This is a genomic window from Pilosibacter fragilis, from assembly GCF_032490495.1.
GTDB classification, from domain to species: domain Bacteria; phylum Bacillota; class Clostridia; order Lachnospirales; family Lachnospiraceae; genus Pilosibacter; species Pilosibacter fragilis.
This window is the reverse complement of sequence record NZ_JAVYJB010000004.1, coordinates 173,015-286,891: the sequence shown is the minus strand read 5'-3', so window position 1 is coordinate 286,891 and position 113,877 is coordinate 173,015. Positions and strand designations below refer to the sequence as shown.

The following is a 113,877-nucleotide window of genomic DNA, read 5'->3' as shown; positions in this document are numbered from 1 at the left end:
AACGGCTTTTGTATTGCGCGTTGGTGGGCTACATCTGGTACGAAGCCCCCGCCGAGGAAATGAACTTTATTACCCTGTTGGAACTTATCAACGCCAGCGAAGCCCGCGAGGACGACGAGGAATATCAAAGCCCCGTCGATTTGCTGTTTGCCGACTTGGAAGAACGCGACCCCGACCATTTCGCGGTGAAGCAGTACCGAAAATATAAATTGGCGGCGGGCAAAACCGCAAAATCAATCCTCATTTCTTGCGGTGCGAGGCTCGCTCCTTTTGATATAAAGGAATTGCGCGATCTTATGTCCTACGACGAATTAGAACTTGACACGTTAGGCGACAGAAAAACAGCTTTGTTTTTGATTATGAGCGATACGGACAGCACGTTTAATTTTGTTATCGCTATGCTGCAATCGCAGTTATTTAATCTCTTGTGCGACAAGGCCGACGACGAATACGGCGGCAAGCTGCCGGTTCATGTTCGCTGCCTGTTAGACGAGTTTGCAAACATTGGACAAATCCCGCAGTTTGAAAAATTGATTGCCACAATCCGCAGCCGGGAAATCTCGGCTTCTATCATTCTGCAATCGCAGAGCCAGCTAAAAGCCATTTACAAGGACGCGGCAGAAATCATACTTGACAATGCCGACAGCACCTTGTTTTTGGGAGGGCGCGGGAAAAATGCAAAGGATATTTCGGAGAACTTGGGACGTGAAACAATCGACAGTTTCAACACTTCCGAAAATCGCGGCACGCAGGTTTCTCATGGCCTCAATTATCAGAAATTGGGAAAGGAGTTGATGACACAGGACGAAATCGCAGTTATGGACGGAGGAAAATGTATTTTGCAGTTGCGCGGCGTGCGCCCCTTTTTCAGCGATAAGTACGATATAACGCAGCACCCGAACTACAAATACCTTTCCGACTTCGACAAGAAAAACGCTTTTGACGTTGAACGGTATATGTCCACCCGTCCGGCAATCGTAAAGCCCGACGAACCCTTTGACATATACGAAATAGATTTGTCCGACGAGGACGCAGCCGCCGAATAAAAACGGCGGCATTTTTATTTCCAACAACATTTTTTGAGCCGTTTTAGCGGCAGAAAGCGAGGTTTATATGGATTTTTTCAACAGCGCAGTTGACGTATTGCAGACTTTGGTAATCGCGCTTGGCGCAGGACTTGGCATTTGGGGCGGCATTAACCTCATGGAGGGGTACGGCAACGATAACCCCGGCGCGAAGTCGCAGGGCATGAAACAGCTTATGGCTAAGTAGATGTAATCAAGAGAAGAAAGGAAAAGCACAATCCAGACGGAACCGGCGGTTGTGTCAAGAAATGTTTGTGAGTTAGCAAGAATTTTGATATAATGGGAACAGGAACCCCGAAACCGGGAGAAAGGCAGGAGGATAAATGCACATAAGCTATAAACCCCTCTGGCACACGCTGGTTGAGCGCAACATGAGGAAAGAGGACTTGCGGATTGCCGCCGGTCTTACCACAAATATGATTGCCAACATGGGTAAAGGCAAAAACATCAGCATGGAAACGCTGGTTCGTATCTGCGAAGCCCTGAATTGTGGCATTTTGGATGTAATTGAATTAGAGCAGGACAAAGACGCTGAAAAATTAAATTGACAAGGAAGGCGCTGCGAAATGGACAATAGAGAAAGAATTATCAGACTTTGGTTTGATATGTGGCTTGCAAAAAAAGATTTGGGTATATTTAATGTATTTTCTGATAATGCCGTATATATTGAAAGTTGGGGGCCAGAGTACCACGGCTCCAAGAAAATAAAACTTTGGTTTGAGGAATGGAATACCCGTGGAACTGTCTTGCAATGGGACATCAAGCAATTTTTCCATAAAGGCAATCAAACCATTGTTGAATGGTATTTCAAAAATAAGATGGACGCCGGTAACGTAGAAGCGTTTGATGGAATGTCACTGATAGAATGGACGCCAGATGGCAAGATTGCTCTCTTAAAAGAATTTGGTTGTAACGAAAATCGGTATGACCCTTATAAAGATGGCAATATACCACATTTCAGAGATGAAAATGCAAAGTGGTTTTAACTGGAAATTCAGTTGCTGGAGGTAATTATACGGAATGGATAATTGGTTTACCATTGAGCAAATAGACCGTGATACATTCTCTATTAGCGAATACAAGCACTGGGAAGAAACACATTGTTATCTATTATGTGGGGAAAAATATGCTATTCTCATTGATACAGGTTTAGGCGTTTCCAACATCAGAAAAATTGTGGACTCTCTGACAAAGCTGCCTGTTATGACAGTTACAACTCATGTTCATTGGGATCACATTGGCGGGCATAAGTATTTTGATAATATCGCCGTACATGAAGCGGAAAAGGACTGGCTATCGGTCAGGTTTCCGATACCATTGCAAGTTGTGAAGAATAATTTGACAAGGCTTCCTTGTGATTTTCCAAGAGATTTTGATATTAACGCTTATCAGATTTTTCAAGGTATCCCACAAAGAATTTTACACGATGGCGATTTTCTAAATTTAGGCGGGCGGGAAATTCAAGTTGTTCACACGCTGGGACATTCTCCCGGACATTGTTGCTTTTACGAACCAGAACGAAACTATTTGTATTCCGGGGATTTGATATACAAGGGAAGCCTGGACGCATTTTACCCAACTACCGACCCGAAGCTATTCTATCAATCTATAAGGCGAATACGGAAATACAATATAAAAAAAGTTCTGCCCGGACACCATCAGTTGGATATTCCCGTTTCTTTGATAGCCGATATTGAAGCCGGATTTGCACAATTAGAGAGAGCCGGAAAACTCAAACAGGGAAATGGATTGTTTAAGTTTCAGGATTTCCAAATTCATATATAATCAAAGCTGCCGTTGCAGGAACAACCATTCCCACAACGGCAGTTTTCATTTCCACGGCCTGCGCCGGAAGTTCATACCAGACTGTTTTATCAGCGGGGATTTCTTGAACAGCTTCTTCAAAAGGCTTCGTTCCTCTTGTGAGAGCCGCTTATATTTGAGCCGGAACGCCTTGCAGAATATCTCCGTGAATTGCTGAACCCTGTCCCCCGGCAATTGCATGGCCTTTTGTACTTCCCGTATCAGTTCATCGGCGGGCGTGGTATCCGGCGCACTTTCGCTGTCATTTTCGTGCGCCTTGCGTATGTCGTGGAGAATGACGTCCCATGTTTTGTGCGTCACATGGCAGAAGAAATCTTCTTCCTCTATCTGACAGGCTTCCAATACTTTGATTGCCCGGTCTGCCGTAGCTTCGGGATGTTCTTCCAGTATCATAGCCCGTAAAGCAGCCAGTGAGCTATTTGTGTCATGGAAGTGCATGGTTGCTATCCCGTCCACATAGATTTCTGCGTCTGCCAGCAGTTCCTTGAATTTTTCATGGGAGATAATCTCACACAGCAGCCGGTTGTTGAAGCGTTCACTTTTCAGCAGTTCTACGACTTCATCACTCAAATGTAATTCTTCTATCGGCGTGTTTTCATATTTCCGATTGTTGGTAAGGCCGAGCAGATAGTCAACGGACACCTGATAAAAGTCTGCCAGCTTCAACAGGCTGCCGTGATTGATTTCCTTGTATTCATCGTTGTCGTTTTCATAGCTGCCGAGGGCTGATTTTGAAATGCCGGTTTCCTGCGCCAGTTCTTCCAGATTTAAGCCCCGTTCCACCCGTAAATCTTTCAGGCGTTCCTGTACGGAAATGCGGGTTTTCATAGATACATCGCTCCTTCCTGCGGCTGGCTGCCGCCGTCCATCCCATTATACCATACCCGTTCCGCAATCGTGGAAATTTTCGTTTTTGGGACGGTTTTCCTACTTTGTGGATATACGGGAGAAGGCTCAAAAATGTGCCATAATGGGCTTAGTTCATCGATGGATTATTCCAATCGAATGACCGGCCTGTATGGGATATGCTCCCCGGCGATGTAGCGCAATGACTTGCGGCAGGAAATGGAGGAACCATGACCGCAACGAGCGTACCAAAGGGAGCGAAACGCCGTTGTGAGAGCCAGGGGCAGGAACGACATCAGGGAGAACCGGCAAAAATGAACACCGAATTGATACTGAAACACAACAATCCGATAGGGCATAGTCTGCCCTATCCGTAATACTACGGGGGATTTCCGGGCGGCTCTATGGCCGCTTTTCCCTTGAAAATCGCCCCGAAACACGACACTAAAATCTGCTATCCGTCTATTGCGGCTGTTACGGCTGAAATGGGCGGATTTTTGTTTAAGGAGGCACCATGCCGAGAATGCCGAAAAAGAGGAAGCTGGAACTATCCTTCTTCCTCAATGAACGGGGGCGGGTAACGTACAACGACCTTTGCCGGAAATGCCAGCGCACTTGTAAGCAGAGTTTCCGGGCGGTCATTGTGGACTGCCCCCATTATCTTTCCAAACGCTCAAAACGAAAAGTAAAGGAGGACACCGATTGAATGGAAGTTGAATTTATGACCGCAGACACCACCCTGCCGCCCTGTATGCCGCTGCCAAGAGCCATGCTGCGGCTCCCGATCAGCAGCACCGCCAAGGTCATGTACGCCCGGATGTTGGATATTGTTTTCCTGTCCGGCATGGAGGACGCCAACGGGATTTTATTTATCCATTTCCCCATCGTGGAACTGGCGGCGGCACTTGCCCGCAGCACCATGACCGTGAAGCGTTCCCTGAATGAATTGGAGGACGCCGGACTGATACTGCGAGTGCGTCAGGGCTTCGGGGAACCCAATAAGATATATGTACTCATTCCCAAGAAGGAGGACAGCCGCCTATGAATGAAAAGCTGGAAGCACTCAATCAGGAGATAGAGAAAACGGAAAAGAAGCTGCGGAGGGCGCAGCATGAAGAAAAGATATTGGAACACCAGATAAAGACGCTGACACGGAAGGAACGGACGCACCGGCTTTGCACCAGAGCCGCCATGTTGGAAAGCTACCTTCCCCACCCGGAAGCCATCACGGATGAACAGGTCAGTTTGTTCTTGAAGCTGCTGTTCCGGCAGGACAGCACCCGTCAGCTTATGGAAAAAGTGTTCGCCGGAAACGACGATTTTCAGGGAGAGGACGTAGGCCGGAAACGGCCATGATTGCTTCCAGAGCCGCAGCCCGTGGACTGCCCCTCTGAAAGAGGGCGCAACTATACACCACCTGAAGGTAGTGTGTTGCGCCCTGCCGGGGGCTTCCTGCGGAAAGCAGATGATTGCCCGCAGCGTTCCGGCTCCAGTCAATCATCACAGGGGAAGCTACACTTCCCCTGCGCTGGCTGCCGCCAGCTACCCCTTTGTGGACTTGCCGCTCGGAAACACCTTGCGCTGCAAGCTGTTCCCGTCCAGCAAGTTTACAATTCATCTATTCCCAAAGGAGGCTGGTCATAGTATAATAAAATTAACGACAGATAGGTTTTTATGCGGTTGTCAAAGAATTTTGACACACATTATAAGTGATGTAAAAGCCATTTGGTAGACGATATAGGGTGTTTTTCCTACAATAAAAGTGCAAGGGAGGTGCAGTGGCATGGAGCATGATATTGGAAGCAAAATCAAGGCAGCCCGAATCGAGAAAAAACTAACACAAGAACAAGTTGCTGAATTATTAGGAGTGAGTCGCCAGACCATTTCAAATTGGGAAAATGAAAAATCCTACCCGGATATCATTAGTGTCATAAAAATGAGCGAATGCTACGATGTCTCTCTTGACTATTTATTGAAGGGAGAACAGAAAATGAAAACCTATTATGATTATCTCGAAGAAAGTACAAATGTTGTGAAAAGCAACGCCAACAGAAACAGAATTATTACAATTCTCGCTTATCTGTTGATTTGGGCATTTGCAATGATTGTGTTCTGGTTCTTTACAAGCGGAAGCGACGCTATGGGTTACAGTTTGATGTTTCTTTGGATTATTCTTCCTGTAACAACATTTATTGTATCCGTTGTTATTGGTAAAAACAATTTCTGGGGAAAAGGAAAATGGGCATTTACAATTTTCTTTGGCGCAATGTATATGCTTGCTGAATATGGTACATTCAAAATGGCAAACAACATTGCTTTTAACAAACTGAACGCCCCAGACTTTGGAATGATTGTAGCAGGAGCGATAATCTCTGCAATCGGTATGTTGGTAGGTTCGCTTTGTAATAAGAAACGCCCTAATCAAAATAGAGAAGAATGAAGTTCCGTAGCAAGTAGCAAAAATAGAGTCAGCGAAAAATTGGAAGTTGAGGAGGTGCTTGCCTATGAAATGGTATAATGATATGTCTGAACAAGAAAAACGAAGTTTTCAAAAAGTAATTGCTGTATGTGTAGTAGGTGCAATTTTAATTCTCATTGTTCCTATGGTTTTTCATACTATTTTCTAAGTAAGAGATAACTTCCCATTTATCGTGCTATCCATCATCGGGTCAACCTGACTCGAACTTTCAAAACTAAATACCAGCCGCCCACCGGCGGCACCACCGAGCAGGAAATCATGGAACGGTTTCCTGCTTTTTCTTTGCCCGGACGCCGGGAGAAAGGAGGTCACAATCCGTCATGCCACCATGCCCGCACTTTGATGTAAAAATCATCCAGCGCAGCAAGCGCCAGTCAGCCGTTGCGTCTGCCGCCTACCAGAGCGGGGAACGGCTGTTTTCCGAATACGACCAAAAACAGAAATACTATTCCCATAAAAGCGAAATCGTCCACACCGAAATCATGCTGCCGCCCCACGCCCCGCCGGAGTACGCAGACCGGAATACCTTGTGGAACGCCGCCGAAGCGATTGAGAAACAATGGAACTCCCAGCTTGCCCGGAGGTTTGTGCTTGCCATACCGAGGGAACTTCCCCCGGAACAGTACGCCGACCTTATCCGGGACTACTGCCGGGAGTTTTTCGTTTCCAAAGGCATGATTGCCGACTTCGCCATCCATGACAAGGGGGACGGCAATCCCCACGCCCACATCCTTCTTACCATGCGGGCGATGGACGAAACCGGAAAATGGCTCCCTAAAAGCCGGAAGGTCTACGACCTTGACGAGAACGGCGAGCGTATCCGGCTTGCGTCCGGCAGATGGAAAAGCCACAAAGAGGACACCGTGGACTGGAACGACCAGAAGTACGCCGAGATATGGCGGCAGGGCTGGGCTGATACGGCGAACCGTTATCTGGAAGCCATCGGCAGCCCGGAGCGCCTTGACCTTCGCTCCTATGCCCGACAGGGGATTGATAAAATCCCCACCGTCCACATGGGGCCAGCGGTCAGCCAGTTGGAGAAGAAAGGCATACAGACCAACATCGGAAACCTGAACCGGGACATCAAAGCTGCCAATTCCCTCATGCAGTCTATCCGGCAGATGGTACGCAGCTTAAAGGGCTGGCTGTCCGGCCTGAAAGAGAAAAAGGCGGCGCTGCTGGAAGCGCTGGAACAGGCAAAGGAGCCGACCATCCCCGAACTGCTTTCCCGGTATCTGGATAAACGGAGCGAGGAACGTACCGGCTGGACTTCCAAGGGGAAGCTGAAAGGCACTGTTGGCGATTTCAACAAGGTCATGGAATCCCTGGACTTCCTGCGGCAGAAAGAGATCTCCACCGTGGAGAGCCTTGACGCCTATCTGGATGAAGCCAGCGCACAGGCTGTTTCCATCCGTGAGGAAATCAGGCCGATGGAGAAACGTGTAAAAGAGATTGACCGGCTGCTTTTCCATATCGGGAACTTTGAAGCAAACAAGCCGGTTCATGCGAAATATGCCGCTATCCGCTGGAAGAAACCCAAGGAGAAATATGCCGCCGACCATAAGGAGGAACTGGACGCCTACAACGCTGCCCTGCGGTATTTCAAGGTTCACCTTGATGGGGCGAAATACAGCACAAAGAAGCTGGCCGGGGAACAGGCACAGCTTTCAGAGAATATCGCTTCCAAGACGGAAGCGCTGACTGCCGTACAGGAGGATGTAAAGATTTTGCGGGATGTGCGCCACTGGCTCAATCAGGTTTTGCCATCCGAGCAGTACCGCCAGACCGCAGAGCCGGGAAAGAAACCGTCCATCCAGCAGGCGGTCAAAGGCCGGGAGCAGCGTATCCGGGAGGAACAGGCAGAGAAACGCCAGACGCCCCGCCGCCAGCAAAAACAGGATATGGAACTTTAACCAATCAGGCGCTTGCCATTTTCCCCGTGAGAATGACAGGCGCTTTTCTTATTTTCAGGAGGATTTGCCTATTGAACGTATTTGAAGCCGTGAAGCAGTCTGTTACCACCCGGCAGGCCGCCGAGCATTACGGTATCCGGGTAGGAAGAAACGGGATGTGCGTCTGCCCCTTCCATGACGATAAAAACCCCAGCATGAAGGTTGACCGGCGCTTCCATTGTTTCGGCTGTCAGGCAGACGGGGATGTGATTGACTTTGTTTCCCATCTGGAAAATGTCAGCCCCAAGGAAGCCGCCCTCATGTTGGCGCAGGACTTCTCCATTCCCTATGAGGATAAGGAGCCGCCAAGCAGGAGCCGCCGCCCACAGCCCCGGCAGGAAAGCCCGGAGCAGCAATTCAAGCGTATGGAGCGATATTGTTTCCGGGTACTGTCCGACTATCACAATCTGCTGCGCCGCTGGAAGCGGGACTATGCCCCCAAGACACCGGAGGAAGAATGGCACCCGCTTTTCGTGGAAGCCTTGCAGAAACAATCCCATGTGGAATATCTGCTGGATGTGCTGCTGTTCTCCGACATAGGGGAACGGGCTGCCCTGATTGCCAGCTACGGAAAGGAAGTGAGGAACCTTGAGCGGAGAATGGCAGACCTTGCCGCCAGAACTGCGGCAGGCCGTGACGGACACCATCGAAGCCGCACCCCCGCCCCGGAGCGTTGAGGAAGTAAAAGCCCTGCTGGAAAGCACCGAGAAAGGCGGCGTGCGGAACAGTATCCACAACTGCCTGACCGTGTTCCAGTATGACCCCGTCCTTTCCGGGGCGGTTGCGAAAAATCTCCTGACCGAGCGCATTGACCTTCTAAAGCCCATCGGCAGGAAACGCAGAACCGGCAGCAAGGCCATGACCGACACGGACATGAAGTATATCCGGCTGTATCTGGAAAAGACCTACGGCCTGACCAGCGAGAAAAAGATAGCAGACGCCGCCGATCTGGCCGCAGACGCCAACAGCTACCATCCCATCCGGGACTACCTGAACGGACTTGTCTGGGACGGGAAAGAGCGTATCCGCTACTGCCTGCGGCACTTTCTGGGAGCCGACACGGACAACTTCACTTACCATTCCCTGCGGCTGTTCCTGCTGGGAGCCATCCACCGGGCTTTCTGCCCCGGCTGTAAGTTTGAGGTCATGCTCTGTCTGGTTGGCGGTCAGGGAGCCGGGAAATCCACCTTCTTCCGGCTGCTGGCCGTAAAAGACGAGTGGTTTTCCGATGATTTGCGGAAGCTGGACGATGATAACGTGTACCGGAAGTTACAAGGCCACTGGATAATTGAAATGTCGGAGATGATTGCCACTGCCAACGCCAAGAGCATAGAGGAAATCAAGTCATTTTTAAGCCGCCAGAAGGAGGTCTATAAAATCCCCTACGAAACCCACCCGGAGGACAGGCTGCGGCAATGCGTGTTCGGCGGGACTTCCAATGCGCTGGACTTCCTGCCCCTTGACCGTTCCGGGAACCGGCGCTTCCTGCCGGTCATGGTCTATCCCGAACAGGCCGAGGTACACATTTTGGACGATGAAGCCGCTTCCAGAGCCTATATCGAACAGGTATGGGCGGAAGCCATGACAACCTACAAAAGCGGCGATTTTAAGCTGTCTTTTACACCCGAAATGATACAGTACCTCAAAGAACACCAGCGGGATTTCATGCCGGAGGACACCAAGGCCGGGATGATACAGGCATACCTTGACCACTACACCGGCAGCGCCGTATGCTCTAAGCAGCTTTTTAAGGAAGCCCTGAACCATCCCTTTGACGAGCCGAAGCAATGGGAAATCCGGGAAGTCAACGACATCATGAACCACTGTATCACGGGATGGAAGTATTTCTCCAATCCCCGGATATTTGAAGGATACGGCAGGCAAAAGGGCTGGGAACGGGAAGCCCCAGCAACGGGCGCTGACAACGGGCGTGAAAAAACGCCGGACGGATTTGTAGAAGTGACCGAGCAGATGGAACTTCCCTTCTGAAAAATCCGGGAAACCACAGCCGGTTGCCGACCCCGTTGCTATCCCGTTGCCGAGCCGGTTGCCGGGGAAAAGCCTGTAACTGCGGGCTTTTCTCCCCTCTGACAACCAAAGCAACAGAAAAATAAAAGAAAAAGTAAATAAACAGTAACCCGCCAGACAGAGATTGTTTTCGAGGTTTTTTGAAGTCCGTTGCCGGACTTCGTTGCCGACCTTCTCCTGTCTGGCTTATTTCATTTATGGAGGTAACTGCCTATGGCAAAAAGCAAAACTGAAATCCATGTCACAACGGTATTTGACGGCGAACTGGACGCTACGGACGTTTTCGTGAGCCTGATTGCACAGAAATACAGCCAGAGAAATAATAAAGAATATCTTGCGAAAACACAAGATTTAGAGTATAATAAAGACAAGGTTCAGAGTGACCGTGTTCCGTCTGGATTGTGCGGGTAAACGGTTATGATGAACGGATTTGAATATACAGGCATGGACGCAATACTGGCGGGCAGCTTCCGGGCGGCTATCTATTGCAGGCTTTCCAAGGACGATGACCTTGACGGGGAGAGCGCCAGCATTGCAAACCAGCGGGATATGCTGGAAAACTACTGCGAGAAGCAGGGATGGGAGGTTGTTGCAGTCTATCAGGACGATGGCTACACGGGGCTGAACATGGAGCGCCCCGACCTGAAACGGATGTTGAAAGCCATCGAGCGCAGGCAGATAAACCTTGTGGTCACGAAAGACCTATCCAGACTGGGTAGGAATTACTTGCAGACCGGCTTCCTGATTGAAGATTTCTTCCCCCGCCACGGCGTCCGGTATATCGCCATGAATGACGGTATCGACACCATGCGGGACAACAACGACATTGCGCCGTTCAAGAACATCCTCAACGAGATGTACAGCAAGGACATTTCCAAGAAGGTTCATTCCTCTTATCTGCTGAAAGCGCAGAAAGGCCAGTTTACCGGCTGCCTTGCCCCCTTCGGCTACCAGAAAGACCCGGAGGACAAAAACCACCTGCTGATTGACGAGGAAACGGCTCCCATTGTCCGGCGTCTGTTTGCGTGGGCGCTGGAAGGACACGGCCCCAACTACATCCGGCGCAGGCTGGAAGAAGAAAAAATCCCCTGCCCGACCTACTGGAACCGGATACGGGGGCTGCGGAACGTGTCAACCAAGTGGGAAAAGAAAGACCCGGTAAACGGGCGGTATATGTGGGACTTCTCCGTAATTAAGGACATCCTGATAAACCCCGTCTATACCGGTGCTATCGCTTCCCAGAAGAAGGAATACCGCTTCAAAATCGGCACCATCGGGGAGAAGAAGCCGGAGGAATGGATTGTCGTGGAGAACCAGCATGAGCCGCTTGTTGACCGCAAGACCTTTGACATCGTGCAGCGCAAGCTGAAATCCCGGCAGCGCCCCCGCCAGACCGGGGAAATCAGCCTGTTTGCGGGGCTTATCAAATGCGGCAAATGCGGGAAGTCGCTGACTATCCGCTATACCAATGAGAAGCACCCGAAGCAGATTTATTCCTGTAAGACCTATAACGCCTACGGGAAACAGCACTGTTCCCAGCACCGGGTTGAGTACGACACCCTGTACCGGCTTGTGCTGAACAAAATCCGGGAATGTGCCAGAGCCGCCCTGATGGACGGGGAAGCCGTTGCCGGGAAGCTGTCCGACACCTGCGAAGCCGAGCAGAAAGGCCAGCGGGAAGCGTTGGAACGCTCCCTTGCCAAAGACGAGGAACGCATTGACGTTCTGGAAAAGATGGTTCTGCGGCTGTATGAGGACATGGTTGCCGGACGTATCAGCGAAGCGAACTTCAATCTGCTGATGGAAAAGACGCAGAAGGAACAGGCCGAGTTGAAGGCAAGGGTTGAGGAAGGCCGGAAGAAGCTGGCCGATGAAATCCGGCTTGCGTATGACGCCCGCCAGTGGGTAGAAGCCATTCAGGAATACGCCGACATCACGGAACTGGACGCCGCCACCCTCAACCGCCTGATTAAAGAAATCGTTGTCCATGAGAGCATAGACAGCGATAAAACAAGACACATTTCTATCGAAATTCATTTTAATCTTAAACCCATCCCGGAAGTGGAGCAGGTCACAGCCTGACCTGCCCCGCCGGGGCGGTTCTTAAAAACTCCATAGATATTTCTTGACACGCCGCCGCCCGCCATCGAGCCGTTTTCCTACACCTATTTGGGGATAAAACAGTTGATGGCGGGCGGCGGCGTTGCCCTTATCGGCCTTACCCTTGTCCCGCTGCTCTCCGGCCTGTTTGGATAATGCCACAAACTAACACTACCCGCCGCGCTCTCCCGCTTCACGCGGGAGGGCGCGGGAAAGGAGGGATTAGCTTTTGATATGGCAGATGATTGAAGATTGGTTTCGCGGCATTTTGACAGACGGAATACTCTCTAATCTCTCCGGGCTGTTCGACAGCGTAAATACAGAGGTTGGAGAAATCGCAACGCAAGTCGGCACAACCCCCGCCGGGTGGAACGCGGGCATATTCAATATGATACGCAGCCTATCGGAAAACGTCATTGTGCCGATTGCGGGCGTTATCATTACCTTTGTCATGTGCTACGAACTAATCCAGCTTGTAATTGAGAAAAACAATCTGCACGATCTCGACACTTGGATTTTCTTCAAGTGGATTTTCAAAACCTTTGTTGCGGTGCTGCTGGTAACAAATACTTGGAACATCGTCATGGGCGTATTTGACATTACACAGAGCGTCGTCAACGACAGCGCGGGCGTTATCATATCCGACACAAGCATAGATATTGCAACCGTTATCACCGATATAGAAGCAAAGCTGGACGCTATGAGCGTCGGCGGGCTTTTGGGGCTATGGTTTCAATCACTCTTTGTGGGGCTTACCATGAAAGCGTTGTCTATCTGTATCATGCTGGTGGTGTACGGGCGCATGATTGAAATATACCTTGTAACGAGTATCGCCCCTATCCCCGTTGCGACAATGGTAAATCGTGAATGGGGCGGCATGGGACAGAACTACTTAAAATCCTTGCTTGCCCTCGGTTTTCAGGCTTTTCTAATTCTTGTGTGCGTCGGTATTTATGCGGTTTTGATACAGACAATCGCAGCAACCGATGACATATCCGGCGCGATCTGGTCTTGCATGGGCTATACCGTCCTCTTGTGTTTTACGCTTTTCAAAACGGGAAGCCTTGCAAAATCCGTATTCAGCGCGCATTAAGGGGGTGCAGATGAAGAAATACAAAATCATTTACGCCGATCCCCCTTGGAGATACGCGAGAAGCAAGGTACAGGGCGCAGCGGAAAAGCACTATCCCACTATGAGTATTGAGGAACTTTGCGCTTTACCCGTCAAAGAAATTGCGGATAAGGACTGTATTTTATTCCTATGGGCGACGTTCCCGCAGCTTAAAGAAGCGTTGCAGTTAATCAAGGCTTGGGGATTTACCTATAAATCCGTTGCCTTTGTATGGTTAAAGCAAAATCGGAAATCGCCCACTTGGTTTTATGGCTTGGGCTTTTGGACGCGAGGAAATGCGGAAATCTGCTTGCTTGCTACCAAAGGACACCCGAAGCGACAATCAAACAAGGTACATCAATTTATTATTTCCCCTGTTGAGCAGCACAGCAAAAAGCCGGATATAACGCGGGAAAAGATACTTGCCCTTATGGGCGACCTACCGCGTATTGAACTGTTTGCAAGGCAGCATACCCCTGGTTGGGACGTATGGGGAAATGAAATCAAAAGCGACATACGGTTTGCCGGAAAGGAGGTTTGAAATGGCGTATGTAACCGTCCCAAAGGATTTAACCAAAATCAAGAGCAAGGTAATGTTCAACCTTACCAAAAGACAATTACTCTGTTTCGGCGCGGCGGTGGCTATCGGGCTACCGCTATTCTTTTTGACAAAGGACAGCGCGGGAACGACAACGGCGGCTTTGTGCATGGTGCTTGCCATGCTGCCCATGTTCCTACTCGCTATGTACGAGAAGAACGGGCAACCGCTGGAAGTGATTATACGGCAATTTGTGGAAGTGAAGTTTCTTCGCCCCAAAGAGCGACCTTATCAGACCAACAATTTTTATACCGCCCTTGCGCGGCAGGAGCGATTAGATAAGGAGGTACGGGCGATTGTCAAAGGAAAAGGGAAAGACCCAAAACAAAAAGCGTAAACTTACGCGGCAGGAAAAGAAACAGATCGACGCGCTTATCCGGCAGTCAAAGGGCGACGGGAAGCCCCATACGGCGCAGGACAGCATACCGTTTGAACGAATGTATAAGGACGGGATTTGCCGCCTTGCAAACGGGCGGTATTCCAAGTGCATTGAGTTTGAAGATATTAACTATCAGCTTGCGCAGCCGGACGACAAGACCGCCATTTTTGAAGCCCTTTGCGATATGTATAACTCTTTTGACGCTTCTATCAGTGTGCAGCTTTCCTTAATCAGCCGCCATGCGAACAAGGAGGATTTCAAGAGCAGTATCACGATTGCCCCACAGAATGACGACTTTGACAGTATCAGAGCCGAATACACCGAAATGCTGCAAACACAGCTTGAACGCGGCAACAACGGGCTTATCAAGACAAAGTTTCTCACCTTTACCATTGAAGCAAAAGATATTAAATCGGCGCGGGCGCGGCTTGCCCGTATCGAAACGGACACCCTCAACCATTTTAAGGTGATCGGCGCGGCGGCGCGGGTATTGGACGGGAAGCAGCGGCTTGAAGTGCTGCATGGGCTTTTCCACCCGGACGGGGAACGCTTCAACTTTGCGTGGGAATGGCTACCCGTAAGCGGCCTTTCCGTCAAAGACTTTATTGCCCCGTCCTCTTTCCGTTTTGGCGACGGGCGAATGTTTCAAATGGGCGGGAAGTTTGGCGCGGTTTCCTTTTTGCAGATTGCCGCGCCGGAACTTTCAGACCGTATGCTTGCCGACTTCATGGAAGCGGAAAACGGGATTGTCGTCAATCTGCACATTCAGAGTATCGACCACAACGAAGCGATCAAGACGATCAAGCGGAAAATCACCGACCTTGACCGTATGAAAATCGAGGAACAGAAAAAGGCAATCCGCAGCGGCTACGATATGGATATAATTCCGTCCGACCTTGCCACCTACGGCGGCGAAGCGAAAAACCTTTTGCGGGATTTGCAGAGCCGGAACGAGCGAATGTTTTTGCTTACGCTGTTAGTTTTGAATGTGGCAGACACAAAGCAGAAATTGGACAACGACGTATTTCAGGCCGCAAGTATCGCACAGAAATACAACTGTATGCTCACCCGCCTTGACTACCGGCAGGAACAGGGGCTTATGTCCTCTATCCCATTGGGCGAAAACCTAATCCAAATCCAGCGGGGCTTGACGACTTCCAGCACCGCCATTTTCGTCCCCTTTACGGTACAAGAGCTGTTCCAAAGCGGCGAAGCGTTGTATTACGGCTTAAACGCATTATCGAATAACATGATTTTGTGCGACAGGAAAAGGCTGAAGAACCCTAACGGCTTGATACTCGGCACACCCGGCAGCGGCAAGAGTTTTTCGGCAAAGCGCGAGATCACCAACGCTTTTCTCATTACCGCAGACGATATTATCATTTGCGACCCGGAAGCGGAATATTACCCCCTTGTGGAACGGCTGAAAGGGCAGGTTATCAAGGTTTCGCAGAACAGCACGCAGTACATTAACCCGATGGATATAAACCTCAATTACAGCGAGGGCGACACGCCCATAGCCTTAAAGAGCGATTTTATCCTTTCCTTTTGCGAGTTGATTATGGGCGGCAAAAACGGGCTGGAAGCGGTTGAAAAGACTTTGATTGACCGCGCCGTTATCAGCGTGTACCGCAGCTACCTTGCAGACCCGAAGCCGGAGAATATGCCGATTTTGGGCGACCTCTACAATGAAATCAAGAAGCAGCCGGAAAAGGAAGCGCAGCGTATCGCGTCGGCATTGGAACTCTATGTAAATGGCAGTTTGAACGTGTTTAACCACCAAACAAACGTTGACATTCACAACCGCCTTGTCTGCTTTGATATTAAAGAACTCGGCACCCAGCTACGAAAACTCGGTATGCTCATTGTCCAAGATCAAGTTTGGAACAGAGTTACCATAAACCGCAGCGAAGGCAAGGCGACGCGGTACTATATCGACGAGTTTCATTTGCTGCTCAAAGAGGAACAGACCGCAGCGTACAGCGTTGAGATTTGGAAGCGTTTTAGAAAATGGGGCGGTATTCCGACAGGTATCACCCAAAACGTGAAAGATTTGTTATCGTCCCGCGAGGTGGAGAACATTTTTGAAAACAGCGATTTTGTGTATATGCTCAACCAAGCCCAGGGCGACAGGGAAATCCTTGCAAAGCAGCTTAACATTTCGCAGCAGCAAATGACCTATGTAACCCATTCCGACGCGGGCGAGGGGCTTATCTTCTATGGCAACGTGATTTTGCCCTTTATTGACCGTTTCCCGCAAGATACGGAACTCTATCGTGTAATGACGACCAAACCCGGCGAGGTGTCGGCATGAGGATAGAAATGGACAAAATCTATTGCGGCGACAGCTTGCAGGTGCTTCAAACCTTGCCGGAAAATGCAGTTGATTGTTGCGTAACGTCCCCACCCTACTATGCCTTGCGGGACTACGGCGCAGACGGGCAGATCGGACGGGAAGCAACGCCGGAGGAATATGTTTCCCGTATTACGGCGGTATTCCATGAGGTAAAGCGGGTGCTTACGCCGGAGGGTACTTGTTGGCTGAATATCGCGGACACTTATTGCGGCACAGGCAGCAAAGCCGACCACCAAGACCCCAAATACCCCAAAGGCAGGAACGGGCAGCAAGTGGCGTTTAACCACCGCGCCCCCGGCTGCAAGCCCAAAGATTTAATTGGTATTCCGTGGCTTGTAGCCCTCGCCTTGCGGGGCGACGGTTGGTATTTGCGCAGTTCTATCATTTGGCACAAAACAAACCCCATGCCGGAAAGCACGCGGGACAGGCCGACCCGCTGCTATGAATATGTGTTTCTGCTTACCAAGTCAAAGAAGTATTATTACGATTGGCAAGCAGTAGCCGAGCCGATAGCCCCCACAACGGCGGGGCGGCTGAAAAGCGGAGTTAGCAAAGGAAATAAGTATAACGTTACTGTTCCGGGGCAAAACCAACCGCAGAAAATCAACCGCCCCCGCGAAAAGGGCGCATACGCCGACGAGTTGATTTCTCCCGTCCGCAGCCGCCGCAACGTTTGGCAGATTAACAATGTCGGCTATCATGGCGGGCATTTCGCAGCGTTCCCGCCGAAACTTGCGGAAACGTGCATTTTGGCGGGCTGTCCCATCGGCGGGATTGTCCTTGACCCCTTTTTCGGCAGCGGCACGACGGGCATGGTAGCAAAACGGCTTAACCGCCGCTATATCGGCATTGAGTTAAACCCCGACTATTGCGAACTTGCAAAACAGCGGATTGGAGGTGATGAAGATTGAGCAAGGAACTGAAAGCCCCCGACAAGGTAACGCAAAAAATGACCCGCGACGGTGCGGTTGCGGAAAACCTCACGACGGGAGAAACGTCCAGTATCAGCGAAAGGCCGCAGGAAGAAAACTATTCAGCCCCCGCAGGGGTGGCAGCGGAAAAGGTTGTGCAGCATATCGGCGCAGAGATTGAGCGACACGCAGCAAAAGGCGCGGAGAAAAAAGCCCTTGACGCGACGCAGCCTAAAACCCATTCTTCCCGCTTGCAGTTTTCCGAAGCGGAACGGGCAACGCCGGAACTTCAAAAAGCGATCAAGAAATCGGATAAGGCGGCAGACTGTTTAGACGCAGCGCGGGCGGCTATCCCCAAGCAGACCAAAATCAAGAAAGAGCGCGTTTTTGACGAAGCGAAAGGCAAGGCAAAGACGCGCCTTTCCTTTGAAAAGACGGATAAGCCCCCAAACGGCAAGTTGCGGCATAACCCCTTATCCCGTCCGGCACAGGAGTTAAACAGTACCGTACATGGGAAAATCTACGAGGTAGAGAAAGAAAACGTCGGTGTGGAAAGCGGGCACCGGGTAGAACTTGCCGGAGAGAAAGCGGGCGGCATGGCGGCGCGGGCAGTTAAGGGCGGCATACGCCGCCATAAGCTGAAACCCTACCGGGCAGCGGCGGCAGCGGAAAAACAAGCGGTAAAGGCAAACGCAGATTTTCTCTATCAAAAGGCGTTGCACGATAACCCCGCGCTTGCGCACTCCAACCCCATTTCCCGTTTTTGGCAGAAGCAGCGCATTAAAAAGCAGTATGCAAAAACGCTGAAAGCGGGCGGCAAAGCGAAAAAAACCGCTGAAGCCACCGCAAAGGCGGCGAAGAAAACCGCGCAGGAAACCAAACGGGCGACGTTCTTTGTTGTCCGGCATTGGAAAGGCTGCTTGATTGTGGGCGGGATTGCCTTTATCGTGCTGCTGCTTTTCGGCGGGCTGTCCTCTTGCTCCCTCTTTGGCGGCAACAGCGGCAGCGGCTTGATTGCGTCGTCCTATCTCTCCGAGGACGCGGATATAACGGGCGCGGAAAGCGCGTATGCCGCTATGGAAGCCGAGTTACAAGATATGCTGGACAATATCGAAAGCGAATACCCCGGCTATGACGAATACCGGGTAAACGCGGACGAGATCGAGCATGACCCCTATGTGCTAATTTCTATCCTTTCCGCGTGGCATGAGGGCGTGTTTACACTCGATGAAGTGCAAAGCACCCTTGAAATGCTCTTTGAGAAACAGTATATCTTGACGGTCGAGGAAGAAGTACAGGTACGCTACCGCACCGAAACAAGGACGGACAGCGAGGGCAACCCCTATACGGTTGAAGTCCCCTATAACTATTACATTCTTCATGTGGATTTGGAAAACTTCAACCTCTCCCATGTCCCCGTTTACATCATGGGCGAAGAACAGCTATCCATGTACGCTATGTATATGTCGTCGCTGGGAAACAGACCCGACCTTTTCCCGCAATCCGGCTATGTGTCTAAATACTATGAAAACCCGCCCGCCGATTATGAAGTACCCGCCGCGCTGCTGGGTTCCGATGAAAAGTTTGCGCGGCTCATGGAGGAAGCAGATAAATACGTCGGTTTTCCCTATGTGTGGGGCGGCAGCACCCCGGAAACCTCTTTTGATTGCAGCGGCTTTGTGAGTTATGTGTTGACGAACAGCGGCCTATACAATACGGGCAGACTTGGGGCGCAAGGGCTTTACAACATCTCAACCCCTGTTTCTAACCCGCAGCCGGGGGATTTGGTGTTCTTTACGGGTACATACGACACCCCCGGCGTTTCCCATGTGGGGATTTATGTGGGCGAGGACGGGGACGGAAGCCCCGTCATGCTGCATTGTGGCGACCCTATCCAGTATTCAAAGCTGGACACCAGCTATTGGCAATCCCACTTTTACGCCTACGGGCGGTTAAATTACAATTAAAAGGAGTTGAAAAATGAATATTGTATCTTTTGGCGGCGGCACGAATAGTGCCGCCTTACTTATTGGCCTATACAAGCACAAAATCCCGATTGACCTTATCACCTTTGCCGATACGGGCGCGGAACACCCGCATACCTATCAATTTATCGAGATAATCAATCAATGGCTTGCGGAACACGGTATGCCGCAGATTACCGTTGTGCAGTATGTTGACCGCTACGGCAACCGCCTATCTCTTGAAACCGAGTGCTTGCGCTCTCATACGCTCCCGTCGATTGCCTACGGGCATAAGCGTTGTTCGCAGAAACACAAAATCGCACCGCAGGAAAAGTTTTGCAACCACTATGCGCCTTGCCGCGAAGTATGGCAGCGCGGCGAGAAAGTCAACCGCTATATCGGCTATGACGCGGGAGAAGTGAAACGGTATGAACATTCCCGCAAGTACAACGAAGCCGACAAAAAATATCATAACCGCTACCCCCTCATTGAAGAATGGGGCTGGAACAGGGACGATTGTATCCGGGAAATCAAAGCGGCAGGATTGCCGCAGCCGGGTAAATCGTCCTGTTTCTTTTGTCCGAGCATGAAGAAACAAGAGATTTTATATCTCAAAGAACACTATCCCGATCTATTTAACCGGGCGGCGACTTTGGAAGAAAACGCTATGCCCTATCTTAAAACCGTTAAGGGATTGGGGCGCAGCTATTCATGGAAAGAACAGTTTGGAAAGGAGTAAATGACTATGGCGAACACGAAACTTGACCGTATCGAAAGGGATATTGAGAAAACGAGGGCAAAAATCCTTGAACAGCAAAAGAAGCTGAAAGACCTTGAAGCGCAGAAAGTCGAGGAAGAAAACGCGCAGATCGTGCAAATGGTAAAGGCGGTACACCTTGACGGGACGCAGCTTGCCGCGTTCCTCTCCGCTTACGCCAGCGGCGAAATCACCTTGCCGCAGCCGGAAGCCACTTACCCCGCCGAACAGGAGGACAACGACAATGAAGAATAAAAAGATAATCCGAAAGTTTACCGTATTGCTTGCCGCACTGGTTATCATGTGCGGCTTTTCTGTTACCGCTTATGCGGGCGGTGGCGATGAAAGCGACGACACGCCTACCCCCGTAACCGAGGAAACCCCCGCGCCGGAAACCGAGCCGGAAGAAACGACGGGCGGCTATGAGCCGCAGCCCCTTACCCCGGACGGGAATATGTCCCTTGTGGACGATATAACGGGTGAAGCGTCCGGCGACAAGCAGTTTATCACCGTCGTTACCAAAAGTGGCAACTATTTTTACATCATCATTGACCGCGCCGAGGACGGGGAAAATACCGTCCATTTCCTTAACCAAGTGGACGAAGCGGATTTAACCGCCCTTATGGAGGACGGGCAGACCGAAGCCCCCGTTTGTAGCTGCACCGATAAATGCGTTGCCGGAAGCGTCAACACCGCTTGCCCGGTTTGCAGCGTCAACATGAGCGAGTGCGCGGGTGTGGAAGCCGAGCCGGAGCCGGAAGAAACCGAGCAGCCGCCGGAAGAAGAAAAAGGCGGCGGCATGGGTATTCTGCTTGTCGTGCTGCTTGTTGCCGCAGCGGGCGGCGGCGCGTTCTACTACTTTAAGATTTTGAAGCCCAAAAAGGACGCGGCGAAAGGCAGCAGCAGCCTTGACGACCTTGATTTTGACGAGGACGACGAGGAAACGGAAGTAGTCGAAACCGAACAGACCGAGCAGGAGGACGATAATCTATGAAACTTGTAATTGCAGAAAAACCGAGCGTCGGGGCGGCGATTGCCGCCGTTATGGGCGCGAATGAAAAGCGCAGCGGATATTTTGAGGGCGGCGGCTACCTTGTGTCGTGGTGTATCGGGCATTTGATTAGCCTTGCAGACGCGGCGACCTACAATGAACAATTCCGTAAATGGAAGTACGACGATCTTCCCATTGTCCCGCAGGAGTGGCAGTTTATTGTTGCCAGCGGCAAGGAGCAGCAGTTTTCCATTCTCAAAGACCTTATGCACCGCAGCGACGTTACCGAGATTATCAATGCTTGCGACAGCGGGCGCGAGGGGGAACTCATTTTCCGCTTTGTCTATGAACAGGCGAATTGCAAAAAGCCCTTTTCCCGCCTTTGGATTAGCAGCATGGAAGCAAGTGCAATCCGCGAGGGCTTTTCAAATCTCAAAGACGGGCGCGGCTATGACAACCTCTATCAATCCGCGCTTTGCAGAGCAAAGGCCGATTGGCTCATTGGCATTAACGCGACCCGCCTTTTCTCTATCCTCTACCATAAAACATTGAATGTCGGCAGAGTGCAAACGCCCACCCTTGCTATGCTGGTAAACCGCGACTATGCAATCAGCAGCTTTAAGAAAGAGAAATATCATGTCGTCCGGCTGGACGTTGGCGGCGTTGCCGCCCTTTCCGAAAGGCAGGACGACGAAGCGGCGGCGCGGCAGATGAAAGCGGCTTGCGAGAAATCGCAGGCCGTTTGTACTTCCCTTAAAAAAGAGAAAAAGACCGCAGCCCCGCCGAAACTGTTTGACCTCACCGCCTTGCAGCGGGAAGCAAACCGTTTGTATGGGTTTACGGCGAAACAGACCCTTGACTATGCGCAAGCCCTTTATGAAAAACGGCTTTTGACCTATCCCCGCACCGACAGCAAATATATCACTTCCGATATGGAGGGCAGCACAAAGGAACTTATCACCGGCCTTTGCGCTGCTCTCCCCTTTATGCAGGGCGTGAAGCTGCAAGCCGACCTTGCGAGGATTTGCGACAACAGCAAAGTAACCGACCATCACGCCATTTTGCCGACAGCGGAGTTTGTGAAAACGGGCTTTTCTTCCCTTGCCGAAAGTGAGAAAAAGCTAATGACCCTTGTGTGCGCAAAACTGCTTTGCGCCGTTGCCGCGCCCTATGAGTATGAAGCGGTTACGGCGGTTTTCACTTGCGGCGGCTATACCTTTACCGCAAAGGGCAGGACGACGCTTTGCGAGGGTTGGCGCGAGATTGAAAGACTATCCCGCGCCGCGTCCGGGGAACAGGACGAGGACGCAGAGCCGGAAGCGGTTTTACCCCCGCTTGCCGAGGGGCAGACCTTTGACAATCCGGCAGCGGAGATCTCCGAACGTTACACGCAGCCCCCAAAGGCATTTACCGAAGATACGTTACTTTCGGCTATGGAGAGTGCGGGAAAGGAGGACACGCCGGAGGACGCGGAGCGCAAAGGGTTAGGCACCACCGCGACGCGGGCGGGTATCATTGAAAAACTCATTAGCGCGGGCTTTGCCGAGCGCAAGGGCAAAAAGCTAATCCCCACAAAGGACGGGTATAACCTTGTCGCTATTCTGCCCGACAGCCTTACGTCCCCGCAGCTTACGGCAGAATGGGAAACGCGCCTTACCGGGATTGCAAAGGGCAGCGACAGCCCCGCCGACTTCATGCGCGGGATTGAGGAAATGACAGCGGGGCTTGTCAAGACCTATTCCGCGATTTCCGAGGATAAAGCGAAGCTGTTTACCCCGCAGCGGGAAGCAATCGGCACTTGCCCCCGTTGCGGCGCGGCGGTTTACGAGGGCAAGAAAAACTTTTACTGCTCCGACAGGGCTTGCAGCTTTGTGATGTGGAAGAATGACCGCTTTTTTGAGCAGCGCAAAAAGGCTTTCACAAAGGCGATTGCCGCCGCCCTTTTGAAAGACGGAAAGGTAAAAATCAAAGGTATGTACTCGACCAAGACGGGAAAGACCTTTGACGGAGTTGTGCTGCTTGCCGACACAGGCGGCAAGTATGTAAACTTCCGCGTCGAGCAGAACCGAAAATGATAAGGCTTGATGAAAAGCAATACCGCGCCGTAAAGAAAATGACCCGCGCCGCTTGTGCAAACAACGATTGCGGGAATTGTCTGCTGCTGGACGACGGGGAAACTTGCGTTTGTGTGCAGAGTATCAGCTATTCGCTGCTATGCCGCTATTTCCGCGAAGCGGTATTACCCGCCGACAGGCAGCTTTGCGAACAGATCACCCGCAGCGGGGAAACCGATTTGAAGCGTTGCGCGGTATGCGGCAGCACGTTTGCGGCGGGCAGCAACCGGGCGAAATACTGCCCCGATTGCGCGGCAAAGATACGCCGCAGACAGAAAGCCCAAAGCGAGAGAAACAGGCGTTTACGGATAAAAACAACTACATAGCAAGCACAGCAAACGAGTACCCGTTTGCGAGAAATGCCCGCGCTTCCCATAGAGAGCGCGGGCATTTTGCTTGTTGGGATAGTCCCAAACCCTTATATGACCGAGAAAGGACGTGATGAAAGAATATGCCGTATTCCTCATACGACCATGACAAATTAGAAGCCGCCGAAACCATGCGGATAGAACGCCGGATATATTTTGAAGCAAAGGACAGGGAGATTGCCCCTTATGCTTCCTTGCCGATTGCGCAGCTACTTTCCATGCGCAGCGAAAGCGCGGCGGCAGAACAGGCGATTTTTGACGACCTTAAAGAACGCGCCGCCGCATGGGAAGAACAGGCGGGAAGAACGCTTTTGCTGGATAAAACACTTGAATATGTGAGAACGCCGCACGTCCAGCACACCGCTAACGAGTGGCAGACCACCGAGCATAACCGCCATATTCGCAGCAATCGGGTATATCAGATGAATTACTACATTTACGAGAATACCCGCTACGACAAAGAAGCGCAGAAATCTATCCCGTATTCATGGACGCTTACATGGAGCGTGCGCACCAACAGCCCAAGCAGAACCCAAGCGAAGATTGCCGGACAAGATAGAAAGGTTTTCACCGACAAGGCAGCTATGGAAAAGTATCTGAATGGGCGTATCAAAGCGTATGACCGCTTGTTTACGGAAATCTCCCCGCCTATCCCGCAGGAGTACGCCGACTATTTCAAAGTAAACGGTATGCTCATGCCGGACTACACCATAGAGGGCGAAGAACCCCCGCAGCAGCAACAGGCGGCAGCTATCCCCGAAAATACCGGGCAGGAAAAGGAGCGTGAACACATGAGCGAACAGTTTTCTATTATGATAGGCAACCGCAGCCGCTTTGACGCGGGCGACCCCGGCGGCTATTGGTTGGATATGCCCGCCACAAAGGAGCAGTTGCACGAAGCTATGCGGAACGTCGGCATTACCGCCGACAACCCGCAGGATTTTTCCATTCGCGGCTATTCCGACGACCCGGAGAAACATATTGCCTTGCCTTATGAAATGGTATGCGCCGCCGACGTGGACGAACTCAATTTTCTTGCGGCGCGGCTCGAACAGCTTGACCCCGCCGAGGTTGGCAAGCTGAACGCAGCTTTGCAGCAGAAAAACGGGCTTGCAAATATTGGACAGGTAATTGACTTCACCTACAACGTGGATTTTTACGTCCATATCCCCGAAGTACATAACTACCACGATTTGGGCGACTATTACTTAAATCAATCCGGCATGGTACAAATGCCCGAAGAATGGAAAGGCGGCATTGACCTTTCTACTTTTGGCAGGAACGCTGCCGCGCAGGAAAAAGGCGCGTTTACCGAGTACGGCTATATCGTGGAAAGCGGCGACGAGTGGGAACGGCAGTTTGAGGGGCGCGAAGTGCCGGAAGAATACCGCATTATGAGTTACCCGCAGCCGGAGCGCGGCGAACAGGACAAAGCCTATATGGACGCAGCCGAAACGCAGCAAGCAGACGCACAGGCCGCAGAGCCGCAGCAGCCCCGCCCCGTCGTCCCCATTATCCTTACTTCCGAAAAGCCCGCCGAAAAGGTAAAGGAGATCACCGCGCGTTTGGAACAGGGCGTACAGGCGATTTTTGACAGCGACCGCTACAAAGAGTTTCTAACCGCTATGTCAAAGTTCCATGATTATAGTTTGAATAACACTATCCTAATTGCTATGCAGGGCGGCAATTTGGTAATGGGCTTCCGTCAATGGGAAAAGGAGTTTGACCGCCATGTAAAGAAAGGCGAGAAAGGCATTAAAATCTTTGCCCCCGCGCCCTACAAGGTGAAAAAGCTGGTTGATAAAATCGACCCCGAAACGAGAAAGCCCATGCTTGACCGCGAGGGAAAAGTGGTAAAGGAAGAAAAGGAAATCACCGTCCCCGCCTTTAAGGTTATAACCGTCTTTGATATTTCGCAGACCGAGGGCAAGGAGTTTCCCGACCTTTCCGTTAAACCGCTGCTTGCCGATGTGGAGCAGTACGAGGATTTTTTCGCCGCCCTTGAAAAAGCGTCCCCCGTCCCGATTGCATTTGAGCAGATCACAAACGGCGCAAATGGGTATTTCAGTTTGACCGACAAGCGTATTGCAATCAAAGAGGGCGTGAGTGAATTACAGGCGGTAAAGACCGCCATTCACGAAATCGCCCATGCGAAGCTGCACGACGTAGACTTAAACGCCCCGCCGGAGCAGCAAAACCGCGTTGACCGCCATACCTGCGAGGTAGAAGCGGAAAGCGTCGCTTATACGGTTTGCCAGCATTTCGGCCTTGATACTTCCGATTACTCTTTCGGCTATGTGGCTGGTTGGAGCAGCGGCAAGGAAATGACCGAGTTAAAAGCGTCCCTTGAAACAATACAGACCACCGCAAAGGAACTCATTACCGAGATTGAGGGGCATTTTACCGAGTTGCAGCAGCAGCGGCAAGCCGAGCAGGAGCAGGGCGATACCTTTTCCATTTATCAGTTAAAGCGCGGGGACGAAACAAGGGACTTGCGCTTTGAGCCTTATGACCGTCTGCAAGCGGCTGGACTTACCATTGACCGGGTAAATTATGAACTCGTCTATACTGCACCGCTTACAAAGGATATGACGCTGGGCGACATTTGGGAAAGGTTTAATATCGACCACCCCGCCGACTTTAAGGGGCATAGCCTTTCCGTTTCCGACATTGTTGTGCTTCATCAGAACGACGAGGACACCGCCCACTATGTAGACAGTATCGGTTTTCAGCAAGTGCCGGAGTTTTTGCAGGAGCAGCAGACCCCCGTATTTGACAAGCTGCCGCCCGAACAGCAGCAAGCCTTGTCCGACACCGTACAAGACACTTTGCAAATGCTGGTTGACGCAGACAAGCGGATTTATGGCGACGTTACGGGCAAGACCCTTGAAGCAATCGCGGCGCAAGGATATTCCTACAAGGACGGGCAGCTTGAAAAGCAGCAGCCGGAAGCGACCCCCGACAGCCTTTTGACGGGTGAAACCGTTAGAACGCCGAGGGGCAATTTTCATATTACCGATATGAGCCGTGAACAGATCGAAGCGGCGGGATTTGGTTTTCACCATGCGTCGGAGGACGGGAAGTATCTCATTATGGGGAATGGCACACAGGCTTATGCCATAGCCGCCGAGCAGCCGCAGCGGGATAATCCCTTAAAGCACGTCGAGGACACCATAGAGCAGAACGACAACAATTTTGACGGGCTTATCAACAATACGCCGCAAACGCCCACCGTTGCAGATTTTGAGCAGCGGGCAAAGGCGGGGGAAGCGATTTCCGTTACCGACCTTGCAAAAGCGGTAAAAGCCGAGAAACGGGAACAGCCGCAGAAAAAACCGTCCATTTTGAAGAAGCTGGACGAATACAAGAAACAGGCGGCGCAGCAGCCGAAAGATAAACAGAAAGAGCATAAAAAGGATTTGGAGGTTTGATAGCATGAATACCCGCTTTACCATTGAGGAAGAAAACATTGTTGCGATCTACGCCGAGGACAGCCGGGAAACAACGCTTGAAAATATCCTTGCCGCCATGCCCTACATGGACGAGGATATGCGCCAGCTTGCCGCCGCAGCGGTGAACAAGCTGCAAGCCATGACGGACAGCGAGTTTTCCGAAAGGGAGTTTATCTTGACCGACGAGGAATAGCCCATAGAGAACAGGGGCGCGGTTGCCGATTTCCGGCACCGCGCCCCTGTTCTTTTTTTGTCCTTGCGTGGACAATTAGAAAGCCGTTTTTGCGGGTTTGAATATACTTTATCGTCTATGTCGTTTTCATGCGCTGGAAGCCGCAGAAACACAGGCGTTTTCAGCCCTTAACATTCCACTTGCCACCCCATGTTTTGCGCCTTATCGCTCCTGCTCCCGCGCCCTGCTTTGGGACGGGTAAAGAATACTATCGACGTTCTTTTTGACAACGCCGTATTCCTGCATTTGCTTCTTGGCTTGCCGATAATCTTCATACAATTTGGTTTTCCTGTCGTTTAAGCTTCTATACTCCTTGCGCAGCGCGGCGAGATCGGGCAGCTTCTTTATCTGCATTTCCTTTAATGCCCTTGCCGCAGCTTCAAACAGGATAATTTCGCTTTCATGCCCCCGCAGATACTTTTCCTTGTCCGGCGATTTTCGGTATTCATCGTAAATCGGTTTTAACTGTCGGTATGTGGTGGTGTGCTTGATAAGCAGCGACAAATCAGACATACGCTGTTCCACTTCCTTAACCGCCTTTGCCGCCGCGTCATGAGCGGTCATAATATCGGCTATCTTGCTTTCAAGTTCGCTATAATACTCAATCTTGTTTTCGGTTAGGAAGTTCATGCTTTTAGCAGCCTGTTTCAGATTATGGATTTTTGCCCACCGTTCATAGCCCGCCGACTGTTGGGCTTTGATACTGTTTTCAAGATCGACGACAAGCCGGATTTTCTTATCTTCCCGCAGCGTTTTTGTTTTGGCAACATACACGCCCTTGATACGCTCCTTTATCGCTTCTTCCGTATAGGCCGCGCCGAGCGTCTTTGTGCGGGTAAACCGTTCCTGTCCGGCAGCGCGAAAGGAAATGTATTTGCCCTGTTTGATTTCATACCCCATTTCCTGCAAGCGGCGCAGCAGTTCGTCAAAATCTTTCACTTGGGGAATGAGAGTATCTATCGCCGTTTTCAGCTTTGCTTTGTAGCTTGTCCCTTGCTTTTCGGCGGTGTATTCTGCATAGCTTTTTCCCTTGTCCTGTCCCGGTACGACGACGGATAGCCCATGCTCTTTACATATCCTGTCGCTGGTGCGCCGGATAAAGTGATAGCTTTGCTTGTTGGAATGGTACTTTTTGTAGTCAACGAAGCTAACCGCGTTGAAAATCAAGTGATTATGCAGATGGTCTTTATCGACGTGAGTTGTCAAAACAAACTCATACTTGCCGCCTAATACCGCCCCGGCAAGTTCCATGCCGATTTTGTGCGCTTCTTCCGGTGTGGTTTCTCCCACCGCAAAGGATTGTATCAAGTGCCGCCCTAAATGTGTGCCGCGATCTCCGGCAGCTTCCCGCGTCCATGCAAACTCAATATCGGCGGTTTCCAGCCCGCAGCCGAAAGAGGACGCAAGCAGCTTCCCGTCTGTCTTTTCGGGATTTAAGATATAGTCTATCGCAGCCTTTAAGGTTGATTTAATAGGGTGCGTCTTTGTAACCGCCATATCTCGTCCACCGCCTTTTTAATGTCCTCTATATCCTGCCTGTAAACCGTCCCCGTCGCATTGGCGCGTTTTGCAATTTGGTTGATGTTCCGGCTCACCGCTTGCAGTTCCCGGATATATGCTTTTGTGTCGCTTCGGTCAACGACAAGAATATACCCGTCTATCGCCATTTTACGGAAGTATGCCCCATACTGCTTTATGGGAAGCTGCTTCATCTTCTCGTCGATCAGCCGCTTTTCTTCTTCCGTAACGTAAAACTTCATCTGTATATTTCTCTTTCGGTTTTCCATTTCCGCACCGCCTTTCGGTATAAGGGTTTGGGATTATCCCAACAAGCATTTTCCGCAAACGGGTACTCGTTTGCTGTGCTTGCTATCTACTCCATACCCCCACCGAAAGGCGGTATTTGTTGCGCGTTCCTTTGATTTTGGACGCAAAAAAAGATTGCAGCCGCCATGCGCTGCAATCTCCCGATTTCTCATATTGTGAGGTTAATCCTCTGCTTTTTCGACTTCCGTTATCTCCCTTGCTGTTGCGGTTACAATCCGTATGCCTTTATCGCTCATACCGTCCAGCAGCGCGTCAAGCTGCCGCCGCCCGGTGGATTTCTCCGCATTGCTGTTCGGGAAGAAAAATTGATCTACCGAAATATGATACCGGGTTACAAGGTCATAGAATACCTGTAAACTCGGCTGTTGTCCCTTGTTCTCGATATTCGCAAGGTAGCGCGGGGAAATATATAACTCGTCGCTTACCTTTTTGCGGCTCTCGCCGTATTCATTTCTCGCGGCTTTTATAGCTGCCCCGAAAGCCTTAAAGTCGTACAATGGTACGGGTCTTTTTGCCATTTTCATTCACCCTGTTACATTTTACAGTTCACCTTTCTTTTTGGATATGTCCACACAATTCATATCATTAGGTTAAATACTTCCTGTTGTGTATTGACAGTAGACTGATTTTCTGATAAAATAAAATTTATGTAAAAGGAGGCGGCGTTTATGTTGCATAGCATGCGTATTAGATAAGCATTGAAAAAAAGGATTTTCCCATTTTCAACATGGGCTTTTTTGTCATGCTTATTTTGCGGATGCTATACAAAAAACTAACGACGTATAGATATAGTATAGACATAGTGCAAGCTATGCCTTAGTTTTGTTGTACTGCTCTGTGCATTATAAATGCAGGTCAATGCTCATGTTGAGGATTGACCTGCATTTTTTTGTGTAAAAAGGACGAGTGAAATATAATGCTTAAAAAATATTGGATAAAATGTCCGATTTGTAACGGAAAGACGAGAGTTCAAGTATTTCATAATACTGTATTAAAAGATTTTCCTCTTTTCTGCCCTAAATGCAAATTGACGCATATCATTGATGTAGAAAAATTAGAGATTGTAATCAAAAATACAGAAAAACAAACTTTTATTATTTAGAAGAAAGGATATAAAAATGAAACGTTTACCTAAATATACGCCTGCGGAAGTACGGAATGATCCATACGGATTTACTTACAAAGAAATGTCGGAAGTTATTGGCGAGAATGAAGCAAAAGCCTTATATGAAGAATTATATAAGCAATTACCACGCAAAAAAAATCTATCAATGTTGGTAAAAAATATTTGCAAAAGCAGTGATACTGAAAAGTATGTTTACGAACTGAAAGACAACAAATACATTGAAACGGTTTTTATCAAGCGGCGAGATGGTGGAACTGTTTGCGTGAGCACACAAGTCGGTTGTCCTGTTGGTTGTATTTTTTGTGAGTCCGGGCGAAATGGCTTTGTTCGTAATCTAACATCGTCAGAAATCGTACAACAGATTATATTGTTGCGTCGAAAAGTAAACCGTATCGTTTTTATGGGTATGGGAGAGCCTTTATTCAATTATGACAACTTGATAAAAGCAATCCATATTCTCCGAGATAGATATGGGCTCAACTTTCCAACCGACGGCATTACCATATCAACAGTTGGTCCGGTCGATCAATTAAAAAAATTGCGCGAGGAACATCTTAAAATTCAGTTGACAATATCTTTACACGCAGCAACACAATCTGCAAGAAATCGTATTATTCCTCACATGCGCATATATGCTATTGAAGATGTTGTTAAGCAAGCCTTATCCTATTCTGAAAGGCATAATCGCAAAATTGTCTTTGCGTATTTGCTTTTACCGGGTATAAATGACCGGCCCTCAGATGTAAGACAACTTGCAAAATGGTTTCGGGGCAAAAAAGTTATGATTAACGTGTTACAATACAACCCAACAAGCAATTCAAGAATTAAAGCACCACAGAAACGGGAAATAGTTGCATTCAAACATCAATTAGAGCAAGCAGGACTTGAAGTTACTATGAGAGTTTCTCATGGCAGAGAGATTAACGCGGCTTGTGGACAGTTAGCTAACACATATAATAAATTCAAAAAAAAATGATTAAAAGTGCCAGACGCATAGACGCAGAGCCGATAACGCATTAGGTCAAAAAACCTATGTGTTATCGGCTTTTTTATTTAATATTGCGCAAAAGCCGCTGTTCCCTATTATAGAATGGATTGCGGGTAGTGTATTAAAGTCGCCCTTTTTTAAGGATACGGCGGTATCGGGGAGGTATCGCCGTGTCCATTTTTATTTACTGTAACCCGCCTAATGCTTTGCGGTCAAAAAAAGCTATGCTCCGCAAGCGGGATATTCCGGCTATGAATGTGAACTGTCAATACATTTAGCTACTGCTTACATTTCCTTTGCGCCCGTCCGCGTCTTGCGGACGGGCGCATTTTGCTTTTTTCAACTTTTTTCTGAAAAGCGCACTCAAGAGCCATCTCCCGAACGGGTACGGAGCGAAAGGGGCAGAGAGGACAAGCCCTTAACTCCCGTCCTCTACTCCACGCGGGAAGGAGGTGAACTCTATGGAGCTATCTTCTTCCGACAAGGAAAGAATACAACATCAGTACGACGCATTAGCAAAGAAAACTTTGGTCGGCGAAGCGAAAAGCCACCGCCGCACTCTTGCGAAACGCGCAGCACGCGAAGTTACTTTTTCGGATTTGAGCGAAAGCGAACTCGCGCAGCTTTTCACAACGGACGAATACGAAAGCGATTATTTCCGTTTTCAAGTGTCCGGCTTTGATGTACTCGTCAAAAATGAACTGCTTGCCGAAGCCCTTAACGCTTTGCCCGAAAGGAAACGCGACATTATCCTTTTGTCCTACTTCTTGGATATGAGCGACGCGGAAATTGGCGAACTGCTGAATGTTGTACGCACGACGGTTTTCCGGCACAGGAAATCCGCGCTTGCGAAAATCAAACAGTATTTGGAGGGAAAAGCAGATGATGAATACCGTTAGGAAGTCTGAAAATCTGTTGCCGTTCCCTGTCATTTCCGCAGCGGCAAACGGCGACACAACCGCCATGTGCGCGATCTTGAAGCACTACGAGGGTTACATAGCGAAACTTTGTACCCGCACGCTGAAAGACGACGCGGGCAATACCTATTCCTATGTGGACGAGGAAATGCGTAACAGGCTGCAAGTGCGCCTTATTACCCGCACCCTTGCTTTTCATGTAGGATAATCTTTTAGCCCATGCGGGGAGCGTGTCCCCTTTCCACGCTTCCCGTTATGGGCTATTTGTCGTTCCGCAAAAGCATATCCGCTGTTGATGTGCTTTTGCAGGCCGACAAAGCCTATTGTTCTTTGACAAAGAAAGCGGCCTTTGGTGCGCAGCATAACAGGCAAACGGGTACATTCCGTCTGTACCGAGCCAGTCGGCGGGTACGCCATGACAGCTTTTCCCCATAGGGGAAAAGCCGAGCGAGAACTACCGCGCCGTAAAACAGGTTTAGCAGCTTGTGGGCGACGACATACAAGGCGGCACAATGATACTCCCGCGTTGAACACCCTCAAAGTATTGCGCGGCGCACCCATAAGCATGGGCCGGGGTGAAACTCCCGTGAGGTTGCAGCTAACAACCGCCCGTTTTTGCCTTTTGACGAATATAGTTTATCCATACAGGAAAAGGAGGTTTTTCTAATGGATAAAAAACAGACAATTACAACCGAACGCAAAATAGGGAAAATCACCTATCTTGTTCAAGCGTTGCCGAGTGAAAAGGCAACCGATACAATCCATAAAAAGATTGAGAAACTCATTGTAAAGGATTTGCAGAAAAAGCCCGGAAATCCGGGATTTTTAGCGTCCGAGTAGTGCATTAGGCGGCGGGATATGGTATAATGATAGCAACACATTATACCTGTTTATTCGGCTGTCGGAAAGGAGGACTAATGTTACAGTCGAATAAAATCACCGCCCTTTACTGCCGTTTAAGTCAAGAGGATATGCAAGCCGGAGAAAGCGGAAGCATACAGCACCAAAAAATGATACTTCAACGCTATGCGGACGAACACCATTTTTTGAACACAAAGTTTTTTGTGGACGACGGATTTTCCGGCGTGAGTTTTGAGCGCGAGGGGCTGCAAGCGATGTTGCAGGAAGTGGAAGCCGGACGAGTGGCGACGGTCATTACCAAAGACCTTTCCCGTCTTGGCAGAAACTATCTGAAAACGGGCGAACTCATAGAGATTGTATTTCCCGAAAACGGAGTACGCTATATCGCGATCAACGACGGAGTTGACACAGCGCGGGAGGATAACGAGTTTACCCCCTTGCGGAACTGGTTTAACGAGTTTTACGCCCGCGACACAAGCAAGAAAATCCGCGCAGTTAAACAGGCACAGGCGCAAAAAGGCGAGCGCGTCAACGGGGAATATCCATACGGCTATATCCCAGACCCGAACAACCGCCACCACCTTATACCCGACCCGGAAACCGCGCCGATTGTCAAACAGGTTTTCGCTATGTTTGTTAGCGGCGTGCGTATGTGCGAAATCCAAAAATGGCTTGCGGAAAACAAAGTCTTGACGATTGGAGCGTTGCGCTATCAGCGTACAGGACAGGCGCGGTATCAGCGGGCAATGATCGCCCCCTATACTTGGCCGGACAAAACGCTCTATGACATATTAGCAAGGCAGGAATATTTAGGGCATACCATAACCGCGAAAACTCACAAGGTATCCTACAAGTCGAAAAAGACCCGGAAGAACGAAGAAGAACAACGCTATTTCTTCCCAAACACCCATGAGCCGCTTGTTGACGAGGAAACCTTTGAACTTGCGCAAAAGCGGATTGCTACCCGCCACCGCCCGACAAAAGCAGCGGAGATTGATATTTTTTCCGGCTTGCTGTTTTGCGCTGGTTGCAGACATAAGATGTATTACCAACAGGGCGTAAATATCGAGCCGCGCAAGTTTTCCTATTCTTGCGGCGCATGGCGCAACAGGGCAAGGACAGGCAGCGAGTGTACCTCTCATTATATCCGCAAAAACGTACTTCTTGATTTAGTGCTGGAAGATATGCGGCGGGTTTTGCGGTATGTTAAGGAACACGAACAGGACTTTATCTGTAAAGCTACCGAGTACGGCGACATGGAAGCGAGAAAGGCATTAGCGCAGCAGCAAAAGGAACTTTTCAAAGCACAGGCGCGTATGACCGAACTTGACACGCTTTTCCGCAAGCTGTATGAGGACAACGCATTAGGCAGACTGACAGATGAACGGTTTGTGTTTCTAACTTCCGGCTATGAGGACGAAAAGAAATCCCTTGCCGCAAGGATAGACGAGTTACAACAGCAGATCGCAACCGTTACCGAGCGAAAAAGGGATATATCAAGGTTTATTCAGATTGTCGGGAAATACAGCGACATACAGGAATTGACCTATGAAAACGTCCATGAGTTTATCGACCGTATTTTGATACATGAATTAGACCGGGAAACCAACACCCGGAAAATCGAAATCCATTATAGCTTTGTCGGACAGGTTGATACCGAGCAGGAGCCGACGCAAGTTGTCAACCATGACCGCCGCAACATGGTAGATGTAAAAAGTATCGCTATCTAACCCCAGCAAAGTTCGTTCCTGAATATCCATCATCACTGAAATGCTGAATATTATCAAATCCATGCTGTACTGCATAATCTTCCAGATACTTCTTCTGCAAGGACGATGCAAACCGCGCCATCAAAGTGGTGCACGATAAGTTCTTCGGCAACGAGGACTGACCGATCGGTCTTTCCTTTTTTGAAGCAGCGTGTTATACTATAGAAAATAGTGTAACGCGCTGCTTTTTTCAGCAGGCGGAAGGAGTTAGAAACGATGATTTATCACTGCGAGGATCACACCTGTAATTATTGGGATGAAGGCGAAAAGCTGCCGGAGCGCTGTCCGCAGTGCGGCCGGAAATTGCTGCGCGCCAACGAGGCCGATATGACCGGAGATGATTGGACGGCTTTAGGCAACACCCTTTGGGATGCAGAGGCATCGGATAAAAAGCGCATGGTGGATTGTTTTCGGAAAGCTGCATATCTCGGCAGCGCATGGGGCGTATGCAATCTGGGCATCTGCATGGAGCAGGGAAACGGCGTGGAGGCGGATCCGGTTCAGGCTTTTTGGCTTTATCAGCAGGCGGTGGAAATGGGGAGCCTGAATGCGGTGTGCTGCTTGGGCGTGTGCTATCAATACGGCATCGGCACGGCTCCGGATGCGGAAAAGGCTGCCGAGTTATACTGCAAGGCGGCGGAATACGGTTCGCCCCGCGGACAGATGCTGCTCGCCCGCGCCTTCCACGACGGGATCGGCGTGGAAGCCGACGCTGCCGAGGCCGTGCACTGGGTGCGCGCGGCGGCGTATCAGCGCTACGGTGAAGGTATGTACCGGCTGGGCGTATGCTATGAATACGGCGACGGCGTGGAGCAAAACTGGGAGCATGCTGTGCATTGGTTCCGCGAGGCGGCAGAGAGTGGCGTGAGCGCGGCAATGACGGCTCTGGGATACTGCTATGAAAAGGGCTGCGGCGTGGAGCAGAGTGGGGAGCAGGCCTTTTCCTGGTATCGCAGAGGCGCACAGTGTGGCGATTTGCAATCCATGCATAATCTGGGATGCTGCTATGAAAAGGGCCGCGGCGTGGAGCAGAGTTGGGAGCAGGCCTTTTCCTGGTATCGCAGAAGTGCGGAGTGCGGCAATCCGGTTAGCATGAGCAATCTGGGCTTGTGCTATCAAATGGGATATGGCGTGGAGCAGAATTGGCAGGAAGCCATAAAATGGTATGAGCAGGGCGCACAGTGCGGCGATTTGCAATCCATGCATAATCTGGCATGCTGCTACGAGGGCGGCGAAGGCGTGGAACAGAACGAAGACAGGGCGTTTTACTGGTATCGCCGCAGTGCCGAAGGCGGCAACGGCAGTGCCATGTGCAATCTTGGCCGGTGCTATAAAAGGGGATATGGCGTGGAGCAGAATTGGCAGGAAGCCGTAAAATGGTATGAGCAGGGCGCACAGTGTGGCAATTTGCAATCCATGCATAATCTGGCATGCTGCTACGAGCACGGCGAAGGCGTGGAACAAAATATGACGGAAGCGATCCGTTGGTATACTGCTGCCGCCGAGGGCGGAAATGCTGATGACATGTATGAGCTCGGCTGGCAGTACGACCACGGCGAAGGCGTGGAACAGGATATGAAAAAGGCAATTTGCTGGTACGAACGAGCAGCAGAGCAGAACCACCCGGCTGCCATGAATAGCCTGGGCGAATGTTATGCGATGGGACGGGGCGTGCCGCGGGATTTGGAAACGGCCATGGAATGGTATCGCCGCGCGGCGGAGCTGGGCGAAGCCATGGCGGATTACAACATGGGATGGCATTTGGAGCAGGCAGGGAAGCTGTCTGAGGCGTATGCCCATTACCGCAAAGCTGCCGATGGGAATGACGACAGCGCCTGGTGGGCGTTGGGGCGTTTTTATGAAAACGGCGTCGTCGTTGCGCAGGACGGAAAGGAAGCGCGCCGCTGCTATGAAACTGGCGAGAAATTGGGCAGTGTGAAATGCAAAATGCGCTTGGCGCGCTGCAAGCTTTTGGGTATCGGCGGCCGCAGGGAAAAGAAAGCCGGTTTGGATCTATGCCGTCAGGCGTTGGAATTGGCAAAGGAGAGCAGCGAAAAAGAGGATTACGGCTATGAAGCCGAAATGAATCTTTTGCGGCGTACCATTGCGGAAAACGAATCATAAAGGACGAAAAAAGGGACGCTTCGGCGCAATGTCATGATGCCGGTTATGATTTCATCAAATACAGAACCACGATTTTGTTTTGCGATCCGCAAATCTTTCAGTTTTCCAAGACCCATCAAATGATGAAAGTCCAGTTTGGAGAAGCCAATCACCAACTCTGCGGTTTTTCCCTTTCGGCCAATAATGATCCGATATTGTATCTCCAACAAATTTTCAAATGCTTTTGCACACTTTTGTAATTTATCCATAAAACCTCTCTGTCCACATAAAGAAAGCCGCCCTGCAATGCAAGGCGGCTTTGAGCATTTTCTTTCGGCTTGCAGCCTACTCCGGTTTGAGGTTACTGCACAACCCCTACTGAAAGCTCTGCATAACAAGGCATTCCGGTACGCTATTATGCTTCAACGCTTTGGCAGACACACGCCGTTGCCTACCTTGTACTATTATTATATGCAACTTTAGAAAATATGTCAATCCCCATGAAAAATCAGAAAATATCTCCTCTGCTTATGAGAAAGGAGGCTCCATCTATGGCAACCACACGCATCATGCCCCTGCATATCGGCAAGGGGCGCACTGAGAGTCAGGCAATCAGCGATATTATTGATTATGTGGCAAATCCGCAAAAGACCGACAACGGAAAACTGATTACCGGCTATGGCTGTGACAGCCGGACCGCCGATGCGGAGTTTCTGCTGGCGAAGCGGCATGATACTTGTAATTACCATAATAGAAGGACCTCCTCTCATAAATATTTTTGTTTTCGCTGAACTCTTTGCTTCTATCGTTGCAATAACTTTCTCCGCTAGGTATAATAAAAAAGAACATTCTACAACCTCAAAGGAGGGATTTCTATGATAGAACAGCTCATTGCTGAAGCAACAGAATGTGATTTCAAAGTTGCTCTCGAAACAAAAAAGCCAAAAAGCTGGTTAAAAAAGTGTCAGTGCCTTTTCCAATGGAATCGGCGGCACTCTGTTTTTCGGAGTCTCCGATGACCGGGAGCCTATCGGCTTGTCCGATGTTCAAAAGGATGCTGAAGCGATCAGCCGCTTAATCAAAGAACGAATCACACCATTACCTCAGTTTATCTTAAAACCATTACAGGAAGATGGTAAAAATCTATTAGCTCTGGAGGTTTCTCCCGGCCGCAGCACCCCATATTATTACAAGGCAGACGGCGTGATGGAAGCATATATCCGTGTTGGAAATGAAAGCGTAATTGCCCCGGATTACATTGTGAATGAACTGATCTTAAAGGGAAGCAATCAGTCCTTTAATACCCTAACAACAGATGCGGTAAAAAAGGATTACAGCTTTACACTTCTGGAAGCAACCTATCTGGAACGGACTGGTCTCCGCTTTGAGCCATCCGATTATGTCTCCTTCGGTTTGACTGACAAAAATGGGGTCTTGACCAATGCCGGAAAGCTCATGACTGATCAGCACACAGTCTATAACTCCCGTATGTTCTGTACCCGGTGGAATGGCTTGGAAAAAGGCTCTATCTTTGATGATGCATTGGACGATAAAGAATACGAAGGGAATCTGATTTATCTACTGAAAAGCGGCAGCGAATTTATTCGCAATAATTCCAAAGTCCATTTTGTCAAAGAGGCACAGTATCGGGTAGACAAGCCGGATTATGCTGAACGAGCTGTGACAGAGGCTCTTGTCAATGCGCTTATCCATCGTGATTATATTGTGCTTGGCAGCGAAATCCATATTGATATGTTTGATGATCGGGTGGAAATCACATCTCCGGGCGGTATGTTTGGCGGCGGCTCAATTCAGGAATACGATATTTACAGTATCCGTTCCATGCGACGAAACCCTGTGATTGCTGACCTGTTCCACCGCATGAAGTACATGGAACGCCGTGGAAGTGGCCTACGCAAAATCGTCAGTGAAACCGAAAAGCTGCCTGGATACACAGAGGCATATAAGCCCGAATTTTCCTCAACAGCGACAGATTTCAGAGTCATTTTGAAAAATGTGAATTACCATCTTAGTCAGAAAGACTTAGTCAGTGACCAAGATTGTGACCAAGTTAGTGATCAAGATAAATCACAGGACATCCTACACGCAGTCTTGGATTTTTGTATAACAGAAAAAAGCAAACAAGAAATTTGCTCGTTTATTGGTTATCGAAATCTCACTTATTTTACAAGAAAATATTTGAATCCTCTACTGGCAAGTGGCCAGCTTAAAATGACTATTCCAGATAAGCCAAACAGTCGAAAACAAAAATATATTACAGTTCGTTCCGAATAAACAGAGAAGCAGGGCATTGGGTCTCATCTCCCATTGTCCTGCTACTTTTCATTCTAAATTATATTCACATACCGGAAAGTTGAATGTCGGCGGGCATCAAGTCTACTCCCTCCAGGTGGTGCAGGATACCCTCGCCGGAATGAATCGGCTCATCCATCAGGATATGCCCCATAGCGTCCGACAGCGTAAAGGGCAACTTGTCCGGCTGGGGATTGCCTAAGCTGATCGTCAGGCTGCCTTGCGGGTCTCCGTCGATCAGCAGGACTTTCTTTCCGGCCTGCGCCAGCCCGATTCCCAAGTTGGCACAGGTCGTTGTCTTGCCAACGCTTCTCCGCTCCCGCTCCGGTCGGCGCTGAACATGTGCCACTGGCACATAGCGCCCTTTCTGGTTGGCAATGGCGATGATTTGCGTGTTCATTGACTTCACCTCATTTCTGATTATTGCTGTTGCTTCTGGAAATAGAAAAAGCCGCCACTTCAAAATTAACAGTGAAGTGACGGCTCTTTCTATCGCCGGAATACGAGTTCCTGAAATGAAAAAAGCACCCAGCATTTATACTGTGTGCTACATCAAATTCATATTCAATTATTCAAATTAGCTCAAACTATGCCAAACTGCCACAGCCAAAAACGAGGGGAAGGAGGGCTGAAAAGCCCCCCCAAAAAATCGGCTCTCGGTTAACCACTTTAGGAACCACTTCCCCCTCTTTTTGCCCTCTTTTTAGCCAGTTAACCACTTGCGGACCACTAAAAATTGGATGAAATCGGCTCTCGTTTTGCCAAATTTGGTCAAACCATATCAGCCCGTTTAGATATAGCAAAAGCCCGGAAAACCTTGATTTTCCGGGCTTTTGTAAACCTTTTGATATAGTCTGAGCAGTCGATTATCGCTTGCTGAACTGCGGAGCGCGACGAGCTGCTTTGAGACCGTACTCACCTATCCTTGGTCCAAAAAGTCCAGTATTTATGCGGGTTTTCTGGTTTTCCTCTCTCAGTAAACCCATAGGTAAACCCACGAAATCGCGAGATTTTTGGTGCCGTTTAACGCAGCCCGAATGCAGCATTCACAACGCTGCTTAATTTCTCAAGTTTATTATACTTGACTTTCGCATAGATGTCCATAGTCGTTTTGCTGTTCTCATGGCCTGCCAGATACTGCACCGTCTTTGGATCAACACCTTTGTAAATCAGATTGGTGATGTAGGTGTGCCGCAGCATGTGCGGAGTCACCTTGAAGTCCATCGTATACACCAGCTTGGGATTGTTCGGCTGATGCTCACCAAGCCTTGGCTTTATTCTATGCTTGATGGACTGCCCATTTACATAGGTGTAATAACAGCGTTCTGCGGTGGAACGGACTGTTATGTACTTCCAGACCCTCACAAACTGTGCTTCCGTCAAAACAGTTCCCTTTGAATTGGAGATCACATATTCCGATTCTGATTTTTCCCTTGCTTCCTTGAGACAGGCTACCAGGCATTTGGGAATCGGAACATCTCGCTTCGCTGCCGGAGTCTTCAAAAGTGTGTTGACCACCGGCTCACCGCCTTCCACATGCCATGCACGCCTTACAGAAATGTACGGCGTTTTTTCATCCAGGAATACGCAGTCCCATTTCAATCCAAGAATCTCTTCTCTACGCAATCCCGCGTACAAGCCGATCATTACGAAAACATACGGTGGTAGCTCACGAATGCTATCCAGCAAAATGGCAGTCTGTTCATCCGTCAAAGCTTCGCGCCGTTTCGCAGGCTTTCCTCCTCTTGCGCAAATCGTTTTGGATGGATTCTCTTTGATCACCTTGCTCTCTTCTGCCGAATTAAAAATGTTCTTAATCAGCATATTGAGCTGACCATACATTCCGGAAGAACCTTTTGATAGCGGAACCATCAGCAGCCGCAGGTCATCTGTGGTCACCTCATCCATATACATCTGTCCAATCGGCCCCACGATGTACCGATTCACCATCCGCACGTATCCCTCCAACGTATTGGTTCTTACCGTTCCAGACCGCATCAACAGCCATTTTTCGCAGTACTCTTCTACGGTCGGATTCTCTCTGTGGAAAACCACTTCCGCGATTTTCTTCTGGGCATCTTCCACCCGGTCATATAATTCTTCGCGTGTCAGCCCATAAATCGCCACTCTCTTTCCGTCTGCATCTGTAATCCGGGTGCGGTAATACTGTACCCCTTTCATCATCACTGTTCCGTATTCCGGAAGTTCAGCAGGGCGCTTTTTTCCTTTAGCCATGTGTTCTCCTCCTCGTCTATCTTCATACATTGGGTGTTGCTACTCTTATTATCATGGCGTACACTACTTCCTTCAAGGATGTCGAATGTATGTAAAAAGGGCAGGGATTTTTGACCATCCCTGCCCTAAGTTTTTTCTGATTTACTCTTAATCCCACGATGCAAAAGCATCTTCCAGCACTCCCGCGAGCTGCTCTGGGCGATTATATTTCACCTTGGCGTAAATATCCATGGTGATCTTGCTACTTTCATGACCGGCAAGATACTGAACGGTCTTCGGATCAACCGAAGCATGAATCAGATTCGTAATATAGGTGTACTGCGGCGATACGTCTTGTTCTCAATCTGCTGGATCGCTTCCTGTTCCTTCTGGTACAGTTCCTCTCTCGTTCTTGCATATAAGGAAACCCGCCGCCCCTGCTGATCTGTTACACGGGTGCGATAATACTGCGTTCCCTTCATACCCACCGTACCATAATCGGGAAGCATCATTCTTCTTGCCGCCATATCATTACCTCCAATCCTGTTGTTGCTTTCATTATTGCGGATTCATCGTCCATACTCAACGATGTCGATTTTTACCGCCGAAAGCTTCGAGGTTTGCGATATGTCGCAGCACGTTCCATCGGTTTTGCACGGTGCGTACATTTTGCAATGTACTCCTGAATCCCCACTTCCGTGAAATAAACGCAGCCGTTTTCCACATACTGAACATAGGAGATCAAACCGTCTGTTCTTGCAGCATCCAGTGTTTTTACGCTGATTCCCAGTATACTGGCTGCTTCCTTCCTTGTAATCAGTTTATCCATCGCCTTCTTCGCCTTCCTTTCGGCATTTGCCCTGTCTTTTTTTCTCTGCCTGTTCCGGAATGTAATAACCAAGCTGAATCCTTACAGCTTCTTCAATCCCACGCATCTGCCCCTTACTTACCCGCCCAAGATAGCGAATCACGCATATCTTGTCGCAGGTGTCGAGCTGTTCTGCCAATACCATAGACGGTTTTGCCAGTCCCTTTGCTTTACGGAGAAAGAAATGCGTTGGCTGCTTTCGCTTCTTCTCAATTTTCGATGTCAGCGGAGCAATCGTGATTGTCGGCGCATAATAATTACCGGCATCATTCTGAAGAACCACAACAGGACGAACACCGCCCTGCTTTGATCCAACCGGAACACCGAGATTGGCGAGATATAAATCACCTCGCCGATAAACCCAGTTTTCTTTCATTTTCTGTTGTCTCCAATCTCCATACACTGATATGGATAAAGCCTGCCAGGTATCATGCTGATACAGCACCCAGCAGTGCTTTCTGAAAATATGGTTTCTCTGTACTTTTTCTTATCACCCCAGAGATGTAGGATTTCTCACAGGCGGCAGTGTGCTTCACTGCTCCATTGGAATTTAACCATCCCGCCTTCCTTATGGCCGGACCGCGAATTACGGAAGTATCATTGTCCCTGTCTGGCTTTAGCACCGCCGCCGGTTGCAATCCGGCATTTGCTTCTGCGAAACCGCTATCGCCCCGATGGGCTTCATGGCGTGCAGTCGAAGGCTCGACCAAACAGGAATGTACCTGAAGAATGAGTATTCAGTTTTCAAGGGACATCCGGACTTTCGTCCTTACAAAGTAAGTTTAACAAGAATCCTCCGGTTTCGCGTTGGCCTCGTAGGCGCACTTTGGTTGTCCTTGCAGGACTACATACGGTTTGTTTTGATTTTTTCAGTGTCCTATGCAGTCGGATTGGGGCAAAAAAAATACCTCGTTGGTTTCCCAACGAGGCATCGAAGACGATTCTATCTCATACGACTTCACATCATGCATCCGAAGATTTGTTTTACAAAATTCGCTTGGTTTTTTCCAGAACGCTTAAACTGATCATATGCTCCTTCCGCATGAATAATCAGCATTTCAATTTCTGGAGCAGTAATGACATTTACCACGTCAATTTTCTGCTCATATGCTTTACTCAATCGAAATTCCTCTCTGCGAGAATCCAAAATCCGTATCACAGAAATCTGCTTATCGAATCCTTTCCGTAAGTACTATGCATAAAAGCACAGCCGCAGAGTACATCTGTGGCTGTGTTTTGTGTTCAGTTGCTCACTGTTGCGTGGACTGGATATGGAGAGACAACATATCTCCCGATCTTACATGGGTGATCTTATCTGCCATCACTCTGGCAGTTTTCCTTGCAGATATGTCGGCATCCCCACTGCGGTCGTATCCGGCCTGACCTTAAACATGGCTTTTTCAATCTACCTTCCTTATCGGTTTTCCGCGATATATTTCTCCGCCATGTGGACTGCCACCGCGCCGTCCGCCACGGCGGTGGCCACCTGACGGAGGGGCTTCGTCCGCACGTCGCCCACGGCGTAAACGCCGGGAATACTGGTTTCCGTGGTCTCTCCGGCCACGATATAGCCGCCGCCGTCCAGCGCCAGTTGACCCACCGCCAGCGCCGTGGCGGGCTGTCGGCCCACGCTGACAAATACGCCGTCGCAGTCCACCACGCTTTCCTCACCGGTGACGGTGTCCCGCAGGCGTACGCCGGTCAGCCTGTCCCCGGAAAGCAGCGCGGAAACGGTGCTGTTCCAGCGGAATTCCACATTTTCGGCCTGTTCCAGTGGCTCGTGATAGATCTTGGTGGCCCGCAGGGTGTCTCTGCGGTGGACGAGGATCACCTTTTTCGCCACGCGGCTGAGAAGGAGGGCATCTGCCGCGGCGGAATTGCCGCCGCCCACCACGACCACCGTTTTGTCCTTGTAAAACATCCCATCGCAGGCGGCACAGTAGGCCACGCCCCGGCCCAACAGCTCCGTCTCTCCGGCAACTCCCAGCGTTCTGGGGTCTGCGCCGGTGGCCAGCACCACGGTTTTCCCCCGGAAGATCCCCTCGCTGGTCTCCACGAGCTTGGGAACCGCCGTCAGATCCATGCGGAGAACTTCCGCGTATTCGCTGCGTGCCCCAAAACGCTCCGCCTGCTTTTGCATCTTCTCCGCCAGAGAGAAGCCGTCGATCCCGTTCTCAAAGCCGGGGTAGTTGTCGATCTGCTCGGTCAGGGCCATCTGCCCGCCAGCAGACAGCTTTTCCAGCACGACGGTGTCCAGCCCCGACCGGGCCGCGTACAGGGCGGCGGTGTAGCCGCCCGGGCCGCCGCCCACCACGAGCATATCATAAACATGATTGTTGTTCATATCTGAACCCTCCGTTATTTCGCCAAGGCTTCCTGAATGAAGCGGTCGATCTCTGCCTTTGAGCCGGGCGCGGTGATGGAATCCACGGCCTTTCCGTTCCGGTACAGCACCAGAGTTGGGATGACCTCAATCCCCTCGGCCCCCGCCAGCCGCGGCTCCTCGTCAATATTGATCTTGCTGACAACGAGGCTGTCCGCGTATTCCTCTCCAATCTTCTCATACGCAGGGCCGATCCTCCGGCAATAGCCGCACCAGGGCGCCCAGAAATCCACCAAAACGGGCTTTTCGCCCCGGGTCGCCTGCTCAAACTGCTCCTGATTCATATTCATAGCTGCCATATCTGTCAGCTCCTTTCTTTTGTTTGGGTATTCTCAAGACTCCGTTCTCGCCCCACACCACATCGTGACCTCAACCTGAGATGACGGTACTCTGCCCTTGGGACATAAAGCAGATGAGTAAGACCATCATCTGTACGAGAATATCTGCGGTTTGTTGCAGCTTATTCCGCGCAGAGCTCCGCCACAAGAGCGTCCATCTGCGCTTCGCTGGTTTGGTTCAGTGCGCCGCGCAGCGATACCTCCGTTTCACACAGTCGGAGTTCCTTCATCTTTTCCAACTCGGCGCGCATCAGCCGCGCGGCAGCAGGGGCCCATGAGCCGTTTTCCATGAGGCCGATCCGGCGGTTTCGGAATCCCTTTGTCTGTAAATGATCCAAAAAGGCCTTCATGGGCGGGAACAGTCCTCCGTCATAAGTGGAGCAGGCCAACACCAGTTTCCCGCAGTAGAACGCACTGGCAACAGCGTAGGAAAGATCTGTCACAGTGAGATCACATATGCTGACCTGCACGCCTTTTTTCTCTAATTTACCCTTGAGGGTCTTCGCCGCATGGGCAGTATTTCCATGGATGGATGCGTGGGCAATCAGTATGCTCTCCGATTCTTCTGGTTCCCATTGTGACCAGAGATCATAGAGCCGCAGACACTCCTCCAGCCCTTCTGTAAGCACGGGACCATGGAGCGGGCAGATCGTTTGGATCTCCAGCGCGGAGGTCTTTTTCAGCAGAGCCTGCACCTGTGCGCCATATTTCCCGATAATATTGTAATAATACCGTCGGGCCTGCGGCACCCAGGGGGCACGGGCAGTCCGTTCCAGTGAGCCAAAGCGTCCGAAGGCATCCGCCGAGAACAGGATTTTTTCCGTTTCCTCATACGCCGTCATCACCTCCGGCCAGTGTACCATCGGTGCCAGCAGGAAGCGCAGCCGGTGTGAGCCCAGAGAGATCGTGCTGCCCTCGCCAACCTCCAGCATACGGTCTTCCGACAATGCACCCGTGCCAAAGAACTGCTTGATCAGGGTAAATGTTTTCGCGTTTCCCACGATCTTCATCTCCGGGTACTCTTGCGCTATCCGCATGAGGCTGCCGGAATGATCCGGCTCCATGTGTGTGACCACAAGATAATCGGGGTTGCGCCCCCCCAACACCTGCGCTACATTGGAAAGCCATTCCTCCGCCGCCCGTGCGTCCACGCTGTCCATCACGGCGATTTTCTCGTCCAGAATGACATAGGAGTTGTAGCTCACTCCCATAGGCTGGACGGGGTACTGGTTTTCAAAGAGTGCCAATGTGTTATCATCCACCCCTACATAGCGGATGGCATCTGTTACCGTTCGGATATCCATATAAAAAATACCTCCTATTCTGATGTCTTTGGTTTTCTTATAAATCGTCTATCAGTGCGGTGCTCTTGGCGTAGGCGGTACTGCGTGCCTCAAAGAAATCGGTCTTGACCATATTGGCGTCAGCGTACTGGCTGACCCATTCCATGCTCTCCGGTTCGCTCTCAAAGCCCGGATACAATGCCGGATAGCCAAGGCTCGTCCAGCGAAGATTGCCGAGATAGCGGATGTAATCGCTGATCATCTGCCGGTTCAACCCCGGGATGTCGTCGCCGATCACATAATGCCCCCATGCGATCTCCTGCTCCACGCCCTCACGCATCATCTCGCGCAGCGCTTGTACGCTCTCGGCGGTGAACAACTCCGGCTGCTCCTTTTGCAGCTCCGTGATGATATTGCGGAACAGCCACAAGTGCGTGTTCTCGTCGCGGTTGATATAGCGGATCTCCTGCGCCGAGCCGGGCATCTTCCCGTTTCGGGAGAGATTGTAGAAGAACATAAAGCCGCTGTAAAAATAGATGCCCTCCAAAATATAGTTCGCCATCATCACGCGCAGCAGCGTGGGAGCGTCCTTCCGCTCCTGAAACTCGTTGTAGCAGTCCCCAATGAAGGTGTTGCGGCGCAGCAGATGCTCGTCCGTTTTCCATTGGTAGAGGATGTCATTGCGCTCCACGGGGGAACAGATGGTGTCGAGCATATAGCTGTAGCTCTGTGAGTGGACACACTCCTGAAACGCCTGAATGGACAGGCAGAGATTGACCTCGTTGGCTGTAATGTAGGCGCCGATATTAGGCAGGTTCGCTGTCTGAATGGAATCCAAAAAGACAAGAAAACTCAGAATTTTATCGTAGGCGCAGCGCTCGGCTGACAGCAGGCGGGGATAGTCCTTCACATCCTGCGAGAGATTGATCTCCTCAGGGATCCAAAAGTTGTTCATGGCCTGCCGGTACCAGTCGCTGACCCAAGCGTACTTCATATTGTTGAAGTCGTTGAGGTTGGTGGTATTGCCGCCGATCATGCGCCGCAGGCGCACATCAGGGTCGCCCTCCGGGTTAAAGAGGGGCTTTTTCTTCAGTTCCATCATGCTATCCTCCTTATGACGAGCAGCTTTCACAGGCCTCGACCTCAAGGGCCTTGCTGCGGACATAATAAATGGTCTTGACGCCGGCCCTCCACGCCTCCAAATACAGTCTGAGCACCTGACGCATGGAATAGTCATTGGTGATATAGAGATTCATGCTCTGCGCCTGGTCAATATGTCTCTGGCGAAGGCCCGCGGCGCGCACCGACCAGCTTTGGTCGATCAGATGCGCCGCCTTATAGTACCACCATGTATCCATAGAAAGCTCCGGAGCAACGCGGGGCAGCATGCTGCCCTTTTTTTCCTCTAAAAAGAATTTCTTCATAATTGGATCGATGCCCGCCGACGTGCCGGAGAGGATGGATGTGCTGGAAGTGGGTGCGACAGCCAGCAGATAGGCGTTGCGCATTCCCTGCACCGCCACCGTTTCCGCAAGCGCCCGCCACTTTTCTGAGGTATAACCTCGCTTTTCAAAATACGCGCCTGTCTGCCAGTCGCTGCCCTCAAAGAGCGCGTAGCGGCCCTTTTCCCGTGCCAGTGCTGTGTCCGCCTTGATGGCGGCGTAGTTGATATGCTCGAACACCGCGTCGGTGAAGGCAAGGTGCTCATCGCTCTCCCAACGGATGCCGCGCTTTGCCAGCATGTGGTGGTAGCCGCTGACGCCCAGGCCGATGCTGCGGTACTTCTGATTGGTAAGCCGCGCGTATTCCAACGGGTAGAAGTTGAGGTCGATCACATTATCCAGTGCGCGGATGGCCGTTTCCACCGTGCGTTCCATATAGGCCTCGTCCTCCACCGGCAGATTACCGAGAGACAGACTCGCCAGGTTGCAGACCACAAACTCACCTGGGCGTGTGCCCGTCACCACCACTGTGTCGCCGTTCTCCGTGTGCACCTCAGTGCTGATATGCTCGATGGGCGCCATGTTCTGCGCGATCTCTGTGCAGAGATTGGAGCAATAGATCATTCCCGTGTGGCCGTTTGGGTTCATACGATTTACGCTGTCGCGGTTGAAGGCGAAGGGCGTGCCGGTCTCCACTGCCGAGCGAAGCACCAGCCGCACGATGTCCTTGACGGTGACGCTGCGCTTTTCGATGCGCGGGTCATTGACGCAGTCCAGATACCGCTTCTCCCATTCCGTACCCCAGTAATCCTCCAGTGCGTAGCCCTTGACCGTGAGGATCTCATGCGGACACATGAGATGCCACGGCGCGTCTATGTTCTCCTCCGCCAGTCGCCAGAAGAGATCCGGATAGCACACGGCGGGAAACACATCATGCGCCTTCATGCGGTCGTCGCCGTTGTTGGTGCGCAGTTGAAGGAATTCAGGCAGATCCCGGTGCCATGCGTCTAAGTAAACCGCCGCAGCGCCCTGCCGCATCCCCAACTGATCCACCGCCACGGCGGTGTCGTTGACCAACCGGATCCAGCGGATAACACCGCCCGCCGCCCCTTGAAAGCCGCGGATGGTGCTGCCTGCAGCGCGCACCTTACCGAAGTACATCCCCATTCCACCGCCAAATTTAGAGACCTTTGCGAAGTTGTCCAGCGAGCGGTAGATGCCGTCCAGACTGTCCGGCACAGTGTCCACAAAGCAGCTTGAAAGCTGATGGTAGGGCTTTCGTGCGTTGGACATGGTAGGTGTCGCCATCGTGACCTCCATACGGCTGAGCATATCGTAAAAGCGTTTTACCCACCCCATGCGGTCAGAGCCTTCGTTCATAGCAAGATGCAGCGCGATACCCAAAAACATCTCCTGCGGTGTTTCCAGCGGCACGCGGCTGCGTGACTGGATCACATAGCGTTTGAGCAGCAGGTCAAGGCCGGAGTAGGTGAACAGCTCGTCCCGTTCCGGGCAGAGAAAGTCCTCCGCCATAGCGATCTCCTCGTGGGTATAATGGGCAAGAATATAGTCACCGTAGAGTCCCTTATCCGTCAGATAGCAAAGCCTGCCATAGAGGTCGCCGACGCCGCGCCCCTCCCATTCCTGTGCGTTGCGACAGCGAAAGGAGTGGTTCAGAAGCCGCGCCGCGATGAACTCCCACTTGGGTGCCTCTGCCGTAGTCAGCTCTACCGCTGCCTTGGTCAGTGCCTCAGCCCTCTCATCCTCCGTCATGCCCGGGCGACAGAAGCTCTCAAACTTCATTTGAAGCGCCGCGAGGGAGTAGATTTCCTCGGTAAAATCCATCTGGATACGGCGCAGCACCTCGTCAAGCGAGTTATCCCCCACCGTCTGCGCGATGGTATGCCGGACGCGGCGCAGCGCAGACCGCTTTTCGCGATAGAGGATGTACGCCTTGGCCACCTCATAGTGTCCGCGCTCCATGAGCGTCCGCTCCACCTCGTCCTGCACACGTTCCACGGTGAGCGGTACTGTGACGGAGAGATTGTCGAGAACGGCAGTGAGGATCTCCTCCAGCTCTCCGCCCCCAATCTCCCTTCCCTGTCCATCAAACGCTTTTTTCATAGCGTTGAAAATTTTCTCCTGTTGAAAAGGAACAGACTTCCCGTTTCGTTTTCTGATCTCCATTTCGATCCTCTCATCTTCTCCGGTCACTTCTCATGTCCTTTTGGGCAAAGAGCGGGCAAGCGCAGTATCACGCTTGCCCGCTCTGTTTTTGAAAGCCGGTTTTTCTGCAGCCGACACGGCGGGGCTGTTTGTTGTCTGTTGTCTTGGTTTTGGCTTTCCTGCCAGTTACTTCATAGATTCCAGAATGGCGTCCGCCAGCGCTTCCAGCTCGGTGCGCTTGTCCGCGCCCATGGACGATGCGAGGCTGAGCCGCTCGTTGAGCACCGTCATGTTTTTAAGCTCGTCGTTGACGAATTTCTGCATGAGGTCGCCGGACTTCACCGCCCACGAGCCGTTTTCAATGATGGCAAAGGTGCGGTTTTGCAGATTCAGCGCCTTCATGTCCATGAGGAAGTCATGCATGGCGGGGTAGATGCCGAGGTTGTAGGTCACGGAGGCCAGAACGATGTGACTGTACTTGAAGGCCTCGGAGATCAGCTGGGAGACATGGGTGGAGGACACATCGTACATCGCCACCTTGCTCATGCCCTTGTCGCAGAGCGACGCCGCCAGAGCCTGCGCCGCGTTCTCCGTGTTGCCGTACATGGAGGCGTAGACGATGAGCACGCCCTGGGTTTCAGGGGCATAGCGGCTCCAGGTGTCGTACTTTTCGATGAACCAGCCCAGATCCTTGCGCCACACGGGGCCGTGGAGCGGGCAGATATACTTGATCTGATCCAAAACGCCGCCGGCCTTTTTCAGCAGGAGCTGGATGTGGGGACCGTACTTGCCCACGATGTTAGTGAGGTAGCGGCGGGCGTCGTCCAGCCAGTCCCGCTCGAAGTCCACCTCATCGGCAAACAGCTTGCCGTCCAGCGCGCCGAAGGTGCCGAAAGCGTCGGCGGAAAAGAGGACGCCGTCGGTAACGTCGAGGGTCACCATGGCCTCCGGCCAGTGGACCATAGGCGCACCCACAAAGGTGACGGTGTGCTTACCGAAGGAGAAGGTATCGCCCTCCTTCACCTCGATGCACTCATGCCCGTCCACATGGAAGCCGAACTGACGCATGAGCATGAATGCCTTCTCGTTGGAGATCAGCTTCACCTTGGGATGGCGCAGCAGGATCTCCTCGATGCAGGCGGCGTGATCCGGCTCCAGATGGTTGACCAGCAGGTAGTCCAGCTCGCGGCCGTTCAGCACATATTCTAAATTTTCCAAAAGCTGGCGGCAGGCAGACCAGTCCACCGTGTCAAAAAGCACCGTCTTTTCGTCCAACAGGCAGTAAGCGTTGTAGCTTACGCCCCGGGGAATGGGAAAGCAGTTTTCAAACAAGGCCAGGCGATGGTCGTTGGCGCCTACCCAATAGAGATCATTTGTTACTTTACGCACGCAATACATCTTATCTTACCTCCTTCACGGCTCAAGCCTTTATAAATTGATCCTTCGCCTCCGCGCACTCGGGGCACACCCACTCGGCGGGAAGCTGCTCAAAGAGCGTACCGGGCGCGATTTCGCTGTCCTCGTCGCCCAGCTCCGGCACATACTCGTAACCGCAGCCGCCGCAGACATAGCGGTCGCCGATGGGGGTGGGCTTCGGCGGCGTGGGCCGCTTCATCTTCACCATGGGCGGCGCGGGCTGCTTCTCTCCGCTGTCCAGCGCGGCGGCCAGCAGAGGCAGGATCTCCGCCACATCGCCCACGATGCCGTAGTCGCAGTTCTTAAAAATGGGGGCGTTGCCGTTTTTATTGATGGCCACGATGGTGGAGGCGTCCTTGATACCCTTGAGGTGCTGGGTCGCGCCGGAGATGCCGCAGGCAATGTAGAGGTTACCGGTGAACTTCTGACCGGACATACCCACATAGCGGTTCAGGGGCAGATACTTGAGGGTCTCCGCCACGGGGCGGGAGGAACCGATGGCCGCGCCGGCGGCCTTGGCCAGCGTCTCTACCAGCTTCATGTTCTTTTTCTCTCCGATGCCCTTGCCCGCGGAGACCACGCGCTCCGCCTGCGGAATCGGCGTATCCATGGGGATGCCCACGGAGAAGTCGTGGCCGTCCTTTTTCAGCGCCGCCACAAGGTCGGCCACCTGCTGGGCGGCATCCCCCTCCCGGAAGATGGTCATTTTGCGGATACCGGTGATGGGCGCGGGCTTCTTGGCTGCCGAGCGTCTCTCGCCGCCGGAGCTCTTGCCCAGCCTGCCCACCAGATGGGAGGCGATGACCACCCGCTGGATCTCGTTGGTGCCCTCGTAGATGGTGGTAATCTTGGCGTCACGGTAGGCCCGCTCTACCTCCATGCCCTTGAGGAAGCCGCTGCCGCCGTGGATCTGCAAGGCGTCGTTGGTGACCTCCAGCGCGATGTCCGAGGCGTACATCTTCGCCATGGCAGACTCCATGCCGTAGGGCGCGTGCTGCTCCTTCAGCTCCGCCGCGGAGTAGATAAGGAACCGGGCGCAGCGCAGCTTGGTGGCCATATCCGCCAGCTTGAAGGCGATGCTCTGCTGGGCCGCGATAGGCTTACCGAACTGGATGCGCTCCTTGGAATAGCTCAAGGCCTGTTCAAACGCGCCCTGAGCGATGCCCAGCGCCTGGGCGGCGATGCCAATGCGTCCGCCGTCCAGCGTGGACATGGCGATCTTAAAGCCGTCCCCCTCCTTGCCCAGCAGATTTTCCTTGGGGACCTTTACATCGTTGAAGATCAGCTCCGCTGTGGAGGAGGAGCGAATACCCATCTTGTCATAGTGATCGCCGAACTCAAAGCCCTTCCAGCCCTTCTCCACGATGAAGGCGGAGATGCCCCGGGTGCCGATGTCCGGAGTGGTGACGGCGAAAACCACATAGGTGTCCGCCTTGGGAGCGTTGGTGATGAAGATCTTGCCGCCGTTAAGGAGGTAGTAATCCCCCTTGTCCAGCGCGGTGGTCTCCGTGCCGCCGGCATCGGAGCCGGCGTTGGGCTCCGTCAGGCCGAAGGCGCCGATTTTCTCGCCCTTGGCCAGCGGGATCAGATATTTCTTCTTCTGCTCCTCGGTGCCGTAGGCGAAAATGGGCCACGAGCCGAGGGAGACATGGGCGGAAAGGATCACGCCCGCGCCGCCGTCCACACGGGCCAGCTCCTCCACCGCGATGGCGTAACTCAGGGCGTCAAGACCGGCGCCGCCGTACTCCTTGGGGTAAGGAATGCCCATCCAGCCCAGCTTACCCAGCTTCTTGACAGCCTCCTCGGGAAACTCATTGTTCTGGTCCATCAGAAATGCGAGGGGCTTGATCTCCTCCTCCGCAAAGCTCCGGATCTTCGCGCGCAGCTCTTCGTGCGCCGCCGTGGTTTGAAATAGCATACAGGTTACCTCCTCTTAAAATTTTACAGCTCGCTTATTTCTTAGGGAGCGGATCTTCCGGTCAGCAGCCTGCGCAGGCTCACGGCGCGGAACGCCTCGTCCTGCTTTTGCTGCAAGACCGCCATTTGACAGTGGATGGCGCACCTCCCGTGCTCGTCCTGCCAGCGGCATACATATCCCGGCTCCATGCAGGTGCATAGGACGCCCCGCTCCCCCATGACCTCCATGAGATCGTAGAGGGAGGTCGCATCCAGATCGCCGGACAGTTCGCAGCCCCCAAGGGCGCCGCGCCTTACCCGCACCAAATTACCGGCAGAGAGCTTGCGCAGGATTTGATAGGCAAACTGATTGGGGATCAGCTCCGTTTCCGACATCTCGGCCACCGAATGCTTCTCCCCGTCCAGCAGCACCCGCAAAATGCGCAGTGCGTAGTCCGTCTCTTTGGTGATGATCATGCTCCACATCCTCTTTTCGCTTGCTTGTTAATGCCATCATATCAATCTTGATAAATTTTGTCAAGATAATTTCCAAAAAAATATATCGTTTTAACACAGACCGCTCCAGCCCGGGTCAGCTTCGCTTTCCATTCAGCGAAAAGCCATGTTCCTTACAATATAGGAGCCGAAAAAGCTGTGCCGTGGCAGTCCGCCGAAAGCAGAAAAGACTATGCCTGAAAACCAGAAAGCGGAGAAATTGGTTGGGGCTCGCAGGGGTCGCCCACCCAAGGCGGATAAGGCGGTCCCTGGCAAGTCCAAGGCAAGCACCAAAGTGCGTGCTTTTCATTTTATATTCGACACATTATGTTATGATATGCAATAAATGTTCCATCTTACCGTCCCATCCTCTGCTGGAATCGGCGCACTCTTTCAGTTCAGTTTCGACTTCAGCATTTATCGGCAGGTTTTTCTTATAGCGGATGGTATGCTCAAGGCTTGCCCAGAAGTCCATAGCGATTGTACGGAGTTGTATCTCCACCGGCACATGGATCACTTTTTCCGCAAAGAATACCGGCAGCCGGATCGTCAGGTGCAGACTGCGATAGCCATTTGGCTTAGGGTGTGAAATATAATCTTTCTCTGTGATGATTTCAATGTCAGACTGTTTTTTTTAGCACTTTGCCAAAAAGAACACATCCTCCTCGAAAGAGCAGATCACCCGCACACCGGCAATATCCATGATATTTGTCTGCATGGTCGGAAAATCCAGAGGAAGTCCGCGTTTCTGCATCTTATTCATAATGCTGGACGGCGACTTCAAGCGGCTTTTTATACTTTCTATCGGATTGCGATCATGCTGCAATGAAAACTCTTCGTTTAGAATTTCCAACCTGCTTTCCAGTGCTTTCAGCGCACATCGGTATTGCAGCATGACTTCCTGATACCTGCGATTTTCGCTTAAAAGGCGCTGGCACTGCAAATCATCTAAGCCTTTATCTGCCGCAACCGTCAAGCCAAATAAATTCTCACTCATAGCTTCTCCATTCCGCAGGGATAGGCGCTCCGCGCTGTCTGCCGCTCTTGTGTTACGACCTGATAAAAACTGTATCCGCCGGAGAGATGGGAACAGGTGAAACCGTACTGCGTCAAAAGTCGGCAGGCCAGATAACTGCGAAGCCCTGTCTGGCAATTCACATAAACAGGCTTACCCCGGTCTAACTCGTCCAAATGCTCCCGCAGATCGTCCAGTGGAATATTGCGGAATCCATTCAAGTGCCCACGCCGATATTCGCCTTCTGTACGGACATCCAGCAGTGTCGCATTGCCATCGCAAGGCAAGTCCTCAACCTCATTCCAATGGAACTGCCGTACCTTCCCGCTCTCCAAATCCTCGATCATAAAACCGGCCATATTGACCGGGTCTTTGGCAGAGGAATAGGGCGGCGCATAGGAAAGGTCAAGCTCCGTCAGTTCCAAGGCTGTCATTTTTGCGCGAATGGCCGTTGCCAGTACATCAATGCGCTTGTCCACGCCCTCGCCGCCAACGATCTGCGCACCCAGCAGCCGCAGGCTTTCTTTTTCATACATCACCTTCATTGCCATAGACTGTGCGCCGGGATAATAGGTAACGTGGGATGCCGGGAATAATACGACTTTGTCGTAAGCGATCCCTGCTGCCTGCGCTGCCTTCTCATTGATCCCCGTGGAGGCCGCTGTCAAGCCAAACAGTTTCAGAACAGACGAGCCCTGAGAGCCGTGAAAGCGGCTGTTTCCGCCGCAGATATTGTCAGCGGCAATGCGTCCCTGCTTGTTGGCAGGCCCCGCCAGCGAGATCAATGCTTTTTGGCCGGTCACGAAATGGGTGACCTCTACGGCATCGCCCACAGCGTAGATATCCGGCGCGGAGGTTTCCATCCGCTCGTTGACAGCGATGCTGCCCCGGATGCCCAGCTCAAGTCCGGCCTCTTTTACCAGATGGGTGTCCGGCGTGACGCCGATGGCCAGCAGCACCATGTCGGAGCGCAGCGGCTCACTTTCCTCCAGCAGCGTCAGCACGGAATCTCCGTCCTGTCGGAATCCGGTGACGGTTTCATCCAACCGCAGAGCCACACCGTGTCTGCGCATTTCCGCATGGACAAAGCTGGCCATATCCGCATCCAACGGCGCTAATAGCTGCTTCAGACGCTGGACGATGGTAACCGAAACGCCCATCTCCACAAGGTTTTCCGCCATTTCCAGACCGATAAAGCCGCCGCCAGCCAAAACAGCGGTTTTCGGCTTCTGATCCTCTACAAAGCGTCGAATGCGGAGGGTGTCTTCCACAGTGCGCAGGGTAAAGACCCGCTCGCTGTCCACGCCGGAAAGCGCAGGAACCGTCGGCTTTGCGCCGGGGGCAAGAAGCAGTTTGTCATAGTTTTCCGTGTAGACCTTCCCGCTGTCCAGTGCGTGGACGGTGACGGTTTTCTCTGCGGGATTGATCGCAGTTACTTCCTGCCGTACCCGTACATCAATGCGAAAGCGGTCCCAGAAGCTCTCCGGAGTTTGCAGCGTCAGTTCTTCCTGCTCCTTGATCACACCGCCCACATAATACGGCAGGCCGCAGTTGGCATAGGATATATAGCCGCTACGCTCGATCATCACGATCTGCGCGTGTTCATCCAAACGGCGGATGCGGGCAACGGCAGACGCGCCGCCAGCCACACCGCCTACGATCACAACTTTCATCTTGCGCCCTCCACCATGGCGGTGATCTCCGCCTTGGACCGGTAGCCCACGGATTTGGCAACGGCCTTTCCATCCTTGAATACGACAAGCATCGGGATACTGGATACCTGAAAACGCATCGCCAGTTCCATTTGCTCGTCCACATTGATCCTGCCCACCTTGAGGGTGCCGGCGTTTTTCTCCGTGCGCTCCACGCGGCAGGGGCAGTACCCGCTGGTGCGCTTGAGACCCTCACGGATGGTGTCCACGACCTCCTGATCGGAATTGAGCTTGATTTTCATATCGGTTCCCTCTTTCCTTTGTTCTTTGTGATGGCCCTATCATAGCAAACTCCGCCCTGCCTTTCTGTAACAAGGTCACATTACAAAAATTTTCGCGGCAACAGAAAAAGCTGTGAAGCGGCAGTTCACGTACCGCTTCACAGCTTTCGCCTATCTCGTTATTCAGGCAAAGCAGGCGTTCACCTGTTCGACGATCGCCCGATCCAACCAGCCCTTTTCAGCCATATCCAGAAGAATAGAGCAGGCTTTTTCGTGAGACATTCCAGCTTTGTAAGGACGATTTTCGGTCAGGGCCTGATAAATATCCACGCAAGCCATGATACGCTCCTGCGTATTTAACTCAGACTCGTTTTTTCCGAAGGGATACCCCGTTCCATCCAGATGCTCGTGATGAAACGCGGCCCAATCGCGCAGCTCCGCAAAGTCCTGGACTTCCGATAGAACGTAATATGTATAGGCAGCGTGATGCTTCATTTCCGCATATTCGCTGTCGGTCAGGCGTCCCGGCTTTTCCAGTATTTCATTGCCTATCGCTACCTTTCCGATGTCATGGAGTGCGCCGGCAAGATACATTTTCTGGGCGGTGTCCTCGTCAAATCCCATAAACCGGGCCAGACATTCCGCATCGTCGGCCACACCCAGAGAATGTGTACTGGTAAAGGGCGATTTGTAGTCTACAATTTTCGCGAAGAATTTTGCCAGAGCTTTTACCTGCGCAAAATCAAGCTGCTGCTTGGTACGCGGCACTTTGCTCCACAGGCGCTCCTCCAGCCCCCTGCCGCCAAGAGAGCAAAAATGCTGTTCTGAAAAAGCGCGAAGAAACGCGTCCGCGCATTCCTCATCCACGATCCTGCCGCGTACCCGAGTAAGGAACGCGTTCGCACGCTCCCACACATCCGGCGTAAAGACATCGGCGCGGCAGAAAGCATCCAGCAGATCGCACAGACGGATAATACGGGCGCCCAGCGGGATCTCCTGCCATGTTTTTCCGAAGGAGCCGCTGCCATCCGCGTTTTCGTGGTGGTAAAGGATGATATTTTCTACATTTGTATGAAACGGAAGCGCGGATATGTTCTCCTCGCCCATAACGCAGTGAGCGCCGAGATGCGGCAGCTCCGGCAAACATTCCGCGGCAGAGCTGTCACCACGAAATTCTTCGTGCAGATACTGCGTCAGAGCATTGTCGTGCAATAGGGCACAGACGGCAAGATCCTGCAGTGCTTCGCCAGAAACGCCAAACTGTTCGGCCGTACACACACTCATATACGCCACACGCTTGGCGTGGAACGTTGTCACATGAACCAGTTCCGCCTCCACGCAATCCAGAGCATAGGAGCAGGCACCAAGCAAGCCTAATACATCAAGTTCCATGTGCGGAGCGGTCACGCTTTCCAAAGGCTGTGGAGGTTGCAGTAGGCGTAGACCGCTTCGACCTCGTCGCCCTCGCAGAGAGCAAAGCAGACCTCGGGTTTCTCGCCAGGATGCAGTTCCTTGCGCTGGTTGCCCTGCTTGGTGTGGAGGGACACCCACTCAATGTAGTGCTCCGGCAGCATGGGATGCTCCACGGAGCCGACCTTGACATGGACGATGCCGTTTTCCACTGTCCAGACAGGGACGTGCTTCTCCACGGCGGCGTCGGTGGTGCCGGGAACGATCTCGCTCATCGGCTCACCGCAACAGATGACGGGAACGCCCGTGTCCTTGACCTTGGCAATGATGTTACCGCAATGCTTGCAAATATAAAACTTCTGCTCCATGATGATTCTCCTTTTCTTTCTTTAATAATTTTCCGCGTGGATCTCAAAATAGCTCTGGGGATGATTGCAGGCAGGGCAGACCTCCGGGGCCTTCTCGCCCACAACGATGTGACCGCAGTTGCGGCACTCCCACACCTTGACCTCGCTTTTGGCGAAGACCTGCGCCGTCTCTACATTGCGCAGCAGGGCACGGTAGCGCTCCTCATGGTGCTTTTCAATGGCGGCGACCAGACGGAAGCGCTGGGCAAGTTCGTGGAAGCCCTCCTCGTCAGCAGTCTTGGCAAAGCCGTCGTACATATCTGTCCACTCGTAGTTCTCACCCTCAGCGGCGGCGAGAAGATTTTCGGCAGTGTCGCCGATGCCGTTCAGTTCTTTGAACCACAGCTTAGCATGTTCCTTCTCGTTGTCAGCGGTTTTGAGGAACAACGCCGCGATCTGCTCATAGCCTTCCTTCTTGGCCTTGGATGCAAAATAGGTGTACTTGTTGCGTGCCTCGGACTCACCGGCAAAGGCGGCCATCAGATTTTTTTCGGTTTGAGTACCTGCGTATTTCGTTTCTTTCATGGTCGATGCTCCTTCCAGCTTCTTCTGCTCATATTATAACACGGATTCGTGTTATAAACAATATTTTCATTTTAAGTGATTCAATCCGTCTATATCCCGCAGCGTGATTGCGCCTCGTCTTAGCTCCACAAGCCCGTCCTCCGAGAAGCTCTTGAGCATCCGCGCCACCGCCTCCCGCGCCGAGCTGATGTGCTGGGCAATCTGCTCATGGGTCATGCGTATGGTATCGGAGCCGGTACGCTCCGCTTCGGCCAGGAGAAAATCTGCCAGCCGCCGATCCAAACCCTTGAACATGATCTGCTGCATCGCCCACATCACATCAGAAAATCGTTTCGTTGCCAGTTCATAGAGGAAGCAACGGACATGAAGATTTTGCTCCTTGAGCACAGCGATGACATTTGCAGGGATAATCAGAACCTCCGTATCCATTCCCGCGGTCATTTGCGTATCAAAGGTGATCTGACTGATCACACAAGAGGCAGAAAGCACGCATAGTTCGCCCGGATACAGGCGGAACAGCGTTACCTCCCGCCCCTCCTCGGAGAGAAGATAGGTGCGGATCTCGCCGGAAAGGACAAACAGCATTCCGAGACATTCATTGTCGCTGCTGTGAACGAACGCGCCCTTTTCATAATGACGGACAAAGGCGCTTCGGCGTAGCGTTTCCATTTCGTGTTCGGTCAAGGATGACCAGAACGGAAGTTGTGTCAGTGTGCGTTCCATATCAATGGCAGCTATGCTTGCCGCAGCCGTGGTCACCGCAGGTGTGCCCATCCTCGCCGTGCTCGTGGTCATGGTGATCACAGTGAACATTGGGGTCGTAGCCCAGATTTCCGCTGAGCAATGCGCTCACCGCCGCGTCAACGTCCCCGCTGACACCGCCGTAGAGCTTGATGCCCGCTTCGGCCAGAGCCGCCTGCGCACCGCCGCCGATGCCTCCGCAAATCAAAGTGTCCACGCCGTTCTGCATCAGGAATCCTGCCAGTGCGCCGTGACCGCTGCCGTTGGTATCAACGACTTCCGCATGGACGATTTTGCCGTCCACAGCTTCATAAAGCTTGAACTGCTCGGTGTGACCGAAATGCTGAAAGATTTGACCGTTTTCATAGGTAACTGCAATTTTCATAATGGAATCTCCTTTGCAAGTTTTGCCTGATTTTTCCATGTTGGCTCTCTGCATCCGGCAGCAACAGCCGCAGTGAGCTGCCTCCTGTCCTCCGCAGATGCGGTAGTTTCCCCCGGTGATGTGCAGCGGTTTCCCGTGGACAAGATACGCTGCGATCTTGCTCCGTGCGCTTTCGTAAATCTCCTGCACGGTAGAGCGGGAAATCTCCATTTGAGCGGCACACTGCTCGTGGGTTTGCTGCTCCAAGTCAACCAGCCGAATGACCTCGTATTCGTCCAGCGTCAGCAGGATCGGCTCGGTATTCTCGCACCCGTTAGGACAGAATGTATCGACCTGTGGTACGCCACAAATTCGACGGCACCGTGGCGGTCTTGGCATGGGAGCTTTCCTCCCTTTGTATTCGGTATATTCCGATTATAGCACTTTGAGCAGAAAAAAGCAATTTTTCAAAAGCTGCTACATTTTCCGTCCTCATATGTGTGCTGGCTGATATTCGGTGTCGAAGACTACGTGTGAGCCATGTTCGTATTGTCAGATTATCTACATTTGACAGAACTTCGCAGGGTATGATGAATTTGCTTGGATTCATTCTGAGTTTAGTTTACATGCAAGCCGTTCACGGGTGGTTGTCCGCCTATGAACGGCTTGTAAATTCTCAATTTTTTTCCTTACTTGACACAAGAAGATCTCAGTCGCCTCGTTAGAGATTACATCGAAGCGGGCAAGTAATATCTCTATTTTGTCATTTCCAAACGCAGAGCACGATTAGATTTTCTTCGCAATCGTAGACAGCTCCGAAATAATGCTCAGAAGATCATTTTTGACTTCCTCTTTACTTGGCTCACTGCCCATCAGAAGATAATCCGTGCTGACATGGAGGATGCAGGACAGTTCGATCAGCAAGTCAATGGAGCAGCTGCGCTCTCCGTTCTCCATGCGGCTGACATGCTGCTTGCTTGCCAGTCCCAGGCGAACCGCCAGTTCCTCCTGCGTAATGCCACGGGAAGTGCGAACATCGTGAAGTCTCTTACCAAACTCTTTTGCGTCAAAATACATACGTTTCTCCTTCCGCACAGCCGGTACAGAACCGGACCAACGGAAGGTCAAAAAAGGAGCCGCATGACGGTGAAGAAAAAAATCCTGTGCCGATAAAACAGAACATGGGTATCCCATAATTCTGTCTCATGCGGCATTCGGAAGACTTCGCCTGTCAGCGGCTCCACAGCACAGCTATGACTTATAAAATTGTATTAATAGATAGCGATAGGTAATCCTTTGATATAATCTCCGGATTTTCCCCCGCTCCACACCGTGCATGCAGCTTTCACCGCACATGGCGTTCCATCGAATTCAACAGCCAGGTTTTTTCATATACGATTTACACACTTCGTAACAGCATATTTATCAAAGAATGATTACAGGCATTTCTGCCATAGTTCGAATTTTGTTAAGCTTTGCAAGTTTAGAATCATCTAATTGCAGTGGGTTCAGATATTCTCTGATAGTGATTTCAGACGATGCATGGATAATCACATGGATGGCTTTTGAGACTAAAATCAGATTTTCGTATGCATCTGTACCACCTTTGCTTAATGGCATTTTATGATGACAGTGAATGTTGTGTACTTCCATAGGAAGTCCTGTAACTGCACATTTTCCATATTGAGCCGCAAATAGTGATATTCTGTTGTCTGCATATTCGATTGACCTGCCCTTGACAGGATTACGCATCAGCCATAACATTGCGTCGGTATTAATAGTTAGATTCTTATGAATCAGCTCTCGTCCCTTGACAGTGTACTTATTGATGTTTTTCCTTTTATTTTGGGCATTTTTCTGCGGAACGGCTCCCACTGGAACAATGGGACGTTCGTGCAGAAATCTCAATTGCCTGCTTTTACCATACTTGTCTTTGATAAAACCATTTTTCAGAGAACCCTTACGGGACACATCGCCTTTCAGCCGATTTCTAAGCTGTTTATTGATACTGAAGGCAAGCTTTCCAAAGTCCGCTGTTGTTTCTGTTGCTATACAGTAGTATTCATGCAGTCCTGCGACTACAGAATTATATTTCTGTAACTGTATAAACTGAGCTGTGTCATCTGGCGAATGAGCCAAAGTTTTTACTTCCTTGGTCAGCTTTTCATGAGCCTTTTTGTATGCCTTGTCACACATATGTGACCTGACGACATATTTCTTCCCCTTTTTCCGCACTTTCAGTTTGAATCCGAGAAAATCAGAATACTGTCTTTTTAGATTGACAACCTTAGATTTGTCTGGGCTTATATCAAGACCCAGGCGGTCTTTTAACCACATTTCTGTGGCTTTATACGCTCTGACGGCTTCTGCGTGTGTAGGGCAGAAGATTTTGAAATCATCGGCATATCGCACCGCATGCACTTCTTTCAGTCTGCTTCTGCGCAAAGCCCTGTAAGCATGGCTTTTGATAACTGTTCCCTGCTTATTGCTTCTTGTTGTAAAATCTGTTTTCGTTGGCATTTCTTCCCATTGGGAAGTAATCCACCAATCCAACTCGTTCAAAACAATGTTTGCAAGCAATGGCGACAGGATACCGCCTTGTGGAGTTCCCTTGATGGGGAAAGTTTTATCTCCATTTGGCAGAATAACAGATGCTTTCAGCATTTCCTTAATGATGCATAACAGCTTCTTATCTCTTATTCCCAATGCCCATATCTGCCTTATCAGTTTAGTATGATTGATGTTATCGAAAAATCCTTTAATATCAAGGTCTACTACGTGATACATATGCTGTACCTGTATCAATCGCATACACTGAGCGATGGCATGTTCAGCGGATCTATTCGGACGGAATCCGTAAGAATTATCGCTGAATTTTGCCTCGCATATCGGCTCCATGACTTGTAAGATACATTGCTGTACCACTCGGTCAACGATAGTCGGAATTCCCAGAGGTCTGGTCTTTCCATTGGGCTTTGGTATCTCCACACGCTTTACTGGGCGTGGGTGATAACAACTGAATTGCTTTCTTATGAGACGGACATATTCTTCCTCGTTTAATTTAGCAAGGTCATTAATTGTCCTTTTGTCCACACCTGCGGTATCACTTCCTGTATTCGTCTTTATCGTTCTGTATGCCAGCTTGATATTCTCTTCGCTCTCGATGATTTCCATGAGATGATTAAATATCTTGTCTTTCTTACTGCCTGCATACAATTCGTCAAAAGTACTTATCATGTCATAATACTCAGAATTGCGAATTTTTCTCTGTTTAGATTTCTGTTCTTGCTGTTTCGAAGTCAACACAGGCATCCTCTCCCTTCGGTTTGGATTTTCTTTGTCATACTCGAAGCTGCGTTTATCGTATATTCATTTTTTTCCGTTGAATTCGACTTGGGGCTATCCCTCCACGATGTTTAGCATCACTTCACAGGTACTGTGCCCCTACTCTCACTGGGATTAAGTACGGTTGTACCGGTTTTGCCCGGCTTTCCCGTCCAACGACCTGCAACGGCTTTTTTCATACGTTCCCAGCTTTCCACGTTCCGATATTCCTATCATTGATTACCTTTAGGTCCTTCCTCTAAGCCTGTGTCCAATCATGCATAATCATATCGCCTGTAACGATATATGGATGTTCATAACAACCATTCTTACTAATCCACGGACACGCCCATACAAGGGCTACTGCCTTTCGACAGTATCAACGTTTAGACTCGTACATTCGGAAGTTTGTCAGTACTTTCGTACATTCTGACCATGGGTAACCGACACCCGGCATATAGGTAGCACCATCCACCGCTGGATAGCTTTCGTATATGAAAGTTAGCCATATTTACGACTACTCTCTGCCGACTTTACCGAGCTTCTGACACTTTGGCGGTTGCACGCTGATGCCAGTCGGAGTATCAGTGTGAGCGCTTCGGGGCGTTACTCCCTCATTTCACTCATCGGAATATCAGTTCTCCAAAGTTTCAGGCTTGAAAGCCCTTCGACTTTGTGCGTAAGCTTTTCACTTACGAACGTGTCGCACGGTTGTCGTTGCCATAGCCTTCCAGCAGGTTGATAGCTCCCCATATGCCGAGCCCCAGTGCGATGATGAGAGTCTGAAGAACGGTTACTGCGCTGTTGAAAAATGCCATAAATGTGTACCTCCTTGTACGCTGCGCCCTTATGGGCTGATGAATAGTAAATGTCCCTCTGCATGTGCACCTGCAAAAGGACAAAAAAATAGCCAGGTCTCCAATTTCAATCAGAAACCTGGCTATTTAAAAAGGGCGGCTCACCGCCGCCCTCATCGTTAATATTCTGTACTCAATAGAAAATCTGCAATGTGCATACTCTTAATGCCTTGGTAATTGCCTCCGGCAAATTCATCGGTTCTCGAAACATACTTCGGATAGTTATCCCGGATTTCCAGTAGCCGTTCATATTCACGTTTTTCTGTCTTCTCGGATTTGATCTCCTGCGTGACCTGCACATACAACCGGTCATTTTGCTTCTGCGCCACAAAATCGACCTCACCGTCCGGTGTCTTCCCAATCGTCACGGTATAGCCTCGTCTGCAAAGTTCCAGATACACCACATTTTCCAGACTGGAAGCGACGCTGTCCGGTGTATAGCCCATCACGCTGTAACGCAAAGCAGTATCGGCAAGATAAAACTTATCCTGCGTTTTCAGAATCTCCTTTCCGCGCAGGTCATAGCGAGAACAACGATGAAGGAGATATGCTTTCTCCAGCTTTTCCAGATAGCTATACACTGTTTCATTGTCGATAGCATGATTTACTGATTTCAGATAATTCGAAATTGATTTTGCAGAGAATGAATTTCCCACATTCGCAAATGTGTACCGAACCACCCGTTCCAGCTGGTCGATCTTACGAATCTGGTTTCTCTTTACGATATCTGAGAAAATCGTGGAATTATAGATATCCCGGACAATCGTATAAACCTCATCCTGTGAATACTCTCGCAGGTGTGTTGCAGGGAAGCCACCCAAGCGGATATAGTCTGCCAGTTCAGCATGGATATCCTTTACCTGTATATACTGCTTCTTGAATTCCAGATATTCCTGAAAAGAAAGCGTATAGATCCGAAAGGAAACATATCGTCCGGTCAGGTAAGTCGCTATTTCCGAAGACATCATTCTGGAATTGGAGCCTGTTACATAAAAGTCAACATCATAATCTGTTCGATGAACATTTTTTCTTTCGATGAGCTGCAATACAATGTAACCAGTCTACATCTGCATTTTCAAAAATATGCATTGCAAGATTTCCTGAAAGTTTGAATTCAAAAGTCGAAATATATACGAACTTCTGTCCCTCTTCAATTGTTCCTGTTGCGATTGCTTTGGCTATTGAGGTTCTTAGAAAACTTTCTGCCTGCTCCTTGGATGTGGTTAAATAAAATCCCTACCCAAAATCTTTTCTCTTTGCACATTTGACAAGATCTGGCTCTTTTACTTCACAATAGCTTCCATGATAGAGAACAAATCCAGCTTTTAACTCAAGCACTAATCTCTATCCCCTTTCCTTGCAAAAATTCAGTAATATCTTCAAGCACAGCTTCATCGCCTTCACAATGAAAAATCCCATAACATTTTTCTATATATCCAAGTACATCAACCTCTTTAAACAAGTGTATAATCTGTTCAACAGGTAAATGCCACTCTTCTGAAGCAAGCCGGATTAATCTTGTTTGCATGAAAGTAATCTCTGTTTTCTCACTCATAATGAATCCTCCTTGATTTCTTGGTCAATAAAACTGGAAGTTATAAACATCTTTGCAAATATATCATATCTATCAACTGTACACCGCCCTCATAAATTGGGTGGTCATAATTGTCCGTAAAGAAATTCGGAATATTGTGAGAGCGGACAAATCCGCATTTTTCATAAAACGGTATGGTTAACGGGCTGTCACCTGTTCCAACCTGCAAAATAGAATATTCATCTGCATATTTACTTGCAAGGAAGTCAATCAATGCTTTCCCATAGCCCTTTCCCTGATTTTCCGGATCGACTGCGATATTCTTGATTTCAAGTATTTCGTTACCTTCATCGGTGACAACACATTCAGCTTTTACATTACCATCTTCAAGTACATACATAGTACCTTTTTCAAGATAGTGATCAACCATGCTCTCCTGTTCATCAGCTAATAACAATAATGATATAAATTGCTTTTTATTTTCGTTCACTTCTCGGATTTTCATATCCATTACTCCGTCAAACTTGAATTTATTTTGGCAAATCATCTTCCGCTTTAAAATTCACATTACTGTCATCGATCGAGATTGTGATCGTGTAGTTATAGATTATACCATCTTCTGTTTCCAGCCTAAATGTTACCGCACCACCTCCGAGATACTGAAAATCAGGTTCGTCAGACATTCTTGCATATGTGCCATACTGTTGAAAGTATCCGTCTGCATCAAAGAACGCAACATTGCTTGTTTGCTCCTTATCGTTCCGGAAGAGTACTGCACCAACACGGTCACTAGCATGATCTGGAATTAAAACACAGTCTATGTATTCCCAATCTGTTTCTTGCACAAGAGAGAACATCGACACAATATCTTGTTCAGACCAGATTTTTCCTCCATTCAGATTACTGATATCTGTATTCTGAACCGGATTGCTGGTAGAATCTGATGTTTCTGGCATGGCGTCTTTGCTGCTGCAGGCGGACATTCCTAATACACAAACCGTCATGAAAATAAAAAGCAATGCTCTCTTCATATGAACACCTCCTCAAATTCCGATTTGCATCGCTGTTCTTACCTCCTATTTTACCAGATATCACCTACCGATTCCATAGCTTCATAGCTCAAAATAGTTCATTCACAAACCATTTAGCTATGTAAAAGGGACGGCCTCTCAGCCGCCCCACAGGTCAACACTGCCTTAATCAGACAGGTTCATCGTCCGATTCTGCTTCGTAGTCCTCGTTGACATCCACTTCTTCGTCCTCGTCACCAGCATCCTCCGGCAGCTGGAGTGCCTCTTCATGTAATTCAGCGTAATAATCTGTGGCGATTCTTCCATCCGCTCAGAGAAAAAGCGGTCACGAGGGACGAAGCTCGCTGATTCCTGTGTAGAGCCGGAAAAAACGCATTATATCACAACACCGACCTCAAAAACAGGCTGACCGCCCCATACGGAGAGGAACGCAGCAGGGCGGCAAGCGAAGCGGCGAAAAACGAATAAAAGGGTTTTAAGGCTTCGTTGATTGTTGCGTTGGCAACCCCACCGCAATGGTAGTGCCCTTCTCCGAACTTTTCTCCACCCAAACGGAGCCGCCGTGGAGGTCGGCGATCTCCCATACCAGTGAGAGCCCCAGTCCTGCGCCACCGTATTCCCGGCTGCGAGACTTGTCCACCCGGAAGAAGGGCTGGAAGATACTGCGCTGATACACCTCCGGGATGCCGCAGCCGGTGTCGGAGACGCGGAGCAGGAGCTTTTCCAACTCCTGAGTGACAGAAACCCGTACCGAGCCGCCCGGCCGGTTGTACTTGACAGCATTCTCCGTCAGGTTGAAGATCAGCCGGTAGATCAGTGCATCGCTGCCGGTCATAATGCCGTCGCCCTCCGCCGTCAGCGTGACGCCGAGCTTATCTGAGAGCGGCGCAAGATCTGTGAAGATCTCCTCGATCATGGGAGCGAGCTGGATCCGCTCGTTCCGCTCCACCTGCCGCAGATTGCTCATCTCCAGCAGTGTCCTGGTCAACTGTATCAGCCGTTCCGTCTGCTCACGCAAAAGCGTGAGGAACTCCGCCGTCTCCGGTCGCACATCAGGATGCTCCGCGGAAAACAGCTCCAACTGCGCCTGCATTAGTGCCAGTGGCGTGCGCAGCTCGTGGGCGGCGTTGCCGGTGAACTGCCGCTGGGCGGAAAAGGCGTTGTTCAGCCGCTCCAGCATCTGGTTGAACGAGCGGCTCAGCTGCCGGAACTCCGAAATAGCGTCTTCATCGATCCTCATATCGGCAAGATTGTTCAGCTGCACCTGCTCCACCTGCGAGGTAAAGCTGCGCAGGGGCTTGAGAGCGCGTCCGCTGACGAAATAGGCGAGGATGCCGCTGAGCAGCGTTACCGCCGTCGTGATGTACCAGTTGGTGGTGCGGAAGCGCCCCTGCACCCCATCGACGACGATGGTCAACTCCTCGTTGGGCGCTATGAGCTGCGGATCAAAGCTCGCCGCTCCGCCATCATTCAGGATCACCGTGCCGCCTTGTAAGCTGTCCGCAATGGTATCCATATAGTACACACCGGAGGAGCACAGCAGCAAATTCATGGCCACGCAGGTGATGCCGATGAGCAGGACGGTCATCAGCGTGATGCGCCACTGCAAAGAAAGACGCTTCATGCTTCCTCGCCTCCCATCAGATAGCCCTCGCCGATGCGGTTGCGGATGGGGTCATAGCCCAGCACGGCGCGGAGCTTTTTGCGCAGGGCGGAGATGTGGACGCGAATGGAATTGCTGAAGCTGTCCACGCTGTTGTCCCAAACGTGATCCATCAGCTCCTCCTGACTCACGGGCCGCCCCTGATGCACCATCAGGTATTCGAGTATCCCCGTTTCCTTCCGGGTGAGCGTCAGCGTCTGCCCGTTGACGGTGGCGGTACGGGAGCGGGTGTCAAAGGTCAGGCCTCCGCAGCTTAGCAGCACATCCTGCTGGGTGAACTGACGCAATGTCAGGCTGCGGATGCGGGCCTCCAGCTCGGCGAGGTGGAAGGGCTTTGCGAGATAGTCGTTCGCCCCGGCATCCAGCCCCTGCACCTTGTCCTCCACTTCGCTGCGGGCAGAGAGGATCAGCACCCGCGTCTCCCGGTCGGTCTGCCGCAGGGTGCGCAGCACCGTCATGCCGTCTTTTTTCGGCAGATTCAGATCAAGAAGCACCAGATCGTATCGTTCCACGCCCAGAAGCGCCAGCGCCTTTTCGCCGTCATAACAGTAGTCCACGCTGTAGGCCAGCCGCCGCAGGCTGCGAACGATGGTCTCGCACAGGGCGCGTTCATCTTCAATTACTAAAAGGTGCATAAGAGCCCTCCTTTTTATTTCTTCATTTTTGTGTTGCTTTCATTATAGCAAAAACAGATAAGGTTTGCGTTAAGTTTTCGTTCTTAACAGAGACTTTAACTCTCTCACGCTATGATAGGGGCAGAAAATCGGAAAGGGTGATGAAAAATGAGCTGTAGGAAAAAGGCAGCGGCGCAGATCGTGCTGCTGATGGCCGGAGCCGCCATGCTGTGCTTCGGTGTCTGGCGGGGCGAGGCGGCGACAGTGCTGAGCAAAGCAATCAAATTATGTCTGGAGTGTGTGGGAATTGGGTAAAAAGTTTTCAGGCGTTTCACAGACCATGTCCCGCTTCCGGGGCTGGATTCAGGCGGGGGCGACGCTGCTGACCAACCTGCACCTGCCGAACTTTCTCAAGGGCGGACTGTATCAGGGGGCGGGGAAGACCGTCTGCGTGCCGGGGCTGAACTGCTACTCCTGTCCTGCGGCGTCCGGGGCCTGCCCCATTGGGGCGTTTCAGGCTGTGGTGGGGTCTTCCAAGTTCAGCTTCTCCTACTATATCACAGGCTTTCTCATTCTGCTGGGCGTGCTGCTGGGGCGCTTTATCTGCGGCTTTCTATGCCCCTTCGGCTGGGTTCAGGAGCTGCTGCACAAAATCCCCACTAAGAAGCTTTCCACAAAGAGGCTGAAGCCGCTGACATACCTGAAATACGCTGTCCTGCTGGTGATGGTTTTCCTGCTGCCGGCGTTCCTTGTGAACGATGTTGGCATGGGAGACCCGTTCTTCTGCAAATACCTCTGCCCCCAAGGCGTGCTGGAGGGAGCCATCCCACTGTCCCTTGCCAATTCCGGCATCCGGGCGGCGCTGGGCAAGCTGTTTACATGGAAATTCAGCATCCTGCTGTCGGTGATTGCGCTGAGCGTACTGTTCTACCGACCGTTCTGCAAGTGGCTCTGCCCGCTGGGCGCGTTCTACGCGCTGTTCAATCGGGTGTCCCTCTTCCAGATGAAGGTGGATAAGAATAAGTGCGTTTCCTGCGGGAAATGCGCCAGAGCCTGCAAGATGGATGTGGATGTGACGAAAACGCCCAACCATACCGAGTGCATCCGCTGCGGAATGTGCATCCACGCCTGTCCGACGAGCGCCGTGTGCTTCCGCTACGGCTTCGGCAACGGGAAAGAAACAACAAAGAAAACAACGATGGAGGAATCAAAATGAACAGGAAGAGAATTTTTGCACTGGCTTTTGCCGTGCTGATGGTGCTGGCCCTGGCGGCCTGCGGCATGAAGAACAATGACAAGATGGGCGACATGAGCGGCAACGGCTCCGCCATGACTGGCGAGCCGAAAAACGCCGATGAGGCGCTCGCCCTGCACAAGGAGCTGCTGGAGCAGGAGAACGCGATCCTGTCGGAAAATGCCGAGCTGTGGGAAAAGGTCTTTGTGGAGGCTGACAAGGGCATGGCCATGATCGAGGACGGGAAAAACTACGGCGACTTCCTGCTGGATACCGTCGAGGCTGCTAAAGAGCAGTTCACCGACAAGGAGTATGAGTGGCTGAAGGAGTCAGCCACGGAGATCAGCAATATTGAAAACAGGCTGACCGAGTTGGAAGATAAGTATCCCGAGATCATGCAGAAATCCATGGATGGCGCTATGAGCGTGCCCGCGGGCAGCGACATGACCACGCCGCCTGATGACGGCAGCATGCAGAAATTCCCTGTCTTTGAGGGCAAGGACCTGGATGGCAACACGGTGAAGAGCGACGAGCTGTTCTCCGCCAACGCCGTCACCGTGGTGAATTTCTGGTTCACCACCTGCAATCCCTGCGTAGGCGAGCTTTCCGAGCTGGATGCGCTGAACAAGGAACTGGCAGAGAAGGGCGGCTCCCTCATCGGCGTTAACACCTTCACGCTGGACGGCGACGAAACGGCAATTTCCGAGGCGAAGGATGTGCTTGCCAAGAAGGGCGCCACCTATCAGAATGTGTATTTTGACTCCGACGGTGAGGCGGGAAAGTTTACCTCCAACATCTTTGCCTATCCTACCACCTATGTGGTCGACCGCAGCGGCAATATCGTGGGTGAACCCATCGTGGGCGCCATCACGGAAAAGAAGCAGGCGGAGACGCTGCAAAAGCTCATCGACCAGGCTCTTGCCGCCGATATGGGCTGACAAACGAATTTATCTTCTCAGGAAGGAGGATACACCATGTATCGGAGAGTATTGCCGCTTCTGCTCACCGCGGTACTGCTGCTGAGCGGCTGCGCCGCCGGGCAGAAAAATATGCCGCAGAAAACGGACGAGAAGGAAATGACCGGACAGCCCTCTGATATGTCTGGTGAAGGAAGCATGTATATGGATACCACGGAAAATGTCATATATCTGGCGGGCGGCTGCTTCTGGGGAATGGAACAGCTGATGCAGTCCATCCCCGGCGTCATTGATGCCGAGAGCGGCTATGCCAACGGCACCTGCGAGGCGGATGCCGATTACAAGACCGTCTGCAAAGGGAACACCGGTTTCCGGGAGACCGTGCGGGTGGAGTATGACCCCGGACAGGTGAGTCTCGACGCCCTGCTGCTGGCCTACTTCTATGTGATCGACCCCACGGTGGAGAACCGGCAGGGCAACGACCGGGGCAGTCAGTATCAGACCGGTGTCTATTACACCAACGAAAGCGCGGAGGAAACGGTGGAGCGCATCGCGGAAATCGAGCGGGGACGCAGTGAAAAGTTCTTCGTGGAGATAGGTCCACTCAAGAACTATTACCCCGCCGAGGAGTACCACCAGAACTACCTCGAAAAGAACCCGAACGGCTACTGCCACATCCCGCGCGCGGAGATGGAGCTGTTTTCCCGGCTGCGCATCGATCCGGGCGACTATCAGAAGCCCGCGGCGGAATCCATCCGGGACAAGCTGACGGCGGAGCAGTACCGTGTTACGCAGGAGAGCGGCACAGAGCGCGCTTTCACAGGCGAGTTCTGGGATAAGTTTGAAAAGGGCATCTATGTGGATGTCGTCACCGGCGAGCCGCTCTTTTCCTCCACGGATAAGTACGAGAGCGGCTGCGGCTGGCCGGCTTTCGCAAAGCCCATTGAAGAGCCTGCCGTGGTGGAACTGGAGGACCTGAGCCACGGCATGCGCCGTACAGAGGTCAGAAGCCGTTCCGGAAATTCTCACCTTGGTCATGTGTTCACCGGCGATCCGGAGTCCCCCAATGGCGTGCGCTACTGCATCAACAGTGCGGCCCTGCGCTTTGTGCCTTACGCAAAGATGAAAGCAGAGGGTTACGGATATCTTCTGTATCTGTTCGAGGAATGAGTTCGCATAATACAATGATATAATAAGCAGCGTCCCAATCATTATGAACCGGGACGCTGTCGTTTATGCTCATGTCGGTTTAGTAAAGCGGACAGAAGCCTCCAAATGGGCTGAAAAAAAGGTTCTGACATTGAAGCACAGCTCCATGTCAGAACCCTTTTATTTCACAAATTATTTTTTGTGGTTGCGTCGCCCGGTGTTTTCCGAGCCACGCACTTCCTCATGGTAAAAGTAATCCACAATGACCGGGTGCCCAGGCTCTGCCCGACCGTAGGGCAGCTCGTTGTCCACGAAGGGACAGCTGTTTTCTTTCGCCAGCCGTTCCGCTTGATCCTCCAAACCACGGAAGTAGCTTCTGTCTCTCTTGTTGTAGATAGCGTCGTACAGCGGAACCAAGTCAGGATATTTTTTACAAATATAGTCCATGATGTCTTTTTTGAATCCGCCTCGCAGGTTTAGATTTTCTAACCATATCAGGTCGCATTGGTTTCTGACCTGATGGAAGATAGCCTCAAAATCCGTGATACCGGGAAAAACCGGTGCGATAAAGCACACGGTGCGGATACCTGCGTCATAAACCTGCTTCATGGCATCCAGCCGCCGCTTGATGCTGACGGCATGGTCCATATCGTTTTTGAAATCCTCGTCCAGCGTATTGATCGACCAGGAAATCGTGACCTTTCCCAGTTCTTTCAGAAGGTCGATATCACGGATTACCAAGTCTGACTTGGTACAGATGAGAATTTCCGCCTCGCTGCCCCGAAGCTGCTCAAGAAGCTTTCGGGTGTTCTGAAACTGAGCCTCCTGGGGCAGATAGCCATCGGTCACAGAACCGATGACTATGCGCTGCCCTTTGTACTTTTGCGGATTTTTGATTGCCGGCCAATGCTTCACATCCAGGAATGTACCCCACGGTTCGGTGTGCCCGGTAAATCGCTTCATAAACGAGGCGTAGCAGTATTTGCAGCCATGGGTACAGCCCACATAAGGATTGACGGAATAGCCGCCCACCGGCAGGTTGGATTTTGTCATAATATTTTTGGTTTCTACATCCTGAATCAGAATGCTGCTATCTTTCACTTCCGCCATGTCTTCTGTTCCTCCAATACCCGGTAAAAAGCCGGGGGAAATTCTTGTACCATATGTGTTTCTCCCATGATAGGAAGTAGATCTTCCTTCATGAATACAGGGATGCCAAGCGCATGGGCCTGATGTGTCAGGTTCCACACCCATTCCGGTTTCGATATAGATTTGCCCTTCCTATGTCCGGTCTCAGTCCCAATGACGATCCACTCAATTCCGGTAAGGTCCACCATACCAACATCATCAAACATAGGTTCAAAGGTCACATGATAGTGTCCGCCATGGATATGCTCCCGCAAAGTCCGGATACGGTTTTTCTCTTTACTGGAGGTAACAGTTACACCAAACCAAGCATTCTCCAGGGTAGTGGAAAACACAATATCCTCCGGTCGCTTGGTCAAAAACAGATATTGGTGCTGTGGATTTTCAGTCATCTTGGCAAATATCTGTTCCCGCCACTCTGGCTTCCAGTGGGAAAAATCGCTCATGCCGGTGAGCAGAAAATTCTGTGGGCGCTTTTTCTCCATCAGCCGCAGCTTATTGGGAAAAAACTCCGGCTTTTCAAAGTCATCGATCATGTGAAACCGGCGGACATTGTTTCTGGCATAGCAGTAGCTGCAACCAATAGTACAGCCGATCACCAGATTCATGTTCTGAATACAGTCTTTAATACAAACAGTCACCGCTAACGCCTCCTTTCCGTTTTGAGATTTAGCCTTCTACCGCAGGCGCAACTTTCCCGAAGCCGTTCCAGGCATACAGCCCCTTCTTGTCCTCATCGCCCAGGAACTTGTCCACCTGACAGATGTGCAGGATATGGTCGCCAACTTCCACCGACTGCTGCAGGGTGGCCACCATCGCCAGACGAGTATCCACCGGAATCTGGATGTCACTGCCCTCCACAGCCATCATCTCGATGTTGTTGGCGGCCACCTTGTCGGTCTTGGCACCGGTAGACGCTCCGCAGGCCATCACCGTCTGGGCAAGACTCTCGCCAGGAACGGTGACAATCACCTTTCCGGTCTCTCGTACCTGCTTACCGGTGTGGGACTGTTTTCCAGTGGCGAAGCCCACCATGGGTGGGTTGAAGGAGAGGTAAGACACAAAGCAAATGGGAGCCAGGTTCGTAGAACCGTCCTCCTTTTTAGAGCAGATCAGTGTCAGCGGATTGGGGGAGGTCAGAACAGTAGCCTCCATAATGTTCAGTTCTTTCATGTCATTCAGACCTTTCTAAGAAATTTCAGTCGTTGACTGCTCGGCCAACTAGTGATATATTTATTATACCTAATAGCAATTTTTGTTCAAGTACGCAAATTATTTGTACCTGGTGTCAAAAAATATACTGCAAAAGACGAGGAAAAATCCAATCATGACTTATGAAGAATTCAAAGAAAAGGTTGGCAGTGTCATTCTAACCGATGATGGAAACTGCCCGGTCACGCCGGTGGTTCAAATGCTGCAGGGCAAATGGAAACTCCAAATTCTCTATGAACTATGCATCAAGTGTCCCATGCGGTTTGGGGAACTGAAAAAAGTTCTCAAGCCCATCACCAACACAGCTCTGACCAACGCCCTGAAGGAGCTGGAATCGGATGAATTGATCCAGCGCATCCAATATAATGAAATGCCCCTACGGGTGGAATACTCCCTCACCGAGAAAGGACGGGATCTGTTGCCGGTCTTTTACGCCATTTCTCAATGGGGAATGAAATATATACCATGATTCTAACTATATTAATCTGCAAGATAATAGCCGGGAGGCATTGACAATTTGAGTCAACTTCCCGGCGTTTTATTTTCTGCATTTTCTACTGCTGCAAAGGATTCAGGAAGCAACCTGATTCATGAGAGTTGATAACTCCCACCGCCTGCAAATAGGCATAGATGATTACGGTCCCCACAAACTTCATGCCTCGCACGCCTCCCGGAGAGCAGGCAGCAGCTCATCCAGTCGCCCGTCCAGACCGAAGGACTTTTCTTTGATATTGTCCGTAATGTAGATCTCACCAAGATTGAGGGTCACATAAGTGGCGTTTGGCTCGCTGGCCACCAGGCGCATCATCGGGGCCTTGATCAGCTGATTGCGCCAGCCAATGCCCAGCTCCAAAACCACCAGTTTCTTCCCGTGGTAGATTTTCAGAAAGTTTTGGAACCGTGCCTGGGCAGCGGTATCCGGAATCATTCTCTGACCCGCACCCATGTGGATCTCCATGGGACCGCCGCACTTGGGACAGCGCGGCACCAATTCTGTAGGCACATGGCCGACCTGTTCGGCAGCCGATAATTTTTCGGCCACCTCCAGACTAGGATAGAGGGTGTCGTGGCAGGGGCGGGCACACTGCATCGTAAACCAGTTGCCCTCAATCTCATAGATTTTCGTCGGATCGAAGCCACACAGTTCAAAGTGACCTTCTCCGTTTGATGTGACGACAAAGTAATCTTTCTCTCCCACAATGGCCTTCAAATCGTTCATCACCGGCGTAGGCTGGTACTGCCCGCAGTAATGATGGACGAGCCGGGCCCAGAAGGCCCATTTTTCCTCCTCGCTGGGCCATCCAGCCATCATGCCCTGCAAAATACAATGTAATCCGTATTTTTGTTTGAAATCTCCAAACAATTCATCAAAGGCTGCATTATCTGCAAACAAATGCAATCCTTCGGTGATGGACAGGCCGTTACTGGCCCCGATCAAGATAGCGTCCGCTTCTCTGAATTTTTCCGCAATAGGGTTCCAATCTATCATATTCGTTCGCCCCTTTCTATTTTATGGTTGCTGCGATGGATCGCTCCTGCCGGAGGGCAGCTAGAGTTTCCGTCAAATCTCCTTGCAGATACAGGCTGCGTCCCCGCAGATGCTCTGGCCTATGAGATGACTCTCGATTAAGACATGCATAAAAGACGTTTTCGTTTTTGGCAGTAAGTTCCCAGAAGGGTAGTTTGATGATACTGGGCGTCATCTCACCCACGCCAAGTTCCAACAGCAGGACTTTTTTGTCGGACTGATCCATTATCCAGCGTCGCAGGAATCTATGGTAGCGGTGCAGACTATCCTGCCAGAAGGTTCCCTCCAGGAAGGTATCATCTCGTACCCAAGGCACCAGCACCCGCCCGCAATCCGGGCAGCGAGGAACAGCTTCCTCCGGCAGGCGAACACCTGCCAAGCAACCAGTCAGCTCCTTCACCAGCTCGCGGTTTTCCCAAATATCATCCCGGCAGGGCTGACTGCATTGGCAGTAGCTAAAGTCTCCCTGAAAGGCGCAAATTTGTTTCTGGGGAAATACCCGAAAAAACTGCTGATCCACATTCGTGGTCAACACAAAAGCAGGTTTGTCCGCAACAAGTGCCTGCAGGTCCAGATATGGCTGCCCCGTGGGGGCCTCCCACATGAAGCGGATATATTGACTATAATATCCCCACTGTTCCCCATAGCTGGAAAAGCAATGGTAGAATCCAGCCAGTGGGGAGGTAAATCCATACTGTTCCCGAAAGGGAGCCAATGCCTCCGAAAGTGCCGGGGACCAATGGTAGTGGTCGTATCCAGCTGCGCTTGACAGGCCGGAGCCTCCTCCGATCACAACGGCATCTGCTTGAGCAATACGCTCGGCAAGTTCCTGAAGCACCGCTTGGTTTCCAACCTTCATTGATCGTTATCTCCACTGCCCATGGTGTCCCGTGCATCCCGCAGCACTTGAGCAATGTCGGCCACAATGGTCATGCCCTTGTCCTCCAACTGCTTGGGCAGGAAGTCATACTTGTCGTTGACGCCGATATACCGGGCATGGGGGAAACTGAGGGTCAGGTTCCAGAAAGGCTCCTGGATAAACATGGGAGTCATTCGGCCAACGCCCAGTTCCAGAAACAGAATCTTACTGTCTTTGTGTTCCAGCACATAGCGAGAAATTTTTTCGTACTGTTCTTCGTATTTCTTTCCTTGCAGGAAATTTCCATATCCCCGCACCCAGGGGAATGCCTCACCGCCGCAGTGAGGGCACCGGGGAATGAGATCGATGGGAATCTTCGTGCCATCCCCCATAGCGGCCACCATATCAGCCACTGGCTTTACCGCATCCCAGGTGTCATCGGTGCAGCAGGCAGCACACTGGAAGAACCGGTGATCCCCCTGGATCTCTGCCACCTTCTCCTCCGGGTAGAGTTTGACAAACTGGGTATCCTGGTTGGTGGTGAGGATGAAGAAGTCCTTGCCTTTCAGCAAAGCGTCTAAATTCAGATAAGGATGACGCACAGGTGCGGTCTGGGTGGTGTGAAGGAATGTGGCGAGATACCCCCAATACTCTTCCCTTGTCTTCCAGGGATGCATCATCCCTGCAAAAGCACCTTTGAAGTGGTACTTCTCCGCAAAAGGCCGGAAGTATTTCCGGTAGGAGTCGTTGTCCTCGTAGTAAAAATCTCCGCCACCGGCAGCGGACAGACCGGAGGCCCCGCCCACTACCACACAGTCAGCTTCCTTTACCTCCTGTACCAAACGATGGATCTGTTCGCTATACGGCAGCGGCTTTTTGTCAGTCAGCTGATAAGGCGTACTGCCGGAAGCATAGATAGGATAGTGCCTGGAATAATTCATCTGGGTCTGCATGACCAAATCATCATAGAAGTTCATTGTCACCATTCCTTTCGAGTGGGTGTTATTTTTATTCTTACTTCAAATCATTTTAGCATCCTCTTGCGTTGCTGTCAATATGCTGTTATAATAAAAATAACATCAAAGAAAAAAGGAGATCAGTCCATGAAATATCCCACCCGCCTTAGCGATGCTGTTCATATTCTGGCTTTTATTGCTCTGTACCCAGACTGCGACCTGACCAGTAACAAGCTGGCAGAGAGCATTCAGACGAATCCTGCCTATGTGCGCCAGCTCATGTCCGCCCTGCGTAAAGGAGGGCTGCTGGTCAGTGTGAAGGGACATCCCCGACCCGCTCTGGCTCGTGATCCGGAGAAAATCACTCTGCTGGATGCCTATCGGGCAGTGGAGGGCAACAAGCCCCTGCTCCATCAGGACATCCACACCAATCCTGCCTGTGGCGTGGGTATAAATATCCAACTGGTGCTGCGGGATTTTTACTTGGACATTCAAAAAACAGCGGAACAAAGAATGCAAGAGATCACGCTGAAAGATGTGCTGGAACAATATCACATGAAGTTGGAAGGGATGCCCTTGCAGCGTTTATGACGGATCGACTTTCAGAAACGCTTCCATTTGGGACAAAAATTCTTCTGAACGGGAAATACAGAACCTCCTTGCGGGACTATACTGAGAACCGGAGAGACCTATATCCCGTATGGGTATTCCACTTTCCAGAGAAGGAGGTTTCAATATGCAGGAAAAGTACAATGTCACAGGCATGACTTGTGCGGCCTGCCAAGCTAGGGTACAAAAAAGCGTATCCAACCTGACCGGCGTGCAAGAGTGCAATGTCAATCTGTTAAAAAACAGTATAGACGATGTAACTGCTATGATTGCCGGACAGATTGGGCAGCTTCTTCCGATGGACGAGGAAACCATCAAGCAGTTTCAAACACTTGCAAAAAAGATGATGGAACAAGCGGAGGAATCAAATGTTGATTAGAAAATATTTACCGCCGTTTGTTATGTGGCTCGTTTTTGAAGTGATTGCGGTGACATTATGGTTTGCGTTAGATAATATATTCTATCTTTTCAATTTCTCGTATATTGGCACTGCGATTGCTGTTGGATTGGTATTATATGGGAAGAAGAAAAAATATGCCCGGAATGTAGTACAATTTGCTGTTGGTCTGTATATGATTGTGTATCTGGGGTTTCTTTGTCGAGAAAATATGCAGATAGAGGGCTTCTGGTATTATCTTTTCCTCGGTGTATTTGAAGCCGCTACAATTCATTATGTTGTTGCAAAAATATTTGGTCCTTTGCTATTTGGGCGTGGGTGGTGTGGTTATGCTTGTTGGACAGCAATGGTTTTAGATTTGCTTCCGTTCAAGGAACCTTCCAGTCCACGCAAGCAATGGGGAATGATCCGCTATTTTGTTTTCGGAGCTTCTCTCGTATTTGTGAGTCTGCTCTTTATTCTTAAAGTCCCAAACAAAGAGGAAATTATGTGGCGGAGCTTCATCATTGGAAATATTCTCTACTATGCCGTTGGAATTGCTATAGCCTACAAATGTAAAGATAACAGAGCTTTTTGCAAATATATTTGCCCAATTACAGTTTTTTTGAAACCGATGAGTTATTTTTCGCTTTTTCGCATCAAAGTCGACAAGAAGAAATGTATTTCGTGCGGAAAGTGTGAAAAGATATGTCCAATGAATGTAGAAGTTCCATGCAATTCCCGAAATAAGAAAAACGCAACAGAATGTATTTTGTGCATGAAATGCGTGGAAAAATGTCCCCAAAATGCTTTGAAGCTATAACATAGCAAAGTCAGCCGAGCCAGTCAACGTTCAAGATGAACGGCGCAAAAATTGCGCCGCCGTTGACAGTACCACCCGCCTTTGCTGATGGGTAATCAAGGCGGGAAAGCCCTAAAATGGCTTCTCGATCATTTCAATTTTTGCGGGAGTGTGTCCACAAGTTCGGCGTAGGACGAGGGACGGGGGTTTTCATATACGCCCTGTTTGCTGACGAAACCAGCCCTGCGCTTGCGGCTCTACGCCACACAATCACAGCCCTGTTTTCCTGCTGCTTCAAATGTGCTTGTCCTTTCCTGTGGCAACCGCATTTTCGCAGCAACGCCGACAGGGCGTATCAAATGTGGGAACGGATGCCGCAGTGGATACTGTAACGACTGCTGCCGCAGACACTGCGGCAGGAACATGGGAGCTTGTGAGCGTGACCTATAACGGTATGACTGTCGGCAAGGAGGATCTGGAAGAGATGGGAACTGCCATGACTCTGGATCTCCTGGAGGACGGTGTGCTGATGCTGGCAAATGCCGATACAGAGATGGTATTTGAACGGCCAGGAAGCGTAGCAGCTGTGACTGCACCGGATGAAGAAGAGGGTGAGCAAACAGCCTCCAGCACAGCAGCATCGGTAGAGGACAGCTGGACAGTCGTTCCGCTGGCGTCTGCTCAGGAGCTGGTGCCTTATAGCTGTACAGAATTCAGTATGAATATTCCGGAAGGCTGGAGCGTGAAATCTTCTGCCATGTACACCGGTATGTTTCATGCAATTCATGTTTTTGATCCGGAGAATCCGGTAAATCAGATTTTCTTTATGCTAAAAATGGAACCATTATTTTCAGATGAAAATTCCCGGGCGATGATGGCGCTTTCCAGTGATTTGTTTGGAAAATGTCCCATTCTTATGAATGTATCGACACAGGGAGTCTTTGAAATATTCCCACAGTTTGCAGACGCAATGAATGCAACTGCTGACTATGCGGATATTCAGACACCGTACATTGCAGATTTTTCTGTGACAGAGAGCTTTGAAAGTACTCAGGGAATGAGCAGCGTTGCTATTTCCCCCTCCATTCTTCGGGCGGATTTTACACAGAATGGCACAACGGGAGAAGGAATGTTCACGGCGGATGTGGTTCCCTTTGCCATGGGCACGGGAATGGGATATTATTCTGTCTATAATCTGACAGTCCTCAGTGCAGAAAAGGGAAGCTTTCAGGACTGGCAGCCTACTTTGAATAAAGTTCTCAGCAGTCTTAATTATACGCCGGAGTTCCAGAGCTTTGCCATGTCCCAGAGCAATCAGGCGGCCTCTACCTCCCAGTCTCTCAGCCAGTCAGCCAGTGAGATGTCCGACAGCATCATGTCTTCCTGGGAAAACCGGAACCGGAGCCAGGATATTATGAGCCAGAAACAGAGTGACGCTACCCTGGGTTACGAGCGCATCGTGGACACTGAAACTGGAAATATTTACAAAATTGACAACGGTTTCACCGACTGGTATGACGACTCCCGTTACAAGTCCATCACTGATGATCAGTATACGGATTCGGTGGAAGCAGTGATTCACTGGAAGTAGGGTCATTGATTTTTTAAGGCATTTGCGGTATCATGGCATGGTATAGTTTGGGATAAATAAAAGGGGTTGAGAGGGATTAAGAAATGGAAAAAAGAAACGCAAAAGCCTTATTGCCTATCGCGGTGTTTGTGGTTTTATATCTGGGACTGGGGATTCTGTTTGAATATGGCCTGAATATCGAGATGGGATTTTACAAAATTCCTGTTGTGATTATATTTTTGCTTGCACTGCTTGTTGCATGTCTGCAAAACCGGAAATTAAGCCTGAATGATAAACTGAAAATAATGGGAGTTGGAATCAGCGATCCGAACATTATTACCATGATCATTATATTTATGCTGGCTGGAATTTTTGTGGGTGTTGTTGGAAGAACATCAGCAAACAGTGTGGCATATTTTATTCTGTCACTGATACCGCCTCAGTTCGCGGTTGTGGTGCTTTTTGTAGTAAGTTGTTTTGTATCACTTGCAATGGGGACTTCCGTAGGAACCATTACTTTAATTACCCCGATTGGAATAGCCGTGTCGCGAGCATCGGGGTTTGACCTGCCGCTTTGTATTGCGACAGTCATGGGTGGTGCAATGTTTGGGGATAATCTGTCCTTTATCTCTGATACGACAATTGCCGCATGTAATGGACAGGGTTGTAAGATGACAGATAAATTTAAGGAAAACTTTTTCATTGCACTTCCGGCAGCAATTGTCAGTCTGGTGATTATTTACAGTCTGTCTGTGAAAAATTACAGTGGCGGAGTTGTGCAGGAAGAATATCATCTGATACAGGCCATTCCTTATATACTGGTACTGGCGGGAGGTATTCTTGGCTTAAATGTGTTCCTGGTACTGATTACAGGAATCATAAGTGGCTCCATCATCATGATTGCGACAGGGATGATCGTGCCGACGGATTTGCTTGGAAATATGGGAGACGGGGCAGCAGGCATGTTTGAAACCAGCATGGTTGCCATTCTGGTAGCGTCTATCTGTGCACTGATCAAAGAATATGGTGGATTTGCTGCTCTGCTATATTGGATAAAAAAAGTGTTTAAAGGGAGAAAAGGCGGACTCCTTGGCATGGGTCTGTTGGTAGGTCTGATGGATATTGCAACGGCGAATAATACAGTCGCAATTGTTATGGCAAATCCAATTGCAAAAGAAATGTCAGGAAACTACGGAATCAGCAATAAGAAAGCAGCATCTATTCTGGATACATTTTCCTGTATCTTTCAGGGAATTCTTCCTTATGGAGCACAGATGCTGGTTGCCATCTCAGCGGCTTCCGGCCTGGGTGAGACAGTCAGTGCATTTGATATTCTGCCAAGGTTGTTTTACCCGTATATGTTGTTCATCAGTTCCCTTGTCTTTATTTCTTTTGAAAAAAATGCATAACTGGAAAAACAGATAGAAAAAGAAGGCGAAAGCAATGTTCGGAGAATGTCATGCCCATGTAATCATGGACGGAATCAATTATAAAGCAGCAGTGGCACTTCATAAAGATGGTGTCTGCGAGGCAGCAGTCCGCGCCCATCTTAAGGAATGGAAAGACGCTGGAATAACCTTTGTGCGGGATTGAAATGGAGTTAGCAAAGGTCTCCTCCGATGCCGCAAGGTTCAAAAAAGACAGCTGGAAATGAATCGAGCTGTCAAAATAATTGAGGAAATCCACCAACCCTCAAAGATTGCCGTCTTATCTTCGTTTTGGGAAAGCTGATAGTTGATGTCCTGAAACTGGATGGTCTTTGTGTAGTGGCTGTCCGATACGCGGCAGATTCCGTCCGGCCACATCCGAATTGATAATCCCTGCCGCCTGCGCCACCACGCTCTGCGCCATATCAAAAACGCCCATCACGATATTCCATGTGTTTGTGACAATGAGGATGGCGGCAGCTGATTTGAACACCCACTTGAAAATCATCCAGGTATCCACATCATGCAGGTTGTTCTTGTCTGCAATCATCTGGATCAGGTCTACGGTCATAACGATAGCCAGGATCACACCTGCAATCGGCACCATGATGGAGTTTGACAGATTCTCAATCATATTGAAAATACTGCCATTCCATCCCTGTGGGGTCTGTCCTACCTGTACGGATATGTCCGCGACCTGTTGGTTTACACTGTCAAACATCTTCTTAAAAATCACTAGATTATAAGCAACTTTTAAAAGAGCGGTGGAATTTACTTTTGCACTGGAATTTACTTTTTCAAGTCAGCTCTAAAGCCAGTGGGATTGCGGTAGCCCTATTTCAATCCGACAAACTTGAATTTAACATTTTCTCGCTAATTGTAAATCAATAGTATCATGGATTTTTATTATACCACCATGGTTGTTAATTGCTTCTTTAATTTTAGCAAAGAACTCTGTTCTTATACTTTCTTCAATTGCAATATGGTTTGAATATGTTCCAAGAAGTTCAATATATTCATTTGCGGAAAATACTCGTTCTCGATAAAATAACTCATATCTAATATCTGAAAAACCATATTTGCTTGCAATCATTGCTATCTCTTTTGCCTGCTGTTCCGTATATCCAGATATTGTTTCACGTTCTTTATTGTAATACTTATTGTAATACAGGTCATAAATCTTATCTATTTCTTGTGAAAGCTCTACATTTTCTTTATCACGATACGGATGGTTCGCAAAACGTGCAAAAGCACCACCATTTTTCAGCATAGAAAATACTTTTTCATATCCGATTTTCTCTGGTACCCAATGAAAGGCAGTTGCAGAAAATACTAAATCAAAGGTATTGTCCTCAAACACTGTATCTTCAAATTTACCTGTAATGACTGAAAATTTTTGATACTCATTAAATTTATCTTTTAACAATTCAGAAAATCGTTTTCCACATTCTACTGCTGTCAATTGACATCCAGTTGCTAAAATTGGAGCCGTTGCTTGGCCTCCACCACTTCCCACCTCAACCACATTGCTATTTTCGTTAATAGGAATATAGTCAAGCAATGTTTGATACAATTCTTTTACATAACCAGGACGTGACTTCTCATATGTAGACGAAACTGTATCAAACGTCCATTCTAATCCTTTCAAAGCTGGCATTGCAACACACCTCCAAATCCAGATTTATATCGCTGTTCTTACTATTTCTATCAGATATTACCTACAGATTCCATAGTATCATAGCTCAAAACCGTTCATCCGCAAACTGTTTAGCTATGTAAAGTGATGGCCCTTCCTGATGCCGGAATCTTTTCCCACCATGACAAAAATCACCCTGTTATTTGTTACTGAGTGCCTGCATTAGAATCGTATTTAATTGTTCAGATTTGGTCAGATTATGCCAAACCCTCCAGCGAAAAATCCGGTGTCTGAGAGTGCCAAATCACCCTCAAAAATACCCCCGAAATTGCTCTCTGGTTGTCCTATTTTTTAACCACTAAGGCCGTTTTTTGACCCCATTTTTGGCGGTCGTCCTATATTTAACCACTAAAACTCCAGTGAAAATGGCTCTCGTTTGGTCAAATGAGGTCAAACTATATCAGCCCGTTTAGGTATAAGAAAGCCCCGGAAAACCTTGATTTTCCGGGGTTTTTGAACCATTTTGATATAGTCTGAGCAGTCGATTATCGCTTGCTGAACTGCGGAGCGCGACGAGCTGCTTTGAGACCGTACTTCTTTCTTTCTTTCATACGCGGATCTCTTGTTAAGAAACCAGCTTTCTTTAATACCGGACGGTACTCGATGTCTGCGTGAAGCAGAGCTCTGGAGATACCATGACGGATAGCGCCTGCCTGTCCGGAAACTCCGCCGCCGCGAACGTTAACGATAACGTCGAACTTATCAGCTGTCTCTGTTGCTGCTAACGGCTGACGAACGATGAGCTTTAATGTCTCAAGACCAAGGTACTCATCGATATCTCTCTTGTTGATTGTGATCTTACCTGTTCCCGGTACAAGATATACTCTTGCGATAGATTTTTTTCTTCTGCCTGTTCCGTAATATTTTGTGCTAGCCATTATGAATTTCCTCCTTTCAGACCTCTAATTAAAATTTGATTTCTAAAACTTCCGGCTTCTGTGCTGCCTGCTCGTGATCCGGGCCAGCGTAAACGTGAAGTTTTGTGATCATGCTTCTTCCTAAAGGTCCCTTCGGGAGCATTCCCTTAACTGCTAACTCGATAACCTTCTCCGGCTTCTTCTCGAGCATTTCTCTTAAAGTTGTCTCTTTCATTCCGCCTACATAGTCGGAGTGGCTGTAGTAGATCTTCTGGTCTAACTTCTTACCTGTAACTTTGATCTTGGAAGCGTTTGTTACGATCACGTAATCGCCGCAGTCGATGTGCGGAGTGTAGATCGGTTTGTTCTTTCCTCTTAAGATCTTTGCTACTTCTGATGTCAGACGACCTAATGTATATCCTGTAGCGTCAACTACGTACCATTTTCTCTCAATTGTTGCTGGACTAGCCATAAAGCTCTTCATGGGTTGACCTCCTGTTTGTACTAAATCAATCAATGTTCCTTTATCGTAAAATACTGTCTCCGGGGCTTTGGCTACAGCATTTTCAACCGATGTCACAGTTATACATTATATTATACATGGCCGGGTGTGTCAACCGTTTTTCTTCAAAATTTCGATTAAATTTTTCCGAAAAACCTATATTTTATCGTGGTTTTGGCATGGTCCTCTTTATCGTTCCCCGATATACGATCTCAGCTACAACTGCTGCCGAAAACTCCGTGATCCAGAACGCATTCCAGACTGCTCCGCCGCCAAACAAATGACATAAAATAAAAGCGGATGGAAGGATGACCACGATGTAGCGGAGCAATGAGATCACCAGGGACTGGACGCCCATGCCGATTCCCTCGAGGGCTCCGGATGCCGTTACGGAGACCGTTGAGACGATAAATCCGGCGCTGATGATCCGGAGAGCAGTGCCGCCCGCTATGATAGTCTCCACATTGTCCGTAAAGGCTCCGATCAGCGTATTGGCGATTGTAAGGCAGAGCAGCGTACCCGCCGCCATGATCACACCGGTCATGGCAAGCGTTGTCTTGTAGATCTTTGCAACCCTCTCCCGCTCTCCGGCACCGAAATTGTAGCCGATCACCGGGCGCATCCCCTGGATAATGCCGCTGGCCGGGAAATAGAGGAAAGTCTGCAGTTTATAGTAGATTCCCAGAATGACCACATAGCTTCTGGAATACTGCGCCAGCAGACCGTTTAACACAAAAATCATGACGGAGGGCAGCGCCAGATTAAGGATTGCCGGGATCCCGATCCCGTAGAGCTTCTTCATCGTATTTCCACCTGGAATCTTATACCTTGCTTCCAGCTTTACCGGAACCGGTCCTTTAAAATAGAAGACAAGGTAAACTATGAGCGAAATAAGCTGCCCCACACCTGTGGCGATCGCCGCTCCGGAGATTCCCATTTTCGGAAAGAATGCCAGTCCAAAGATTAAAATCGGATCCAGGATAATATTTGTGATGCAACCGCCGAGCAGGGCGATCATGGAGACCTTCATCCGCCCCACTGCCTGAAAGATCTTCTCGAAGGCTAATCCTGCCATGATGATTGGTGAAAACAGGAATGCAACGGATGCGTAGCGCACACCGTACCGGATGACCTCCTGATCGCCTGTGAACATTCCAAGGAATCCTGGCATGATAACGATACAGATCACAGCGAGGAGGATCCCGTGGATCACAGACAGGACAACGCCCTGAGTCGCTGCCCGGCGCGCTTCATTCTCCTTTCCGGCACCTCTCGCTGTGGCGATCAGAGCGTTGATTCCCACGCCGAAACCGATCGCCATGGCATTGATGAAGTTCTGGATCGGAAATACCAGAGACAATGCTTCCATGGCATTCTCACTGATCCTGGCAACAAAATAACTGTCTACTATATTATAAAGAGAATTCACCAGCATAGACAGGACCATGGGCATTCCCATTCCGAGGAGAAGCGGAAAGATCGGCTTCTCCTTCATGAAAGTTTCATTCATATTTATATCCATTCCTTTCGCTTCGCTCAGGCACAAAACGTTATGAAAATGTTCCCCTGAGCCTATTTTTTCTTTATAATTCTTCTTGCAGGGAACTCGGTATCCTACAAATCACGGGGAGGTGAGTGAGCTGTCCGGCTTGCCGGATGACCGAATATTTATATGTGTAGTCCGCCTTTTCAAGCACAAATAAGTGTGACTAAAGAGCACGTAATCTTTAAACATTCATACAAAAAAACCACACAACCACCCATAAAGCTTTTAGGTGATTGTGTGGCGAAAAAAGTTCTTCTCTAAAAATCCACACGAGTTTTAACGTCTGGTAGAATAACATAGATTTCGGATTCTGTCAACTATCCGGAGCCCGAAGACTCGGTGACCTGAACCTCTCACTCTCGAGGGCCCGAACATCTCACTTCCGCATCTGTCCGGCAAAATCTGCCATGTCCGATGCTGGCAGCTGATCACGCATCTGCGATGCCGCGATTCCTTCTGTTTCACAGCGATTTCGTATCTTGTTTCTTTTTCTCCAGATAGTCATTCAACTCCGCGTTCTTCACATTCGTGATAAACATATGACCCGGAGCGTGGGTGATGACGATCGGCGGCTTCGCCCGCTCGATGGCCGCCTGCGGAGTCACGCCGCAGGCCCAGAATACCGGTATTTCACCCTCGCGGATCTCCACTGGATCTCCATAGTCCGGATGGTCGATATCCTTGATGCCAATCTTTTCCGGATCGCCCATATGGACAGGACCACCGTGAACATTCGGGAACTTCTCCGTGATCTCCGCCGCTTTCTTTGCGTTCTCCGGCGTCATCGGGCGCATGCTGCATACAAGCGGACCTTCAAACACACCGGCTTTCTCGCATTCGATGTTCGTCTTGTACATCGGCACGTTTCTTCCCATGGAGATATGACGCACATCAATTCCTGCCTGTAAGAGCGCCTCCTCAAAGGAGAAGCTGCAGCCGATAAGAAAACCAACGAAATCATCCTGCCAGTATTCGGAAGCATCTGTCACTTCATCGACCTTCACGCCGTTTTTATAGATAAAGTACCGCGGAATATCGGTGACGATATTCGCTCCCTCGCCCATATCATGGACCAGCGGGGAGCCGTCCATGATCTCGAGGATTGGACACGGTTTCGGATTGCGCTCCGCAAACTTTTTAAAATCCTCCGCATATTTTTTCGGCAGGATCACAAGGTTTGCCTGTGCGTATCCCCCGCACATTCCGGCCGTCGGTTCTGTGATCTCGCCGTCACGGATCTTTTTCCAGATCTCTTCCGGTCTTGTCGTTCTGTAATCTCCCATTTTACGTTACCCCTTTCTCCTATGCCGTTCTTTTCGTTTCCGGCATCTTAAGTTTCCTGTTTCCCGCGACCCATTCTGCTGAAACGCTTCGCCGATCAGGTCATTTTCCGGTCTGCATCCCCATATTTTTTACCGGAATCTCACAACCTCTTTTTCAAGCTCCACAAGAAACTCTTTTCCATTTACGGAGATCTTATAGGTTCCCGCCTTTACCCATGCGGTCTTGTTCGCCTCGGATGCCGCTGCGATCGCCACCGCCTGCTCATCATCCGCCGGTTCCACCGGGGTATTCAGTCTCTTCGCAAGCGCGTCAAACTCTTCTTTTTCCTTACAATAGAGAGCCTGCGCCTCATCCACCGTGACTTTCTCAAAATGGATCTTCATTCCCGGCATACACTGGGCAAGCACCGGAAGGTCCACAGAGATCACATTGGCAATCTTTGTGTAGCCGCCTGTGGTCTGATGGTCCGCCATCATGACGATAGGATTTCCGTGGGACGGAACCTGGACAGCGCCGAAGCTGATGCCGTCAGTGATGATGTCGCCGCCGTTTTTATGCTCGATCACATCGCCTTCCATGCGGCAGCCCATGCGGTCATACTCGTTGGAGATCGTGTAAGTGCTGTTTAAGAAGGTGTTGATTCCCTTATCTGTAAAACAGTCGTCCTGCGGGCCCATAACGACTCTGAGTGTCCATTCCTTTGCACCGTAAGACGGAAGTCCGTATACACGCTCGGCCATATGCGGGAGCCAGGATGCAGGAGCGCGGAAAGCGATCTCATCGCCGGTTCCTAATTTTCTTCCCTCAAAGCCCCCGGCCTTTGATTTAAGGTTCGTGGATCTGCTTCCCATGACGACCGGAATATCGAGCCCGCCCGCAAAGGCGATATACGCGCGGCTTCCGCCATACATTCCCATAAAGCTTAAGGTCTGTCCGGCTTTTACTAAAACTGCACGGTATCTCTCCACCGGTTTTCCGTCGATCTTGGCCCCGAGGTCGCCGCCTGTCACCGCGATGATCTCATCTTCTGTAAATTTCATGGTCGGTCCCATCATTGTGATCTCGATGACTGCCTCGTTCGCATCATTTCCGACAAGAATATTGGCGAGTGACGCTGCCCTGGTATCCATGACGCCGGACACGGACATCCCAGTCTCCTGATATCCGTAACGTCCCATATCCTGAATCGTTGTCAGGAATCCGCCGTTTATGATCTGAATGCCCATCACTCCGCCTCCTTATCATATACTACATACTGATATGTATCGTTCTCCACCTGTTTTTCGATGGCTTTGTACTCTTCTTCCGTCACCGGGCGGAATTTAATGTACTGTCCGGACTCCAGGAGTACCGGTTTTTCCCGCTCGGAATCATACAGCTTTAACGGAGTTCTTCCGATGAGCTGCCAGCCTCCCGGGGATGCCACCGGATAGATTCCAGTCTGCTCTCCGGCGATTCCCACGGAGCCACCCTCAATCTTTACGCGCGGACTCTTCAAACGCGGAGTCGCGATACGCTTGTCCATGCCGCCGAGGTACGGGAATCCCGCGATAAATCCCAGCATATAGATCAGGTACTCTTCGGAGGAGTGGATCTTTACGACTTCCTCTTCCGTAAGTCCGTTATGTTCTGCCACATTTGCAAGGTCCGGTCCCATCTCTCCGCCATAAAGCACCGGAATCTCGATCACAGTTGGCGGCGGGATCTGGATGCTGCCCATGGAGGACAGGATCTTTTCAAACTTTTCTGTCAGTGCTGAGAACCGGATCACTTCCGGCTTGTATACAACAAGAAGGGAACGGTAGGTCGGCACCGTCTCTACGATTCCTTCGATCTGTTCTTTCTCTAACGCGATCTTGAACGCGCGGATCTTCCGGTTGATCTCCGGACTGATCTCATTTCCAAATTCCACGGTGACTGCACAGTCGCCGGAAACCAGATATCTTACATTTCCCACAGCGAGTCTCCTCTCTATACATTTGCGGCTGTTTGACATTTATGAGATGTCAAACAGCTGCACTATTTTCCCTATAAACTTAAATTTCTGATCTCGACACCTTCCGCGATCAGTGTCTCGCGGATATTCTTTACAAACTCAAGTGCCTTTGGGTTATCTCCGTGAACGCAGATGGAGTCTGCCTTGATCGCGATATCATTTCCGTTGATGGACTCGACTTTTCCTTCTTTTACCATGCGGATCACACGCTTGATCGCGAGATCTTTATCCTTGATCACAGCGCCCGGAAGCTTTCTTGATACGAGAGTTCCATCATCATTATAGGCGCGGTCCGCGAATACCTCGCTTGCAGCGCGGAGTCCGACTTTTTCTGCTGCCGTGATCATCTTGGAGCCTGCAAGTCCCATAAAGATAATATCCTGATCCACCTCGTAAACTGCCTCACACATGGCGATGGCTAACTTCTCGTCAACGGCTGCCATATTATAAAGAGCGCCGTGCGGTTTTACATGCTGGATCTTTACTCCGTGAGCGGTACAGAACGCCATGAGCGCGCCGAGCTGGTAGCGGACATAAGCTTTTGCCTCCTCCGGTGTCACTGCCATATTGCGGCGGCCGAAGCCCACAAGATCCGGGAATCCCGGGTGTGCGCCGACGGCTGTTCCGAACTCTTTCGCCAGAGCAACTGTCTTTTCCATCACCATCGCGTCACCTGCGTGCCAGCCACAGGCCACGTTTGCGGAGGAGACGTACTTTAAGATCTCCTCATCCATTCCGATCGTATAATTTCCAAAGCTTTCTCCAAGGTCACTGTTTAAATCAACACGGTACATAAGATTTCCTCCTTGCTTTCCCTGCCGGTATTTTCTAAATTTCCTATCTACTATTTTAAACGACTTGCATCACAATCTCAATACATAATTAGCCTTATCCGAACATCTTTAAGATTCCCGGAAGAGCTTTGATCCCGGAGAATCCTGTAAGCAGTACCACGCATACACCTAAAACGATGAGGATCGTCGGATGCTTGTAATCCTCGCCGACAATCTTCTTGTTTCTGCTCGCGAGAAGGATCGTTAAGAGTGTCAGCGGAAGGATCAGTCCGTTTAACGCACCCGCAAGTACAAGGAGTGCTGCCGGCTTTCCGAGAACCGCCATGATCAGTGTGGATGCTGTGATAAATCCGATCACAAACCATTTTTCGTTCTTCATGATAAACGGATGAAGAGTCTTTAAAAATGAAACCGATGTATAAGCCGCGCCGATGACGGATGTTGTAGCGGCGAAGAAAAGGACAAGACCAAAGATCTTATATCCGATCACGCCAGCTCCGAGACGGAACGCGTCTGCTGCCGGATTTGAAGCGTCGAGTGTCACATCCGGGTTTGCTGTCACGACACCGAGAACCGCAAGGAACAGCAGGATCCTCATGATTCCGGAAACGCTGACACCCATTAAAACAGACTGGCGTACATGCGGAAGATCTTTCTTTCCGGAATATCCGGCGTCAAGAAGACGGTGCGCACCGGAGAATGTGATATATCCGCCGCAGCTTCCTCCGAGAAGCGTGATGAGCGGAAGGACAAGGGCACCCACATCGCCCGGGTGGAAAATACTGCTCACAGCATCCCCTACCGGAGGTTTGGATTTGATTGCCACATAGAGAACTACGATGATCATGATACTTCCAAGGTATTTTGTCAGCTTATCCATGCTGGCCTTCGCGTCCTTGGAGAGGAAGATCAGGATTCCGATGATTCCCGCGATAAAGGTTCCAACCGTCGTCGGTATTCCGAACAATACGTTGAGTCCCAGGGCGCCGCCTCCGACATTTCCGATGTTGAATGCCAGACCGCCAAGCGCAACCATGAATGCGATAAAATACCCGAGTCCCGGAAGGACTTTATTTGCAATATCCTGTCCGCGCATGCCGGACACACCGATCACCGACCAGATATTTAACTGTGTCGTCACATCCAGCAGGATCGTACAGACGATCACAAGCGCGAAAACGCTTTTATACTGAGCCGTAAATGTGGAAGTCTGTGTCAGAAATCCCGGTCCGATCGCGGATGTCGCCATCAGGAATGCAGCTCCCATCAAGGTCGTCATGTTGCTGTGTTTTTTCTTTTCCCCCATAAATGAGTACCCCTTTCGTATCTTTTCTACAACTGATGCCTTGATTTTATCTGATTTTTTAGTGATATTCAACTATATTTTTCAGTTTTGGAAAATCTTTTTGGAATTTTCAAAAAAATCGTGCGAATCCGCTCAGTTTCAGTGAGCGATTTCGCACGATGTGAATTTTTGCACGTTTTCAACTGTTCAGCAGGTATGCCCTCTTGCCGTGCGGGCCGTAAGATTTCAGTCTTCCTTATCAAGTCTTCTCTTCATGGAGAATCTCGTGATCCCCAAAAGGGCCGCCGCTTTTGTCACGTTGTTTCCGCAGAGCTTCAGCGCCTGGTCCATGTAGATCTGTTCCAGCATGGAAACCTCCTGGTCGAGACTGATCGGTCCTTTCCGAAGATCCTTTAACGCAAACGGTTCTCCCGTCCGGGTATCATCTTTCCAGTCTACCCGCTTTAATTCCACATGTTTTTCAAGCACGTCCCCCTGACAGAATAAGAAGCAGCGCTCGAAAATATTTTTCAGTTCCCGAACATTCCCTTTCCAGTCATACAAAAGCAGCTCCCGCATAAAATCAGGATCCACATGGGTGATATTCTTTCCAAACATGCCGTTATAATATTTCAGGTAATAATCGCATAGCGCCGGAATATCCTCTCTCCGATCCCTCAACGGCGGGATCACAAGCTCCATAACATTGATCCGGTAGAAAAGATCTTCCCGGAATTCCCCCTGCTTTACGGCATGTTCCAGATTCCGGTTTGTCGCCGCGATCACCCGGGCATCCACTTCGATGTCCTCCAGACCACCCACACGCTTGAACTTCTTATGGTCCAGGAACGTTAGGATCTTTGTCTGCATGGAGAGGGGAAGTTCCCCGATCTCATCCAAGAACACAGTTCCGCCTGCTGCCAGCTCGATCAAGCCCTTCTTCGTCTTCATCGCGCCCGCAAAGGCCCCCCGCTCATAGCCAAAGAGCTCGCTCTCCATCAGATGTTCCGGAATTGCGCCGCAGTTGATGCGGACCATCAGGTGGTCCCGCCGGTCGCTGCAGGCATGGATCAGGGATGCCGCAACCTCTTTTCCTGTTCCGGTCTCGCCCCGGATCAGAACATTCACCGAGGAATTCTTTCCGAGAAGCTCGATGTGGCGCCGGATCCGCATCGCAGCGTCGCTGACTCCGATAAATTCCTGCGTTTTTCCCTTTAAGAACTCCAGGGATTCCCGGTCCTGCATCTGGCCAATGCAGCGGCTGGCGATCCGGTCGATCTCGTCAATATCAAAGGGCTTTAAAATATAGTCGTAAGCGCCGCGCTTCGTCGCCTCCACCGCCTGGGCGACAGAGCCGTACGCCGTCATCAGGATCACCTGAACCTCCTCATCGGCGGAACGGAACGTGGAGATCTCGTCGATCCCGAGGCTGTCCTGCAGGCGGTTATCCAGGAGGATCACCTGCGGGTGGAACGTTTTCATCTTCTCGAGAGCGTCCTTCACCGTTTCCGCCGACTGGGTCTCGTATCCCCGGTCCTTCAGTCCTTCCTCCAGCGTAAACCGGATCAGAAATTCGTCATCAACGATCAGTATCTTTTTCATGTTCATCCCTGCTTTCAAAAATCAGGCGCACCGTCGTTCCGCAGCCCGGAGCGCTTTCCATTTCCATTTTGCCGTGGTTCTGCCCGATCAGCCGGTTTACGATCGCCAGACCGAGCCCGACGCCGTTAATGCTCTTCGTGTAGAACGGTTCTCTTGCGCGTTTCAGCTCCTCTTCATTCATTCCTTTTCCGTTGTCGGAGACGCAGAATGTAGTCATGCCTCCGTCGGAAGACACGGAGAGACAGATCTTCCCCGTGCCGTCCCGGCTGACCGCCCGCATGCTGTTCGTCAGAAGATTGTACAGCATCTGGCGCATTTCATTCTCATCGGCAAACACTTCACACGCCGCACAGTCTGTCTTGAACGCGACATTCTGCTGTTCGCACTCCTTCGCGTAGATGGATGCCACCTCCCGCAGCACCGCATCCGCCGGAAAGACATGTCTGTGGTTTTCCTTCTTCACCGACAGTGTAAACAGGTCATTGATCAGCCCGGTCACCCGGTCGATCTCATGGAGCATGCTGTCGCAGAGAAGCTTTTCATTCTCCTTCACCGCCCGTCCGCCCAGGACCTGTATCCCGGAACGGATCCCGGCCAGCGGATTCTTGATCTCGTGGGCCAGCGCCGATGACATCCGGCTCGTATACTCCATTTTTGTGTAATTATCAAGGTTTTTCAGAAGATTCTCAAAAGTTCTCGCCAGCTGGCCGATCTCGTCCTTTCTCGCTGTCTCCGGAAAGCTGTACTCCCGGAACCCGTCCTTGTTCTCATCGAGCTTTTTACACGCCGCGCCCATGCTGCGGATCGGTTTTGTGAGACTCCAGGCGAGGAACACGCTGACCTGGACGATGATCAGGAGACTGGCCACAGCGCCCACAATGACGTAATTCTGTTCTTCCAGGATCGCGTTCTCGAATGACTTTTTATCCATCCAGTATTCCAGACGCCACCCCAGGAAATTTCCACTGTCCGCGTACAGAAGTTCCATGTTCCCGTCCGGGATCTCCTCGTCCCCTGTGATGACCGTACCGTCGGCAGCCATGATCCGCACCGCCGGATCATGATAGAACTTATACTTCTGCCGGATCTCCTCCTCACTCAGTTTTCCCTGCAGATAGTAAATATCCGCCTCCATGCCGCGGATCGTGGTCCTCGCGTACTCTTTTCTGTCCTTAAGCTTTTCTGTGTATCCATTATACACCGAAATAGCACAGAATGCACAGACCACCAGAATTCCCACCGTGACGAACGGCAGCATGATCTCATGCTCGATCCTGCAGAACCATGATCGAAACAGTTGTTTTTTCTTTCCGCTCATTCTTCTGCCCCTCTCTTCTTCTCAAACATCGGGATCACAACATAGACCGCCGCTGCGCACAGTGTTGCCGGAAATGCCCAGTATATCTGGAGATCCATTTTCCAGAACAGGACAGAGCAGATAAGTCCTGTAAAGAACGCTCCCACCGCCCCGGCTTTCGTTCTCCGTTTCCAGTACAGTCCACCGTAGATCAGAGGGGCAAGCGCCGCCGAGAATAATCCCCAGATGTCCGCTCCGAAGGACAGCATGTCCTCCGGCGGATTTACGGATAAGATCAGTGCAGCCGTGCCACCTATGAAGATAAATACCCGCGCCAGGATGAGGATCTGCTCCTCCGACATCTTCTTTTTTGTGATCTGGGCAGCCACATCGTAGGACAGCATGCAGCCGATCAGGTGAAGCTGGGAGTTCGCCGTTGAGACACAGGCGCCGATCACGCTGATCAGGAAGAAACCGCTGAACGGTGTGTTCATGAGATTGACCACTGCATAGATAAATACGTCATCCGCGGAGCAGTAATTTTTCAGCTGCGGAAAGAGGATCCGCAGTCCAAGACCGATCTGGGTCAGTGCAAAGTACAGCACGCACAGGAATATCAGTGCATGCAGGATCATATGTTTTGCGGTTTTTTTATCCTTCGCCGCCAGGATCCTGACCATATACTGGGGATTCGACGCCAGTCCCATTCCCCAGCCGAAGAACATGGAGATATATACGAAGATTCCAATCTCCGCTGTCTGATTTTCGAAGACGCCCTTGCTCTTTATGAGTTCATGCACCGTCTGATCCGTCAAAAACCAGTGTCCCGGAACGTTTTTTACGATAACCAGATACAGAACCCCGATGCTCACAGAGAGCATAATCAGATTGAGGCAGTCCGACTTCGTGACGGAGTTAAAGCCGCCGAAGCTCGAATAGAGGATAAAAAGATAGACAAGAAAGACAGCTACCTTGTAATTGATATTCAGCAGGCTGGATACCGCAATGCCAAATCCCTTGATCTGGATCATCAGATAGAAAATATAGCCGCAGATCATAAAAATGGCCGATGCTGTCTGCAGAAATTTTGAATCATGCTTTTTTCCGATCAGCTGTGGGATCGACAGGACATTATTCTCATATAGCCGGTCCGTCATCAGATACAGGAGACCCGCGCCGATAAACCACGGGATAACCGATGACGCGATGACAGAGAGTCCGCTGTGGTATACGTTTCCCGTAAATCCCAGAATCGTCGCCGCGGAGACCCAGGTTCCGACAAATGTGAAAAACAGGCGTTTTTCGTCATTTTTTCTCTCACCGACGAAAAACTTGGAGAGAGAATCGCTTTCCGAAAAGGAGAGCTTTCCGATGACCAGGAACACAACGGAATAGATCACAAAATAGATCAGTTGGATCAGTACCTGGTTCATAGCGCCCTCCCCGTATATTCCGTTCCGTAGCTGCCGTCATCCAGCCTGCGGAGTCGGTAATACCCATAGCTTTCCGTCTCCGACACCTCATATCCATCCGGAATCGTCACAAACACTTCCTTCGCCCCATTCCGGTATGCCTGATGCACCATGCGGCGGATCAGGCGAGGGAGTTCTTCGGGTTCGGAGAACCTGATCCGCACGCGGGAAACTCCGTCGGATTCCAAGCTGGTCTGGTCCAGAACAGCATCCCAATGTTCATTTCTCCCAACGATCTCCTTTGGGATCTCCCTCTCATACTCGATTCCCACAAGTGTCAGCCCCTTCGCCGGAGCAGTCTGTCCCGCCTCTTTGCGGTTTCTTGCCTCCAGTACCTCTTTCACATGTTCCGGCTCCCACTCACCGGTTCCGACTTTTAACAGGGTTCCCGCGATGATCCGCACCATGTTGTAGAGGAATCCGCTGCCGCAAAGGCGGATCGTTACGATGTCCTCATCATTCTTTTTCACCTCGGCCCCGTAGATCGTCCGGACCGTCTCCTCCGCCTGGTGGTTTGCGGCGCAGAAGCTGATGAAATCATGTTCCCCAATGAGGTATTTTGCCGCCTCATTCATCTTTTCCACGTTTAACGGGTAATAGCAGAAATGGGCGTAGAGGCGTCTTGTCGGGATCTCGATCTTACAGTTTAAGATCTGATACTCGTAGGTCTTTACGCAGTTCTGCTTTCTCGGATGCCAGTCCAGGGGAACTTCCTCGGATTCCACCACACGGATATCCTCCGGGAGTCCGCGGTTTACCGCATAACAGAATTTATCTCCCGGGATCCGGCTCTCCGTGTCAAAGACCGCCACATTTCCGCGCGCATGGACGCCGGAGTCCGTCCGGCTTGCCCCAATGACGCAGACAGGCTCTTTCAGAAGATCCGAAAGAGCCTTATTTAACATCTCCTCTATGGTAACGCCATTGGGCTGGAGCTGCCAGCCCTTGTATGCGGTGCCGTCGTAGGCCACCGTCAGTTTGATTCGTCTCATAGCTTTATTGTTTTCCTTCTGCTGTCCGGAAAATCCGGGCAATTCTATTTCTCTGAATATCAAGTTCCCGATTTCGACCATTTTCCACGCGGTGCTGTTCCCCGTCATATCCGGGCTTTAGCGCTGCTTTTCATCGAAACCGGAGTTAATCATCTTCTACAGCAAAACCTTCAGCACGATCGCCGCCGCAAAATACACCAGATACGCCCCATAAACCATACGGTCCCTCTTCGCGTACTTAAGCGGTTTCATCTTTGTTCTGCCCTCGCCGCCGCGGTAGCATCTCGCCTCCATGGCCATCGCGAGGTCCGTGGCACGGCGGAATGCGGATACGAAAAGTGGTACAAGAAGCGGTACCATGGATTTCGCCTTCTGGATCAGGTTTCCGCTCTCGAAATCAGCGCCTCTCGCCATCTGCGCTTTCATGATCTTATCTGTCTCCTCGATCAGGATCGGGATAAAGCGGAGCGCAATGGACATCATCATGGACACCTCATGGACCGGAACACCGACCTTCTTTAAAAAGCCAAGGCTCTTTTCCAGACCGTCTGTCAGCTGGTTCGGTGTCGTTGTGAGCGTCAGAATCGTGGATCCCATAACGAGGTAAACAAGACGGATCGCCATAAATGCCGCAAACCGGAGACCTTCCCAGGTCATCTGCAGGAAACCGATCTTAAAGATCGGGGTACCCGGCGTCAGGAACAGGTTGAAGCTGACGCTGATGAGAAGCAGGAACACGATGGATTTTAAGCCCCGCACCATGAATTTTACCGGGACATTGGAGAGCTTGATCGCCGCGATCAGAAAGATCGTCGCCGCAAGGTATGCCCAGATATTGTCCGCAATAAATAGTGTTACAATGTATACAAGCGTTCCAAAGAGTTTTGTTCGTGGATCCAGCCTGTGAAGAAGGGAATCTACCGGGTAGTACTGTCCAAGCGTGATATCTCTTAACATGTCGTTTCCTCCCCGGCTGTCTTTTCTGTGCTGTCTGCCTTCTCAGAGGCTGTTCCAGTGGCGTTCCCATGATCTGCGTTCTCGGAATCCGCTCCGGCTGCGCTTACCTGCGCTGCATTTCCGGAACTTTTTCCATACTTTTCGCGCCAGATCTTAAGGATTGCATTCTTCGCCTCTTCCACCGTCGTGATATCCGGATCCAGCGGGATCCCCTTGTCGATCAGCTTGTGCACCACATAGGTGATCTGCGGCGCCGCAAGGCCGATGGCTTCCAGCTCTTTATAATGGCGGAATACCTCCTTCGGAGTTCCGTCGAAGACCTTCTCGCCGTGGTTCATGACCACAAGACGGGACACATATCGCGCCACATCCTCCATGCTGTGGGAGACGAGAATGATCGTCAACCCCTGCTCGTTATGGAGCTTTTGTACGAGTCCTAAAATGTCGTCGCGTCCTTTCGGGTCGAGACCGGCTGTCGGCTCATCTAAGATCAGGACCTCCGGTTTCATCGCCAGAACGCCTGCGATGGCCACTCGGCGTTTCTGACCTCCGGAAAGGTCGAAGGGAGACTGCTTATAAAAGCTCTCATCGAGTCCCACCATGTCCAGCGCCTCTTTCGCGCGCTTCTCGATCTCCTCCTTCGGGAGTCCCAGATTCTTCGGTCCAAAGCAGACATCTGAGAATACGTCCACCTCAAACAGCTGGTGCTCCGGATACTGGAAAACCAGCCCCACATGGCTGCGGAGCTCTTTCATGGAATATCCCTCTTTATAAATACTTTCTCCGTTATAAAGGATATCTCCGCTCGTTGCCTTTAAAAGTCCGTTTAAATGCTGGGTCAGGGTTGATTTTCCGGATCCGGTATGACCGATGAGGCCGATAAACTCGCCATCATGGATCGTAAGATTTACATCCTTTAAGGCATACTGCTCAAAGATCGTTCCCTGCCCGTATATATGATTCAAGTGTTTCATTTCGATTGCCATATTTCCACCATTTCTCCACTATTTTAAGAGCGGAACAAGTTCATCCACAAGCTCGTCGATGGAAAGAATTCCATAAGGAAGATCCATTCCGGCTTCCTTTAATTCATCTGCCAGTTCCGTTACCTGGGGCACATCGAGGCTGTATTTTTTCAGTTCCTTGACTCTGGAAAAGACCTCTTTCGGGGTTCCGTCCATCACGACATGTCCACCGTCGATAACGACCACGCGGTCTGCGTCAATGACCTCTTCCATATAGTGGGTGATCAGAACTACCGTGATCCCTTCCTGACGGTTCAGTTCATGAACCGTTTTAATGACCTCGCGGCGTCCGTTCGGGTCTAACATCGCTGTCGGCTCGTCCAGAACGATACACCGGGGCTTCATCGCCATAACGCCAGCGATGGCCACGCGCTGTTTCTGTCCACCGGAAAGCTTATTCGGAGACTGAAGTCTGTATGCTGTCATCCCCACCGCCTCAAGGCTCTTGTCGACCCGCGCCCAGATTTCCTCCGTCGGAACTCCCATATTCTCCGGGCCGAATCCAACGTCCTCTTCCACCACGTTTCCGATGATCTGGTTATCCGGGTTCTGGAATACCATTCCCGCCGTCTTTCGTACATCCCAAAGATGCTCCTCGTCGTCCGTCCTCATTTTAGAAATATAGACTGTTCCATCCGTTGGAAGCAGGATTCCGTTCATCAGCTTCGCGAATGTGGATTTTCCGGATCCGTTGTGTCCTAAAATCGCTACGAAATCGCCTTCCTTGATGTCCAGAGAGACGCCCTTTAACGCATGGCTGACCTCATCCTTGTCTTCCTCTTCATCGTGCCTGATATAGTCAAAGATCAGGTTCACTGCTTTAATGATTCCCATAGAAATCCTTTCTCGTTTTTCATAAACTTCAAGTGACTGCGGCGCCGCATACACCTTCAGGCTGCCGCGACAAATGTTTACACGTTTCTAAATTTTAGTTGATATCTCATAGTAAGTCAAGTGTTTTCGCATGGTTCCAGGAGCTTACCTTTTCAGATATGTGAAAACGGCATGCCACAGGATTTCTCCCATGACATGCCGCCCATCATTCCTTTCTAACTTACCCAGAGCCCCGATACATCCAACGTATATCCGTCGATCACAGTGGACGCTGCCATCGCTCCGTTCGCGTTCAGGTAATACCACTGTCCCGGTGCAGTCTGACGCCAGCCTGTTGCCATCGCTCCGTCGGCATCCATGTAGTACCAGACACCGCCAACCTGCTTCCAGCCGGTCACCATCTTTCCGTCACTTTCGAGGTAATACCACTTATTATTGACCAGTCTCCATCCCGTCACCATGTATCCGTTCTCGTCGAAATAATACCAGGTTCCAAGGATCCGGTACCACTGGGAGGTCACGATCTGACCATTCTCGTCCACATATTTCTTTCCATCCGCGTAATTCTTCCAGCTGCCCTCCGTGTCACCCAGGTCATCCAGGTAGCGGTCGGAGGAGACGATATACTCGCTGCTCTTGCGGTACTTCGCATCGTTCGTTGTCTTTCCCACCGCGCGGATCTCGTAATAGTAGTTTCCCTCTCTTCCCATATACTCGGAGAGGTCCTTGCTGGTTCCCGTCGCATCGATGGTCCGGAGATAATAGTCATCCCGGTACAGGCGGATCTGATATCCCGTCGCGTAATCGACTTTCTTCCAGACCGCTTTCATATGATTCGAAGCGCTCCATCCGGCTTCATCCGGAGTTTCCAGCCAGACTACCGGGTAGTAAGTGACTGTGACCTTCAGGTCATCATCCACTTTCACTGCCTTACTCAACGTCGCACCGGAGATCTGGCAGGACTTTGAACCGTAGCTGGAGGAGAACTCTCTTCCGCTGGAGGAAAGAATCAGCGTTGCCGTCACTTTCGTTCCAGGATTCCATTTTTCTACATCCTTGCTCCACTCCACGGATGTGATCTCGATCCCGTAGCTGCCGCAGCTGATCTCCGGCTCCTCGATCACGCCGGGATCTTCATACTTGTCTTTAAAGGTGATCCTTATAGAATTCACCGTCGGCGCAGCCAGTGCAGGAAGAACCATCCATATCGTCATCGCCATCAGAATTCCTGCTGCCGCAAGCCATTTTCCAAAAGTTTTCTGTCTCATAAGGTGCTCCTTTCCTGTATTTTCAGTCTGCTGGAAAATATTCCGACGATTTTCACCGCATAACCGCATGCCCTGCAGGTTCAGATCTTTACTGCGGTTTTCTCCAGATACCGTCCTGATCTACATAGAAGGTATCGATCACTTCATTGACCGCCTTATGTCCATCCGGATACAGGTAGTAGATCTGTCCGTCGATGTTCTGCCATCCTGTGAGCATTCCGCCGTCGCCGCCGAGGTAATAAGCCTTATCACCCAGCGTGATCCAGCCGGTCACCATAGCTCCGCTCTCGGAGAGATAATACCAGGTATTGTTGTAGAGAAGCCAGCCCGTCTGCATCTTTCCGTCACCGTTCATGTAGTAATAAACGCCGTTCTTCATCTGCCAGCCGGTGAGCATCATTCCGTTTGCGTCAAATAAGTACCAGATATTTCCGATAAATCCCCAGCCGTTCTTTAAATAAGTTCCGTCCGGGTAACGATAATACCAGCGGTTTCCGTCGAGGATCCAGCCGACCACATTCACATTTGACGGGGCCTGCTGGGAATTTCCGGAATTATTTGTGCTGCTGTTGTTGCCGCTTGACGGCTTTTTCTTTGCCGCTCTCGCCGCGTCATTCTCATCGATATAGACCTCATCGGATATGGTCCAGTCGCTCTTTGACGCGTACTTGGATACCTCATCGTTTGACGGGAGCGCGCGCACCTTAAAGGTGTAGGTTCCCTTGGAGCTCATATACGAAAAGAGATCACAGCTGCTGGTGTGGATCTCGCCGCTCTTGTAGACGTTCTTGCTGCCGCGGTAGAGGTACACCTCGTAGGACGCGTCCTCAACGGCCTCCCACTTCGCGAGTCCGAGATCGGAGCTTCCGGACTTTGTGGTCTGCCAGTATGCCTCGCCCGGCGCGTCAAGATCGCCCTTTGCCGGTTTTGTCTTTACGGTAACCACCAGACGGTCGGAAGATGTTCTCGAAGCGCTGACAAAAGTTCCGTTCTTTACCTTTACCTTTGAGGAAGTGTAGGAGCTGCTGCTGAACCTATAGTCATTTAAAGTCTTTAAAGTAACTTTCATGGTGTAGGTTCCGCCGATCTTCACGTCGTTCTTTGTGGAAGACCACTTTGCGGATACGATATCATATTTATCGTTGTTCGGGATCGATACCTCGCAGTTATCAGAATTGTATCCCACATCAAGATCCGGCAGGGATTCCCCCACCGTCGGTGTCACATCCAGCGTGATGCTGACACTATTCACATAACTGGTCGCCGCAAACGCTGTCTGCGCCCCGGATACCGCAAACACGACCGCCATGACCCATGCGGCCATCCATGTACTTATTTTTTTCCATTTTCTTTCTGCCATAGGATTGCCTCCCCTCAAGTATCTTTCTTTAACTATATTATAAGGTTGGACAATATCTCCCGTCAACTTACGATATTCTGTCTTTTAGCGGCAAATCCGTGGCAGTTTGAGGCTTAGAATCTGCATTTTCCTATTATTCTTCCATTTTCCATATTTACCGTTGATCCTGTCATTTTCTGTGTAGTTTTAGTCTGTCCTCAGTGCGTCGATCGGATTCAGCTTCGCCGCCCGGCTCGCCGGCATGTAACCAAAGATCAGTCCGATGGCAACAGAAACGCTAAACGAGATCACAACTGCTGTCATGGTTGGCGGCGCGTCGATTCCCATGATGGCACCGATTCCCGTACTTGCTAAGGCTCCGATCATGATTCCGATGATTCCGCCGATGGAGCTTGTGACCAGCGCCTCGATGACGAACTGCAACATGATCACGCTCTTCTTTGCGCCGAGGGCCTTCCTGATGCCGATCTCCCTGGTTCTCTCTGTCACGGACACCAGCATGATGTTCATGACACCGACGCCTGCAACTAACAAGGAGATACCCGCGATACCGCCCAGCATCATGCTCATCATGGCAATCTGCTCATTTAAGGAATCGAGAAGGGAGCTCATTGCTGTCACCGTGTAGAGGTTTTCGCTCTTCATCTTTTCATAGAGAAAATTTTTAAGTTCTGTCGTACATGTTTCCGTGTCGTTGATGTCCCGCGATGTGAAGATATGGTTGTTGATCACAGCATTTCTCGCCATCTTCACAGCTCTGGAATACGGGATCCACACAAAGTCATCCATACATCCGTCATCGAACTCAGAGCTGCTCTCCGTCTGCCGTTCCACAACGCCTACAATGGTGTAGCTGTCACCGTTTAACTTGACCGTCTCGCCCACGGCGTTCTGGGAGCCGCCGTAGAGCTCCTCCGCCACGTAGGCGCCGATGACCGCGACTTTTCTCCTTGCCTCCATGTCAGAGTACTGGAGATTTCTGCCATACTCGATCTCGTAGTCCTTGATTGCGAGATAATCCTCACTGTAGCCGCCGACACTGGTGGAATCCATGGTGTCAGAGTCATGTTTTACCGTGACGCTGACGGAAACGTTCGGGGACATGTTCTCGTAGAGGTCTGAATGTTCCTCGTAGAACTCATAAAATTCGTCCACATCGATGCTTCTTGAGGCCACCGCCTTGTACTGGACCGTGATCTGATTGACGCCCATGGAAGAAAAGCTCTCCACCATGTAGGACATGTAGCCGTTGACGATGCTGACCAGGATGATCACCGACGCGACTCCAATGATGATGCCGAGCATCGTCAGAAAGGACCTCAACTTGTTGCCCCAGATACTTTTTAACGCCATTTTAAATGATTGCAGCATACTCTTTCACATCCCCGTCGAAATTGATCTTTCCGTCATGGATCCGCACCACCCGCTTCGCCTCCAGGGCGATGGAGCTGTCGTGGGTGATCATGACGATCGTGTTTCCTTCTTCATTGAGTTTCTTTAAAAAGTCCAGCACCTCCCGGCCTGTCCTGGAGTCCAGGGCACCCGTGGGCTCATCCGCCAGGATCAGGGACGGATCTCCTGCGAGAGCCCGCGCGATGGAGACTCGCTGCTGCTGGCCGCCGGAGAGCTGGTTCGGAAGATTCTTCCATTTTTCGTCGAGACCGACCTTTTTTAAGGAATTCATGGCCCGCTCCCGCCGTTCTTTCTTGTCGTAACCGGCGTAAAGGAGCGGGAGTTCCACGTTCTCTAAGAGATTTAACTTTGGAAGCAGGTTATACTGCTGGAAGATAAAGCCGATCATGCGGTTTCTGATCTCCGCCAGCTCGTTGTCGGACATATCCGCCACGTCCTCGCCGCCGAGGAAATATTCGCCCTCCGTCGGGACATCCAGGGCTCCGATGATGTTCATCAGGGTTGATTTTCCGCTTCCGGATTTGCCGACGATGGCGACGAACTCGCCTTTGTTGATGGAAAGGCTGATGCCGTCGTTGGCGTGGACTTCCTCGTCGCCCATGTAGTAGATCTTGTAGATATTGCGCAGCTCTATCAGAGGTTCCTGCTTTTCCAACTTCTCATGAACTTTTGAAACTGCCTCTTCCTGTTTCATCGGCTCTTCAGACATTTTTTTCTGCTCTGCGGTATCTATTTGTATTGAGAATTCAGTCTTTTCCATACAATTTATCTCCTATGCACTACTGAGATCTTCGTCCGCTGCCGTTGCCGCCGCCATTTCCGCCGTTTCCTCCAGGACCGCCCGGTACGCCTCCGCCCATATCACCGCCAGGACCGCCCATGCCGCCCATCTGCATCTGATCGGTCTGCGTCGAGCTTCCGGAATCGGAGGAAATGTAGACCTCGTCCCCCTCAGAGAGGCCGGAAAGGATCTCCACATAATCGTCGTTGATGATTCCAGTTGTCACCTGGACCACCTCGAAGCCGTCCGGGACGTTGCTGCTGCCGGATTTTCCGGAGCCGGTGCTCTTCTTCACATACACTCTGTTTCCACGCATCAGCGCGCTGGCCGGGATCACCAGAGCATTCTCAGAGCTGTCGAGAATGATCTTCGCATCCACGTTCATGCCCGGAAGAAGACTTCCCGTATCATCCAGAGTCACTGTCACCGGATAGTTTGTGACACCGTTGGAGTAGCTGCTCTGCAGACTCACATTTGTGACGGTTCCTGTGAATGTCTCACCTTCCACCGCGTCTGCCGTGATCTCCACAGATTGTCCGACCTTGATGCTTGAGACATCGAGTTCATCCACGGACATCTCCAGTGTCATGGTGGACAGGTCGTAGATCACCGCCATGGTGGTCGTTCCGCTGGAACTCTTGGAGATCTTATCCCCAACCTTCGCGTTTTTTGTGATCACTGTCCCCGAGATCGGCGCTGTGATCGTGTAGTCATCCACACTGTCCTGGGTATTGCCCAGTTTGTTCTCCGCGTTTTCCAGGTTGTCATCCGCGCTCTCCACCGCGTCCTTGAATTCCTTTAAATACTCTTCCGCCGTCTTTGTGGTCACCTGGAACAGCTCGGAGTTTTTCTCCACATAAGAACCTTCATGGATCAGAAGATTCTCGATCTCGAGACTCTTGTTTCCGGAGAGCTCCACGCTGAGAGTTGTCTCCGTTTTCGCTTTGAATGTTCCCTCGGCACTGCACACAAATCCGTCAACGGTCACGGATGCCGCGGTGTCTGTCGTGAGTCCGCCTGGGTTTGATACCTCGACCGTCACGTTTTTTACGAGACGTCCGCCGGAGAGTGTCTCCTCCATGCTGCTGACGATCGTGACCATACCGGAGATCTTCTCGCCGGTGTCCTCCAGAGTCACTGCTGCCTCGTCACCTACGTTGATCTCCGCCGCCTCGCCTGAGAGGAACGGGACTGTGATCTTCATAACAGAGTCATCATAGAGATCCGCGATCTTCGTTCCACTATTTACCTTATCACCCTCTTTAATATAGAGAGTCTTGATATATCCGGACACTGTGGACCGATATGTATTTCCGGCGATCCGCGCTGTCTCCTCGGCGTAAGCGGACTGTGCCGTCTGGGCACTCTCCTTCGCCCTCTGAAGGCTGGTCTGGGCTGAACTCAGGTCAGAGTCCATGGAGGATGCGTCGATCCGGTAGAGGACCTGACCTTTTTCCACAACATCGCCTTCCTCAAAGTTCGCCTCGATGACTTCGCCTTCCACCAGGGATGTCACCTCGTAGGTGTCCTTCGGGGACAAGGAACTGGACGCCGTGAGCTCTGAATTGATGTCCGTTCGCTTCACTGTCGCCGTTGACACGGACTGGTCACCCTGACTTTTCTGGCTCGTGGTCTTTTTCTTATAGAGGAAAAATCCGCCAAGCAGCGCTGCCAGAACCACTATAAGCACGATCACGATCCTTCCGCTTTTTCCTTTCCGTTTTTTCCGTTTCTTCTCTGCGGCCACCTTTTCGTTCTCCATACTCGTTCCTTTCCTGTCTATTGAAATCTTCCGCTTCTCTTAACTATGTTCCAGATCTGAATTTCCTTGCCTTAATTTTCTCTACCCGCATTCCTTCTGCGGTATTTCTATTTCATGTATTATATGTATATTCGTAACTAATCAATAATCTCCAACAACATCTACAACCGTATAAGTCGCATTCTCGTCGCTTCCGCTCTTCTCCCACACGATTGCGATCTTGTCACCCACCTCAAACTCTCCGTAGACGGAGAACAGATACTGGAGCTCCGACCCGCTGATCTGGAACTCATCGCCCTCACCGCCGTTGTCCTGGTAATCGGTGTTTAAGACCACCTTCACCGGTGTGAACGGGTCGCTGGAATCGTAGTAGATCGCCTTGATCCGGCCCTCCGTGGCGCCTTTGTTCTCGCCGCCGTTGGAATAGGCGAAGATCATCTTTGTCTCCTCGTGGTAATAGATCACGGTGGCGTAATCGTTGATCTCGCTCTCATCGGACATCTCGCCGTTTAAAAACATGGTAGCGTCTTTCAGGGAAAACGGAACAAGACTCTTTAAGTTCCGGCTGTCATTGTCTAAGATCTTCGGTCCCTTTAAACTGTTATCCAGGATCGAGGATGTGTTGATCTCGCCGTCGGAATTGTAGGTCAGGTCAAATACCTTGCTGCCATACTGGTTTCCTTCTTTTGTCTTCGCCTTCATCAGGTTATAGAACAGGTTGATGCAGTCTTCCCTCGTGAGGACCTCGTCAAGATCACGATAGATCCCAGAATCCAGGGACAGGGACTTGAACTTCGCAAGGCGGCTCTCCTGAAGACTTCCGGAGAAATCCTCGTTTGTGTATCCTAAGACTCCCAGGACTGCCTTGATGGCATCCCGCATCGTAACTCCCTCGTCCGGCTTAAAGTTTCCGCCGAGATAACCGGACATCCAGGAGTTCGTCGCCGCCGTGCGGATCGCCGCAGAATACTGGGATTTTGAGGAGACATCCGCGAATACAGATACGGTTCCCGCCGCGTTTGCCGCCTCCTTGTAGTCCGATGCCTTTACGAGGAGTTCCGCAAATTCACCTCTCGTCACATTCGCCTGGTAATTACTCGTCGTTATAATTCCAAGCAGGCTCACCGCTTTCTTCCTCATTTCAAATGTGGTGCTGGCCGCGTAAGCGTTCACCGTCATTCCGGCCCCCACCGCACAGACCGTCAGACTGACCGCTATTATCTTTCCTCTTCTCATTTCCGTTCTCCTTTCATCCGCCTTGACCGCCAGATCATCAGCCCCTGCAGGTCATCTCTTTCCAGATCCATTGCCTGATTTCCATTGACTGCTGCGTACACTCGTCATCACGGGATCTTTGTACTTTTAAAGTACATATACTCCTGGTTCCTTGCATTTTTCTTACTGTTTATTACGTTTCTGCAATAAACTCTATCAGAAACTTGTGATTCCTCTGTGTTCGACCTGTGTTCAAACTGTGAAGGATGTCACACAAAACAGGGCATATCTGCGGCAAAATTGTGGCATGAAACAAAAAAGACCCAGAACAGATACCACTTTCGGTACCCGCTCCAGGTCTTCTCCCTATTCTCACACCCCCGGCAGCCGCCCGATCACATCGATCCCGGCGAACACCAGAAGTCCGTTTTTTATGATAAAATTTAAGATCACGATCCCCGCCGCTGCGTAAGCGATCCGGTCATCCAACTCCGGTCGGAATCTCCTGTTTCCCGTGGCAAAATACAGGATCCAGGAAGCCGCAGCCCACACAGCTACCGATGCCATATACGGCACCACCGGATGGTACAGAAAGCTTAGTACCGGATGCCCTGAAAGGAGTGCCCGGACGGCTCTCGTTCCCCCGCATCCCGGACAGTAAAGCCCGGTCATCATCTGAAACAGGCATGGCATCCGGAACCATGTCGGGATCATAATCTGGCTGCGATCTTCTGGCGCAGTCCACCGACCTTTGCTGCTGCCGAGTCGAACTCTCCCCCTGTCATCTCACCGGTCAGAACCGCGAACTCATCTGTTCCTTCCAGTGTCACAAATTTCACGTCACCGAAAGCTGCCGCAACGGCCTCTTTCTTTGCTCTCTCAGAACCCTCAAACCGTGCAAAGTACTTTCTGGAAAGCTCAGCCGCCGGATGTACCTCAAGCTTCTCGCTGCTCCAGCCGATCTTCTCCGGCTCATCGCCGAAACGGACTGCGGAGATCATATCCCCGACAACGGCGCTGGTTGTCGGCAGTTTCCCTGCTCCGCTTCCATAGAACATGGACGCGCCCAGCATATTTCCCACAACGAGGATTCCGTTGAACACATCTGTCACCGCATACAGCGGGTCCTTCGCGTCCACGAGGACCGGCACGACCTCCAGATAGATCTTTCCATCTTTATTCACGCTGGTTCCGAAGAGCTTGATCGCCGCACCCATATGTGCCGCGTAGCTGGAATCCATGGAAGTGATTTTTGTGATTCCCTGGGTCGGGATCTCCTCGTAGTTTACTTCTTTTCCTGTTGCGACCGCAGTCAGGATCGCGATCTTTCTGCAGGTGTCATATCCTTCAATATCCGTCTCCGGGTTGCGCTCCGCGTAGCCCAATTCCTGAGCGCGCTTTAACGCCTCCTCGAAGCTCCATCCCTCCTCATTCATCTTTGTGAGGATGTAGTTTGTGGTTCCGTTTAAGATACCGGAGATTTCTAAAATCTCCTCACCGCCGAGACACTCCACAAGCGGGCGGATGATCGGAATACCGCCGCCGACACTCGCCTCAAACAAGAAGCTGATGTTCTTTTCCGCGGCGATCCGGATCAGTTCTGTCCCATTGGCCGCAACCAGTGCCTTATTGGAAGTCACCACATGCTTTCCCGCGAGCAGGCAGCGCCTTACAAACTCGTAGGCCGGTTTTGTTCCGCCCATGGTCTCCACAACGATCCCGATCTCCGGGTCATTTACGATCTGTTCCACATCATGGATCACAAGCTTCTCCACAGGACTTCCCGGAAACTCCCTGAGATCCAGGATATATTTTACTTCTATCGGCTCTCCAGCCTTTTTTTCTACGCTTTTGCAGTTCTTATCAAGAACCTCATACACGCCGGAGCCGATGGTTCCGTATCCCATAATTGCCGCTTTCATCCGTCTATTTCTCCACTCCTAAAATTTTCACATTCTGTACGCCTTTTAAGTGCTCGATCTCCTCAACCATACCGGCAACATTTCCCGTGTCGGAGAGGACTTCCACACTGAGCGTTACCGTCGCGGATCCGTTTACCGGGATCGTCTGGTGGATCGTAAGGATGTTCGCGCGGTAATCCGCAACGATGTGGAGCAGGTCAGACAGAAGCCCCGGCTCGTCCATCATCTGGGTCACAAGAGTCACGGTCTTTCCTCTCGTGTTGTCGGAAAACGGAAGAATATCATCCTTATATTTATAGAAGGAACTGCGGCTTAATCCCACCTGCTCCGCCGCCTCCTGCACCGTCATGTTCTTGTCCGCCTCAAGCAGACGTTTCACCTCAACGACTTTTTGAAGGACTTCCGGCAGCGCTTTGTCACGTACCACATAATATTTGTTTTTTTTCTCCATATATCAGACCTCGCAAGCTAAAAATTTCTTTTTTATTACCGAAATCATACGTTTCATCGATTGCTCTGGCACGTTACCATATGTGCGTCCCAGAAAAACATGTGTACGCAAGAATCTTAGCATATTTTGGATACTTATGCAAGCAGATGTTCGCTGTCTGGCAAAATCTGCTACCAGAAGTGTATCGTACGGAATTTTCAGTTCAGAAAATTCCTACCCGTGTACAGTAACGTTATTGCTCTTAAAACAAGAAGGGAGAACCTGCAGATCAGGTTCTCCACTTTTTATTCCCATTCCGGATCGTTTTTACCAGTTTTTCAGTTTTAATTCCGGTTTCGGAATTTTTCTCTTTTTACAGATGCTCCTCCAGCTCACTGTTCCTATGTACCCCAGTGATCGCATACTCTGCCCACTCCGCGATATTTGTGGCGTGGTCGCCGATGCGCTCGTAGTATTTGGCGATCATGAGGATGTCCAGGATCTGTTCCTGGGTGGCCTCGCCGTTTAAGATACCGTCTGCCAGTTCTTTCTTTACCTGGGAGAACATATCGTCGATCACGTCATCGTAGGCGATAACTTCCTTTGTCTTCCTGAGATCCTCGTTTGCGAAGCTCTCAATGCTCTCGCGGACCATGGACGCAACGGCTTTTGCCATCTCGCCGAGTCTTGTCGCCTTTACCGGCTCTAAGAGGTCTGTGGTCTTGATGATCTCCGCGATATCGCCCGCCTGGTCACCGATACGCTCCAGGTCTGTGATCATTTTTAATGCGGAAGAGATCTTTCTTAAGTCACTCGCCACCGGCTGCTGCTCTAAGAGAAGCTTCAAGCACTTGCTCTCGATATCTCTCTCCTTTAAGTCCACGTTCGCATCGTCTTGTAGAATCTTCGCCGCCTGCTCCCGGTCCATGTTCGTCAATGCCTCGTAAGTCCCGTCGATCATTTTCTCGCAGAGCAGTCCCATCTCCGCCAACATCTTATGCAGCTCTTCCAATTGCTTTAAAAACGCGTCTCTCATAATCAGCCAAACCTCCCTGTGATGTAGCTTTCTGTCCGTTCGTCCCTCGGGTTCGCAAACAGATCACTTGTATTATTGTACTCGACGACCTCACCTAACAGGAAGAACGCTGTCTTGTCAGAGATACGCGCCGCCTGCTGCATGTTGTGGGTGACGATCACAATGGTGTATTTATCCTTTAATTCCATCGCCAGGTCCTCGATCTTCGATGTGGAGATCGGGTCCAGGGCGGAGGTCGGCTCATCCATCAAGATCACCTCCGGCTCCACCGCCAGGGTTCTCGCGATGCAGAGTCTCTGCTGCTGTCCGCCGGAAAGTCCCAGGGCGCTTTTATTTAAGCGGTCCTTAAGCTCATCCCAGATCGCTGCCTGACGCAGGCTTCTCTCAACGATCTCGTCGAGATCTGCCTTTTTCCTGATTCCGAAGATCCTCGGGCCGTAAGCGATGTTGTCGTAGATGCTCTTCGGGAACGGGTTCGGCTGCTGGAATACCATGCCGACCTTGTGGCGCAGGGTGATCGCGTCCATATCCTTAAAGATGTTCTGTCCGTCAAGCTCCACTTTTCCGTCGATCTTTACATTCTCCACAAGATCGTTCATCCGGTTCAATGTCTTTAAAAATGACGATTTTCCGCAGCCGGACGGTCCGATGAACGCGGTGATCTCGTGGGCGCTGATCTGCATATTGATGTCCTTAAGCGCATGGAACGCGCCGTAATGCAGATTCAGCTTTTCGATATCAAATTTCGGTTTTATATCAGTCATATATGTTTTCCTCTCTAAAACTCTCGTATGCCATCTTCAGGGTTTCATTCCTTCTCCGTCAGGGATCTTCCATTGAGGTCCTCTTCCGAATGTTTCTTATGCTGCCTCGCCGGAGCTCTTTTTCTTCAGATGATGGCTCCACACGTTCGCGCCAATGCTGAATGCCAGGACCAGGATCATAAGGACCGCGGAGGCGGTGTTTGCCAGTGCCTTGTCCTGACCGTTTACCTGAAGGTTCCAGATCTGGATCGACAATGTCTCTGCCGGGCGGAACGGGTTGAACGGGCAGGTCGGGGCTGCCAGGTTCCAGTTGCCCCAGCGCAGGTCGCTTCCGGATCCTGTAGTGTAGAGGAGCGCCGCCGCCTCACCGAATCCACGTCCCGCCGCCAGGATGACGCCTGTCATGATGCGCGGGAGACATGCCGGGAGAAGTACATGGAAGATGGACTGCCATTTTGTCGCTCCAAGACCTAAACTCGCCTGAAAATATCCCGCCGGGAGTCCCTTGATGGCATCCTCGGTGGTCGTCGTGATAAGCGGAAGTGTCAGGATCGATACGGAGAGGGCACCCGCCATCAGGCTCTTTCCCATTCCGAAGAATACGAGGAATACCAGGTATCCGAACAGGCCCA

116 protein-coding genes and 9 pseudogenes (2 of these 125 only partly in view) are annotated in these 113,877 nt (G+C 50.7%); 50 read left to right on the top strand and 75 right to left on the bottom strand.

What is annotated here, in order from left to right:
- The 5 genes and pseudogenes from ABCW45_RS05735 to ABCW45_RS05715 all read left to right on the top strand — a co-directional run.
- On the top strand, positions 1–1,046 hold the 3' portion of the coding sequence (locus ABCW45_RS05735) for a VirD4-like conjugal transfer protein, CD1115 family (protein ID WP_002604483.1). Its footprint begins 736 nt before the window's first position; the window shows 1,046 of its 1,782 coding nt (coding positions 737–1,782); its start codon lies off the left edge, out of view; the stop codon is at positions 1,044–1,046.
- Between the two features lie 67 nt (positions 1,047–1,113).
- Positions 1,114–1,266: pseudogene (locus tag ABCW45_RS05730) on the top strand (Maff2 family mobile element protein); the annotation flags it as partial.
- A 142-nt stretch (positions 1,267–1,408) separates the two neighbouring features.
- Positions 1,409–1,633, top strand: a complete 225-nt coding sequence (locus ABCW45_RS05725) for a helix-turn-helix domain-containing protein (protein ID WP_015540949.1) — start codon at positions 1,409–1,411, stop codon at positions 1,631–1,633.
- A gap of 18 nt (positions 1,634–1,651) precedes the next feature.
- The gene (locus ABCW45_RS05720) at positions 1,652–2,071 is read left to right on the top strand and encodes a nuclear transport factor 2 family protein (protein WP_015540950.1); all 420 of its coding nucleotides are present in this window, start codon (positions 1,652–1,654) and stop codon (positions 2,069–2,071) included.
- Positions 2,072–2,105: 34 nt separating this feature from the next.
- Positions 2,106–2,870, top strand: coding sequence for an MBL fold metallo-hydrolase (locus tag ABCW45_RS05715; RefSeq protein WP_173788360.1), 765 nt, complete (start codon positions 2,106–2,108; stop codon positions 2,868–2,870).
- A gap of 45 nt (positions 2,871–2,915) precedes the next feature.
- Here the strand turns inward: ABCW45_RS05715 and ABCW45_RS05710 are convergent, their stop codons facing one another.
- Positions 2,916–3,737, bottom strand: coding sequence for a helix-turn-helix domain-containing protein (locus tag ABCW45_RS05710; RefSeq protein ID WP_117498357.1), 822 nt, complete (start codon positions 3,735–3,737; stop codon positions 2,916–2,918).
- A gap of 248 nt (positions 3,738–3,985) precedes the next feature.
- On the opposite strand from ABCW45_RS05710, the gene ABCW45_RS05705 reads away from it, so the two are divergent.
- From ABCW45_RS05705 to ABCW45_RS05585, 25 genes and pseudogenes are all read left to right on the top strand, one after another.
- Entirely contained in the window at positions 3,986–4,132 is a 147-nt protein-coding gene (locus tag ABCW45_RS05705; protein ID WP_161143160.1) for a hypothetical protein, read from the top strand.
- Positions 4,133–4,269: 137 nt separating this feature from the next.
- Positions 4,270–4,461, top strand: coding sequence for a hypothetical protein (locus ABCW45_RS05700; protein ID WP_172455309.1), 192 nt, complete (start codon positions 4,270–4,272; stop codon positions 4,459–4,461).
- Positions 4,462–4,800 carry a DeoR family transcriptional regulator gene (locus ABCW45_RS05695; RefSeq protein WP_077711887.1) on the top strand — a complete coding sequence of 113 codons (339 nt, stop codon included), beginning with the start codon at positions 4,462–4,464 and terminating at the stop codon, positions 4,798–4,800. It begins immediately after the preceding gene.
- Positions 4,797–5,111, top strand: coding sequence for a DUF3847 domain-containing protein (locus ABCW45_RS05690; RefSeq protein ID WP_117498359.1), 315 nt, complete (start codon positions 4,797–4,799; stop codon positions 5,109–5,111). The genes ABCW45_RS05695 and ABCW45_RS05690 overlap by 4 nt, the downstream gene beginning before the upstream one ends.
- Before the next feature lie 427 nt (positions 5,112–5,538).
- Positions 5,539–6,195, top strand: a complete 657-nt coding sequence (locus ABCW45_RS05685; RefSeq protein ID WP_117498363.1) for a helix-turn-helix transcriptional regulator — start codon at positions 5,539–5,541, stop codon at positions 6,193–6,195.
- A gap of 64 nt (positions 6,196–6,259) precedes the next feature.
- Positions 6,260–6,382, top strand: a complete 123-nt coding sequence (locus ABCW45_RS05680) for a hypothetical protein (protein WP_256444012.1) — start codon at positions 6,260–6,262, stop codon at positions 6,380–6,382.
- Positions 6,383–6,554: 172 nt separating this feature from the next.
- Complete coding sequence (gene mobQ, locus ABCW45_RS05675) at positions 6,555–8,147, top strand: MobQ family relaxase (RefSeq protein ID WP_117498365.1); 1,593 nt, start codon at positions 6,555–6,557, stop codon at positions 8,145–8,147.
- Between the two features lie 71 nt (positions 8,148–8,218).
- Positions 8,219–8,863, top strand: a complete 645-nt coding sequence (locus tag ABCW45_RS05670; RefSeq protein ID WP_173788361.1) for a CHC2 zinc finger domain-containing protein — start codon at positions 8,219–8,221, stop codon at positions 8,861–8,863.
- A complete protein-coding gene (locus ABCW45_RS05665; RefSeq protein WP_330408168.1) occupies positions 8,832–10,175 on the top strand; it encodes a virulence-associated E family protein in 1,344 nt (447 codons plus the stop codon). The genes ABCW45_RS05670 and ABCW45_RS05665 overlap by 32 nt, the downstream gene beginning before the upstream one ends.
- 252 nt (positions 10,176–10,427) lie before the next feature.
- Entirely contained in the window at positions 10,428–10,625 is a 198-nt protein-coding gene (locus tag ABCW45_RS05660; RefSeq protein ID WP_117498369.1) for a hypothetical protein, read from the top strand.
- A gap of 6 nt (positions 10,626–10,631) precedes the next feature.
- A complete protein-coding gene (locus tag ABCW45_RS05655; protein ID WP_117534912.1) occupies positions 10,632–12,296 on the top strand; it encodes a recombinase family protein in 1,665 nt (554 codons plus the stop codon).
- 90 nt (positions 12,297–12,386) lie between these two features.
- Positions 12,387–12,470, top strand: a pseudogene (locus ABCW45_RS05650) (Maff2 family mobile element protein); the annotation flags it as partial.
- A 73-nt stretch (positions 12,471–12,543) separates the two neighbouring features.
- A complete protein-coding gene (locus ABCW45_RS05645) occupies positions 12,544–13,407 on the top strand; it encodes a VirB6/TrbL-like conjugal transfer protein, CD1112 family (RefSeq protein ID WP_002604481.1) in 864 nt (287 codons plus the stop codon).
- Between the two features lie 10 nt (positions 13,408–13,417).
- Positions 13,418–13,966, top strand: coding sequence for an MT-A70 family methyltransferase (locus tag ABCW45_RS05640; RefSeq protein WP_002604480.1), 549 nt, complete (start codon positions 13,418–13,420; stop codon positions 13,964–13,966).
- 1 nt (position 13,967) lies between these two features.
- Entirely contained in the window at positions 13,968–14,360 is a 393-nt protein-coding gene (locus ABCW45_RS05635) for a PrgI family protein (protein WP_002604479.1), read from the top strand.
- Positions 14,320–16,716 carry a VirB4-like conjugal transfer ATPase, CD1110 family gene (locus ABCW45_RS05630; protein ID WP_002604478.1) on the top strand — a complete coding sequence of 799 codons (2,397 nt, stop codon included), beginning with the start codon at positions 14,320–14,322 and terminating at the stop codon, positions 16,714–16,716. The genes ABCW45_RS05635 and ABCW45_RS05630 overlap by 41 nt, the downstream gene beginning before the upstream one ends.
- A complete protein-coding gene (locus ABCW45_RS05625) occupies positions 16,713–17,669 on the top strand; it encodes a DNA-methyltransferase (RefSeq protein WP_002604477.1) in 957 nt (318 codons plus the stop codon). Before ABCW45_RS05630 ends, ABCW45_RS05625 begins: the two co-directional genes overlap by 4 nt.
- Before the next feature lie 38 nt (positions 17,670–17,707).
- Positions 17,708–19,636 carry a C40 family peptidase gene (locus ABCW45_RS05620; protein ID WP_425516017.1) on the top strand — a complete coding sequence of 643 codons (1,929 nt, stop codon included), beginning with the start codon at positions 17,708–17,710 and terminating at the stop codon, positions 19,634–19,636.
- A gap of 13 nt (positions 19,637–19,649) precedes the next feature.
- Entirely contained in the window at positions 19,650–20,372 is a 723-nt protein-coding gene (locus ABCW45_RS05615; protein WP_002604475.1) for a phosphoadenosine phosphosulfate reductase domain-containing protein, read from the top strand.
- 6 nt (positions 20,373–20,378) lie between these two features.
- Positions 20,379–20,645, top strand: a complete 267-nt coding sequence (locus tag ABCW45_RS05610) for a DUF4315 family protein (RefSeq protein WP_002584965.1) — start codon at positions 20,379–20,381, stop codon at positions 20,643–20,645.
- Entirely contained in the window at positions 20,635–21,384 is a 750-nt protein-coding gene (locus ABCW45_RS05605; protein WP_002584964.1) for a DUF4366 domain-containing protein, read from the top strand. Before ABCW45_RS05610 ends, ABCW45_RS05605 begins: the two co-directional genes overlap by 11 nt.
- Positions 21,381–23,456 (top strand): type IA DNA topoisomerase, encoded by a 2,076-nt coding sequence (locus ABCW45_RS05600; RefSeq protein WP_002584963.1) that lies wholly within the window; start codon positions 21,381–21,383, stop codon positions 23,454–23,456. Before ABCW45_RS05605 ends, ABCW45_RS05600 begins: the two co-directional genes overlap by 4 nt.
- Positions 23,453–23,821: a cysteine-rich VLP domain-containing protein gene (locus ABCW45_RS05595; RefSeq protein ID WP_002584962.1), complete on the top strand. Its 369-nt coding sequence runs from the start codon at positions 23,453–23,455 to the stop codon at positions 23,819–23,821. Before ABCW45_RS05600 ends, ABCW45_RS05595 begins: the two co-directional genes overlap by 4 nt.
- Positions 23,822–23,946: 125 nt before the next feature.
- Positions 23,947–27,294 (top strand): YodL domain-containing protein, encoded by a 3,348-nt coding sequence (locus tag ABCW45_RS05590; RefSeq protein WP_002584961.1) that lies wholly within the window; start codon positions 23,947–23,949, stop codon positions 27,292–27,294.
- A 4-nt stretch (positions 27,295–27,298) separates the two neighbouring features.
- Positions 27,299–27,508 carry a transposon-transfer assisting family protein gene (locus tag ABCW45_RS05585; protein WP_002584960.1) on the top strand — a complete coding sequence of 70 codons (210 nt, stop codon included), beginning with the start codon at positions 27,299–27,301 and terminating at the stop codon, positions 27,506–27,508.
- Between the two features lie 201 nt (positions 27,509–27,709).
- Here the strand turns inward: ABCW45_RS05585 and ABCW45_RS05580 are convergent, their stop codons facing one another.
- From ABCW45_RS05580 to ABCW45_RS05570, 3 genes are all read right to left on the bottom strand, one after another.
- Positions 27,710–29,044, bottom strand: coding sequence for a relaxase/mobilization nuclease domain-containing protein (locus ABCW45_RS05580; protein ID WP_002584959.1), 1,335 nt, complete (start codon positions 29,042–29,044; stop codon positions 27,710–27,712).
- Positions 29,005–29,334 (bottom strand): plasmid mobilization protein, encoded by a 330-nt coding sequence (locus tag ABCW45_RS05575; protein WP_002584958.1) that lies wholly within the window; start codon positions 29,332–29,334, stop codon positions 29,005–29,007. Before ABCW45_RS05575 ends, ABCW45_RS05580 begins: the two co-directional genes overlap by 40 nt.
- Before the next feature lie 201 nt (positions 29,335–29,535).
- A complete protein-coding gene (locus ABCW45_RS05570; RefSeq protein WP_002584957.1) occupies positions 29,536–29,892 on the bottom strand; it encodes a helix-turn-helix transcriptional regulator in 357 nt (118 codons plus the stop codon).
- A 398-nt stretch (positions 29,893–30,290) separates the two neighbouring features.
- Here ABCW45_RS05570 and ABCW45_RS05565 point away from each other — a divergent pair, with 398 nt between their 5' ends.
- The 7 genes from ABCW45_RS05565 (at position 30,291) to ABCW45_RS05535 (ending at position 37,159) form a co-directional block, all read left to right on the top strand.
- Positions 30,291–30,476 (top strand): cysteine-rich KTR domain-containing protein, encoded by a 186-nt coding sequence (locus ABCW45_RS05565; protein ID WP_003431289.1) that lies wholly within the window; start codon positions 30,291–30,293, stop codon positions 30,474–30,476.
- A 16-nt stretch (positions 30,477–30,492) separates the two neighbouring features.
- Positions 30,493–31,476 (top strand): 23S rRNA (adenine(2503)-C(2))-methyltransferase RlmN, encoded by a 984-nt coding sequence (rlmN, locus tag ABCW45_RS05560; protein ID WP_002584956.1) that lies wholly within the window; start codon positions 30,493–30,495, stop codon positions 31,474–31,476.
- Positions 31,477–31,949: 473 nt separating this feature from the next.
- Positions 31,950–32,387: a sigma-70 family RNA polymerase sigma factor gene (locus ABCW45_RS05555; RefSeq protein ID WP_002604474.1), complete on the top strand. Its 438-nt coding sequence runs from the start codon at positions 31,950–31,952 to the stop codon at positions 32,385–32,387.
- On the top strand, positions 32,371–32,613 hold the full coding sequence (locus ABCW45_RS05550; protein WP_002604473.1) for a helix-turn-helix domain-containing protein: 243 nt from the start codon (positions 32,371–32,373) through the stop codon (positions 32,611–32,613). The genes ABCW45_RS05555 and ABCW45_RS05550 overlap by 17 nt, the downstream gene beginning before the upstream one ends.
- A gap of 458 nt (positions 32,614–33,071) precedes the next feature.
- A complete protein-coding gene (locus ABCW45_RS05545) occupies positions 33,072–33,245 on the top strand; it encodes a transposon-encoded TnpW family protein (RefSeq protein WP_002604472.1) in 174 nt (57 codons plus the stop codon).
- A gap of 77 nt (positions 33,246–33,322) precedes the next feature.
- A complete protein-coding gene (locus ABCW45_RS05540; protein ID WP_002604471.1) occupies positions 33,323–34,996 on the top strand; it encodes a recombinase family protein in 1,674 nt (557 codons plus the stop codon).
- Between the two features lie 255 nt (positions 34,997–35,251).
- Positions 35,252–37,159, top strand: a complete 1,908-nt coding sequence (locus ABCW45_RS05535) for an SEL1-like repeat protein (protein WP_343220452.1) — start codon at positions 35,252–35,254, stop codon at positions 37,157–37,159.
- On the opposite strand, the gene ABCW45_RS05530 is transcribed toward ABCW45_RS05535, so the two are convergent.
- A complete protein-coding gene (locus ABCW45_RS05530) occupies positions 37,105–37,407 on the bottom strand; it encodes a PBECR4 domain-containing protein (protein WP_242990729.1) in 303 nt (100 codons plus the stop codon). The genes ABCW45_RS05535 and ABCW45_RS05530 overlap by 55 nt on opposite strands.
- Positions 37,408–37,689: 282 nt before the next feature.
- Between ABCW45_RS05530 and ABCW45_RS05525 the strand changes: the two genes are divergently transcribed.
- Positions 37,690–37,929 carry a relaxase gene (locus ABCW45_RS05525; protein ID WP_117471340.1) on the top strand — a complete coding sequence of 80 codons (240 nt, stop codon included), beginning with the start codon at positions 37,690–37,692 and terminating at the stop codon, positions 37,927–37,929.
- Between the two features lie 193 nt (positions 37,930–38,122).
- Positions 38,123–39,433 (top strand): ATP-binding protein, encoded by a 1,311-nt coding sequence (locus tag ABCW45_RS05520; protein WP_425518594.1) that lies wholly within the window; start codon positions 38,123–38,125, stop codon positions 39,431–39,433.
- Between the two features lie 67 nt (positions 39,434–39,500).
- On the opposite strand, the pseudogene ABCW45_RS05515 reads toward ABCW45_RS05520, so the two are convergent.
- The 33 genes and pseudogenes from ABCW45_RS05515 to ABCW45_RS05360 all read right to left on the bottom strand — a co-directional run.
- A pseudogene (locus ABCW45_RS05515) lies at positions 39,501–39,851 on the bottom strand (ParA family protein); the annotation flags it as partial.
- 623 nt (positions 39,852–40,474) lie between these two features.
- The gene (locus ABCW45_RS05510) at positions 40,475–41,686 is read right to left on the bottom strand and encodes a tyrosine-type recombinase/integrase (protein ID WP_343220451.1); all 1,212 of its coding nucleotides are present in this window, start codon (positions 41,684–41,686) and stop codon (positions 40,475–40,477) included.
- A 147-nt stretch (positions 41,687–41,833) separates the two neighbouring features.
- Positions 41,834–42,007 (bottom strand): annotated as a pseudogene (locus tag ABCW45_RS05505) (tyrosine-type recombinase/integrase); the annotation flags it as partial.
- Positions 41,983–42,192, bottom strand: coding sequence for a hypothetical protein (locus ABCW45_RS05500; RefSeq protein ID WP_242994115.1), 210 nt, complete (start codon positions 42,190–42,192; stop codon positions 41,983–41,985). The pseudogene ABCW45_RS05505 and the gene ABCW45_RS05500, both read right to left, overlap by 25 nt.
- A 71-nt stretch (positions 42,193–42,263) precedes the next feature.
- Positions 42,264–42,494, bottom strand: coding sequence for a MerR family transcriptional regulator (locus tag ABCW45_RS05495; protein WP_002576363.1), 231 nt, complete (start codon positions 42,492–42,494; stop codon positions 42,264–42,266).
- The gene (locus ABCW45_RS05490) at positions 42,487–42,909 is read right to left on the bottom strand and encodes a type II toxin-antitoxin system PemK/MazF family toxin (RefSeq protein ID WP_343220450.1); all 423 of its coding nucleotides are present in this window, start codon (positions 42,907–42,909) and stop codon (positions 42,487–42,489) included. The genes ABCW45_RS05495 and ABCW45_RS05490 overlap by 8 nt, the downstream gene beginning before the upstream one ends.
- Before the next feature lie 582 nt (positions 42,910–43,491).
- A complete protein-coding gene (locus tag ABCW45_RS05485; RefSeq protein WP_242992203.1) occupies positions 43,492–43,653 on the bottom strand; it encodes a hypothetical protein in 162 nt (53 codons plus the stop codon).
- Positions 43,654–43,947: 294 nt separating this feature from the next.
- Positions 43,948–44,877, bottom strand: a complete 930-nt coding sequence (gene trxB / locus ABCW45_RS05480; protein ID WP_117484748.1) for a thioredoxin-disulfide reductase — start codon at positions 44,875–44,877, stop codon at positions 43,948–43,950.
- A gap of 14 nt (positions 44,878–44,891) precedes the next feature.
- Positions 44,892–45,215 carry a thioredoxin family protein gene (locus tag ABCW45_RS05475; protein WP_107000750.1) on the bottom strand — a complete coding sequence of 108 codons (324 nt, stop codon included), beginning with the start codon at positions 45,213–45,215 and terminating at the stop codon, positions 44,892–44,894.
- Positions 45,216–45,376: 161 nt separating this feature from the next.
- Positions 45,377–46,558, bottom strand: coding sequence for an FprA family A-type flavoprotein (locus ABCW45_RS05470; RefSeq protein ID WP_117470959.1), 1,182 nt, complete (start codon positions 46,556–46,558; stop codon positions 45,377–45,379).
- A gap of 37 nt (positions 46,559–46,595) precedes the next feature.
- On the bottom strand, positions 46,596–47,639 hold the full coding sequence (locus ABCW45_RS05465) for a ribonucleotide-diphosphate reductase subunit beta (RefSeq protein WP_117470960.1): 1,044 nt from the start codon (positions 47,637–47,639) through the stop codon (positions 46,596–46,598).
- A gap of 10 nt (positions 47,640–47,649) precedes the next feature.
- Complete coding sequence (locus tag ABCW45_RS05460; RefSeq protein ID WP_343220449.1) at positions 47,650–50,166, bottom strand: ribonucleoside-diphosphate reductase subunit alpha; 2,517 nt, start codon at positions 50,164–50,166, stop codon at positions 47,650–47,652.
- Between the two features lie 165 nt (positions 50,167–50,331).
- Entirely contained in the window at positions 50,332–51,543 is a 1,212-nt protein-coding gene (locus ABCW45_RS05455; protein WP_117470962.1) for an FprA family A-type flavoprotein, read from the bottom strand.
- Positions 51,544–51,565: 22 nt separating this feature from the next.
- Positions 51,566–53,479 carry an acyl-CoA dehydrogenase family protein gene (locus ABCW45_RS05450; RefSeq protein ID WP_117470963.1) on the bottom strand — a complete coding sequence of 638 codons (1,914 nt, stop codon included), beginning with the start codon at positions 53,477–53,479 and terminating at the stop codon, positions 51,566–51,568.
- A 41-nt stretch (positions 53,480–53,520) separates the two neighbouring features.
- Positions 53,521–53,934, bottom strand: a complete 414-nt coding sequence (locus tag ABCW45_RS05445; protein ID WP_117470964.1) for an RrF2 family transcriptional regulator — start codon at positions 53,932–53,934, stop codon at positions 53,521–53,523.
- Positions 53,935–54,277: 343 nt separating this feature from the next.
- Positions 54,278–54,847, bottom strand: a pseudogene (locus tag ABCW45_RS05440) (GTP pyrophosphokinase).
- A gap of 98 nt (positions 54,848–54,945) precedes the next feature.
- The gene (locus tag ABCW45_RS05435; RefSeq protein WP_343220448.1) at positions 54,946–56,640 is read right to left on the bottom strand and encodes an FAD-dependent oxidoreductase; all 1,695 of its coding nucleotides are present in this window, start codon (positions 56,638–56,640) and stop codon (positions 54,946–54,948) included.
- Positions 56,637–56,921 carry a thioredoxin family protein gene (locus tag ABCW45_RS05430; protein WP_117470966.1) on the bottom strand — a complete coding sequence of 95 codons (285 nt, stop codon included), beginning with the start codon at positions 56,919–56,921 and terminating at the stop codon, positions 56,637–56,639. Before ABCW45_RS05430 ends, ABCW45_RS05435 begins: the two co-directional genes overlap by 4 nt.
- A gap of 162 nt (positions 56,922–57,083) precedes the next feature.
- Positions 57,084–58,292, bottom strand: a complete 1,209-nt coding sequence (locus ABCW45_RS05425; RefSeq protein WP_015553419.1) for an HD-GYP domain-containing protein — start codon at positions 58,290–58,292, stop codon at positions 57,084–57,086.
- Between the two features lie 11 nt (positions 58,293–58,303).
- On the bottom strand, positions 58,304–58,678 hold the full coding sequence (locus tag ABCW45_RS05420) for a desulfoferrodoxin family protein (RefSeq protein ID WP_117470967.1): 375 nt from the start codon (positions 58,676–58,678) through the stop codon (positions 58,304–58,306).
- Positions 58,679–58,699: 21 nt separating this feature from the next.
- Positions 58,700–59,242 (bottom strand): rubrerythrin, encoded by a 543-nt coding sequence (rbr, locus tag ABCW45_RS05415; protein ID WP_015553417.1) that lies wholly within the window; start codon positions 59,240–59,242, stop codon positions 58,700–58,702.
- Positions 59,243–59,308: 66 nt separating this feature from the next.
- Positions 59,309–59,965: a Crp/Fnr family transcriptional regulator gene (locus ABCW45_RS05410; protein ID WP_117470969.1), complete on the bottom strand. Its 657-nt coding sequence runs from the start codon at positions 59,963–59,965 to the stop codon at positions 59,309–59,311.
- A gap of 1 nt (position 59,966) precedes the next feature.
- Complete coding sequence (locus tag ABCW45_RS05405) at positions 59,967–60,746, bottom strand: DUF134 domain-containing protein (RefSeq protein WP_117484745.1); 780 nt, start codon at positions 60,744–60,746, stop codon at positions 59,967–59,969.
- A gap of 387 nt (positions 60,747–61,133) precedes the next feature.
- The gene (locus ABCW45_RS05400; protein ID WP_002576367.1) at positions 61,134–61,424 is read right to left on the bottom strand and encodes a helix-turn-helix domain-containing protein; all 291 of its coding nucleotides are present in this window, start codon (positions 61,422–61,424) and stop codon (positions 61,134–61,136) included.
- 348 nt (positions 61,425–61,772) lie between these two features.
- On the bottom strand, positions 61,773–63,659 hold the full coding sequence (gene ltrA, locus ABCW45_RS05395; protein WP_343220447.1) for a group II intron reverse transcriptase/maturase: 1,887 nt from the start codon (positions 63,657–63,659) through the stop codon (positions 61,773–61,775).
- Between the two features lie 707 nt (positions 63,660–64,366).
- Positions 64,367–64,489: pseudogene (locus tag ABCW45_RS05390) on the bottom strand (Maff2 family mobile element protein); the annotation flags it as partial.
- Between the two features lie 158 nt (positions 64,490–64,647).
- Positions 64,648–65,574, bottom strand: a complete 927-nt coding sequence (locus ABCW45_RS05385; protein ID WP_242998130.1) for an ATP-binding protein — start codon at positions 65,572–65,574, stop codon at positions 64,648–64,650.
- Complete coding sequence (locus tag ABCW45_RS17915; RefSeq protein ID WP_425518593.1) at positions 65,531–65,710, bottom strand: hypothetical protein; 180 nt, start codon at positions 65,708–65,710, stop codon at positions 65,531–65,533. Before ABCW45_RS17915 ends, ABCW45_RS05385 begins: the two co-directional genes overlap by 44 nt.
- 148 nt (positions 65,711–65,858) lie before the next feature.
- Positions 65,859–66,083: a DUF3791 domain-containing protein gene (locus tag ABCW45_RS05380; RefSeq protein ID WP_302232525.1), complete on the bottom strand. Its 225-nt coding sequence runs from the start codon at positions 66,081–66,083 to the stop codon at positions 65,859–65,861.
- A 40-nt stretch (positions 66,084–66,123) separates the two neighbouring features.
- Positions 66,124–66,567, bottom strand: a complete 444-nt coding sequence (locus ABCW45_RS05375) for a GNAT family N-acetyltransferase (protein ID WP_055191805.1) — start codon at positions 66,565–66,567, stop codon at positions 66,124–66,126.
- Between the two features lie 25 nt (positions 66,568–66,592).
- A complete protein-coding gene (locus tag ABCW45_RS05370) occupies positions 66,593–67,093 on the bottom strand; it encodes a hypothetical protein (RefSeq protein ID WP_343220446.1) in 501 nt (166 codons plus the stop codon).
- A gap of 475 nt (positions 67,094–67,568) precedes the next feature.
- The gene (locus tag ABCW45_RS05365) at positions 67,569–68,717 is read right to left on the bottom strand and encodes a sensor histidine kinase (RefSeq protein ID WP_343220445.1); all 1,149 of its coding nucleotides are present in this window, start codon (positions 68,715–68,717) and stop codon (positions 67,569–67,571) included.
- Positions 68,714–69,391, bottom strand: a complete 678-nt coding sequence (locus ABCW45_RS05360) for a response regulator transcription factor (RefSeq protein WP_117470973.1) — start codon at positions 69,389–69,391, stop codon at positions 68,714–68,716. The genes ABCW45_RS05365 and ABCW45_RS05360 overlap by 4 nt, the downstream gene beginning before the upstream one ends.
- Before the next feature lie 147 nt (positions 69,392–69,538).
- On the opposite strand from ABCW45_RS05360, the gene ABCW45_RS05355 reads away from it, so the two are divergent.
- The 4 genes from ABCW45_RS05355 to msrB are packed head-to-tail and all read left to right on the top strand — an operon-like array spanning position 69,539 to position 72,691.
- Positions 69,539–69,685: a CD1871A family CXXC motif-containing protein gene (locus tag ABCW45_RS05355; RefSeq protein ID WP_015553408.1), complete on the top strand. Its 147-nt coding sequence runs from the start codon at positions 69,539–69,541 to the stop codon at positions 69,683–69,685.
- A gap of 25 nt (positions 69,686–69,710) precedes the next feature.
- Positions 69,711–70,586: a 4Fe-4S binding protein gene (locus ABCW45_RS05350; protein WP_343220456.1), complete on the top strand. Its 876-nt coding sequence runs from the start codon at positions 69,711–69,713 to the stop codon at positions 70,584–70,586.
- The gene (locus ABCW45_RS05345) at positions 70,583–71,542 is read left to right on the top strand and encodes a TlpA disulfide reductase family protein (protein WP_343220444.1); all 960 of its coding nucleotides are present in this window, start codon (positions 70,583–70,585) and stop codon (positions 71,540–71,542) included. Before ABCW45_RS05350 ends, ABCW45_RS05345 begins: the two co-directional genes overlap by 4 nt.
- 36 nt (positions 71,543–71,578) lie before the next feature.
- The gene (msrB, locus tag ABCW45_RS05340; RefSeq protein WP_343220443.1) at positions 71,579–72,691 is read left to right on the top strand and encodes a peptide-methionine (R)-S-oxide reductase MsrB; all 1,113 of its coding nucleotides are present in this window, start codon (positions 71,579–71,581) and stop codon (positions 72,689–72,691) included.
- Between the two features lie 171 nt (positions 72,692–72,862).
- Here the strand turns inward: msrB and ABCW45_RS05335 are convergent, their stop codons facing one another.
- From ABCW45_RS05335 to ABCW45_RS05325, 3 genes are read right to left on the bottom strand one after another with little or no spacing between them, the layout of a single operon-like run.
- Positions 72,863–73,780, bottom strand: coding sequence for a radical SAM mobile pair protein B (locus tag ABCW45_RS05335; protein ID WP_343220442.1), 918 nt, complete (start codon positions 73,778–73,780; stop codon positions 72,863–72,865).
- Positions 73,768–74,457, bottom strand: coding sequence for a radical SAM mobile pair protein A (locus tag ABCW45_RS05330; RefSeq protein ID WP_343220441.1), 690 nt, complete (start codon positions 74,455–74,457; stop codon positions 73,768–73,770). The genes ABCW45_RS05335 and ABCW45_RS05330 overlap by 13 nt, the downstream gene beginning before the upstream one ends.
- A 28-nt stretch (positions 74,458–74,485) precedes the next feature.
- Positions 74,486–74,989, bottom strand: coding sequence for a flavin reductase family protein (locus ABCW45_RS05325; protein WP_117484735.1), 504 nt, complete (start codon positions 74,987–74,989; stop codon positions 74,486–74,488).
- Between the two features lie 154 nt (positions 74,990–75,143).
- Here ABCW45_RS05325 and ABCW45_RS05320 point away from each other — a divergent pair, with 154 nt between their 5' ends.
- Positions 75,144–75,497 (top strand): winged helix-turn-helix transcriptional regulator, encoded by a 354-nt coding sequence (locus tag ABCW45_RS05320; RefSeq protein WP_015553402.1) that lies wholly within the window; start codon positions 75,144–75,146, stop codon positions 75,495–75,497.
- Between the two features lie 85 nt (positions 75,498–75,582).
- On the opposite strand, the pseudogene ABCW45_RS05315 reads toward ABCW45_RS05320, so the two are convergent.
- The 4 genes and pseudogenes from ABCW45_RS05315 to ABCW45_RS05300 form a co-directional block, all read right to left on the bottom strand.
- Positions 75,583–75,690: pseudogene (locus tag ABCW45_RS05315) on the bottom strand (DNA-3-methyladenine glycosylase I); the annotation flags it as partial.
- Entirely contained in the window at positions 75,681–76,517 is an 837-nt protein-coding gene (locus tag ABCW45_RS05310; RefSeq protein WP_343220440.1) for an SIR2 family NAD-dependent protein deacylase, read from the bottom strand. The gene ABCW45_RS05310 and the pseudogene ABCW45_RS05315, both read right to left, overlap by 10 nt.
- A 16-nt stretch (positions 76,518–76,533) precedes the next feature.
- Positions 76,534–77,415: an SIR2 family NAD-dependent protein deacylase gene (locus ABCW45_RS05305; protein WP_343220439.1), complete on the bottom strand. Its 882-nt coding sequence runs from the start codon at positions 77,413–77,415 to the stop codon at positions 76,534–76,536.
- On the bottom strand, positions 77,412–78,392 hold the full coding sequence (locus ABCW45_RS05300) for an SIR2 family NAD-dependent protein deacylase (protein ID WP_199537942.1): 981 nt from the start codon (positions 78,390–78,392) through the stop codon (positions 77,412–77,414). The genes ABCW45_RS05305 and ABCW45_RS05300 overlap by 4 nt, the downstream gene beginning before the upstream one ends.
- A gap of 126 nt (positions 78,393–78,518) precedes the next feature.
- On the opposite strand from ABCW45_RS05300, the gene ABCW45_RS05295 reads away from it, so the two are divergent.
- The 6 genes from ABCW45_RS05295 (at position 78,519) to ABCW45_RS05265 (ending at position 83,321) form a co-directional block, all read left to right on the top strand.
- Complete coding sequence (locus tag ABCW45_RS05295) at positions 78,519–78,962, top strand: Rrf2 family transcriptional regulator (RefSeq protein WP_117505192.1); 444 nt, start codon at positions 78,519–78,521, stop codon at positions 78,960–78,962.
- A 145-nt stretch (positions 78,963–79,107) separates the two neighbouring features.
- Entirely contained in the window at positions 79,108–79,359 is a 252-nt protein-coding gene (locus tag ABCW45_RS17910) for a cation transporter (RefSeq protein ID WP_425518590.1), read from the top strand.
- A complete protein-coding gene (locus tag ABCW45_RS05280; protein WP_343220438.1) occupies positions 79,349–80,179 on the top strand; it encodes a 4Fe-4S binding protein in 831 nt (276 codons plus the stop codon). The genes ABCW45_RS17910 and ABCW45_RS05280 overlap by 11 nt, the downstream gene beginning before the upstream one ends.
- 340 nt (positions 80,180–80,519) lie before the next feature.
- Complete coding sequence (locus tag ABCW45_RS05275; protein ID WP_343220437.1) at positions 80,520–81,749, top strand: hypothetical protein; 1,230 nt, start codon at positions 80,520–80,522, stop codon at positions 81,747–81,749.
- Between the two features lie 83 nt (positions 81,750–81,832).
- Positions 81,833–83,137, top strand: coding sequence for a Na+/H+ antiporter NhaC family protein (locus ABCW45_RS05270; RefSeq protein WP_015553395.1), 1,305 nt, complete (start codon positions 81,833–81,835; stop codon positions 83,135–83,137).
- A gap of 34 nt (positions 83,138–83,171) precedes the next feature.
- Positions 83,172–83,321, top strand: coding sequence for a hypothetical protein (locus ABCW45_RS05265; protein ID WP_015553394.1), 150 nt, complete (start codon positions 83,172–83,174; stop codon positions 83,319–83,321).
- Here ABCW45_RS05265 and ABCW45_RS05260 read toward each other — a convergent pair.
- The 30 genes and pseudogenes from ABCW45_RS05260 to pstA form a co-directional block, all read right to left on the bottom strand.
- Positions 83,304–83,536: pseudogene (locus ABCW45_RS05260) on the bottom strand (hypothetical protein); the annotation flags it as partial. The gene ABCW45_RS05265 and the pseudogene ABCW45_RS05260 sit on opposite strands and share 18 nt — an antisense overlap.
- Positions 83,526–83,876, bottom strand: a pseudogene (locus ABCW45_RS05255) (VirB6/TrbL-like conjugal transfer protein, CD1112 family); the annotation flags it as partial. The pseudogenes ABCW45_RS05255 and ABCW45_RS05260, both read right to left, overlap by 11 nt.
- Before the next feature lie 138 nt (positions 83,877–84,014).
- Complete coding sequence (locus ABCW45_RS05250; RefSeq protein ID WP_117485902.1) at positions 84,015–84,812, bottom strand: class I SAM-dependent methyltransferase; 798 nt, start codon at positions 84,810–84,812, stop codon at positions 84,015–84,017.
- A gap of 524 nt (positions 84,813–85,336) precedes the next feature.
- Complete coding sequence (rpsI, locus tag ABCW45_RS05245; RefSeq protein WP_021905542.1) at positions 85,337–85,729, bottom strand: 30S ribosomal protein S9; 393 nt, start codon at positions 85,727–85,729, stop codon at positions 85,337–85,339.
- A 28-nt stretch (positions 85,730–85,757) separates the two neighbouring features.
- A complete protein-coding gene (rplM, locus tag ABCW45_RS05240) occupies positions 85,758–86,192 on the bottom strand; it encodes a 50S ribosomal protein L13 (protein ID WP_015553390.1) in 435 nt (144 codons plus the stop codon).
- Between the two features lie 181 nt (positions 86,193–86,373).
- Positions 86,374–87,720 (bottom strand): MATE family efflux transporter, encoded by a 1,347-nt coding sequence (locus ABCW45_RS05235; protein ID WP_118513701.1) that lies wholly within the window; start codon positions 87,718–87,720, stop codon positions 86,374–86,376.
- Positions 87,721–88,217: 497 nt separating this feature from the next.
- Positions 88,218–89,039 carry a putative hydro-lyase gene (locus ABCW45_RS05230; protein ID WP_118321750.1) on the bottom strand — a complete coding sequence of 274 codons (822 nt, stop codon included), beginning with the start codon at positions 89,037–89,039 and terminating at the stop codon, positions 88,218–88,220.
- A 129-nt stretch (positions 89,040–89,168) separates the two neighbouring features.
- Positions 89,169–90,266 carry a 5-oxoprolinase subunit C family protein gene (locus ABCW45_RS05225; protein WP_343220436.1) on the bottom strand — a complete coding sequence of 366 codons (1,098 nt, stop codon included), beginning with the start codon at positions 90,264–90,266 and terminating at the stop codon, positions 89,169–89,171.
- Positions 90,266–90,997: a 5-oxoprolinase subunit PxpB gene (gene pxpB / locus ABCW45_RS05220; protein ID WP_117485512.1), complete on the bottom strand. Its 732-nt coding sequence runs from the start codon at positions 90,995–90,997 to the stop codon at positions 90,266–90,268. Before pxpB ends, ABCW45_RS05225 begins: the two co-directional genes overlap by 1 nt.
- 71 nt (positions 90,998–91,068) lie before the next feature.
- A complete protein-coding gene (locus tag ABCW45_RS05215; protein ID WP_343220435.1) occupies positions 91,069–91,830 on the bottom strand; it encodes a LamB/YcsF family protein in 762 nt (253 codons plus the stop codon).
- Positions 91,831–91,924: 94 nt separating this feature from the next.
- Positions 91,925–93,136 carry an NRAMP family divalent metal transporter gene (locus ABCW45_RS05210; protein ID WP_021905548.1) on the bottom strand — a complete coding sequence of 404 codons (1,212 nt, stop codon included), beginning with the start codon at positions 93,134–93,136 and terminating at the stop codon, positions 91,925–91,927.
- Between the two features lie 225 nt (positions 93,137–93,361).
- Complete coding sequence (locus tag ABCW45_RS05205) at positions 93,362–94,717, bottom strand: sigma-54-dependent transcriptional regulator (RefSeq protein ID WP_117471719.1); 1,356 nt, start codon at positions 94,715–94,717, stop codon at positions 93,362–93,364.
- A complete protein-coding gene (locus ABCW45_RS05200) occupies positions 94,695–96,035 on the bottom strand; it encodes a sensor histidine kinase (RefSeq protein WP_343220434.1) in 1,341 nt (446 codons plus the stop codon). The genes ABCW45_RS05205 and ABCW45_RS05200 overlap by 23 nt, the downstream gene beginning before the upstream one ends.
- Positions 96,032–97,447 (bottom strand): sodium:solute symporter family protein, encoded by a 1,416-nt coding sequence (locus ABCW45_RS05195; RefSeq protein ID WP_343220433.1) that lies wholly within the window; start codon positions 97,445–97,447, stop codon positions 96,032–96,034. Before ABCW45_RS05195 ends, ABCW45_RS05200 begins: the two co-directional genes overlap by 4 nt.
- Positions 97,444–98,478, bottom strand: coding sequence for a tRNA pseudouridine(38-40) synthase TruA (gene truA / locus ABCW45_RS05190; RefSeq protein ID WP_343220432.1), 1,035 nt, complete (start codon positions 98,476–98,478; stop codon positions 97,444–97,446). Before truA ends, ABCW45_RS05195 begins: the two co-directional genes overlap by 4 nt.
- A 156-nt stretch (positions 98,479–98,634) precedes the next feature.
- Complete coding sequence (locus ABCW45_RS05185; protein ID WP_117551702.1) at positions 98,635–99,435, bottom strand: energy-coupling factor transporter transmembrane component T family protein; 801 nt, start codon at positions 99,433–99,435, stop codon at positions 98,635–98,637.
- Positions 99,429–100,421: an energy-coupling factor transporter ATPase gene (locus tag ABCW45_RS05180; protein WP_343220431.1), complete on the bottom strand. Its 993-nt coding sequence runs from the start codon at positions 100,419–100,421 to the stop codon at positions 99,429–99,431. Before ABCW45_RS05180 ends, ABCW45_RS05185 begins: the two co-directional genes overlap by 7 nt.
- 18 nt (positions 100,422–100,439) lie before the next feature.
- On the bottom strand, positions 100,440–101,294 hold the full coding sequence (locus ABCW45_RS05175) for an energy-coupling factor transporter ATPase (RefSeq protein WP_015553378.1): 855 nt from the start codon (positions 101,292–101,294) through the stop codon (positions 100,440–100,442).
- A gap of 215 nt (positions 101,295–101,509) precedes the next feature.
- On the bottom strand, positions 101,510–102,562 hold the full coding sequence (locus ABCW45_RS05170; RefSeq protein ID WP_343220430.1) for an N-acetylmuramoyl-L-alanine amidase family protein: 1,053 nt from the start codon (positions 102,560–102,562) through the stop codon (positions 101,510–101,512).
- 88 nt (positions 102,563–102,650) lie between these two features.
- A complete protein-coding gene (locus ABCW45_RS05165) occupies positions 102,651–103,922 on the bottom strand; it encodes an N-acetylmuramoyl-L-alanine amidase family protein (RefSeq protein ID WP_117551703.1) in 1,272 nt (423 codons plus the stop codon).
- 186 nt (positions 103,923–104,108) lie between these two features.
- Positions 104,109–105,293, bottom strand: a complete 1,185-nt coding sequence (locus tag ABCW45_RS05160) for an ABC transporter permease (RefSeq protein WP_343220429.1) — start codon at positions 105,291–105,293, stop codon at positions 104,109–104,111.
- Positions 105,277–106,029 (bottom strand): ABC transporter ATP-binding protein, encoded by a 753-nt coding sequence (locus ABCW45_RS05155; protein WP_343220455.1) that lies wholly within the window; start codon positions 106,027–106,029, stop codon positions 105,277–105,279. The genes ABCW45_RS05160 and ABCW45_RS05155 overlap by 17 nt, the downstream gene beginning before the upstream one ends.
- Positions 106,030–106,114: 85 nt before the next feature.
- The gene (locus ABCW45_RS05150; protein ID WP_343220428.1) at positions 106,115–107,878 is read right to left on the bottom strand and encodes an efflux RND transporter periplasmic adaptor subunit; all 1,764 of its coding nucleotides are present in this window, start codon (positions 107,876–107,878) and stop codon (positions 106,115–106,117) included.
- Between the two features lie 141 nt (positions 107,879–108,019).
- Positions 108,020–109,114: an S-layer homology domain-containing protein gene (locus ABCW45_RS05145; RefSeq protein WP_117566641.1), complete on the bottom strand. Its 1,095-nt coding sequence runs from the start codon at positions 109,112–109,114 to the stop codon at positions 108,020–108,022.
- 351 nt (positions 109,115–109,465) lie between these two features.
- On the bottom strand, positions 109,466–109,807 hold the full coding sequence (locus tag ABCW45_RS05140) for a DUF2752 domain-containing protein (protein WP_117471657.1): 342 nt from the start codon (positions 109,805–109,807) through the stop codon (positions 109,466–109,468).
- The gene (locus tag ABCW45_RS05135) at positions 109,804–111,015 is read right to left on the bottom strand and encodes a homoserine dehydrogenase (protein ID WP_343220427.1); all 1,212 of its coding nucleotides are present in this window, start codon (positions 111,013–111,015) and stop codon (positions 109,804–109,806) included. Before ABCW45_RS05135 ends, ABCW45_RS05140 begins: the two co-directional genes overlap by 4 nt.
- Positions 111,016–111,019: 4 nt before the next feature.
- Positions 111,020–111,466: an ACT domain-containing protein gene (locus tag ABCW45_RS05130; RefSeq protein ID WP_021905563.1), complete on the bottom strand. Its 447-nt coding sequence runs from the start codon at positions 111,464–111,466 to the stop codon at positions 111,020–111,022.
- Positions 111,467–111,818: 352 nt separating this feature from the next.
- On the bottom strand, positions 111,819–112,481 hold the full coding sequence (gene phoU / locus ABCW45_RS05125) for a phosphate signaling complex protein PhoU (RefSeq protein WP_343220426.1): 663 nt from the start codon (positions 112,479–112,481) through the stop codon (positions 111,819–111,821).
- A 2-nt stretch (positions 112,482–112,483) separates the two neighbouring features.
- Entirely contained in the window at positions 112,484–113,245 is a 762-nt protein-coding gene (gene pstB / locus ABCW45_RS05120; protein ID WP_343220425.1) for a phosphate ABC transporter ATP-binding protein PstB, read from the bottom strand.
- Between the two features lie 96 nt (positions 113,246–113,341).
- Positions 113,342–113,877: the 3' portion of a phosphate ABC transporter permease PstA gene (gene pstA / locus ABCW45_RS05115; RefSeq protein WP_343220424.1), read on the bottom strand. 343 nt of this gene lie beyond the right edge of the window; 536 of the gene's 879 nt are visible here — the last part of the coding sequence; its start codon lies beyond the right edge, outside the window; it ends in the stop codon at positions 113,342–113,344.

What these genes read in the sequence shown, in the direction of transcription:
- ABCW45_RS05490 (WP_343220450.1), bottom strand. Translation starts at nt 42,909, where the DNA reads ATGAAAGAAAACTGGGTTTATCGGCGAGGTGATTTATATCTCGCCAAT.
- phoU (WP_343220426.1), bottom strand. Translation starts at nt 112,481, where the DNA reads ATGAGAGACGCGTTTTTAAAGCAATTGGAAGAGCTGCATAAGATGTTG.
- ABCW45_RS05360 (WP_117470973.1), bottom strand. Translation starts at nt 69,391, where the DNA reads ATGCACCTTTTAGTAATTGAAGATGAACGCGCCCTGTGCGAGACCATC.
- ABCW45_RS05410 (WP_117470969.1), bottom strand. Translation starts at nt 59,965, where the DNA reads ATGGAACGCACACTGACACAACTTCCGTTCTGGTCATCCTTGACCGAA.
- ABCW45_RS05450 (WP_117470963.1), bottom strand. Translation starts at nt 53,479, where the DNA reads ATGCTATTTCAAACCACGGCGGCGCACGAAGAGCTGCGCGCGAAGATC.
- ABCW45_RS05565 (WP_003431289.1), top strand. Translation starts at nt 30,291, where the DNA reads ATGCTTAAAAAATATTGGATAAAATGTCCGATTTGTAACGGAAAGACG.
- ABCW45_RS05235 (WP_118513701.1), bottom strand. Translation starts at nt 87,720, where the DNA reads ATGAATGAAACTTTCATGAAGGAGAAGCCGATCTTTCCGCTTCTCCTC.
- ABCW45_RS05205 (WP_117471719.1), bottom strand. Translation starts at nt 94,717, where the DNA reads ATGAAAAAGATACTGATCGTTGATGACGAATTTCTGATCCGGTTTACG.
- ABCW45_RS05300 (WP_199537942.1), bottom strand. Translation starts at nt 78,392, where the DNA reads ATGAACTTCTATGATGATTTGGTCATGCAGACCCAGATGAATTATTCC.
- ABCW45_RS05305 (WP_343220439.1), bottom strand. Translation starts at nt 77,415, where the DNA reads ATGAAGGTTGGAAACCAAGCGGTGCTTCAGGAACTTGCCGAGCGTATT.
- ABCW45_RS05575 (WP_002584958.1), bottom strand. Translation starts at nt 29,334, where the DNA reads ATGGAAAACCGAAAGAGAAATATACAGATGAAGTTTTACGTTACGGAA.
- ABCW45_RS05725 (WP_015540949.1), top strand. Translation starts at nt 1,409, where the DNA reads ATGCACATAAGCTATAAACCCCTCTGGCACACGCTGGTTGAGCGCAAC.
- trxB (WP_117484748.1), bottom strand. Translation starts at nt 44,877, where the DNA reads ATGAACAACAATCATGTTTATGATATGCTCGTGGTGGGCGGCGGCCCG.
- ABCW45_RS05150 (WP_343220428.1), bottom strand. Translation starts at nt 107,878, where the DNA reads ATGGAGAACGAAAAGGTGGCCGCAGAGAAGAAACGGAAAAAACGGAAA.
- ABCW45_RS05595 (WP_002584962.1), top strand. Translation starts at nt 23,453, where the DNA reads ATGATAAGGCTTGATGAAAAGCAATACCGCGCCGTAAAGAAAATGACC.
- ABCW45_RS05620 (WP_425516017.1), top strand. Translation starts at nt 17,708, where the DNA reads ATGACCCGCGACGGTGCGGTTGCGGAAAACCTCACGACGGGAGAAACG.
- ABCW45_RS05375 (WP_055191805.1), bottom strand. Translation starts at nt 66,567, where the DNA reads ATGAAAATCCGAGAAGTGAACGAAAATAAAAAGCAATTTATATCATTA.
- ABCW45_RS05720 (WP_015540950.1), top strand. Translation starts at nt 1,652, where the DNA reads ATGGACAATAGAGAAAGAATTATCAGACTTTGGTTTGATATGTGGCTT.
- ABCW45_RS05155 (WP_343220455.1), bottom strand. Translation starts at nt 106,029, where the DNA reads ATGAAACAGGAAGAGGCAGTTTCAAAAGTTCATGAGAAGTTGGAAAAG.
- ABCW45_RS05605 (WP_002584964.1), top strand. Translation starts at nt 20,635, where the DNA reads ATGAAGAATAAAAAGATAATCCGAAAGTTTACCGTATTGCTTGCCGCA.
- ABCW45_RS05540 (WP_002604471.1), top strand. Translation starts at nt 33,323, where the DNA reads ATGTTACAGTCGAATAAAATCACCGCCCTTTACTGCCGTTTAAGTCAA.
- ABCW45_RS05470 (WP_117470959.1), bottom strand. Translation starts at nt 46,558, where the DNA reads ATGGATATCCGAACGGTAACAGATGCCATCCGCTATGTAGGGGTGGAT.
- ABCW45_RS05160 (WP_343220429.1), bottom strand. Translation starts at nt 105,293, where the DNA reads ATGCTGCAATCATTTAAAATGGCGTTAAAAAGTATCTGGGGCAACAAG.
- ABCW45_RS05500 (WP_242994115.1), bottom strand. Translation starts at nt 42,192, where the DNA reads ATGGCGGCAAGAAGAATGATGCTTCCCGATTATGGTACGGTGGGTATG.
- ABCW45_RS05145 (WP_117566641.1), bottom strand. Translation starts at nt 109,114, where the DNA reads ATGAGAAGAGGAAAGATAATAGCGGTCAGTCTGACGGTCTGTGCGGTG.
- pstB (WP_343220425.1), bottom strand. Translation starts at nt 113,245, where the DNA reads ATGACTGATATAAAACCGAAATTTGATATCGAAAAGCTGAATCTGCAT.
- ABCW45_RS05445 (WP_117470964.1), bottom strand. Translation starts at nt 53,934, where the DNA reads ATGATCATCACCAAAGAGACGGACTACGCACTGCGCATTTTGCGGGTG.
- rbr (WP_015553417.1), bottom strand. Translation starts at nt 59,242, where the DNA reads ATGAAAGAAACGAAATACGCAGGTACTCAAACCGAAAAAAATCTGATG.
- ABCW45_RS05690 (WP_117498359.1), top strand. Translation starts at nt 4,797, where the DNA reads ATGAATGAAAAGCTGGAAGCACTCAATCAGGAGATAGAGAAAACGGAA.
- ABCW45_RS05400 (WP_002576367.1), bottom strand. Translation starts at nt 61,424, where the DNA reads ATGTATTTTGACGCAAAAGAGTTTGGTAAGAGACTTCACGATGTTCGC.
- ABCW45_RS05580 (WP_002584959.1), bottom strand. Translation starts at nt 29,044, where the DNA reads ATGGCGGTTACAAAGACGCACCCTATTAAATCAACCTTAAAGGCTGCG.
- ABCW45_RS05525 (WP_117471340.1), top strand. Translation starts at nt 37,690, where the DNA reads ATGGCAACCACACGCATCATGCCCCTGCATATCGGCAAGGGGCGCACT.
- truA (WP_343220432.1), bottom strand. Translation starts at nt 98,478, where the DNA reads ATGAGACGAATCAAACTGACGGTGGCCTACGACGGCACCGCATACAAG.
- ABCW45_RS05475 (WP_107000750.1), bottom strand. Translation starts at nt 45,215, where the DNA reads ATGGCAGCTATGAATATGAATCAGGAGCAGTTTGAGCAGGCGACCCGG.
- ABCW45_RS05335 (WP_343220442.1), bottom strand. Translation starts at nt 73,780, where the DNA reads ATGGCGGAAGTGAAAGATAGCAGCATTCTGATTCAGGATGTAGAAACC.
- ABCW45_RS05465 (WP_117470960.1), bottom strand. Translation starts at nt 47,639, where the DNA reads ATGATGGAACTGAAGAAAAAGCCCCTCTTTAACCCGGAGGGCGACCCT.
- ABCW45_RS05270 (WP_015553395.1), top strand. Translation starts at nt 81,833, where the DNA reads ATGGAAAAAAGAAACGCAAAAGCCTTATTGCCTATCGCGGTGTTTGTG.
- ABCW45_RS05495 (WP_002576363.1), bottom strand. Translation starts at nt 42,494, where the DNA reads ATGGATAAACTGATTACAAGGAAGGAAGCAGCCAGTATACTGGGAATC.
- ABCW45_RS05130 (WP_021905563.1), bottom strand. Translation starts at nt 111,466, where the DNA reads ATGGAGAAAAAAAACAAATATTATGTGGTACGTGACAAAGCGCTGCCG.
- ABCW45_RS05355 (WP_015553408.1), top strand. Translation starts at nt 69,539, where the DNA reads ATGAGCTGTAGGAAAAAGGCAGCGGCGCAGATCGTGCTGCTGATGGCC.
- ABCW45_RS05405 (WP_117484745.1), bottom strand. Translation starts at nt 60,746, where the DNA reads ATGCCAAGACCGCCACGGTGCCGTCGAATTTGTGGCGTACCACAGGTC.
- ABCW45_RS05200 (WP_343220434.1), bottom strand. Translation starts at nt 96,035, where the DNA reads ATGAGCGGAAAGAAAAAACAACTGTTTCGATCATGGTTCTGCAGGATC.
- ABCW45_RS05295 (WP_117505192.1), top strand. Translation starts at nt 78,519, where the DNA reads ATGAAATATCCCACCCGCCTTAGCGATGCTGTTCATATTCTGGCTTTT.
- ABCW45_RS05140 (WP_117471657.1), bottom strand. Translation starts at nt 109,807, where the DNA reads ATGATCCCGACATGGTTCCGGATGCCATGCCTGTTTCAGATGATGACC.
- ABCW45_RS05710 (WP_117498357.1), bottom strand. Translation starts at nt 3,737, where the DNA reads ATGAAAACCCGCATTTCCGTACAGGAACGCCTGAAAGATTTACGGGTG.
- mobQ (WP_117498365.1), top strand. Translation starts at nt 6,555, where the DNA reads ATGCCACCATGCCCGCACTTTGATGTAAAAATCATCCAGCGCAGCAAG.
- ABCW45_RS05180 (WP_343220431.1), bottom strand. Translation starts at nt 100,421, where the DNA reads ATGGCAATCGAAATGAAACACTTGAATCATATATACGGGCAGGGAACG.
- ABCW45_RS05135 (WP_343220427.1), bottom strand. Translation starts at nt 111,015, where the DNA reads ATGAAAGCGGCAATTATGGGATACGGAACCATCGGCTCCGGCGTGTAT.
- ABCW45_RS05610 (WP_002584965.1), top strand. Translation starts at nt 20,379, where the DNA reads ATGGCGAACACGAAACTTGACCGTATCGAAAGGGATATTGAGAAAACG.
- ABCW45_RS05655 (WP_117534912.1), top strand. Translation starts at nt 10,632, where the DNA reads ATGATGAACGGATTTGAATATACAGGCATGGACGCAATACTGGCGGGC.
- ABCW45_RS05175 (WP_015553378.1), bottom strand. Translation starts at nt 101,294, where the DNA reads ATGGGAATCATTAAAGCAGTGAACCTGATCTTTGACTATATCAGGCAC.
- ABCW45_RS05635 (WP_002604479.1), top strand. Translation starts at nt 13,968, where the DNA reads ATGGCGTATGTAACCGTCCCAAAGGATTTAACCAAAATCAAGAGCAAG.
- ABCW45_RS05320 (WP_015553402.1), top strand. Translation starts at nt 75,144, where the DNA reads ATGACTTATGAAGAATTCAAAGAAAAGGTTGGCAGTGTCATTCTAACC.
- ABCW45_RS05370 (WP_343220446.1), bottom strand. Translation starts at nt 67,093, where the DNA reads ATGAAGAGAGCATTGCTTTTTATTTTCATGACGGTTTGTGTATTAGGA.
- ABCW45_RS05325 (WP_117484735.1), bottom strand. Translation starts at nt 74,989, where the DNA reads ATGAAAGAACTGAACATTATGGAGGCTACTGTTCTGACCTCCCCCAAT.
- ABCW45_RS05280 (WP_343220438.1), top strand. Translation starts at nt 79,349, where the DNA reads ATGTTGATTAGAAAATATTTACCGCCGTTTGTTATGTGGCTCGTTTTT.
- msrB (WP_343220443.1), top strand. Translation starts at nt 71,579, where the DNA reads ATGTATCGGAGAGTATTGCCGCTTCTGCTCACCGCGGTACTGCTGCTG.
- ABCW45_RS05350 (WP_343220456.1), top strand. Translation starts at nt 69,711, where the DNA reads ATGTCCCGCTTCCGGGGCTGGATTCAGGCGGGGGCGACGCTGCTGACC.
- ABCW45_RS05590 (WP_002584961.1), top strand. Translation starts at nt 23,947, where the DNA reads ATGCCGTATTCCTCATACGACCATGACAAATTAGAAGCCGCCGAAACC.
- ABCW45_RS05460 (WP_343220449.1), bottom strand. Translation starts at nt 50,166, where the DNA reads ATGGAGATCAGAAAACGAAACGGGAAGTCTGTTCCTTTTCAACAGGAG.
- ABCW45_RS05455 (WP_117470962.1), bottom strand. Translation starts at nt 51,543, where the DNA reads ATGTATTGCGTGCGTAAAGTAACAAATGATCTCTATTGGGTAGGCGCC.
- ABCW45_RS05585 (WP_002584960.1), top strand. Translation starts at nt 27,299, where the DNA reads ATGAATACCCGCTTTACCATTGAGGAAGAAAACATTGTTGCGATCTAC.
- ABCW45_RS05345 (WP_343220444.1), top strand. Translation starts at nt 70,583, where the DNA reads ATGAACAGGAAGAGAATTTTTGCACTGGCTTTTGCCGTGCTGATGGTG.
- ABCW45_RS05700 (WP_172455309.1), top strand. Translation starts at nt 4,270, where the DNA reads ATGCCGAGAATGCCGAAAAAGAGGAAGCTGGAACTATCCTTCTTCCTC.
- ABCW45_RS05570 (WP_002584957.1), bottom strand. Translation starts at nt 29,892, where the DNA reads ATGGCAAAAAGACCCGTACCATTGTACGACTTTAAGGCTTTCGGGGCA.
- ABCW45_RS05555 (WP_002604474.1), top strand. Translation starts at nt 31,950, where the DNA reads ATGGAGCTATCTTCTTCCGACAAGGAAAGAATACAACATCAGTACGAC.
- ABCW45_RS05600 (WP_002584963.1), top strand. Translation starts at nt 21,381, where the DNA reads ATGAAACTTGTAATTGCAGAAAAACCGAGCGTCGGGGCGGCGATTGCC.
- ABCW45_RS05250 (WP_117485902.1), bottom strand. Translation starts at nt 84,812, where the DNA reads ATGCCAGCTTTGAAAGGATTAGAATGGACGTTTGATACAGTTTCGTCT.
- ABCW45_RS05365 (WP_343220445.1), bottom strand. Translation starts at nt 68,717, where the DNA reads ATGAAGCGTCTTTCTTTGCAGTGGCGCATCACGCTGATGACCGTCCTG.
- ABCW45_RS05625 (WP_002604477.1), top strand. Translation starts at nt 16,713, where the DNA reads ATGAGGATAGAAATGGACAAAATCTATTGCGGCGACAGCTTGCAGGTG.
- ABCW45_RS05185 (WP_117551702.1), bottom strand. Translation starts at nt 99,435, where the DNA reads ATGTTAAGAGATATCACGCTTGGACAGTACTACCCGGTAGATTCCCTT.
- ABCW45_RS17910 (WP_425518590.1), top strand. Translation starts at nt 79,108, where the DNA reads ATGCAGGAAAAGTACAATGTCACAGGCATGACTTGTGCGGCCTGCCAA.
- ABCW45_RS05715 (WP_173788360.1), top strand. Translation starts at nt 2,106, where the DNA reads ATGGATAATTGGTTTACCATTGAGCAAATAGACCGTGATACATTCTCT.
- ABCW45_RS05230 (WP_118321750.1), bottom strand. Translation starts at nt 89,039, where the DNA reads ATGGGAGATTACAGAACGACAAGACCGGAAGAGATCTGGAAAAAGATC.
- rpsI (WP_021905542.1), bottom strand. Translation starts at nt 85,729, where the DNA reads ATGGCTAGCACAAAATATTACGGAACAGGCAGAAGAAAAAAATCTATC.
- ABCW45_RS05210 (WP_021905548.1), bottom strand. Translation starts at nt 93,136, where the DNA reads ATGGGGGAAAAGAAAAAACACAGCAACATGACGACCTTGATGGGAGCT.
- ABCW45_RS05530 (WP_242990729.1), bottom strand. Translation starts at nt 37,407, where the DNA reads ATGGATAAATTACAAAAGTGTGCAAAAGCATTTGAAAATTTGTTGGAG.
- ABCW45_RS05705 (WP_161143160.1), top strand. Translation starts at nt 3,986, where the DNA reads ATGACCGCAACGAGCGTACCAAAGGGAGCGAAACGCCGTTGTGAGAGC.
- rlmN (WP_002584956.1), top strand. Translation starts at nt 30,493, where the DNA reads ATGAAACGTTTACCTAAATATACGCCTGCGGAAGTACGGAATGATCCA.
- ABCW45_RS05225 (WP_343220436.1), bottom strand. Translation starts at nt 90,266, where the DNA reads ATGGGCATTCAGATCATAAACGGCGGATTCCTGACAACGATTCAGGAT.
- ltrA (WP_343220447.1), bottom strand. Translation starts at nt 63,659, where the DNA reads ATGCCTGTGTTGACTTCGAAACAGCAAGAACAGAAATCTAAACAGAGA.
- ABCW45_RS05170 (WP_343220430.1), bottom strand. Translation starts at nt 102,562, where the DNA reads ATGAGACAGAAAACTTTTGGAAAATGGCTTGCGGCAGCAGGAATTCTG.
- ABCW45_RS05215 (WP_343220435.1), bottom strand. Translation starts at nt 91,830, where the DNA reads ATGTACCGTGTTGATTTAAACAGTGACCTTGGAGAAAGCTTTGGAAAT.
- ABCW45_RS05265 (WP_015553394.1), top strand. Translation starts at nt 83,172, where the DNA reads ATGTTCGGAGAATGTCATGCCCATGTAATCATGGACGGAATCAATTAT.
- ABCW45_RS05430 (WP_117470966.1), bottom strand. Translation starts at nt 56,921, where the DNA reads ATGAAAATCAAGCTCAATTCCGATCAGGAGGTCGTGGACACCATCCGT.
- ABCW45_RS05510 (WP_343220451.1), bottom strand. Translation starts at nt 41,686, where the DNA reads ATGGCTAAAGGAAAAAAGCGCCCTGCTGAACTTCCGGAATACGGAACA.
- ABCW45_RS05680 (WP_256444012.1), top strand. Translation starts at nt 6,260, where the DNA reads ATGAAATGGTATAATGATATGTCTGAACAAGAAAAACGAAGTTTTCAA.
- ABCW45_RS05545 (WP_002604472.1), top strand. Translation starts at nt 33,072, where the DNA reads ATGGATAAAAAACAGACAATTACAACCGAACGCAAAATAGGGAAAATC.
- ABCW45_RS05695 (WP_077711887.1), top strand. Translation starts at nt 4,462, where the DNA reads ATGGAAGTTGAATTTATGACCGCAGACACCACCCTGCCGCCCTGTATG.
- rplM (WP_015553390.1), bottom strand. Translation starts at nt 86,192, where the DNA reads ATGAAGAGCTTTATGGCTAGTCCAGCAACAATTGAGAGAAAATGGTAC.
- ABCW45_RS05535 (WP_343220452.1), top strand. Translation starts at nt 35,252, where the DNA reads ATGATTTATCACTGCGAGGATCACACCTGTAATTATTGGGATGAAGGC.
- ABCW45_RS05310 (WP_343220440.1), bottom strand. Translation starts at nt 76,517, where the DNA reads ATGATAGATTGGAACCCTATTGCGGAAAAATTCAGAGAAGCGGACGCT.
- ABCW45_RS05425 (WP_015553419.1), bottom strand. Translation starts at nt 58,292, where the DNA reads ATGGAACTTGATGTATTAGGCTTGCTTGGTGCCTGCTCCTATGCTCTG.
- ABCW45_RS05165 (WP_117551703.1), bottom strand. Translation starts at nt 103,922, where the DNA reads ATGGCAGAAAGAAAATGGAAAAAAATAAGTACATGGATGGCCGCATGG.
- ABCW45_RS05640 (WP_002604480.1), top strand. Translation starts at nt 13,418, where the DNA reads ATGAAGAAATACAAAATCATTTACGCCGATCCCCCTTGGAGATACGCG.
- ABCW45_RS05685 (WP_117498363.1), top strand. Translation starts at nt 5,539, where the DNA reads ATGGAGCATGATATTGGAAGCAAAATCAAGGCAGCCCGAATCGAGAAA.
- ABCW45_RS05435 (WP_343220448.1), bottom strand. Translation starts at nt 56,640, where the DNA reads ATGAAAGTTGTGATCGTAGGCGGTGTGGCTGGCGGCGCGTCTGCCGTT.
- ABCW45_RS05195 (WP_343220433.1), bottom strand. Translation starts at nt 97,447, where the DNA reads ATGAACCAGGTACTGATCCAACTGATCTATTTTGTGATCTATTCCGTT.
- ABCW45_RS05660 (WP_117498369.1), top strand. Translation starts at nt 10,428, where the DNA reads ATGGCAAAAAGCAAAACTGAAATCCATGTCACAACGGTATTTGACGGC.
- ABCW45_RS05550 (WP_002604473.1), top strand. Translation starts at nt 32,371, where the DNA reads ATGATGAATACCGTTAGGAAGTCTGAAAATCTGTTGCCGTTCCCTGTC.
- ABCW45_RS05615 (WP_002604475.1), top strand. Translation starts at nt 19,650, where the DNA reads ATGAATATTGTATCTTTTGGCGGCGGCACGAATAGTGCCGCCTTACTT.
- ABCW45_RS05380 (WP_302232525.1), bottom strand. Translation starts at nt 66,083, where the DNA reads ATGAGTGAGAAAACAGAGATTACTTTCATGCAAACAAGATTAATCCGG.
- ABCW45_RS05420 (WP_117470967.1), bottom strand. Translation starts at nt 58,678, where the DNA reads ATGGAGCAGAAGTTTTATATTTGCAAGCATTGCGGTAACATCATTGCC.